This is a genomic window from Streptomyces sp. NPDC047061 (genome assembly GCF_040643955.1).
Lineage (GTDB): Bacteria > Actinomycetota > Actinomycetes > Streptomycetales > Streptomycetaceae > Streptomyces.
Map to the genome: position 1 here is coordinate 277,496 of NZ_JBEYVI010000005.1, position 114,677 is coordinate 392,172.

Consider the following 114,677-nt stretch of genomic DNA (forward strand, 5'->3'; position numbering starts at 1 on the left):
CACCCACCACCCACCACCCGCCGCTCGCCGTCCACCACCCACCACCCACCACCCGCCGCTCGCCGTCCACCACCCACCACCCACCACCCGCCGCTTGGCCGGGCCGGCGTGCCCCCCGTGGGCCGTCCGCGCTCGTCGGCCGGCGGTGCGGGTGTGGCGGACGGTCGGCGTGGACGCCGGTCGGGACCCCGCCTTTCCGGGCCGCTCGCTCGCTTCTGACCCGTGGTGGAGCGGGGTGTGTCAAGGGTGGGCCGGAGGCCCATCGGCGTAGCCGACGCGGAACGCAGCGCAGCGGAGTGGAGCGCCCTTGACTCGGCCCGTGGAAGCACGACACTGCCGAGAAGCGGGCGGCCCCAACGGTCAGTTGGTGGCGGGCGTGAGGCCCTGCGGACGTACCTCGGACGACAGACCGGACGGCCGACCGGACGGCCGACCGGACGGCCTACCTGCGCGCCGTCGCCGTGATCGTCGCCGTGCCGATCACGTGGGTCGACATGGTGAAGCGGGTGAGTGCGGCCGGGGTCGCCGCGGGCAGTTGCAGGCTCGGGGTGTCCAGGGCGTAGACCGTGATCCGGTAGTGGTGGGTGATGTCGCCGGCCGGCGGGCAGGGGCCCAGGTAGCCGGTCTGGCCGACGTCGTTCGTGCCGGCGACCGCGCCGGCCGGCAGGGTGGAGCCCAGTTCGGTGCTGGTGGCGGGGATGTCCCAGGTCTGCCAGTGCCAGAAGCCGGAGCCGGTGGGGGCGTCGGGGTCGAACATGGTGACCGCGTAGCTGCGGGTGCCCTTGGGGGCGCCGTGCCAGGACAGCCGTATCTGCTTGTTGTCGCCGGAGCAGCCGAAGGCGGCGCCCGCGTAGGAGTCGGCCGGGACGGTGCCGCCGTCGCGGATGTCGGGGCTGGTGACGGTGAACCGGGCGGCGGAGTCGGGGACGGCCTTGCGGACCTGGGTGTAGCCGTACCCTCCGTCGTCCGCGCGGCCGGTGTGGGTGTCGGCGTCGGCCGTGGTGACGCCGGTGGTGACGGCGGCGGCGGCCGCGGTCAGCGCGGCGGCGGCTCGGATCGACGTTCTCATGGTGCCCTCCTGGGTGGTGGGTGGGGTGACTGCGGTGGCACCACGATCAAGGAGGCGGGACGGCGGCAGGAAGGCTCTTGGATTGCTGGCATTCGGGATACCAGGCTCGCGGGTCGACAGCGCGCGGCCGGGGTCGGGATCATGGCGGGCGTGGTGGGCGTGGTGGGCGTGGAAGGGACGGCGGGCGTGGCGGGTGAGCGGGGACCGAGGCGTGCCGAGCTCGGTGAGTTCCTGCGCGCCATGCGGGCGCGGCTGCGGACCGAGGACGTCGGGCTGCCGGACGTGGGCCGGCGCCGTACGCCGGGGCTGCGGCGGCAGGAGGTGGCGCAGCTCGCCGCCGTCAGCATCGACTGGTACATCCGGCTGGAGCAGGGCCGGGTCGGCATGCCGGGCGCGGCCGTGCTGGACGCGGTGGCGCAGGCGCTGCGGCTGTCGCCGTCCGAGCGGCACCATCTGCATCTCCTCGCGCGGGACGAGACCCCGGTGGCCCGGCACCTGTCCGCCCCGGTCGGCGACTCGCTGCGCGTGCTGCTGGCCGGGATGCCGCTGATCCCGGCCTATGTCGTCGACTTCCGCTTCGACGTGCTGGCCCACAACGCGGCCGCGACGGCGCTGCTCGGCGCGGACTTCGGTACCGCCGGGGAGCTCGGCGGCAACACCGCGCGGGTGCTGTTCCTGGAGCCGGGCATGCGCGAGGTCCAGCTGGACTGGGCGCGGGTGGCCCGTGAGACGGTCGGCAACCTGCGGGCGAACCTCGCACGCCACCCGGACGACCCGCGGCTGCACGAGGTGATCGCCGAACTGCGGGACGGGAGCGCGGAGTTCACCGCGTGGTGGGAGGACCACACGGTGCGGCAGCGCGCCCACGGCCGCAAACGCATCCGGCATCCGGTCGTCGGCGAACTGGCTCTCTGCTACGACACGCTGGCCACCCTCGACGGCTCGGACCAGTGCCTGATCGCCGTCACCCCGGCGGATCCGGCGGCCGAGGGCGGCCTGCGCAGGCTCATGACCGGTCCGGGGCTGCACGCCATCGGGGCCTGAGCCCGCCCGGTGGGGTGCCGCGCAGGCGGGTGGCCAGCGTCCATCCGGTGCTGACGAGTGCGGCCGGCGTGAGGGTGACCAGCAGCAGTGTGGTGTGGGAGCCGGCGCTGTCGGCGGCGCGGGCGACGGGGTTGGGCAGGCCGAGGCGGTCGACCAGCCAGCCGAGGGCCGCGATCCCGGTGAGCGTCGCGCCGGTCAGGCGGAGCGCGGGCTGGACGCGCAGCCGGGCGAGGACCAGGAGCGAGGGCAGGGCGAGGCAGACCAGCAGCAGCTGGACCAGTTCGATGCCCAGGTTGAAGCCGAGCAGGCTGGTGACCAACTGGCCGGTGGAGAGGTGCATCTCGGCCAGTACGAAGGAGAACGCCATGCCGTGGCCGAGGCCGAAGACGCCCGCCACGACCGCTTCCCGGCCGGGGAAGAGGGGGCGGATCGCGTGGATCGCGCCGACCAGGATGCTCGCGGCGATGAACGCCTCCACCGGCCAGGACGGGATGTCGAGCCGTCCCAGGGAGCTCGCGGCCAGGGCGATCGAGTGGCCCGCGGTGAAGGCGAGGGTGATGCCGCCGATGCGGGTCAGTGCCTTGCGGGGGCCGACCAGGCCGGTCCAGCGGCCGCCGGTCGCGGCGAGGGGGGCCGGCAGCAGCAGGATCAGCAGGAAGAGCAGGTGGTCGGTGCCGGTGAGGATGTGGTTGCCGCCCAGTTCGACCATGGCGACGAAGCCGCGCCAGGCGCTGCCGGGGCCGAGGTCGACCTTCAGGGCCGGGACCTTCATGTGCCGGATGTCCAGCTCGATGGTGCCGACCTGGGTGGTTCCCTTGCCGTCGACCTGGCCGTTCGCCCAGTCCTGGCGGACCGTCACGAGGGTGACGTGGGTGACGACCTGGTGCACGATCACGTCGTAGTCGAAGGTGAAGTGGCGTACGTCGGCGCCCGCGGGCGGGGTGAGGACCGCGGCGACGGTCAGTTCGCGGTAGGGGCCGGTGGACGTCTGCTGGGTGGCGCTCAGGTGCATCGAGCCGACGGCGACCTGCCACGCCTTGCCGCCGGTGGTGGTCGGGTGGATGTGCTGGGCGAGGTAGGCGCGGATCGTCTTCGCCTGCGCGGCCGGGACGGTCCTGCCGGTGACGTCGTCGAGGTCGATGCCGCTGGCCCGGGAGAAGTCGGAGACCGGCAGTTCCAGCCGGGCGGACACCGAGGACCTGTAGACGTCCAGCTGCACCACCGAGTGCGGCATCGGATGCGCGGCGGCCGGCGACGCCCCGAGCAGGAGCGCCGCCGGCACCACGATCGCGATCCCGGCCACCAGGCGTGTCAGGGCGTTGGTCAGCCAGTTTCGCGGTCCGGTCATGAGAAGGAGAACTCGTTCCCGTAGTCGCGGGTGTGGTCGCGGTACACGGTGTGGTAGTGGACCTGGTCCTGGTACACGACACCGTTCTGGCAGACGAACTCGACCCACACGCTGGGACCGTCGATGCGCACGTAGTCGCCCTGGGTGTCCAGGCCGGTGCCGCCGGAGTAGGCGACGTAGGTCTGGTCGAGCTCCTTCGCGTACGTCTTCATCAGCTGGGCGGCGGTGGCGTCGTCCACGTCCGCGATCCACGGGTGGATCGCCGCCAGGACCAGCTTCTTCTGCTTCGGCGACAGCTCGCTGGCCTTGATGCCCTCCTTGGTCTCCGGGAAGTCGCCGTCCTTGCCGGGACCGAGCAGCACGTCGCTGAACGACTCCGACAGCTTGGCCTCGGCCAGCTGCGAGGTGCTCAGGCTGCCGGTCAGCTTCAGCAGGCCGTCGCGGAACTTCGCCAGCGGCGCGTACGTGGTGCCGTCGTCCGCGGTCCAGCTGGTCGGCTCGACGCCGGTGAAGAAGGGGCTGGCGCCGGAGACCTTGCCGTCCTTGTACGTGATGTTCACGGCGAGGTGGTGGCCGCCGAAGTGCAGCTGCCAGGTGCCGGTCTTGGACGGGGTGCCGAGGAGCGCCAGGTAGTAGTAGCCGCTGCCGTACGAGAAGCCGCCCGCGCCGCCGCCACCGGAGGGCGGCGCGCCGGTCGGGACGTCGGTGGGCGCCGCGGAGGCGGAGTCGGTTGCGGTGGCGGAGGGGTCGGCGGAGGCCGAGTCGGTCGCCGTGGGCGCGTCCGTCGGTGCGGCCGAGGAGGAGCTGGTGCTCTCGGCCGAGGCGAGCACGTCGTCGGCCTTGAGGGTCTGCAGGACGTGCTCGTAACCGGTGTCCTTGCCGGTGCCCAGGGCCGTCTTCAGCAGGGCCTCGGCGGCGGCCAGCTGGTCGTCCGACAGGGTGCTGAACTGGATGCCGGGGCGGCAGGTCCCGCCGCAGGGGAGGTTCGACCAGGCGGTCGCGTTGGCCTGGGTGAGGTCCAGCAGGGTGGAGGCCTGCTGGTCGGAGGTCAGGGTGTTCAGGAAGGCGTTGGTGGCGCTGACGACGGCCGCGGTGCCCTTGGCCTGCTTGTCGACCGGCCGCTGGACGCCCGCGGCGGATTTCTCACCGGCGGGCGTGGACGCATTCGCCACGGCGAATCCACCACCGGCGAGGACCAGAGCCGTGGCAGCTCCGAGTACGGCCCGACGAGTCCGCCTGGAGCGGACCAGGCGGGTTCTTTCTTTGCTCATTGACTACCCCTTCGGCATGCCGAACTAGCCATACGGAAGCATCCGTTGGCTGGTCGGAAGAGTGTGGGAACGCGCGGCGGACATTACCAACAACAACGTTGACACTCAATGCGAAAGTCCGATCGGATAACAGCGTCCATTTATGGGCGGCGCAAGATTTTCAGGATTCACAGAAACAATGAAATCCACAAATGAAATCGACAGGTCCCTCTTGTTCGGGAAAAAGAAAAAGCGGTGGCCCCACCCGAGGGTGGGGCCACCGCATGGCACATCGGCGAGGTACTAGAAGACGGGCGTGCCGCCCTGGGTCAGCTTCCAGTTGGTGGCCGCGAAGGTCGACGGGTCGATGGTGCCCTTGGCCGTGGCGTAGGCGATCATCAGGTCCCGGACCTGGTTGGTGGAGCTGTACGCGGTCTCCGCGGCTGCGATGTGCGGGTAGCCGGAACCGCCGTTGGCGCGGTAGTTGTTGACGGCGACGACGAAGACCTGGTCGTCGGCGACCGCCGCGCCGTTGTAGGTGAGGTTCTTGATGCGGGAGCCCTCGGCCGCCGCGATGTCGATCTCGTACGAGACGCCGGACGCGGTGTCGTACATGTAGTCCCAGAAGCTGTTGGCGTTGGTGAGGGTGGCGGTGTCCACCGCGGTGCCGGACGGAACCTGGTGGTAGTACTTCGCCGCGTACTCCAGGTAGTCCTTGAGCTGGGCGCCGGTCAGCTTCTTGCCGTACAGCGTGTTCTCGTAGATGTAGAGACCGGCGATGTCGCGGATCGTCACGTTGCCGGCCGGGATGTCGGCGGTGCGGCTGAAGCACGCGGCCACCGAGATCAGCGGGAGCGCCGCGTCCGCCGCGGACAGGCCCGCCTTCACCGCCTCCGCCTGGACCTCGTGGATGAAGTCGATGGCGGGCACGTCCTTCCAGCAGGCCTCCGCCGTCGACATGTTCTGCGTGGAGGTGCCGATCGCCGTGTTGACGTACTTGACGACCAGGTTGTGGTCGGCGGTGAGGAGTTCGGTGATCCGCGGGTCCTCGGCGACCGTGTTGCTGTTCAGGGTGGTGGCGGTCTTCTTGGTGATCTTCCAGGAGCCGTGCACGTGCTCCAGCTCGAAGTCGAAGACGGAGAGGCGGTAGCCGTAGCAGTACGGCTCGGAGAGGAGGACCTCCTCGCCGGTCTCCGCGTTCTTCACCGTGTACGTCGGGACATCGACGTGGGTGTGGCCGACGAGGATCGCGTCGATGCCGGGGACCTGCTCGGCGACCAGGTTCGACGCGTTCTCCACATAGGGGAGTTCGTCGCCCCACGAGGTCGAGCCGTCCAGGCCCGAGTGGTCGGTGAGGAAGACGACGTCACAGCCGAGGGCGCGCAGCCGCGGCACGTACTTCTTCGCCTGCTCGACCAGGCCCGTGAAGGCCATCTTCCCGGAGACGTTGTCCTTGTCCCACAGGGCGATGCCCGGGTTGGTGAGGCCGAGGATGCCGACCTTGATGTCCGGGCCGTGCGGGACCTTGATGTGCTTGACGGTGTAGGGCCGGAAGGCCGGCTTCAGCGTCTTGGCGTCCAGGGCGTTGGCGCCGAGCAGCGGGAAGTCGCACTGCTTCTCGAAGGTGCGGATGACGTCGATGCCGTAGTTGAACTCGTGGTTGCCGAGGGCGGCCGCGTCGTAGCGCATCTCGTTCATGGCGATCGCCATGGGGTGCTTGGGGCCGCGCTTGCCGTCCTTGCCGGTGATCGGGTCGACGTTCGCGTAGTAGTACGCCAGGGACGTGCCCTGGATGATGTCGCCCGCGTCGACGAGCAGCACCCGGTGCTCGCCCTTCTCCTTGCGGATGTTCTTCACGAGCGTGGCGATGCGCGCGATGCCGTACGTGTTGCCCTTGGAGTCCACCGGGGCCGCGTTGGTGTAGTAGTCCCAGTTGAAGACGTGGCTGTGCAGGTCGGTGGTGCCCAGGATGGAGAACGACCAGGTCTTGGGCGCCTTCGGCGGCTTGGCGTGGCCGTGGCCGGACTCGGCGGCCTGGGCGGTGCCGGTACCGACGGTTCCCGCGACGGCCACCGCAGCGCCGGTGACGGCGGACTTCTGCACGAACTCACGGCGGTTCATGGGATTGACGGGCATTCAGGGCTCCTGGGAAGGCGGAGAGGACGGGTGTGGCAGGCGGGAGGCGGCGGGCTACCCGCGTAGATGCTGGCCGTCGCCCGTTACCGGCGTAACCACGGAAAGCCCAAGGGCCGGTCAAGGATTGCCAAGACCGGCCCAAGTGCGTCGTCCAACCGCAGCTCTACAGGAACGAGTTGATCTCGATCGTCTCGTCCCGGCCCGGGCCCACGCCGATCGCGGAGATCGGGGCGCCGGACATCTCCTCCAGCGCCTTGACGTAGTTCTGGGCGTTCTTCGGCAGGTCCGCGAAGGACTTCGCCTTGGTGATGTCCTCGGACCAGCCGGGCAGGGTCTCGTAGATCGGCGTCGCGTGGTGGAAGTCGGTCTGCGAGTACGGGAGTTCCTCGACCCGCTTGCCGTCGATCTCGTACGCGACGCAGACCGGGATCTGCTCCCAGCCGGTCAGGACGTCGAGCTTGGTGAGGAAGAAGTCGGTCAGGCCGTTCACGCGGGTCGCGTAGCGGGCGATGACCGCGTCGAACCAGCCGCAGCGGCGGTCGCGGCCCGTCGTCACACCCCGCTCGCCGCCGATCCGGCGCAGCGCCTCGCCGTCCGCGTCGAAGAGCTCGGTCGGGAACGGGCCGGCGCCGACGCGGGTCGTGTACGCCTTCAGGATGCCGATGACACGAGAGATCTTCGTCGGGCCGACACCGGAGCCGGTGCAGGCGCCGCCCGCGGTCGGGTTCGAGGACGTCACGAACGGATACGTGCCGTGGTCGATGTCGAGGAGCGTGCCCTGGCCGCCCTCGAACAGGACGACCTTGTTCTCCTCCAGCGCCTGGTTGAGGACCAGGACCGTGTCGGCGACGTACGGAGCGAGCTTCTCCGCGTAGCCGAGCAGCTCCTCCACGACCTGCTCGACGGCGATCGCGCGCCGGTTGTAGAGCTTGGTCAGCATCTGGTTCTTGACGTCGAGGGCCGCCTCGACCTTCTGGGTCAGGATCGACTCGTCGTACAGGTCCTGGACCCGGATGCCGACCCGGTTGATCTTGTCGGCGTAGGTCGGGCCGATACCGCGCCCCGTCGTACCGATCTTCCGCTTTCCGAGGAAGCGTTCCGTCACCTTGTCGACGGTCACGTTGTACGGCGTGATGATGTGCGCGTTACCGCTGATCATGAGCTTGGACGTGTCGACGCCACGCTCGTTCAGACCGCTCAGCTCGGAGAGCAGGACCGACGGGTCGACGACGACTCCGTTGCCGATGACCGGAACACACGTAGGCGAGAGGATTCCGGAAGGGAGCAGGTGCAGCGCGTACTTCTGGTCGCCGACGACGACCGTGTGGCCGGCGTTGTTGCCGCCCTGGTAACGCACTACGTAGTCGACGGATCCGCCTAGCAGGTCCGTCGCCTTTCCCTTGCCTTCGTCACCCCACTGAGCACCGAGCAGCACAAGTGCGGGCACGCGCGTACACCCCTTCCGGGCGGGGCATGTCCAAGGTCAGGGGCGTACGCGTAGGGTTCGTCGCCGCGTACCACCGCGACCGTCGTTGGCCGCACAACCGTCGGACCCGGATGCCCCGGAATAGACGAAGCCCCTGGCGCAATAGCGCAAGGGGCTCTTGCACAGTGATGCTACCCGAGGAAGCGAGGCACGACCGAGGTGGCGACATTCGCGACGTCCGATCAGCTGCTGGTGATCATCGATCCGGCGGCACGGGAAACGGACGGTGAGTCCGTCCGGATCGCGAAAGACGTGCTCAGCGCGGGTGCGGCCACGAAGGTGTGCATGCCGGACGGCCCCGAGGAATTCGCCCGCGTCCTGGCCCGCCGGGGCTCGCGGCGGCCGGTGGTCGTCGGCGACGACAGCGCCCTGGTCCGTACGGTGACCCTGCTGCACCGCCGGCGGGAGCTGGCCGGGTGTGTGCTGTCCATGGTCCCGGTCGGGGGCGCGCTGAGCGTCGCGCACACGTTGGGGGTGCCCGCCGGTGCCGTGGCGGCGGCACGGGCGGTCCTGGACGGGGTGGAACGGCGCCTGGACCTGCTGGTCGACGACAGCGACGGGGTGGTGCTGGGCGCACTGCGGATACCGCCGCTGGCGGCCGTGGCGATGGCTCCGGAACCGGTGCCGGCGGCGCGCGGGTGGCTGCGGCCCTACCAGCACCTCGTACGGTCCCTGTCGGGCCCCCGCCCGGTCCCGGCCGTGCCCCGCCCCGGGCCGCCCGCGCGGCTGCGGGTCGAGGTCGACGGGGAGACGGTGGTCGACCTGGACCAGCCCGTGGAGGGCATCTCGGTGACCCCGGGCGGCCTCGACGGGCTGGCCGAGGTGGAGGTGCGCCCGCTGTCGGTGGGCGCCGAGGCGACCCCGGTACGGGCCGCCGGGCGCACGGTGACGGTGACCGGTTCGGACTTCCGCTACCGGGCCGACGGCGGCGTGACGGGCCCGGTACGGCGCCGGACGTGGCGGGTGGTGGAGGGGGCCTGGGGGCTTACGGTGCCGGGGGCGCCGTAGCGGGTGACGTCGTAGCGGGTGACGTCGCAGTGGGTGACGTCGCAGGGAGTGGCTCCAAGCCGTCCGCGTCGCTCTCGTCCTTCAGGGCCACCCCGGTCCGTCCCAGCTCACGGCCCCTGCTCAGCAGCGCGGCCAGCTTGCCCGCCGCCGCCTCGTAGGTCAGCCCCAGGGGCGGCCGGATGTTGCTCAGGCAGTTGCGGTCCGCGTCCGTGGTCACGCCGGGCACCGGCCGGTACGTCAGGTACGCGCCCAGGGAGTCCGCCGCCGACATGCCGGGCCGTTCCCCGATCAGGACGACCACCAGCGCCGTACCCATCGTGTGCGCGATGTCGTCGCCGAGGGCCACCCGGGCCTGTTCGGCGAGCACCACCGGGGCGATGCGCCAGCCGGTCAGGCGGGCCGCCGTCGCCCGCACCACCGCCGCCGCGTGCTCGTGCACCGCCCGGCTGGACAGACCGTCGGCGACCACGAAGACGACGTCCCAGTCACCGTCACCGTCGGCCGGCAGGTGCGCCCGGTCCACGGGGTCGAGCCGACGGCCCAGGTCGGGGCGCTGCAGGTAGGTCAGCCGGTCGCCGGCCGCGCTGCGGACCCGTACCGTCGGCAGGCCCCGCAGGCCCGCCGCCACCGCGTCCGGGTCGAACGGCGAGTGCACCGCGTCCCGGGCGGCCGCGTGGGCGGCCTGGAGGCCCAGGCGGTGCCGGGTGGGGAGGGCGGAGCCGGAGCGGCCGAGACCGATCCGTGCCTGGGTGTGGCGGCGCAGCAGCGGCCACAGCTCGTCGTTCCTGACAGCCGTCCCGGTCATGCGGCCAGTTCCCTTCCGATCGCCGTCAGCGGATGGCCGCTGACCTCGCGCACCCCGCCGTCCTCCGCCAGCAGCCCGATCGACTCCAGCCAGGCCTCGAACTCCGGCGCCGGGCGCAGGCCCAGCACCTCGCGCAGGTACAACGCGTCGTGGTAGGAGGCCGACTGGTAGTTGAGCATGATGTCGTCGCCGCCCGGTGTGCAGATCACGAAGGAGGCGCCCGCGACGGCGAGCATGGTCAGCATGGTGGCGATGTCGTCGTCATCGGCGTCGGCGTGGTTGGTGTAGCAGATGTCCAGGCCCATGGGCAGGCCGAGGAGCTTGCCGCAGAAGTGGTCCTCCAGGGCGGCCCGGAGGATCTGCCGGCCGTCGTAGAGGTACTCCGGGCCGATGAAGCCGACGACGGTGTTGACGAGGAGCGGGTCGTAGCGGCGGGCCACCGCGTACGCCCGTGCCTCCACCGTCTGCTGGTCGACGCCGTGGTGCGCGTCGGCCGACAGGGCGCTGCCCTGCCCGGTCTCGAAGTACATGACGTTGTCGCCGACGGTCCCCCGGCGCAGCCCGCGCGCCGCCTCGTACGCCTCGTCGAGCAGCGGGAGGGTCACCCCGAAGGAGGCGTTCGCCGCCTCGGTGCCGGCGATGGACTGGAAGACCAGGTCGACCGGGGCGCCGCGCTCCATCAGGTCCACGCTGGTGGTGACGTGGCACAGCACGCAGGACTGGGTGGGGATGGCGTAGCGGCCGATCACCCCGTCGAGGAGTTCCAGCAGGTCGCGGACCGCCTTCGGGCTGTCGGTGGCCGGGTTGATGCCGATCACCGCGTCGCCGGAGCCGAGGAGGAGGCCGTCGAGCAGGGCGGCCGCCACGCCCGCCGGGTCGTCGGTGGGGTGGTTGGGCTGGAGTCGGGTCGCGAGCCGCCCCGGCAGGCCGATCGTGGAGCGGAACGCGGTGACCACGCGCACCTTGCGGGCGACGGCGACCAGGTCCGCGTTCCCCATCAGCTTGGACACGGCGGCGGCCATCTCCGGCGTGATCCCCGGCGCCACCGCGGCCAGCGCCCCGCTGTCCGCCGCGAGCAGCCACTCCCGGAACTCGCCGACGGTCAGCCCGGCGACGGGTGCGAAGGCGGCCGCGTCGTGCGTGTCCAGGATCAGCCGGGTCACGTCGTCGTCCTCGTACGGGATCACCGGATCGGTCAGGAAGGTCGCGAGCGGCACCTCGGCGAGCGCCCAGCGGGCCGCGACCCGTTCCCGGGCGCTCGCGGCGGCGAGGCCGGCCAGCCGGTCGCCGGAGCGTTCCGGGCTCGCGGCGGCCAGCAGGCGGGCCAGGGAGTCGAAGCGGTGGCGTTCGCCGCCGAGGGTGGCCGTGTACGTGCTCATGGCGGCGACCGTACGAGCCGGGTGTTGCCGACAGATTGCGTCAGATTTCTAAAGGTCTGGTTGACAAACATTTAACGCCCCGAGACCCTCTACCGACTCATTCGGCCTACAGAGTTCCGGTCCGGTACAGCCAGCGAACAGCAGGAGAGGGGCCACCCCGATGGCAGTGGACGAGGGAGTCGCCCCGGCGACGAAAGCAGGCGGGAAGAGCGGCGGGACGGACGGTGAGGGCACGGTTCACCGGCTGAAGCCCAACGCGATCGGTCTGCTCGGGGTGGTCTTCATGGCCGTCGCGACCGCCGCGCCCATCACCGCGATGACCGGCAACGTGCCCTTCATGGTGTCGTCCGGCAACGGCATCGGCGCCCCGGCGAGCTATCTCGTCGCAATGGTCGTCCTGGCAATCTTTTCCGTCGGCTTCACGTCGATGGCGAAGCACATCACCTCGACGGGCGCCTTCTACGGCTTCATCTCCTACGGCCTGGGCCGCACCGCGGGCCTGGCGTCGGGGCTGCTCGCCACCTTCGCGTACGTCGTCTTCGAACCGGCGCTGATCGGCATCTTCTCGGTCTTCGCCAACACGACCCTCAAGGACCAGACCGGACTCGACGTCCCGTGGTGGGCGTTCGCGATCCTGATGCTGGCCATCAACGCGACCGGCACCTGGTTCGGCGTCAGCGTCGCCGAGAAGCTGCTCGTCGTCCTCCTCGGCACCGAGGTGACCGTCCTCGCGGCGATGGCGATCTCGGTCGCCCTGCACGGCGGCGGCCCGCACGGCTTCACCTTCGCCCCGGTCAACCCGGTCAACGCCTTCAAGGGCACGAGCGCCGGTCTCGGCCTCTTCTTCGCCTTTTGGTCCTGGGTCGGCTTCGAGTCCACCGCCATGTACGGCGAGGAGTCCCGCGACCCGAAGAAGATCATCCCCAAGGCGACGATGATCTCGGTCCTCGGCGTCGGCGTCTTCTACGTCTTCGTCTCCTGGATGGCCATCACCGGCAACGGCGAGACGGAGGCCGTGAAGGCCGCCTCCTCCGCGAACCCGCTCGCGCTCTTCTTCAACCCGACCGAGCACTACGTCGGCCACTGGGCGGTCGTCCTCATGCAGTGGCTGATGATCACCGGCTCGCTGGCCTGCGGCATGGCCTTCCACAACTGCGCCGCCCGCTACATGTACGCACTGGGCCGGGAAGGCGTCCTCCCCTCGCTCCAGCGCACCGTCGGCCGCACCCACGCCCGGCACGGCTCCCCGCACATCGCGGGCCTGGTCCAGACGGTGATCTCCGCCGTCCTGATCGCCGCGTTCTGGATCGCGGGCAAGGACCCGTACAACGCCCTCTACGTCCTGCTCGCCATCCTCGGCACCATGGCGATCCTGGTCGTACAGGCGGTCTGCTCGTTCGCGGTCCTGGTCTACTTCCGCAAGAACCACCCCGAGAGCCGGCACTGGTTCAAGACCTTCGCCGCCCCGCTCATCGGCGGTGTCGCGATGCTCGCCGTGGTCGTCCTGCTGGTGTCCAACATGGGCGTCGCGGCCGGCACGGAGTCCGGCTCGCTGCTGCTGAAGGCGACGCCGTGGCTGGTGGCGCTGGTGGCGGCGACGGGCGTCGGCTACGCGCAGTACCTCAAGCACCGGGCACCGGAGCGGTACGCGCTGCTGGGGCGGACGGTGCTGGAGGAGACGAAGGAGCGGTAGGGCGGGGACAGCAGGGGCGCCCGGGACACCAGGGGCGGCCGGTCATGGACGTGCGGTGAAGCTTCCACCGTTCCCACGGCCGCCCCCGGTGTGCCTCCGTAAAGTGCGCTCATGTCGGATGAACCACCAACTGGCCTTACCCGCCCAGAAGTTGGCTTACGCAGGGCCGTCGGCCGCCGCAGGGCGGCCGCACCTGTCGCCGCCCTCGGCCTCCTCGTCGGCGCCGTCGGCGTCGTCGTCGCGGCGGGTGCCGGGAGCGCGATGTGGTTCAGGCGGCGCCGGGGGGAGGATGGCTGAGGAGGCGGCCGGGAGCGATGGGGACGGTCCTTCTCCCGGCAACGAACCGGCGTTCCACCAGACTTCCGTCCAAAGCGGCGACGGAACGCAGATCAACGCCCGGAAGATCGACGCGGTGCACGTCCACGTCCATCTCAGGCAGTGGTGGGTCGAACTGGCCAGGGCGATCCGCAGACTGGCCCGGGGAGCGGACAGACCGGCCGCGACGGCGGAGGAGTTGGCCCGGGCGGCCGACGAACTGGCCTCGGCGGTCGGGAAGCGCTGGCAGGCCGAGGCCAGACTCCGCCGGCTCGACGACCCGATGCGGTTGCCCGTGTTCTGGGCGAAGGCCGACGAGGAGACGTTCGATTCGGACCACCCCGAGAACGTCTGGGGGGACCGGGACGCGGAGGACCTGACCGGAGATCTGGACCGGATCGCCGAGCTCCACGAACGCCTTCCGTACAGCCGGCTCGTGGTGCTGGGCGACGTCGGTTCGGGAAAGACGGTGCTCAGCCAGCGGTTCGTCCTGGAGCGGCTGGCGGGCCGTGAACCCGGCGCGGCCGTACCGGAGATCTTCAGCCTCGGGTCGTGGAACCTGGACGAGGACTCGCTCGACGCCTGGCTGAGCCGCCAGCTGATCCGCGACCAGCCGTGGCTGCGCGCCCTCACCGCCGACGGAGGGACCACCCTGGCGGACGAGCTGGTGCGCGGGAACCTGATCCTGCCCGTCCTGGACGGCTTCGACGAGATCCCCGAACGTCTGCGGGACAAGGCCCGCAACCAACTCGACGACGCCTCCCGGCCGTACGTCCTCACCAGCCGCGTCGACGCCTACCGGCAAGCCGTGCTGGACACCAGGGGGCTGCATCGGGCCGCCGTGATCACCTTGGCCGGCCTCTCCCCCGACGCCGCGGTGGAGTATCTGCGGCGCAGCAGTCCGCCGAAGGCCGGATCCGGCTGGGAACAGGTGCGGCAGGAGATGTCGGCCGACCCCGACGGCCCGCTGGGCACCGCCCTGTCCACGCCCCTGATGGTCCACCTGGCCGCGATCGTCCACGGCGAGCGCGGTACCGGCGGCCCCAAGGGCGCGGCCCGCGGACCGGAGGCGTTGCTGAGAGCCGGGCGGTCGGGCACCCGCGACACGGTCGAGGACGGCCTGCTGAGCGGTTTCCTTCCCGTCGTCTACCGGGACGGGACCGAAGACGAGGACCGTGCGCGGGTCCAGGAGTGGCTCGGCTATCTCGCTCACCAACTGGGCGACGGACATGACCTCAAGTGGTGGGAGCTGGGCAGCAGAACGCTGAGCCGTCCCGTGCGCACGGTCTTGGTCGGGACGGTGACCGGGCTCGCCTTCGGGCTCTTCGACACGGTCGTGGTGTGGTCGCTCATGCCGTTCGTGACGCCCAAACCCCCGTACTGGATCGCGGCCGCGCCCCTGCACGGAGCCGGCCTCGGGCTGCTGACGGGTATCGGGTTCGGGTTGGTATACGCGTTCACGGACGGGGGCGGCGCGCGGGAACCCTCCGGCGTCAGCATGCGGCTCCTTGGCCGGACGAGACCGTCCCGCAGGACGCTCGGCCGCCGACTGGCGGTAGGACTCACCGGCGGATTCGGGTTCGGGTTCGTCACCTGGTTCGCAGCCGCTCTCGTCTACGGCGTCGTGACGGGAACGGCACTCGTACCGGCCCTCCTGGCCGGACTGCGCAACGGTCTGGTAGGCGGACTGGTGTCCGGGCCGGCCCTGGGGCTCGCCTACGGCGGCGGCGCGGGCGGCCCGGAGGAGGAACGCCCGCGGCTCAAGGGTGTGATCGGGCACTTCCGGCGGAGGATCTGGCCACGGCTCACGATCGGCTACGCGGCCGCGTTCTCGGGCGGGCTCGTGTTCTCGGTCATGGGCCCGCTGGTGAGCGACCTGGCGACGGGGGGCGGGGCCGGGCTCGGGACCGTGCTGGTCTCCGCGTTCGTCAGCGGCCTCGGATACGGGCCCATGCTCGGACTCGTGTACGCCCTGACAACAGCCCTCTCGGCCCCGATCCCGCCCGACTCCACCAACGCCCCCGATCGCCTCCTGAGGACCAGCCGCACGGCACTGCTCCAGCAGTCGCTCCTGAACACTCTGGTCTTCGGGGTGGTGGGCTGGCTCGTCTTCGGGAGCGCCGGCAACTTCCCGGACTGGGCGTTCTACACGCTCGACTTCGGCCTCGGCATCGCCATGGCCTACGGGCTCGCGCTGACCGCCTGGGGCCACTGGATGGTCCTGGCCCGCATCTGGCTGCCGCTGACCGGTCGGCTGCCCTGGGCGGTGCACGCCTTCCTCAAGGACGCCCACCGCCGAGGCGTCCTGCGCCACTCGGGCGCCGTGTACCAGTTCCGCCACGCCCTGCTCAAGGAACACCTGGCGCGGACGTACAAGGACCAGGAGGAGAAGGGATGAGCGGGGTCAGTCCGCGCCGAACAGCTCCTCCCGGCGCACCCGCCACCGCTCCATCATCTCCGCGATCTCCCCGTCCACGAACTCGAAGAAGGCGAGCGTCTCGGCCATCCGCCGCCCCGCCGGGGTCTCGGGGCCGAGGCTGGTGACGCCTTCCCTGAGGGCGGTCTCCCAGCGCTTGATCACGGCCTCGCGGTTGGTGAGCGCCTCGTACCACTGGTTGCTGTGCACCCGGTACCGCTCCCGCCGCGACCCCGGCTCGCGCTCCCGCGCCACCATGTGCTGCTGCGCCAGGTAGCGCACCCCGCCGGACACCGCCGCCGGGCTGACCTGGAGCTGCTCGCCCAGTTCTGCGGAGGTCAGGGTGGACGAGTCGGAGGCGAGCAGGGCCGCGAAGATACGGGCGGGCATGCGCTGCATCCCTGCCTCGACGAGCTGCGCCGCGAAGGACTCGACGAACTTCGACACGGCCTCCGTGTCCCGGCCGCCGGCTGTTTCCGTCATGGGCTCACCCTATCCGAGCTTCAGACACTTCCTTAACTTCACAATTTTCTGAAAGAAGCGTACGTTCTGAACCATGACGAAGGCAATCACGGTCGCCGGGCTCCACAAGTCCTTCGGCCGCACCCAGGCCCTGGCCGGCCTCGACCTGGCCGTCGAGGCCGGCGAGGTGCACGGCTTCCTCGGTCCCAACGGCTCCGGGAAGTCGACCACGATCCGGGTGCTGCTCGGCCTGCTGCGCGCCGACTCGGGCGCCGCGCAGATCCTGGGCCGCGACCCCTGGGCGGACGCCGTGGAGGTGCACCGCCGGATCGCCTACGTCCCCGGGGACGTGACTCTCTGGCGCAACCTCTCCGGCGGCGAGGTCATCGACCTGTACGGCCGCCTGCGCGGAGGCCTCGACGCCCGCCGCCGCGCCGACCTGCTCGACCGGTTCGCACTCGACCCGACGAAGAAGGGCCACACCTACTCGAAGGGCAACCGGCAGAAGGTCGCCCTGGTGGCCGCCTTCGCCTCCGACGTCGACCTGCTGATCCTCGACGAACCGACCTCCGGCCTCGACCCCCTGATGGAGGAGGTCTTCCAGCGCTGCGTGGGGGAGGAGCGCGACCGCGGCCGGACGATTCTCCTCTCCTCGCACATCCTCAGCGAGGTCGAGGAGCTCTGCGACCGCGTCAGCATCATCCGGGCCGGCCGGACCGTCGAGTCCGGCTCGCTCGCCGACCTGCGCCACCTCACCCGTACCAGCGTGACCGCCGAACTCGCCGGTCCGCCCAACGGGTTGGCGCACCTGCCCGGCGTCCACGACCTCGACGTCCAGGGCCGCCGCGTCCGGCTCCAGGTCGACACCGACCAGCTCACCGCCGTACTCCGCTCGCTCTCCGAGACCGGCGTCCGCTCCCTCACCTCCACTCCCCCGACCCTGGAGGAGCTCTTCCTGCGCCACTACCAGGACCAGGACGGGGCGGTCGCCCGATGAGCGCCCTCGTCGGCACCGGCACCCTGCTGCGCTTCGCGCTCCGCCGCGACCGGGTGACGACCCCGGTGTGGATCGCGGTCAACGCCCTGATGGTCCTCTCCATGCCGGGCACCCTGCGGAGCCTGTACGGCACGGCGGCCGAACGCGCCGACCTGGTAAGCCAGTTGCAGACCAACGCCTCCTTCCGCGCCCTGATCGGCCCGCTCCACGACACCTCGCTCGGAGGCCTGACGGCGTGGCGGGTGGGCGTGTACGCCGGTCTCCTCGCGGCCGTGACCAGCCTGCTCGTCGTCGTACGCCACACCCGCGACGAGGAGGAGACCGGTCGCGCGGAGCTCGTGGCGTCGGGCGCGGTGGGCCGCCGGGCGGCCCTGACCGCGGCCCTGCTGGCGGCGGCGGTGGCCAACGGGGTGCTGGCCCTGATCGTCACCGCGGGCCTGGCGGGGCAGGGCGCGGCCGGGGCGCTGTCCCTCGGCCTCGGCGTGGCCGCCACCGGCATGGTCTTCGCGACGACGGCCGCGATCGCCGCCCAGCTCACGGAGAGCGCCCGGCTGGCGAGGGGCCTCACCGCCGCCGTCCTGGGCGCGGCCTTCGTGCTCCGCGCGGCGGGCGACTCGGCGACCGCTGGGGGCACCTCCCAGGCTTTCGGCACTGGGGGAGGCTCCTCGCCGTGGACGTGGGTCTCCCCTCTGGGCTGGCTGGAGAACCTGCGGCCCTTCGCCGCCGAACGCTGGTGGGTGCTGCTCCTGTTCACGGCCGCGGTGCTGGCACAGGCGGCGGTGGCCTACGTCCTGGCCGGGCGGCGCGATCTCGGCATGAGCTTCTTCCCCACCCGTCCCGGCCCGGCCGCCGGCCGCCTCGGCTCCGCCGCCGCGCTCGCCTGGCGGCTGCAGCGGGGCGGTGTGCTCGGCTGGTCGCTCGGCTTCTTCCTGGCCGGCGTGGTCTACGGCGGCCTGACCCAGGGCGCGGCCGACCTGGTCGGCGACAACGAGAACGCCCGCCGGATCTTCGAGCGGATGGGCGGCCGGAACGGGCTGACGGACGCGTTCCTCGCCTCGATGATCGGGACGCTGGGGCTGCTGGCCGCGCTGTACGTGGTGGCGTCGGTCCTCCGCCTCAACAGCGAGGAGACCTCGGGCCGCGCCGAACCCCTCCTCGCCTGCCCGGTGAGCCGCCTGCGCTGGGCGGCCGGCCACCTCACGATCGCGTTCGCCGGATCGGCCCTGATCATGCTCCTCGCCGGAGCGGGCTTCGCCGTCGGCTACGGCAGGCAGGTGGGCCCGGTCCTGGGCGCCTGCCTGGTACAGCTCCCGGCGGTCTGGGTGATCGGGGGGTTCGCGGTGCTGCTGTACGGCCTGGCCCCCGGCCTCTGCGCCCCCGCCTCCTGGGGAGTCGCCGTGGCGGTCCTCCTGATCGGCTGGGTGGGCCCGGCCCTGAACGCCCCGCAACTCGTCCTGGACCTCTCCCCCTTCGGCCACCTGCCGAAGCTGCCGGGCGGGGGGATGGAGTGGGGGCCGGTGGCGCTCCTGCTCGGGCTGGCGGCGGCGCTGACGGCCGCGGGACTGACGGGCCTGCGGAGGCGGGACCTCACGGCCTGAGGGGCGGGTGGGGGTGAACCGTTCGACGGCCGACTGTTCATGCGCCACAACCACCTTCCGGGGAAGGGCAATTGGCAGCAAGCGGTGGTCTACTGCATGACATGAGTCTTACGGGCGATACGCGGATCACGCTGGTCACGGGTGTGGCCTTGGGAGGGTTCCCGACGGTCCTCCTCCTCGTCTGCGACTTGTTCTTGCGCCTTCCGTGGCAGCTGGTACTGGCTCTCGCCGCCGGCATGTTCGTGTTCGGGTTCCTGCTCGCCGTCATGCCGCTGGGCGACGACCAGCGCGGCGCGGACCGGCGGGAGAACAGCCGCGTGATCCTGCTCGCCTGGGCCTGCCTCAACGGGGGGCGTTGCGAGACCGACCCGGCGGCGTTCACCGCCGACGGGGAAGGGTGGGAGCTGCCGGCGAGCCCGCGCTTTCGCGGCTCGCTGCTGGCTGTGGGCCACCGGGACGGCGTCGAGGTGGGCATCAGCTGCTCCACGCACCGGGACCCCGAGACGGGCACCGATATGCCCATGACGGTCCTGGTCCGCCTCTCCGAGGAGCGGTCGCCCGCACGGGTGCAGTACCGGAAGATCTACCGACTGGGTCTGGGGGAGCACGCGGAGTCGGTGGCGATGGGCGGCCGGGAGCTGTGGGTGAAGTTCGAGGGCTGGCCGAGTGATTTCGTGGAGCTGAACGCGCAGGTCGACGCAGTCGTGCGCGTGGCGGCGAGCCTGCCGGAGACGTGACGCGACCGGCTGACAGCGGACTCTCAGTCGATGTACTGCTTGAGTTCCTCGGTGTCGAGTTCGATGCCGACGGGATCGGGGAGAGAGACCTTGCCCCCGAGCTTCACCACGTGGATGTCCCGGTATCCGTACTCCGGGTCCGGGTCGCTGTGCACAGCGACCCGGCGGGCATCCCGGTCGATGAGCAGATAGAGGGAAATACCCGCTTCGGCGTATGCCCGGGGCTTCACCACACGGTCGCACGCGTGGGTACCGGGGTCGGCGGACGTGACTTCAAGCGTCATCAATACGCCGTCGGGGTCCGACCAATCGCCATGCCCTTTGAAGTGGCCCACCGGCGCGAGCACGCCGTCCGGCAGGACACGGCCTTGGCGACACGCCTCCACTTTCAGTCCCCGGGACGGGTACAGCCCGAATCCCGGCGCGGCCTCCATCCAGAGCCGGATCAGGTGGGTGACGAGAGACCCGTGGTTGCCGTTCATCCCCTTCCTCACCTGGATCCGCCCACCAAGGAACTCGAATCGGACCGTCTCGATCTCCCGTTCCGCGAATGCCTCGATCTGCTCGAACTCGTCCACCGACATCTGCGGCGAAGTGCCCTGTGTCATGAAGGTCATTGTGCTTCCACAGGCCCCAAAGAGGCCTACCGGACGACCGGAACGGATGACAATGGGTGGTCACCCCAACCCGACGCTCAACCCTTCCAGCCCCCTGATCACGAAGTTCGGCTTCCGCTGCGGCTCCGCCGCCAGGGTCAGGGTCGGTGCCCGTTCCAGCAGGGCCGTCATGGAGGCGGCCAGTTCGATGCGGGCGAGCGGTGCGCCGATGCAGTAGTGGATGCCGGCGCTGAAGGAGATGTGCGGGTTGTCGCGGCGGGTCAGGTCGAGGCGGTCGGGGGCCGCGAAGACGTCGGGGTCGTGGTTGGCGGAGCCGAAGAGCATGGCGATCTCGGCGCCGCGCGGGATCGTGGTCCCGTCGATCTCGATCTCGTCCAGCACCCAGCGTTCGAAGAGCTGGAGCGGGGTGTCGTAGCGCATCAGCTCCTCGATCGCGGTGGGGATCAGGGAGTGGTCGGCACGGAGGGCGGCGAGCTGGGCGGGGTTGCGGAAGAGGGCGTACCAACCGTTGACCGTGGCGTTGACGGTGGCCTCGTGGCCGGCGTTCAGCAGGAGTACGGCGGTGGAGATCATCTCCTGCTCGGTGAGGCGGTCGTCGTCCTCGTCGTGCGCGGCGATGAGCCCGGAGATCAGGTCGTCGCCGGGCTCCTTGCGCCGCTCGGCGATCAGCTCCCGCAGGTAGTCGGAGAACTCCACGGAGGCCCGGACCGCCTTCGCCGCCGTGTCCTCGGACGGGCTCAGCTCGTACATCCCGCAGATGTCCGCCGACCAGGGGCGCAGCGGGGCGCGGTCCGCCTCCGGGATGCCGAGCATCTCGGCGATGACGGCGACGGGGAGGGGCTCGGCGACATCGGTGAGCAGGTCGCCGCCGCCGCCGGCCACCAGCCCGTCGACGAGCTCTCCGGCGAGCCGGGCCACGTACGGCTTGAGCCGCTCGACCGTGCGCGGGGTGAACGCCTTCGACACCAGGCGGCGGATGCGGGTGTGGTCCGGCGGTTCGAGGTCGAGCATGCCGTGGTCGTTGAGCGTGTGGAACGGCTCGTGCTCGGGGACCGGCGCGGTCCGCCCGAAGTCCTCGTGCGTGAACCGGTGCTGGTACGTCCGCCCCAGCCGCCGGTCCCGCAGCAGCGCCGAGACGTCGGCGTGCCGTGGAACCAGCCACTGGTCGGTGGGCTCGAAGTACTGCACCCGGCCCCGGGCGCGGAGCTCGGCGTAGGTGGGGTACGGGTCGGCCAGGAAGTCCGGGTCCCAGGGGTCGAAGGCTGCCATGGACGGACGTTAGACCGCCGGTCCCCCTCCTGACCAGGGGTGTCTCAGTGCTCAGGCGGCGGGCAGGTTCCAGTACTGCCAGGCGTACGGGCCGCAGTTGCGGAGGTTGATGCCCGCGTGCTCGCTCGGGTCACCGCTGTTCTGGATGCTCAGGCACTGGTTGTCGACCTCGGTGCGCAGCCAGTTGCCGTCCTTGTACCAGCGCTGGTTGGCCAGCCCGTGGCAGTCCCCGACGACCTGGGCGGCAGCGTTGACCTCTCCGTTCTTCACATCGAGACAGTGCTGTTCGGCGCCGTTGACGAGCTTCTTGCCCGACCAGTACCAGAGCTGGTTGCCGGTGCCGGCGTTGCAGGTCTGCACCTCGACGTTGTCGCCGTTGGAGGCGAGGCACTTGCCGTTGAGGTGCGTGGTGATCTGGAAGTACTGCGGCACCACCGCCGCCTGGACGGGCAGGGCGGTGGCGACGAGGGGGACAGCGGTCAGCGCGAGGGCGGCCAGGCCGCGCTCCAGGTGCTTGATCATGATCTTTTGTGTAGCGGGGGCGCCTGCTCCGCCAACAGGCTGTGAACTGGGGCTTCACCCGATTGGCGGAGCGGTTTCACCGGGCCCGGGACGAGCCACGGAGCGTGTTCCTGCTCCAGCAGCTTTCGGCGGGGGCAGTAGCTTGCCGACTCCGTCCGCAACGACAGAGTGGAGGGCCGCGGATGCCCCGGGAAGCGCCCTACCTGGCCACGGCCGAGGCACTGCGCGCACGGATCGCCGCGGGCGAGTGGCGGCTCGGCGACCGGCTGCCGTCCCGGGCGCGGCTCGCCGAGGAGTACGGCGTCGGACGCAATGTCGTGCAGCGGGCGGTGGACCTGCTGATCGCCGACGGGTTCCTGGAAGGGCGGGCGGGCTCGGGGACGTACGTCCGGGTGCCGCACGAGCGGCTGCGGATGGTCCGCTCCCGGCGCCGCGAACGCTCGCTCGCCGCCCTGACGGAGCGGGGCCGGGCGGGTGCCTGGGACGCGCACAGCGAGGTACGGGTCCCGGCCCCCGAGGACATCGCCGGGCGGCTCGCCGTCGCCCCCGGTGATCTCTGCGTCCGCACGCACTACGAGTTCCTCGCCGGCGGCCGGCCGGTCCAGCTCTCCGAGTCCTGGGAGCCGCTGGCCCTCACGGACGGCACGCCGGTCGTCCTGCCGGAGCGGGGGCCGCTCGCGGGCCGCGGGGTGGTCGAGCGCATGCGGTCCATCGGCGTGGACGTCGACACGGTGGTCGAGCTGCCGCGCCCGGCCCGCGCCACCCGGGTCCAGGCGAACCTGCTCGGGATAGCCGCCGGAGATCTGGTGCTCGCGATCGAGCGGACCATCTACGACACCGGCGGACGGCCGGTGGAGACCGCCGACATCGTCATTCCGGACGCCCGCCGGGAGGTCGTCTACGAGTTCGCGGTGGACCGGTAGCGGATGCGCCGCCGTTCCCCCGGTCTCCTGGGCGACCCGGACTTCCGCCGCCTCCTCGCCGCCACCGCCCTCGGTCAGCTCGGCGACCGTGTCGTCTTCCTGGCGCTGCCGCTGGTCGCGATCACGGCCCTGGGCGCCTCCGCGTTCCAGGTCGGGCTGCTGACCGCGCTGACGACGGCGGGCTCGCTGCTCGTGGGGCTGCCGGCGGGCGCCTGGCTGGACCGGACCCGGAAGCGGCCGGTGCTGGTCGCCGCCGACCTCGCACGGGCGCTGGTCCTGCTCACCGTGCCGGTGGCCTGGTGGGCGGGCCGCCTCACGTTCCGGTGGCTCTGTGCCGTCGCGTTGACCCACGGCGTACTGACCGTCTTCTTCGACGTCGCCCACGTCAGCTACCTGCCGCACCTGGTGGGCCGCGCCCGTCTCGTCGAGGGCAACGCCCGGCTCTCGGCAGTCCGCTCGGTCACCGGCATCGGCGGCCCGGTGGTGGCCGGACCACTGGTCGGCGGGTTCGGCGCCCCCGCGACGCTGCTGGCGAGTGTGCTGGGGATGACCCTGTCGGGTCTGCTCGCGACCCGCATCCGCAGGCGGGAGGAGCGGCCGGCGGCAGGCCGACTCCCGCGGCTGGTCCGGGACATCGGTGTCGGCCTGCGGTTCGTCCTCGGTCAGCCGGCCCTGCGCGCCGTCGTCCTCGGGGACGCGATGTTCAACCTCTTCCTGGTCCTGTACCAGGCCATGCTGCTGGTCTGTCTGGAGCGGGTGATCGGGCTCTCGCCCTTCGGCGTCGGCCTGATCCTGTCGGGGATGGGGTGCGGTGCGCTGCTGGGCGCGCTGCTGGCGGCCCGGGCGGCACGGCGGCTCGGGCAACGGACGGTCATCTGGCTCGCCCCGCTGGTGACTTGCCCGCCGACCGCGCTGATGCCGCTGGCGCGGCCGGGCTGGAGCGTGTGGGTGGCCGCGGCCGGGCTCGCGGCGCTCTCGCTGGGCGGGGTCGTCCGCGTGGTGGCCCAGTCGAGCCTCCAGCAGAGCCTCACCCCGGACCGGCTCCTCGGCCGCATGAGCGCGACCGCCCGCTTCGTCTCCTGGGCCGGCATCCCCCTGGGCGGCCTCCTGGGCGGCGCCGCGGGCTCGGCGTTCGGCCCGGCGACCACGCTGTGGATCGGCGCGACCGGCATGACGCTCAGCGCCCTGCCGAACATCGGCACGGGGAGGGTGATTGGAGGATCCGTATCACGGCAGGCCCCGCACACCGGGCATCGCACGCCTCGCCGGTGAAACACATCCTCCAGTTACTGATCAGGAGGTGAGGGGCGGGAGGGTGGGGGTGCGGGCTCACACGAGTCACGGACCGGGGTCACCGGCCTTGAGGTGCTCGATGAGGGCGGCGAAGGCGGGGGTGGGGAAGGAGAGGGTGCTGCGGGTCGGTGTGTGGGACGCGGACCCCGAACCCTCCGTCTTCCCGGGCGGATCGGAGGCCTTGGCCGACGGGGGCAGAGGGCTCGCCCTCGTCCGGGCCTGCTCCGATCTGTGGGGCCGGCAGCCGCTGTCCCGGTTCGGGAACCGGGGCAAGTACGTGTGGTGCGAGCTTGCCGCGGCGTGAGGCGCCGCCTAGTGCCAGCCGTGCCCGGACCCGGGGACCGTCACCGGCTTTCCCCGGAAGCATCCGACGGAGTACGGATACTCTCCGTTGAGGTGGTAGTGGTACATGACGACCTTCCGGCCGTCCCACGTGATCGCGTGGGTGTGGCCGTGGCAGACGTCCAGGTCGCTGTTCTTCACGATCTTTCCGTCCTCGCCGCGCGGGCCGAAGACACCGAAGCCGTCGATGGCGTATCCCACGAGCGGTGAGTGCCGGGCGCGGGAACCGGTGTTCGTGGCCGCGCTCGAGGACTTGCTGCCGAAACAGGCCTGCGAGGGGCCGTGGTAGTGGTACTGCGTGTCGTACGGATGGCCCCAGCAACGGTCCAGCGGCAGGGCCGCGTTGGGATCGACCGGCCGGTCCTCCGCGTCGGTGGCCACCTCCAGGTGGAAGGTGCCGCCCGCCAGCGCCATCCCGGTCGTCAGCTGGTCGATGCACGTGGGCTGGGCCTGGACGGAGGGATCGCGTGGCACGGTGACGTCGAGGTTCCACGGCTCGATGGGGATCGCGGCCGCGTTGGGGTACCCGTGCGCGGGAATCTCCGCGTAGTACGGGTAGGCGGGCGTGCCCTGCTGGACGGGGAAGCGGCCGGTGGAGTGGTCCGGGAGCCCGTTGCCCTGGAAGCGCCTTCCGGTGGCGGACGTCGTCACCTTCAGGTCCTTGTGCCAGTGCATGGTGCCCGAGACGAAGGGGCGCTTGAGTACGTCGATGACACCGTGCGCGTCGATCCACGGGCGGTCGGGCCGGCCTTCCGGCCCGGTTCCCGCCGCCCGCATCACCTCACCACGCCCGGCTGCCGATGCCTCGCCGACACGTACGCGCGTTCGGGTGAGCCCGCGAGCCCGCGTCCGTCAGGGCGTGTAACGCCGGTCCGTCAGGGACTGCTGGTGGCCGGAGGGGTGCCAGGGCTGGGGGATCGGGGCGGGGGCGGCGGGGGTGTCGGCGTCGGCCCAGTCGCGCTGGCCGCCCACGACCTCGGGGTCGAACATGACGATCGCCGCGGCCAGGATCAGGGCCGCCACCGGGCCGGCCAGCATGAGCAGGAGGAAGGCCAGCAGACTCGTCGAGGACTGGCCGCCCGTCTGCACCTGGGCGACGTGGACGCTCACCGCGGCCATTCCGGTGTAGTGCATGGTCGAGACGGCCGCGCCCATCACCAGGCTGGCGCCGATCGTCGCCCAGACCGCGCTGATCGACACCGCCGCCCAGAGCGCGGCGGTCGCGGCGACCACGGCGATCACCACGGAGAGGACGACGACCGTGGTGTCGTAGTGCACGCTGCCGCCGGTGTTCATGGCGGTCATGCCGAGGTAGTGCATCGCCGCCACACCGAGGCCGGTGAGGACTCCGGCGGTGCCGAGGGTGACGGGGCCCGAGCCCCGGTAGCCGACCAGGAAGACGCCGACGGCGACCACCGCGATGGCGACGAAGAGGCTCAGCACCGTCCGGCCGGTGTCGTAGCTGACCAGGGCGCCGTCGACGCTGAAGCCGATCATCGCGATGAAGTGCATGGTCCAGATGCCGCAGCCGAGGGACACCGCACCGAGGGCGAGCCAGCCGAATCGTTTCTCTCCGTGCCTGCGGCCGATCGAACGGGTCGTGCAGCGCAGGGCCAGCACGGCACCCAGACAGGCCATCAGGTAGGCGGCTATCGGGGTGACCAGGCCGTAGTGGAACTCGGACACGTCAGCGGTCATCGCGGCAACTTTCTTCACGCGAAACGGGGACGGGGTGGGGAGCAGAGGGGACGGCTGCGGCTCCCGCCGGGGAAACGGGAGTGGGAAGAACGGGAAGAGGAGGAAGGGAACCAGCCAGGTGGCTGATTTCTTCACCATTCAAACACAACTGCAGCACGCTGTGTCCACACCCGTACCGCCTGCGATCGAATCGCAATATCGACAGTGCGCATGGCATGTGCGTTTCCTGTGCCGCCCCGGCGTCCTACCCCGGTGTCACCAGCCGTGCCTCGTAGGCGAACACCGCCGCCTGGGTGCGGTCGCGCAGCCCCAGTTTCACCAGGATGCGGCTGACGTGGGTCTTGATGGTCGACTCGGCCACCACCAGGCGTTCGGCCATCTCCGCGTTGGACAGGCCCTGGGCGATGAGGACCAGGACCTCCGTCTCCCGGTCGGTGAGGTCGCCGTAGGCCGCGTGGGCCGCGGGCATCAGGCGCGGGGTGTCGGAGAGTTTCGAGAACTCGGTGATCAGCCGCCGGGTGACCGAGGGGGCCAGGAGGGCCTCCCCACCGGCCACCACCCGTACCCCGTCCGCGAGCTGGCGGGCCGAGGCGTCCTTGAGGAGGAAGCCGGAGGCTCCGGCGCGCAGGGCCTGGTACACGTACTCGTCGAGGTCGAAGGTGGTCAGGACGAGGACCTTGGACGTGGTGTCGGCGGCCACGATCTCCCGGGTCGCCTCGATGCCGTTCAGCTCGGGCATGCGGATGTCCATCAGGACCACGTCGGGCGCGAGTTCACGGACGCGGTCCACCGCCTCGCGGCCGTTGACCGCCTCGCCGACGACCTCGATGTCCGGCATCGCGTTCAGCAGGACCGAGAAACCCTCGCGCACCATCATCTGGTCGTCCGCGATCACCACCCGGATGGTCATGCGTCGGCTCCGGCGGCGGTGGCCGGCAGGAACACCGTCACCTCGTAGCCTCCCTCGGCCGTGGCGGCCGCCGTCATCTCGCCGTTCAGCATGGAGACCCGCTCCCGCATGCCCGTGATGCCGTGACCGGCGCCGGGGGACGGCTTGATGAGGGCGGGCTGCGGCGCCGGGCCGTTGACGACGCGCAGGCCCAGGCCGCCGATGACGTACCCGATCTCGACACGGGCGCTCGCTCCCGGCGCATGCCGCAGGGTGTTGCTCAGCGCCTCCTGCACGATCCGGTACGCCGACAGCTCGACGCCCTGCGGGAGTTCGCGGACCGCTCCGGTCACCCCCTTGTCGACGGTCAGGCCCGCCTCCCGCACATTGCCGAGCAGCGCGTCCAGGTCGGCGAGGGTGGGCTGCGGGGCGTCCGGCGCCTCGTAGTCCTCCGCCCGGACCACGCCCAGCACCCGACGCAGTTCGGTGAGCGCCGCCACCGCGTTCTCCCGGATCGTGGCGAACGCCTTCTCCAGCTCCGGCGGCGGGTTCTCGACCCGGTAGGGGGCCGCCTCCGCCTGGATGGCGACGACCGACATGTGATGGGCCACCACGTCGTGCAGTTCACGGGCGATCGTCGTGCGCTCTTCCAGGAGCGTCCGCCGCGAACGCTCGTGCGCCGTCTGCGTCTGCTGCGCGGTCACCGTCTGCTCGGCCTCCCGGCGGATCTGCCGGACGGTGACGGCCAGCAGGACTATCGCGGAGACCACCAGCATCGAACCGGCGTCGTTGCCGTAGTGGCCGCCGCCCAGGGTCGACACGACCGCGAAACTGTAGAACGCGGTGATCGCCCACATCCAGGCCGCCGTACGCGGACGGGTGCGGACCGCGACGACCGTGAGCACCACCAGGTGGGAGATGAAGCTGCCCATCGTCCACGGCCAGTCGCTCCAGGATCCGCCCAGCACCATGCCGGCCCAGCCCGCGACGAGCGACAGCCAGAAGGCGGCGACCGGACGCGCCAGCGTGAGCAGCACCGGTGCCACCACGATCAGACCGGCCAGCAGGGTCCCGGCCGATCCCACCGAGCGGTCCGCGACGGTCGCGAGGAGCGCCACCACGGCGGCCGCGGCCACCGCGAGATGCGGGGTCCAGACCGCGTACTCCCGCCACCGGACGGGGAGACGGCGGACGAACGGGCGGTCGATGCTCATCGGGGGCAACGGCCGGTAGGCGAAGGCGTCCTGGAACAGGTCCTGGCGCAGCCTGCTCAGCGCGTCCAGCGCCGCCCGGATCTCCGGGCTGCGCGGCTTGTACGGTTCGAACGCGCCGTCCGGCTGCTCCGGCGGCAGCGGCTGGGTGTGGGTCGTCTCGGTCACGTACACGACCGTAGGCGGAGGCGGGGGTAGCCGTCGTCACCAGTGAGGTGGGTCCTCGGGCATCCTCCTCAGGTACTACAGGTACGTCGCGGAGCAGCGGGAAGCCGGTGCCGGTCAGCGGCCGGAGGGCGGAGGGCAGTCAGCGGCCGGAGGGCCGTACCAGCCCGGACTCGTAGGCGAACACCGCGGCCTGGGTGCGGTCCCTGAGGCCCAGCTTCACCAGGATGCGGCCCACATGCGTCTTCACGGTCTGCTCGGCGACCACCAGCCGCTCGGCGATCTCCGCGTTCGACAGGCCCTGCGCGATCAGGGTGAGGACCTCCGTCTCGCGCTCGGTCAGATCACCGACGCGCACCTTCAGCGGGGCCCGTACCCCGCCCCCGTCCAGCTGGGAGAACTGGGCGATCAGCCGGCGGGTGACGCCGGGCGCGAGCAGCGCGTCACCGGCCGCGACCACCCGCACCGCCTCCGCCAGCTTGTCCGCGGACGCGTCCTTGAGCAGGAACCCGGACGCGCCCGCCCGCAACGCCTCGTACACGTACTCGTCCAGGTCGAAGGTGGTGAGCACCAGCACCCTGATGTACGGGCGTTCGCCGGTGATCCGGCGGGTGGCCTCGATGCCGTTCAGCTCGGGCATGCGGATGTCCATGAGAACGACGTCCGGGGTGAGTTCGGCGACCTTTTCCACCGCGTCCAGACCGTCCACCGCCTGGCCGACCACCTCGATGCCGGGCTGGGCGTTCAGCAGCACGGTGAAACCCTGCCGGACCATCTGCTGGTCGTCGGCGATGACCACGCGGATGGGGTTGCCGTTGCTGCTCGTCATACGTGGTCGTCCTTCGGGTCGGGGGCACGGGTGGTGCCGGTGGTGGGGTCCGGGGCGGGGCCGGGCACCAGGCGGACGCCTGGGGCGGCGGCCGGGAGCTCCGCGAAGACCCGGTAGCCGCCGTCCGGCCGGTGGCCCGCCGTCACCGACCCGCCGAGCATCGCGGCCCGCTCCCGCATGCCGAGCAGTCCGTGCCCGGCGCCCGGCGACGGCGGCGCGGGCCGGGTCGGCCGGGAGTTCTCCACGGACACCAGGAGTCCGTAGGGGATGTACTCGATCTCGACATGCGCGGTCGCCCCCGGCGCGTGCCGCAGGACATTGCTCAGCGCCTCCTGCACGATCCGGTACGCCGACAGCTCCACGCCCGACTGCATCGGCCGCCGCTCGCCGTTGGTCCGGGCGGTGACGGTCAGACCGGCCGCCCTGGTGTTCTCGACCAGGGTGTCCAGCCGGTCCAGGGTGGGCTGCGGGCTGTGCGGACCGGTACCGGGGGCGTCGGACGCGTCCTCGTCGGCGCTCTCGGAGCGCAGGACGCCCAGCACCCTGCGCAGTTCGGTCAGCGCCTCCAGCGCGTTGTGCCGGATGCCGTCGAGGTTCTCACGCAGCTCGTCCGACGGGTTCTCCACCAGGTGCGGGGCGACCTGCGCCTGGATGGAGATGACCGACATGTGGTGGGCGACCACGTCGTGCAGCTCGCGCGCGATCCTGCTGCGTTCCTCCAGCAGGGTGCGCCGGGCCCGTTCCTCCTCGGTGAGCGAGGCCTGGCGGCCGAGTTCCGCCCGCGCCTCGCGGCGGCCCCGCAGCGCGGTGCCGAGCACCACGACGATCGCGGCCAGGACGACGGTGACCACCGAGGTGGACTGGTGCGGCGGCGCACCCCAGACGCCGTCGAGGAGCCAGGTGACCACCACGGTCACGGCCAGGGCCTCGACGGCCACCCGGACCCGGACCCGCAGCGTGAGCAGCAGCAGGACCAGCAGGTGCGCGATGATCCCGGCCACGGTCCAGGGCCAGGTGAAGAAGACCCCCGGAGTCATGCCCAGCCGGCCGTGCAGCGCGAGGGCGCCCACCAGCATGGCCCCCGTCGACAGCCACCATGCCGGGACGGGCCGCCACATCGCGAGGACCACGGCGCCGCCCGGGGCGAGTCCGAGCAGAGAGGCGAGACCGGGACCCAGGTACCCGTTGTCCGAGAGCTGCGCGATGCCGCCGAGCGTGATGCCGAACGCCGCCAGGCACAGCACGCCGTGCGGCAGCCAGCGCAGCCATACGGAGGGGGGCAGCGGGTCGAGGCGGACGGTGCACAGGTCGTCGCGGAGTATCCGCAGCCAGCGCAGTACGCGGTCGATCCCGATCCACTCCGGCCGCCGGGTCCCCGTCTCCGTCACAGCGATCAGCCTAGACACGGCGGGCTCCCGCCGGTGCAGCCCGATCGGACGAGGGGCGGGTCCGGACCACGCGCGGGCGGATCCGGGGGCGGCCGCGCTCGTAGGTGTGGAACGCCGCCCAGCAGACGGCGAGCGTCAGGGCGAAGGCCGGCAGCCAGAGCAGGCGGGCCGCGACCCAGGTGAGGCCGTCGGGGGGTGTGTGGAGGCCGGGAAGGCGGCCGAGCAGCAGGCCGGTGGCCGTGGTCGCCATCAGGGCCGTCTGGTGCCAGAGGAAGATCGTCATCGCGGAGAGGTTGACGAGCGCCACCGCCGCCCAGGCGAGCGGGCGGCGCATCGCACGACGCAGCCGCTCGCGCAGGAGCAGGGCGAGGCCGCACTGCGCCAGGCCGAAGGTGACGGCCGCCAGGGTGGGCGGGTCGAGGTTGGAGACGGCCGAGCCGGGGACGCCGACCATCGACGCCGGGTAGCCCGCCCACGCGACGAGGCCGGCCGTCGCCGCCGTACCGCCGAGGAGCAGGACCCAGCCCGCGCGCGGGCGGTCCAGTTCGCCGCGGGCCCAGGCGGCGCCCAGGGTGTACGGCACCAGCCAGCCCGCCGCCAGGTTCACCCAGCCGAGGCCGGCCGGGGCGCCGAAGCCGAAGCGGAGAAGGTCCACGTGAAGGACGACGGCCAGCGGCCACAGCGGGTTGAGCCGGGCGACGAGCGGGGTCGCCGCCGTCAGCGCCGCGAAGACGAGGAGGAACCAGAGCGGGGACAGGGCGAGCTTGACGAGGGTGTGGACGGTGGTGACGTCGGTGCCGGAGAGGAGCAGGGCGGTGGTCGCGATCGTCCAGAGGACGAGGAGCGCGGCCACCGGTGTGAAGAGGCGGGACAGACGGGCCGTCAGCCAGCGGTGGTAAGGGATGCCCCTGGCCTGTGCCGAGGCGTGACCGCGGGCGGCGACATGGCCGCCGACCAGGAAGAACACGGCCAGGGTCTGGAACACCCAGGAGATCGGGGCCAGCCACGGCAGGTGCTGGAGCGGGCTGCTGGTGTGCAGCGTGCCGCCGTCCGCCACGAGCGCGGTGACCAGCCAGTGGCCGAGGACCACACCGAGGACGGCACACGCCCGGAGGGCGTCCACGGCTCGGTCGCGGTCGGGTGGCGTGGCGTCGTCCACGCGGCGCGCGAGGTGTCGTACGGGGCCTATGGGGTTCGACAGGCTGAGCGTCGGCGTCCTACGCACGGGTGACCTCCGTTGTCTCGCCGAGGACGATCCGGGCGAGGTTGGCCAGGGAGGCCGAGCCCGGGGTGAAGTAGTCGCTGTGGCCGCCGGGGCCCGCCGCGAAGACACGGGCGCCGAAGGCCGGGGACACGGGGTCGGTGCCGAACCCGACGGTCTTGCCGAAGAGGCCGGCGTGCAGGTGCGGGACCTCGGCTATCCAGTCGTCCGCTCCCCGGGCCGCCCAGACGCGGGCGGAGGTGTGCAGGTCCGCGGCCGAGTCGACGCCGGTGCCGGGGCTGCCGACCAGGGCGATGTCGGTGACGCCGAGACCGGTGAGGGTGGGGGCGGCGCGGGCGCAGACCACCGTGCCGTAGGAGTGGCAGAGGAGCGCCACGGACGCGGGCCCGGGGGCGGTGAGGGTGCGGAGTCCGCGGATGAACTCGCGCAGCCGCGGGGCGGCTTGGCCGGCTCGTCCCGGGGTGAGGACCGCGGTGCTGATCGTGGCGGGGGTCCGGTAGCCGAGCCAGGCCATGACCGCGGTGCGGGTGTCGCCGGGTGCCTCCCGGGTGAGGCGCCGGTACAGGGACACGGCCGTGGCGCGGAAGCGGGCGTACGTGTCGAGAGTGGTGTCCGAGCCGGGGACGAGCACGGCGATGCGGGTCGCGTGCGTCAGGTCGCCGAAGACCTCGATGACCTGGCCGCCGCCTCGGCCGTCGAAGCGGAGGAGCCGCCGGGCCGGGGACGCGAGGGCGCGGTCGACGGCGGCGCGGGAGGTGTCGCCGTGGGCGGCGGCCATCCGGGCGGCCTCGGCGGCGTTCTCGCGGTTGGCCTCGTAGGCGGTGGCGACGGTGGCCGGGGTGAGGCGGGCGGGGAGGGCGGCGGGGGGCGGGGCCGGGATCCGGGGCCGGGCGGCCGCGGAGAGGGGGAGGACCACGGCGACGGTGAGGAGGGCGGCGAGCAGCGTGCGGCGCAACCTCCCGCGCCAGTGCGCCCGGTCCTGCCTCCGCCGCTCCCCCGTCACCGCCGTCATGGTCGGTCCCCCCGCTCAGTCCGCCCGGCCGTCGGGCTTGCCTGATCGGGAAATTACGGAGCCGACCGTGTCGCTCGCGTCCCGCCTGAGAACTCACCTTGCAGGTAGCTCTCAGGTACTACGGGTATGTGAGGGAGGGAGACTTAGGGGTCCGGAGGCCCAGAGGTCCGGAGGCTCAGAGGGGTCCAAAGGCTCAGGGGCGCCCCGCCATCGGACCGGCCGGGCTCACCAGGCCAGTTGGGCGATCTCCTCCGCCACCACCGCGCAGGCGTCCGCCGCCGGGTCGATGAGCGGGAAGTGGCCGACCTCCTCCAGCAGCGTCAGGCCCACCACCTCGCCCGCCTTGGCCGCCGCCTCCGCGTAGGACTCGGCGACCGCCTGCGGGACGACCACGTCCGTGCGGCCCTGCACCAGGGTGGTCGCGATACCGGTCGGGAGCAGCAGCGCCGGGTCGGCATAGCGCTGACGGTCGGTGAACTTCTCCTCGCCGCCCAGGAGTTGGAGCGCCGCGTTGCCGCAGACGTCCAGCTTCTCGGCCATCGCGAAGTCCGCGATCGGGGCCAGCGCCACGACACCCCGCAGCGGCGCGGGGCCCGAGGTGCGCCACGCGGCGTCCGCCGGGAGGACGTGCCGTGCCGCCGCCCACAGCGCCAGGTGGCCGCCCGCCGAGTGCCCGGTGAGGACCGTGCGCCGCAGGTCGGCCCGCGGCACCGCCTCGCGGACCAGGGCCGGCAGGGCGTCCAGCGCCGCCGCCACGTCGTCGAAGGTGTCCGGCCAGCGGCCCGCCACCGGGGCCGTACCGCCCTGCGCGGGGAGCACGGCACCGCGCCGGTACTCGACGTTGGCCACCGCGAAGCCGCGCCGGGCCAGGTAGTCGGCGAACGGGGTGATGTGGCCGCGGTCGTACGGTGCGCGCCACGCGCCGCCGTGCAGGACCACGACCAGCGGGACCAGGGGCTCGTCGGTACGCGGGCCGTAGAAGTCGATCACCTGGTCGGGGTGGTCGCCGTAGGCGGCCGTGACGTCGGGCGCGACATGCGGGTGCGAGAAGGCCGACTCCTCCTCGGCGGCGTCCCGGGCTGCTGCGTCGTCGTCCGGCATGCTCCAACCTCTCAGCGACGTAATGGTTTTGGCGGACCAGGTGGGGAAATCGGCCGTTGGCCGGGACGGTATCAGCCCGGTGACGTGCGGGGACACGTGGATGTCACGCACGGTGAGGATTGCTCGGTTCTGTACCGTCCCGGCCGTTGCCCGGGGATCACTATGTCGCCATGTCGCTAGGCGAGAGCCGTTCCCGTCACCTCTCCCAGCACCCGCGCCGCCCGCTCCACGTCCGCGAAACCGACGTACAGCGGGGTGAAGCCGAAGCGGAGCACGTCCGGGTGCCGGAAGTCCCCGACCACGCCCCGCTCGATCAGCCGTTTCATGACGTCCCCGGCGTCGGAGCAGCGCAGCGCGATCTGGCTGCCGCGCTCCTCGTGGGCCACCGGGGTCACGCACTCCACGCGGCCCGCCGGCACGTACGCCTCGACGCACTCCAGGAAGAAGTCCGTCAGGGCGAGCGACTTCGCGCGTACGGCCGTCACCGGCACCCCCTCCCACACCTCCAGCGCCGCCTCCAGGGCGAGCATGGAGAGGATGTCCGGGGTGCCGACGCGGCCGCGCACCGCACCCGGGGCCGCCGCGTACACCGGCCGCATCCCGAAGGGCTCGGCGTGCGAGTTCCAGCCGGGCAGCGGGGAGTCGAAGCGGTCCTGGAGGTCGCGGCGGACGTACAGGTACGCCGGTGAACCGGGGCCGCCGTTCAGGTACTTGTAGGTGCAGCCGACCGCCAGGTCGACCCCGTGCTCGTCGAGGCCCACCGGCAGGGCGCCCGCGCTGTGGCACAGGTCCCAGACGGAGACGGCCCCGGCCGCGCGGACCGCGGCGGTGAGGGACGGCAGGTCGTGGAGGCGACCCGTGCGGTAGTCGACGTGGTTGAGGAGTACGGCGGCGGTACGGTCGCCGAGCGCGGCCGGGACCTCGGCGGGGGTGAGCGGACGCAGCGTGCAGCCCGTCAGCCGGGCCGCCGACTCGGCGATGTAGCCGTCCGTGGGGAAGGTGGTCGCGTCGACGAGGATCTCGTCGCGGCCCTCCCCCGCGAGCCGTACCGCGCCCACAAGTGCCTTGAAGACGTTGACACTTGTCGAGTCGCCGACCACGATCTGGCCGGCCGCCGCGCCGACCAGCGGGGCGATCCGGTCGCCGATCCGCTCCGGCGCCGTCCACCAGCCGCTCTCGTCCCAGGACCGGATCCGCAGCTCGCCCCACTGCCGCCGGACGACGTCCTCGACCCGGCCGGGGACGTGTGCGGGCAGGGCGCCGAGCGAGTTGCCGTCGAGATAGACGACCTCGTCGAGGACGAAACGGTCCCGGACGGCGGCCAGTTCGTCGGCCGCGTCCTGCTTCTCCGCCCTCAGGACCAGCTCAGACATGGGACCTCGCCGTCCACAGCTCCGGGAACACGTTCTTGCGGGCGCGCTTCTCCAGCCAGGCGACCCCGGCCGAGCCGCCGGTGCCGGGCTTGGCGCCCATGGCACGGCGGGTGGCGACCAGGTGGTCGTTGCGCCAGCGCCAGACGAGCTCGGCGACGTCGGTCAGCGCCTCGCCGAGGCGGGCGAGTTCGGCGTCGGCGCCGGCGTCGCCTTCGGTGGAGTAGACGGCGGTCCAGGCGGCCTCGACGGCATCGGAAGGTGTATAGGGCAGTGATATGTCACGTTCCACCGTCACCGCGTCCGGGATCGGATGCCCCCGCCGCCCCAGCAGCCGCACCACCTCGTCGTACAGGCTCGGCTCGTGCAGCGCCTTCTCCAGTTCCGCGTGGACGCGGGGCGCGCCGCGGTGCGGGACGAGCATGGACGCGGACTTCTCGCCGAGCAGGAACTCCATCCGCCGGTACATCGCCGACTGGAAGCCGGAGCCCTCGCCGAGGGCGGAGCGGTAGGAGTTGAACTGGGCGGGGGTGAGTTGGCCGAGCGGCTTCCAGGAGGCGTTCAGCGCCTCCAGCTCACGGGTGGAACGCCTCAGCGCGGCGATCGCGGTGGGGATGTCGTCGCCGCGCAGCGCCGCCGCGGCCGTCTCCCACTCGTGGACGATGACGGTGAACCACAGCTCCATCACCTGGGTGGTGACCAGGAAGACCATCTCTCCGGGATCGTCGGAGAGGGTGTGCTGGAGGTGGGTGAGCACGTCCGCCCGGACGTAGTCCTCGTAGGGCGTCGTGCCGGCGAAGTCGAGATGCGGGGTCTCGGGCTCGTTCGTTTCGAGAGCCTCTTGGGACATCGCTGTCTCCTGTAGTACTCCGGGTAGCGGTCCGCCCCTGCCGATGCCGACACGGGGGCCCCGGTCCCCACCGGCATCTTCCGCAACGTAACCCGGATCCGGCAAGGCCCGCCCGCGGGAGGCGCCCGTCCGGAGGCCCCTGCCCGGAGGCCCCTTGTCCCGCGGCCCCCGCCCTGCGGCTTCGCTCAGCCGCGGACCGTCCGCCCCCGGTACAGCCGCCCGGGCACCCCCTCGAACTCCAGGTCGAGGCCGAGCCCGTCGCGTTCCGCGTGCAGGTGCAGATGGGGCTCGGTGCTGTTGCCGCTGTTGCCGACCTCGCCGAGGACCTGCCCCGCCCGGACGGTGTCCCCCTCGGCCACCGTCACCGAGCCGGGACGCAGATGGGCGAGGATCACGGTCTCCCGGCCGGTGTCCAGGAACACGTGGTTGCCGTACGGCGGCTGGTAGCGGATCTCCCCCGGGCGCTGGTCCGCGACGCCGTCGGCCGCGGAGACCACCGTGCCCTCGCAGGGGGAGCGGACCGGCCGCCCGTACGCCGCGTACGCGCTCGGCTCGTGCCCGGGCCGGGTACGGGTGCCGTACGGCCCGAGCGCGACCAGGTCGAGGGCGGCGCGCTGCTCCGGCACCCGGGCGTGGTGGTTCACCGCCGGACCGCCGCCCTGTACGACGTACCAGGCGCCCTCCAGCGGGAACCGCAGCGGCCGGGAGAGCGGGGCCCGGCGGCGGTGCAGCCGGGCGGCGGCGACCAGCCACCCGGCCGCCGCGAGGAGGACGAACCCGACGGCGAGACCGAACAGACCGTCTCCGGCCGGCAGCCCCGGCAGCCGCCACGCCGAGGCGACGGCGGCGAGGGCGCCCGCCTCGACCGCGCGGCGCAGCGGACGGGGCTGCATCGCCGGTGCGCCGCAGCCCTCGACGACCACGTAGAACGCGGCGAGGGTCGCCAGGTCGGCAGTCCAGGCGGTGCGGTCGGCGGCCGTCCAGAGGATCAGGACGTTCCAGGCGGCGACCAGGACGAGGCAGACCGTCCAGGCGAGGTGGGCGGGGAGCCGGCGCCCGGGCGGGGTGTAGGGGGCGCCCTCGATGCGCAGCCCGGTGAGTTCGCCGTCGGGGGCCACCTGGGCCCAGGCCCGCACCCGGCCCGTGCTGCCGGACACGATCAGCCCGTCCGGGCCGTCCGTCACGGTGCCGAACCCGCCGATCCGGGCGGCCGTGGCGTGCACGATCCGCTCCAGCGTCGCCATCCCGACCGCCTCCGTCACCCGCGGGGCGAGCCGCGGCCACTGCTCCGGGTCGGCGGTCAGGAACCGGGCCAGGACGCGGGCCTCCGGCGGCTGCCCGCCGGGCATCGGATCACGCACGGGTGCTCCCCCCTGCCGTCGCGTACGGGTCGGCGGTCTGCGCTCAGGAAGACGGCGGGGCGCGGGGCGCGGTTGCCGGCGGTGGCAGACTGGCGCCATGACGACGCACAAGAACCTGCTGGGTGGCCCGGAACCGACGTATCTGCCCGCGAACGAAGAGGCGTACCGCCTGCTGGACGAGGAGTCGCTGGCTCCCGCCGAGGTCGCGGCGAAGTTCCCGACCTTCTCCCTGGCCTGGGCGCTGCTCGCCGAGGAGGCGTTCGGGCGCGGCGCGGTCGTCGAGTCGTACGCGTACGCGCGCACGGGCTACCACCGTGGGCTGGACGCCCTGCGCCGGGCCGGCTGGAAGGGACACGGGCCGGTGCCGTGGGAGCACCGGGCCAACCAGGGCTTCCTGCGGTGTCTCGCTGCGCTCGGGCGGGCCGCCGGGGAGATCGGTGAGAAGGACGAGTACGAGCGGTGCTGGCAGTTCCTGCGGGACAGCAGCGCCGAGGCCTACGAGGAGCTGAAGGGGTAGGGGCCGGGGGGGACGCTTACCGGCGCTTGCAGGGTGCCTCCCCCAGCCTTCGGCCGGGGGGACCCCCAGCGCCCACCCGTGCCGCCCTGCGGCACGCCTGCCCGCAGCTGAGTCGTGCCCCGTAAGGGGCGCGGGGAACTGCGCGATCAGCCCCCACCGGGCTGCAGGCCGGTGCCACAGCGTCGGCACGGCGCCGGACCATCGCCGAGATCGGCGTGATCGGCGGCTGATGGGCGCGCCGTGGGCCGCATGGGGAACCGGGCCGGTCCCGGGCAGTCGTCGACAGGGCACGGCTTGTGGGTCGCGAAGGCCCACTCGCGGGGTCGTCCGGTGACCGGGTGTCCCGGGGCGCCCGGGCCGGTCATGCCGAGCACCTCAGGCAGGCGCGGACTTCGCGGCCGCTGCGCGTCTGGTGGACCTCGGTCGACTGGGCGAGGTACTGGACGATGCCGGTGCCGCGGCCGTGTTCGTCGGGAGCCGTGTCGCGGTGACGGCGCTCCACCGTCGTGCCGGAGTCGGTGACCACGATGTGCAGCGTGCCGTGGTCGAGGGCGAGGGACAGGGTCATGCGCTCACGGCCGTACTGGGCGGCGTTGGCGGCCAGTTCGTCGACGATGAGAACGGCGGAGTCCCGTTCGTTCGCGGGCACGCTCCAGGTCTCCAGCAGATCGGCCGCGAAGTGACGGGCGGCGGAGACGTGCGCCTCCTGCGCGGGCAGGGTGAGCAGCGCCTGGTGGCGGCAGGGCTGGCCGGGCAGTGAACTCGGGCGGGGCGAATCGGTCACGAACATGGTCTTCTGGCTCTTCCGTGGAGGTGCGGAGACCGGAACGGGGAGGGACCGCCGAGCAACGTCGAGGCGGTCGGTGTACCGGTCCTGCATGGGTGCGCTCATCCGGTTCCACGGACCACACCCACCCGACGGTTCGAGACATTCGCACCTTTTGCCGGAATTCTCGCGAGTCGCGTCACGGCGGGCACGCCGGTGCGTCAAGTCGGTTGCGGAAAAGGCCGGTCGGGGGGAGCCGTCGGCGTCTCACGACCGGATGGTGACCAGCTTCCGGCCGTCGCCCGCGAGGATCTCGAAGTGCTCGATGTCCCTCGGGGACATGGCGACCGCCCCTTGGACCATGGTGCCGGGAGGGTATTCGCCCGCCCGCCAGGTGGCACCGTCCGACCTGGCACCGCCGGGCCCGACGGCCTGCAGCCGGCAGGTGATTCCGGCGGGCGCCCCCTTGGCGTGGACCTGCAGGACACTGCCCCAGGCGGAGGGGTAGACCTGCACCGAGGCGGAGACGCCGGTGACGGGATCGCTTCCGGAGAACGTGCGCGAGGCGGTCGGCGCGGTCGCCCCGGGCGGCGTCGCCTCGCTGGTCACGGAGCCGACAGCCGCCAGCCAGGTGCCGCCGACCGCCGCCGCGACGAACGTCAGGGAGGCGGCGGCTCCGGCCAGTTGCAGACGCCGGCTCCTGCGCCGCCGGGCCGCGGCCCGCTGCAGCAGGCTCTCCAGCACACCCGCCTGCGGTGTCGACACCACAGGTCGTGCGGGCGGCGGGATCGGCGCACTCTCGGCCGCCTGGGCCACCAGCCGGTCGGCCAGGTCGGTGCCGGCCGCCGGCATCGCTCCGCCCGCGGCTTCGGCCTCGGCCGCGGTCACCGTCGCCAGCAGCGCGGGCAGCCCCGCCAGCCGGACGTGCTCGGCCCGGCACGCGTCGCACTCCGCGAGGTGGACGCGCACCTGTTCACTCTCCGCCGCGGGCAGGGTGCCCAGGACGTATCCACCCAGCGCCAGCCGGAGGGTGTCGTGCTCCGCACTCACGGTCGCCACCTCCCGCACACCACGGTCACGGCTCGATCCCCCGCTCCTGGAGCGCCAGCCGCAGGGCGTGCAGCGCGTAGTACGTCCGCGACTTCACGGTGCCCAGCGGAATGCCCAGCACCTGCGCGGCCTCCGCCATGGTCCGCCCGCGGTAGTAGGTCTCCAGCAGCACCGCGCGGTGATCCGGGGACAGCGCCCGCAGGGCGTCCGCGACCGCCCAGCTCTGCAGTGCCTGCTCGATCTCGTCCTCGCCCGGCGTCTGCTCGGCGGCTCGCTCCAGCGCCTCGCCGCCGGCTTCGGCCGGCCTGGCCCGCCGGGCCCGGTGGGCGTCGATGACCAGATGCCGGGCGACCGTGCACAGCCATGCCCGGGCGGGGCCGCGTGCGGGCTCGAACGCGGCAGGGTGCTGCCACGCCCGCAGCAGCGTCTCCTGCACCACGTCCTCCGCCCATTGCCGGTCTCCTGACGTCAGTCGCAGCACGTAGTGGAACAGGGGCCCTGCGTGCTCCGCGTACAGGGTGCGCAGCAGCTCCTCGTCCGCGGTCGAAAGCGTTCCTCTACCCGGGACACGGCTCGCGGAGCGATCCGGATCAACCCTTTGGTCACGCTTTCGGAAACTCCGGGGCATAAGTCGATCATCGCCCATATGCAGAAATCTCACAAAACCGTATATATGCCGAACCGTATGCCCCTCGCGGTCCGTGGAGCCGGACAGGAACCGACTTACGCGCAGTTCCTCATCGCCCCCCCGACACCGCAAAGGACGGTGCAGACGTGACCGGGACACCCCATCCGAACTTCCACACACCGGGCCGACGATCACGCGCCGCGGCCGGGCTGGCCGTCGCCGCCCTCGCCACCGCCGGCACGCTGGGACTCCTCAGCTCCTGCGGCCCGCCGCCGCACTCCGCGTCCGCCGGAGCCTCCCACCCCGCCGCATCGCCCATGTCCGGCATGAGCATGCCCGCGAGTCCCCCGAAGACGGGCACGAGTACGAGCGCAGGCAAGCCGGTGACCGGGACCGCCGTAGCGATCCAGAACTTCGCGTTCTCGCCGGCCACGCTGAAGGTGCCGGTGGGTACGACGGTGACCTGGACCAACCAGGACACCGACGCCCACACCGTCACCAGCGCCGGATCGGGCGGCCCGCTGCACTCCGCCGCCCTGGCCACCCACGCCACCTACAGCCACACCTTCACCGAGCCCGGCACCTACGCCTACCTCTGCACCATCCATCCGTTCATGACCGCGACCGTCGAGGTGACCCGATGAACGACTACGACGGCTGCCACGACAGTCACGACAGTCACCGGGAACACGGCATGACGCGTCGCCAACTCATGCGGCACGCCGGGTGGTTCGGCGGCGCGGTGGTGCTGACCGTGGCCGGTGGAGAGGTGATCAGCCACATCGCCGGCTCCCGGGACGGCACCGCCGAGGCCGCCACCGGTACGGCCGGTGCCGTCGGTGCCGCCGCGGCGGACAGCGGCGTGCTGCGGTTCGTGCAGGTCTCCGACAGCCACATCGGGTTCCAGGGCCCGGCGAACACGGACGTGGCCGGTTCCTTCACCGAAGCGGTCGACCAGGTCAACTCGCTCGGATTCAGGCCCGACTTCGTCATGCACAGCGGCGACCTGACCCACCTGTCCACGGCCGGGCAGTTCGACCAGGTCAAGCAGATGATGTCGGGACTGAGGACGGACCGTGTCTTCACCGTGCCGGGCGAGCACGACTCCATCAACGATGCGGGCCGCGCCTACCGGCGGGCCTTCGGCGCGGGCACGCTCGGCGACGGCTGGTACAGCTTCGACACCCACGGCGTGCACTTCGTCGCCCTGGTCAACACCCTGAGCCTGGAGAAGCTCGGCCACCTCGGCGACAACCAGATCGACTTCGTCCGCAAGGACCTGGCCGGGCTGTCCTCGGACACCCCGGTCGTGGTCTTCAGCCACATCCCGCTCTTCGCCATGTACCCGAAGTGGGGCTGGAGCACCGACGACGCCCTCAAGGTCATCGCCCTGCTGCGCCGCTTCTCCTCCGTGACCTGCCTCAACGGGCACGTCCACCAGCTGTTCACCAAGACCGAGGGCAACATCACCTTCCACTCCGCCACCACCACCGCCTACCCCCTGCCCAAGCCGGGCCGGGCCCCCGCCCCCACCCCGCAGGTCGTCCCCGCCCGGCAGCTCAAGGACGCACTCGGCATCCGCAGCGTCGGCTACCGCCAGGGCGACCGCGAACTGGCCGTCAAGGATCAGAGGCTGGCATGAACAGCCGAGGACTCCCCACCACCGCCCTGCGCCGGGCGACTGCCGCAACCCTCGCCGTCGGCGGGTACGTCCACGCCCAGCTCTACGTCGACGGGTACCGCTTCATCCACGTCATCGGTCCCCTGTTCCTCCTCCAGGCCAGTGCCTCCCTCGCACTCGCCGCCCTGCTGATGACGGGGACGCCGCCCCTGCTGCTGAGGGCCGGCGCGGCGGGCGTCGCGCTCGGCGCCCTCGGCGGCTTCACGGCCTCGCGCACGGTGGGCGTGTTCGGGTTCACCGAGCGCGGTCTGCAGCCCGCGCCGCAGGCCGTCCTCGGCCTCCTCGCCGAGAGCGGCACGCTGCTGTTCCTCGCGGCCTGGCAGACGGCCGTGGTCCTGGCCGCACGGCAGGAGGGGGCTCCCCCGCGCCCGGAACCACGCCCGGGAAGCGCCTGGCCGAGCCCGCACCTGCGCGACCTGAGGGACACCGTGCGCGTCCTGCTCGGCCTGCACGACGACACCGCCGTCGTGATCCGCCAGCTCGGACGTGACGGCCCCGGCCCCGGCCGCCCACCGCTGGAGACCGTCGTCGAGGTGCTGTCCATGGACGGCGGCGAGACTCACCGCTGGACACTCCACCGCCCCGCCGACCAGATCACCGAGCACGACCTGCGGACCGCTCTGCTCCGCCGGCGGCAGTAGCCTCCGCTCCCCCGCGCGGGCCACAGCAGGCTAAGGCCGGCCCTCCGCCTCGATCGGCGGCGACGTCACGTTCCCGTGGGTACGGCACTCCGGGCGTACGCAGCCCGGGGCCGGCCTGCGGACCAGGGCGAAGGCCAGCGCCGCGCCGACCACCAGGACACCGGCGCAGATGGGCATGGCCCGGTCGAACGCCGCGTTGAAGGCGGCCGCCGACCGGTACGCCTCCGGCCCCATCCCCGCGAGCAGCGGCAGCGCCGCCACCGCGATCAGGCTGGCGGCGCGGGCCGCCGCGTTGTTGATGCCGCTGGCGATGCCCGCCCGGCTCGTGTCCACGGAGGCGAGGACGGAGGCGGTCAGCGGGGCCACCAGGATGACCATGCCGGCGCCCTGGACGAGGACCGCCGGGAGGACGTCGGTCAGGTAGTTCGCGTGTTCGCCGACGCGCAGCATCAGGAGCATCGCGGTGGCGCACAGCAGCGGGCCCACCGTGAGGGGGATGCGGGGGCCGATCTTGTCGGCCAGGGCGCCCGAGCGGGCGGAGAAGAGCAGCATCAGGGCGGTGGTGGGGAGCAGGGCCGTGCCCGCCGCCAGCGCCGAGTAGCCCGCCACCACCTGGAGTTGGAGCGCGGTGAGGAAGAAGTAGCCGCCGAACGCGCCGTACACGCACAGGGTGACGATGTTCAGTGCCGTGAACTGGCGGGAGCCGAAGATGTCCAGCGGGAGCATCGGGTCCTGGCGGCGCTTCTCGACGTACACGAAGGCCACGCCGGCCGCGACGCCCGCGATGGCGAGCAGGGAGGCGGTCCCCGCCTCGATCAGGGCGTAGGTGACCAGGCCGAGGGCCAGGGCGCCGAGCACCGCGCCGAGGACGTCGAAACGGCCGTGGGTGCGGCCGTCGGCGGACTCGGGGACGTGGCGCAGGGCGATGGGGACGCAGAGCAGGGCCAGCGGGACGTTGAGAAGGAACACCCAGCGCCAGCCGGGGCCGTCCACCAGCCAGCCGCCGAGGAAGGGTCCCACGGCCGCGCCGATGCCGCCGAAGCCGGACCAGAGGCCGACCGCGCGGGCCCGGTCGTCGGGGTGGAAGGAGGCCTGGATGAGGGCCAGGGAGCCGGGGGTGAGAAGGGCGCCGCCGATGCCCTGGAGGGCGCGGGCGGCGATCAGGATCGCGTCCGTCGGGGCCAGGCCGCACATCAGGGACGCGGCCGCGAACCAGACGACCCCGATCACGAAGATCTTCCGGCGGCCGTACTGGTCGCCGAGCGAACCGCCGAGCAGGATCAGGCCGGCCAGCGTCAGCATGTACGCGTTGATCGTCCACTGGAGCGCGGACAGGCTCGCGTCCAGGTCGTCGCCGATGCGGGGCAGGGCGACGTTGACGACCGTCGAGTCCAGCAGCGCCATGCTGGAGCCGAGGACGGTGGTGATCAGGATCCACTTGCCCTGGGCTGAGGCGATCCGGACATCGGGCATGGTTCCAGGTATACAGCGGACCCGGCGCCGTAGACAGACGAACGCCGGGTCCTGACCGTAATGCGGCTTACTTGATCTTGTTGCCCGCGGAGCGCAGGTTCTGCGTGGCCTCGACGACGCGCGCGGCCATGCCCGCCTCGGCGAGCTTGCCCCAGGTGCGCGGGTCGTACGTCTTCTTGGAGCCGACCTCGCCGTCGACCTTCAGGACACCGTCGTAGTTCCTGAACATGTGGTCGGCGACCGGACGGGTGAAGGCGTACTGGGTGTCCGTGTCGAGGTTCATCTTCACGACGCCGTTCTCCAGCGCGGTGCGGATCTCCTGCTCGGTGGAGCCGGAGCCGCCGTGGAAGACGAAGTCGAACGGCGACTGCTTGCCGAACTTGGCGGCCACGCCGTCGCTCAGCTCCTTGAGCAGGTCGGGGCGGAGCACGACGTTGCCCGGCTTGTACACGCCGTGCACGTTGCCGAAGGAGGCGGCGAGCAGGTAGCGGCCCTTCTCACCGAGCCCGAGCGCCTCCGCCGTACGAATGGCGTCGTCGACCGTCGTGTACAGGGAGTCGTTGATCTCGTGGGAGACGCCGTCCTCCTCGCCGCCGGTCGGGGTGATCTCGACCTCGAGGATGATGTTGGCGCGGCGGGCCTGCTCCAGGAGCTCCTGCGCGATGGCGAGGTTGTCGGCGAGGGTCTCGGCGGAGCCGTCCCACATGTGCGACTGGAAGAGCGGGTTGCGGCCGTTCTTCACGCGCTCCTCGGAGATCGCGAGCAGCGGACGGACGTACCCGTCGAGCTTGTCCTTCGGGCAGTGGTCCGTGTGCAGGGCGACGTTGACCGGGTACTTCTCGGCGACGATGTGCGCGAACTCGGCGAGCGCGACCGAGCCGGTGACCATCTCCTTCTTGTACTGGCCGCCCAGGAACTCGGCACCACCCGTGGAGATCTGGACGATGCCGTCGCTCTCCGCCTCCGCGAAGCCGCGCAGCGCCGCGTGCAGGGTCTGGGTCGAGGTGACGTTGATGGCCGGGTAGGCGAACTTGCCTGCCTTCGCCCGGTCGAGCATCTCGTTGTAGACCTCGGGGGTTGCGATGGGCATCTGTCCGCTCCTTGAGTGTGCGGGTCGGCGTACTGCTGTTTTTCTTACGGCCCTGACCTAGACCTTGGGGGCGACGTCATCGTCGTCCCCATCTTTCCAGACATGAACCGATGCTCCGGGCGCCGGTCAAATCCGGGTCAATCCCACTCGTCAACCGGGGTGTCAGTCCAGACCCAGTTCATCCTTCGAGAAGGCGAACAGGTACGGCACCCCGGCGCCCTCCTGGATCTTCTCGGCGGCGCCGGTGGCGCGGTCCACGATGGTGGCGACGGCGACGACCTCGGCGCCGGCCTCGCGCACGGCCTCCACGGCGGTGAGCGGGGAACCGCCGGTGGTGGAGGTGTCCTCGACGACCAGGACACGGCGGCCCCTGATCTCCGGACCCTCCACCCGGCGCTGCATGCCGTGCGCCTTCGCCGCCTTGCGCACGACGAAGGCGTCGAGGTGCCGGCCGCGCGCGGCGGCCGCGTGCAGCATGGCGCCGGCGACCGGGTCGGCGCCCATCGTCAGCCCGCCGACGGCGTCGAACTCCAGCTCCCCCGTCAGGTCCAGCAGCACCTGCCCGACCAGCGGGGCGGCCGTGCCGTCGAGGGTGACGCGGCGGAGGTCGATGTAGTAGTCGGCCTCCAGCCCCGACGACAGGGTCACCCTGCCGTGCACCACGGCCTTGTCCTTGATCTGTTGCAGCAGCTCAGCGCGTACGTCCGTCATGCCGACCAGCTTAGAGGCGCGTCCACGTCCAGGTGGTCGCGGCTTCCAGCGGCTCCAGTGGCGTGACCAGCCGGGGCAGCGTGTTCAGCCCGTTGGGCGGTCCGGTCTGCGGCTCCACGCAGACGGCCTCCGCCTGCTCGTCGTAGACCACGACCCACTGCTCGCGGCTGGCGACCTTCAGCTCCAGCTGTCCGGGCCAGGTGAGGGTGACGTCGACTCCGTCGGGCATGCCGAAGCAGTCGTCCCAGGGGCCGGGCTTCGGGTCGATGCGGTTGCCGGTGGGCAGGTGGTCGTCGCCGCGCTCCTCCTGCCAGGCGGGGGTGAACTCCACCTGGACGTCCTGGGCGTCCTGGCCGCCGAGGTTCCGGTTGAACCAGGGGTGCCAGCCGATCTGCGCCGGGAAGGAGTCGTCGTACGTCTCCACGGACATCGTCAGCGTCAGCGAGTCCTCGGCGAGCTGGACGACGTGGGCGACGCGGGCGGGGTGCGGCCAGGGGGCGCCGAGGTCGCGGGTGATGACGGCCTCGGTCGCCGACAGCCGCGCGGTGCGCCAGGCGCCGTCGCGGGCGGTGCCGTGGATGGCGTGCGGCGGGGAGTTGAGGGGCATCTGGACGACGTTGGCGCCGTCGAGGAAGCGGCCGTCCCGGATGCGGCCGCACCACGGCACCATCGGGAAGCAGCCGAAGCGGTCGCCCTGGCGGAGGAGTTCGAGGGAGCCGACCTCGAGTCCGGCGATCCGGCCGCCGTTGCCGGGGTGCAGGTGGAGGGTGACGTCGCCTGCGGTCAGCGTGATGTCTTCGTTACTCACGGGATGAGAGTAGTGGGGGGGAGCCCTGGTGATTCGGGTGCGGGTGGGTGGGGGTTGCTCGCGCAGTTCCCCGCGCCCCTTACGGGGCGCTTCGCCCGCCGCCTCTCTCAAGCCGCGGGCAGTCGTGCCGCTGGGGCGGCACGGGTGGGCGCGGGCGGCACCCTGCAAGCGCCGGTAAGCGTCCCCACCCCCCGGCCCCAGCCCACCCGCACGTTCAGCGTCGGCGCCGCAGCGCCCTCGTCACCACGATCGCCGACGCGAGTGCCAGTGCCGCCGCCGGTGCGGCCCATCGCAGCGCCGAGCTCCCGACCACCGTCTGCGGCGCCGGGACCGGCGCGTACCGCCCCCTCGGCGGTGCGTGGTCGACCTCCTCCGCACTGCGGCCGATCATCGTCCGGCGCGCGTGCGCCGCCTCCGCGAAGATCTCGGGAAGCGGCTCCACCACCGGCTCCTCGACCGGTTCCTCCACCGACGCCTCCACCGGTTCCGGCCCGGGTGCCAGGGACGGCGGCGGGACCTCCGTCTCGAAGACCGAGGCCGGTTCGTCCGCGGGCGCCTCGCCCAGCCCCTCCGCGAAGCGGCTCAGCAACCGCGCCGCCGCGGCCCGGACCGCCGCCGCCGGCAGCTCCGCGACCCGCCCGTCGGCGGAGGCCGTGCCGGTCACCGTGACCTCGCAGCCCTCGCCCCGGTCCGCGAGGCGCACCGTGAGCGCCAGCTTCACCGTGCCGGTGCCGCGAGCCTCGGTGGCGTCGCCGTCGAGCGCGTAGGAGCCGTCGTCGTGGGTGCTGACGCGCAGGGAGCCCCGGTAGGTGATCGAGTGGCTGCCGATCCGGACCTTGAGCCTGCCGGTGCCGGGGGCGGCGCCCGCGTCCTGCTGGAGGCCGGGGACGGCCCGGGCGACCCGCGCGGGGTCGGCCAGCGCCGCCCTGAGCCGCGAAGCCGGGGCCGGGACGTACACCTGGTGCTCCATGGCGAATGAGCCTACCCACGAGTCGGTCCGGCACACCCTCCCCGACGCACGGCACGCTGCGGGCCTCGTTGACGGGCCGGGCCCGCTCAGTACCGCGGATGCACCAGCGTCGACGGCGGCGGCCAGGCGGCCGGGGTCTTCAGCGCGTCCCGCTCCAGTGCCCCCTCCGTGAGCGTCCGCAGCCGCGGACCGTCGGCCGGGAGCCGTAACCGCGGCCCCACCGGCCCCACCGGCCCCGCCGTCGCCAGGACGAAGCCCCAGTCGTGCGGGGCCCTGGACTCGCCCGCCGAGCGGTCGGGGCCCGGGGTGAAGCCGGCGTCGTGGCCGAGGACCCGGTAGGGGGTGGTGGCGAGGCCCGCGGCCCGCATGGTCGCGGCGACCGTCCAGAAGGCGCGGGGGCGGGCCTGGACCGGGCCGGCGTGCACGACCAGGCGGCCGCCGGGCGCGAGGGCGCGGCGGGCGAGGCCGTAGAACTCCTGGGAGTACAGCTTGGTGCTGGCGGTGATGCCGGGGTCGGGCAGGTCGGCGATGACGACGTCGTAACCGGAGCGGGGTGCTTCGCGCAGCCAGTGGAAGGCGTCGGCGGTGAACACGTGGACGCCCGGGTCGTCGTAGGCGTGGCCGTTGAGCGCGGCGAGGGCGGGGTCGTGGCGGGCGAGGCGGACCAGGCCCGCGTCGAGTTCGACGATGTCGACGCGGTCGACGCCGCGGTGGCGCAGCACCTCGCGCGTGGCCATGCCGTCGCCGCCGCCGAGGATCAGGACGCGCGCGTGCGGGCCGGTCATCGCGGGGTGGACGAGGGCTTCGTGGTACCGGCGTTCGTCGTGGCCGCCGACCCGCAGCCGGCCGTCCAGGAAGAGGTCGAGGGGGCGGCCGTGGGTGCCGCCGGTGAGGACGATCTCCTGGACGTCCGTCTGAAGGGCGACCCGGACGTCGGCGCCGTAGACGGCGTGCCGTGCGGCCCGTTCGAAGTCGCCCACGAGGACGGCGGCGGAGGCGAGGAGGCCGAGGACGGTGACGCCCGCGACGAGCAGGGTCCAGCGGGCCCGGCGGGACAGGTCGCGGCGGAACAGGCCGAGGACCAGGGCGCCCCCGGCGACGACGTTGACGGTGCCGGTGAGCAGGGTGCCCGTCAGCTGGCCGAGGAAGGGCAGCAGCAGGAACGGGAAGGCCAGGCCGCCGACGAGGGCGCCGACGTAGTCCGCCGCGAACAGGTCGGCCACGGCGCCGCCCGCGTCCTGGCGGCGGATGCGCTGGATGAGCTCCATCAGCAGGGGCACCTCGGCGCCGATGAGGAGGCCGATGGCGAGGGAGAAGGCGACCAGGAGGCAGCGCGGGCCGGCGGACCACAGGCCGCCCCAGCCGCCGGTCCAGGCGAAGACGGCGTACAGGGCCATGGCACTGCAGCCGCCGACCAGCGCCAGCGCGGCCTCCACGGCGGCGAATCCGGCCGCCGCGTGCCAGCGCAGCCGTTTCGCGGCGAGTGAGCCGACGCCCATCGCGAAGACCATCACGGACAGCACGACGGAGGCCTGGGTGACCGAGTCGCCGATCAGGTAGGAGGCGAGAGCGACCAGTTCGAGTTCGTACACCAGTCCGCAGGCCGCGCAGACGAACACACACGCCAGGACCAGGAAGCGGCCCGTCCCCGGCCGCACGGGCAGCGGCGCGGGGGCACCCCAGGGCGCCGGTGTGCCGGGCGGGGCGGGTGCGTGCGGATCGATCACTCTGCGACGTTACGTCACTCGCTCGGTACGCTTCGTCACCCACACGTGTGGAACTCCGGGGCCTTTGACGCACTATTGGTTTATGTCATCCGGCCACGGGTTGGGGCACCGGAACCCGTACGCCGACCCGGGTCCGGGTCGCCACCAGCTGGCCGTCCTGCGGGTACGCGTGCCAGGTGCGCCAGTGCACCTGACCCTCGTGGCGCTGGGCGAGCATCGCCGTGAAGGCGTGCGGGCTGCCCGGAAAGACCCCGGCGAGACCGTGCGGATGCTCCGAGACGAGGGCCAGCAGTTCCTGGGCGCGGCCCGCGAAGGAGCCCGGCGACAGCACCTCGACGCGGGCCGCGAACTCGTACTCCCAGTCGCCGATGCGCTTGGCGACCCCGAGCGGCAGGGGGGTGCTGGACCCCGGGATGCACGCCACCGTCTCCGAACAGCCGCCGCACTCCTCCTCCAGGAGCACCTGGTGGGACGCGCCGAGCAGTCTCAACTGCAGCTTCGCCCCCGTCAGTTCCAGGTCGAGGGTGGCCAGGGCGGGCAGCGGCTCGCGTCCCAGGGCCCAGGCGAGGTCGGCCGCGCGCGTATCGGTGTAGGAGGTGTTCAGGGTCGTGAGCATGGATCGGCTCCGCTAACACGCAAAAGACGGGGAGTGTGGTTCGGCGCACCTCGGTCGACACCGGGAGATCGGCCCGGCCGGCCCAGCCGGGGGAGGGTGTCGTCAGGACGTCCGAGGCGCTGCTTTGGTGATTTAGAGGGAATCATGCACTGTGGTGCTGCCACAGCGTTTTTACCCAACTTCGTGGGATTTCCATCCCTCAGAGGGCTCCACAGCTCAACTGTTCAACCATGATGTGCGCCCCACTGCTTCCGGCGCACGCCGGAGCGCCCGGCGAGAGCTCCCCTGCTCTCCGCCCGGACGCCCCGGTCTCCGGCCGCCCGCGGGGCGGCTCAGTTGCCCCCTCCGCAGCCGCCCCCGCCGCACGACGAGCCGCCTCCGCAGGAGGAGTGGCCGCCGCCGCACGAGTGACCGCCGCCGTGATGACCGCCGTGCGAGGACGACGACCCCGAGTCCCCGGCCCACCAGCTGCCGGAGCTGTCGTACGACGAGGAGGACGAGGAGGACCCTCCCCTGCGGTACGCCCCCTTGCGTCGGCCGCCCCTGCGGACCGCCGACGCGACGACCGCGAAGCAGATGACCGCGGCCACCACCACGATGAAGACGGTGCCCATGGCGTCACCTTCTTTCCGTTCCCCCGAGGGCGACCCCCCGTGGGCGCCCCGGCCGCCGCGAGAACGCGGCGTGGCCTGGGGATGCCCGCCCGGCGCGGCGGCCAAAGCTGAGTTGAGGAACTCCAGAGCTTGGGCGCAGGATGGCCGGCATGACCTCCAGCGAACGCCCCCTCCTCAACCGCCGGCTCGCCGAGTTCGGGACCACGATCTTCGCCGAGATGTCCGCCCTCGCCCTCCGCACGGGCTCCATCAACCTGGGGCAGGGCTTCCCGGACACCGACGGTCCCGAGGAGGTCAGGGAGGCCGCCGTGCGCGCGCTGCGCGAGGGGCGCGGCAACCAGTACCCGCCGGGGCCGGGCGTCCCCGAGCTGCGCATCGCGATCGCGGCACACCAGCAGCGCCGGTACGGGCTGTCGTACGACCCGGACGCCGAGGTCCTGGTCACGGCGGGCGCCACCGAGGCCATCGCGGCCGCCCTGCTCGGCCTCCTCGAACCCGGTGACGAGGTGGTCGCCCTGGAGCCGTACTACGACTCCTACGCGGCCAGCATCGCGATGGCCGGCGGCACCAGGGTCCCGGTGACCCTGCGTCCCGACGCCGACGCCGGCGCCTTCCGCCTCGACCTCGACGAGCTGCGGGCGGCGGTCACCCCGCGCACCCGCCTCCTCCTGGTCAACACCCCGCACAACCCGACCGGCACGGTCCTCACCCGGGCGGAGCTGACCGCGGTCGCGGAACTGGCGGTGGAGCGGGACCTGCTGGTCGTGACCGACGAGGTGTACGAGCACCTGGTGTTCGACGGTGCCGAGCACATCCCCCTCGCCACCCTCCCCGGCATGCGCGAGCGCACGGTCACCATCGGCTCGGCCGGCAAGACCTTCTCCTTCACCGGCTGGAAGGTCGGCTGGGTGACGTCGACGCCCGCCCTCGTCTCCGCCGTGCGCTCGGCCAAGCAGTTCCTGACGTATGTCTCGGCCGGCCCCTTCCAGTACGCGGTCGCGGAGGCCCTCGCCCTCCCCGACGCCTACTTCGAGGCGTTCCGCCAGGACATGCAGACCAAGCGGGACATCCTCGCGGCGGGCCTGAAGGATGCGGGTTTCACGGTCTACGACACCGCCGGCACGTACTTCATCACCACCGACATCCGCCCGCTCGGCGAGAGCGACGGCTTCGCCTTCTGCCGTTCCCTGCCGGAGCGGGCGGGGGTCGTCGCCATCCCGAACGCGGTGTTCTACGACCACCGGGAGGCGGGGGCGCCGTTCGTGCGGTTCGCGTTCTGCAAGCGTGCGGAGGTCTTGAAGGAGGCGGCCTCCCGGCTCAAGTCGCTGGCCGCGTGACAGCCGCACGGTTCGACGCTGTTCCGTGGAACCACGCCCCCGCCGGAGGAGTCACGTGAGCCACGCACCAGCCTCCGGCCGGCCCGGCAGCGCCAGGGGGTACCCCCGGACGCGGACTAGTCTGTTGCCGCTGAACGATTCCGTGACGTGTGGGACTGGGAAAGGTTGACCCGCGATGCCGCTGAGCACCGAGGAGTCGGGGTCCATCGGGGCGATAGGCGGCTACCTGCTCGTCGACCGGCTCGGCAGCGGCGGCATGGGAGTCGTCTACCTCGGCCGCTCCGCCTCCGGACGCCACGTCGCCGTCAAGGTCGTCCACGCCCAATACGCGCAGGACGAGGAGTTCCGCACCCGTTTCCGCCAGGAGATCGCGGCGGCACGGCGAGTCAGCGGAGCGTTCACCGCCCCCGTCGTGGACGCCGACCCGGACGCCGAACTGCCGTGGATGGCGACGCTGTACGTGCCGGGCCGTACCCTCGACGACCTCGTCGCCGAGCAGGGCGCACTCGGCGGACCCGGACTGCGCACGCTGGCCCTGGGGTTGGTGGAGGCGCTGCGGGACATCCACCAGGCCGGTGTCGTGCACCGGGACCTGAAGCCGAGCAACGTGCTGATGGCCGACGACGGCCCGCGCGTCATCGACTTCGGCATCTCACGGGCGGCCGACAACGAGGCCCTCACCGTGACCGGACGCCTCATCGGCACCCCTCCCTTCATGTCCCCGGAGCAGTTCGCCTCGCCCAAGGACGTCACCGCCGCCTCGGACGTCTTCTCGCTCGGCTCGCTCCTCGTGTACGCCGCCACCGGAAACCGTCCCTTCGAAGGCGGCAGTCCGTACATGACGGGCTATCAGGTGGTGCACGAACAGCCCTCCTTGGACGGCGTACCGGAGCCGCTGCTGGGCATCGTCGAGCGCTGCCTGGCCAAGGACCCGGCCGACAGGCCTCGGCTGGACGAACTGCAGCGGCTGTTCAGGTCCCTGCCGGACACGGCCGACACCGTGGCGGTGGGCGGCCCGCCGACCGTGCCGGGACACCGGAGGCGCTCCCGGGGCGCCGGCGACACCACCGCCGCCGGGCAAGCCGGTCGCGGACGCCGGACGCGTCGGCTGGTCGTCCTCGGCGCGGTCCTGGCCGTCACCGGGGTGTCCGCGTCGGTGTACCACCTCGAGTCGAGCGCGCGGTCCGACGATGCCCGTCCCGGCGCGAGCGCCTCGGCGTCCCCGGCCCCGGCACTTCCCACCGGCTGGCGACCCTGGCAGACGCGTCTCACCCGAGCCGTGCGGGACGACTCGTCGAGCATCAATGTGGACGATGTGGACGCCGGTTGTGTGTCCGCCGGATCCGCCCTGTACTGCGCGGGCACCGGCTTCACGGTGGCCCGTCTGGACGCCGCCTCGGGTCGCGTCGCGTGGCGGTACGGGAACAGTTCCCAGGCGGCCGAGCGACCCCTGGGCGTGCGGGACGGGATCGTGTACACCTACGAGCAACCGGACGAGGTGTACGCGGACCAGCGGGTGATCGCCCTCGACGCCGACACCGGCAAACGCGTCTGGACCCGCGAGGTCAGCGCGACGGCCCGCGTCGCCCTGTTCGACGGCGGCGTCCTGGCGATGTCGGACACCGCGAAGGAGTTCGTCGCCCTCGACGCCACCACGGGCAAGGACCTGTGGCGCGCCCCGGCCAGGTCGTCGGCAGGCAGCCTCTGTGCCCCGGTGGTCCTGGGCGACGCTCCCTACGGTCTCTGCGCCGACGCGAACGACCCCACCCAGGGCTCGGCCGGCCTGCTGCGCCTCGACCCGGCCGGCGGCACGGCGGACGAACTCGCCCCGCTGCCGACGAGCGCGACGCCGCTCGGCACCCTCGCCGGGGGGCCGCTGTTCGCGCTGCCGAAGGACACCAGCGGGTACCAGTCGGGCGACGGCGGGGACGAGTCGTACACCGCTCTGCTGCGGGTGAACCCGAACACCGGCACCGCCACCAGGATCTTCCTGAAAGGCGACCCGCGCGGCACGCCCACCGTGATCGACGGCACCGTGTACTTCGTCCGCCCCGACGGGACGGTCACCGCGGTCGATGCCGCGGGCGGCACCCGGCTGTGGCAGCGGGACACGCAGATCGAGAACCTGTCGGCTCCGGTGCGCTCGACGACGTACGACACCGTCTACTTCGCCAACCGCTACGGCCGCCTCGCCGCCCTCGACCAGGACACCGGGGCCGTCCGCTGGACCACGCCCAAGCTGGACGACCCGGGCACCTCGGCGCAGAACACGATCCCGAGCGTGCTGCTGGTGTACGACGCGATCGTGGCCGTGGCAGGGGAGACGGCCTTCTCGGTGAGCCCGGTCCGGGGGCCGACGGGAGAGACGGCGAACTGACGGCGGCAGCGGCTCCCGCCCCGCCGCTGATCGCCCCTGAAGGAGCGCTGTGGTTCGGGGCGTCTACTCCATCGGGTGCATATTTCTCGCACCCGGCCCGATCCACCGGCACTGTGCGAATGTGAGCCACGCCAGTACCACCGCCGCCGCCCTCGCCCCGCCCGTCGCTCAGCGGCCCGGTGCCCGGTTGTCCCTCGTCGCTGTCGGCGGGGTCGCCGTGGGGCTGTTCGCGGTGGCCCGGCTCACCGGGATGACCGTGCTGGCGCTGGCCGCCTGGGCGGGCGGCCGGCATCCGCTGACGTTGCTCGGCCGGTCGTGGGACGCCGCGTGGTACCTGGGGATCGCGGCGCACGGCTACGGCCGCACCCTGTACTTCGGGCCCGGCGTCGTCCACAGCGATCTGGCGTTCTTCCCGCTCTACCCGGGCCTGGTCCGGATCCTGACGGCCGCCACCCCGCTCAGCGGGGCGGGTGCGGGGCTGCTGGTGTCCTGGACGGCCGCCGCCGTCGCCGCGGGCGGGATCTACGCGGTGGGCGCCCGGCTGCACGGCCGTGCGGTGGGCACCGTCCTGGTGCTGCTCTGGGGGCTGCTTCCGCACTCCGTGGTGCTGTCCATGGCGTACACGGAACCCGTTCTGACCGCCTTCGCCGCCTGGTCGCTGTACGCGGTGCTGGCCGGGAACTGGGTGTGGGCGGGTGCCCTGGCCGCCCTGGCGGGGCTGTCCCGCCCGAACGGTTTCGCGGTCGCGGTGGCCGTGCTGGTCGCCGCCGCGTGCGAGCTGCGCCGCGCCCGCGGCCGGGTTACCCACAGGCTGTGGACGGGCGCGGCGCTCGCCCCGCTCGGCTGGACGGCGTACGTCCTGTGGGTGGGGCGGCGCAGCGGGAACCGGCTGGGCGGCTACTTCGACGTACAACGACTGTGGGGCTCGCGCTTCGACTTCGGCCGGGGCTCGCTGGCCTTCGCCCGTACGCTGCTGCTGCGCGGCGACCGGTTCGTCTTCCCGATGGCCCTGATGATCGTGGCCACGGCGGTCGTGCTGTTCGCCCTCCTGGCCCTCGACCGTGCCCCGCTGCCGCTGCTCGCCTACACCGCCGTGCTCCTGCTGATCGTGCTCGGCGGCTCGGGCTTCTTCGAGTCGAAGCCGCGCTTCCTGCTGCCGGCGTTCCCGCTGCTGCTCCCGCCGGCCCGGGCGCTGGTCCGCACGGCGAGAGCCCGGCCCTGGCACGCGACGGTGGTGGTCACGGCCCTGGCCGGGCTCTCGTTCGGCTACGGCACGTACCTCGTCGTGTACGCGCACACACCGCTGTAGGCAGGAAGCGGGAGGAGGTCGGACTACTCGTCGTCCTCGGGCTTCTCCGCCTCGTTGACGGCCTCCTCCAGGCCGAGCTGCTCGACCAGCCACTTGTCGAACTCGAGCGCGGCCCGCACCCAGCTGACCGTGGACGAGACGAAGTGGTTGATGTCGACGCCCGTGCCGATCAGCATCTGGGCCTCACCGATGAGACGGACGGTGCCGTCGTCGTGGGTGTGGGTGTAGACCTTGGGCCACAGGGTCCGCCGGTTCCAGTCGTCGATCGACTCGAGCAGCTGCGGCTTCTCGTCGATCTTGTGGGGGCGGTCGTAGAACGTCCGCACCGAGAAGACGGCCTGCTCGTCCTCGCCGCGGAACATGAAGTACGTACGGAACTGCTCCCACGGCGCCGCGAGGTCGCCCTCGTCGTCGACGACGTACTTGAGCTCCATCTGGTCGAGGAGCTGCTTCACAAGATCCTGATCCGGGACGACGGGGCCCGCCGGTCCTTGGGGCTGCGGCTCGGGCTGGCCCCCGAAGTTCGGAATCGAGGACGGGTCGATGGTCACCGTGATTTTCCCTTCGTCTGGACCCCGCCATCCTCCCTCATGCGGGGAGGGGGGCCGCAACCCCGGCCCCTCCTTCAGCCGTGGGCTGACAGGATCCTGGCGACCGCCCGCCGGTCGATCTTCCGGTTGGCGTTCAGGGGGAACGCGTCGAGGTGCGTGAATCCGCGCGGGAGCATGTAGCCGGGCAGCAGTCCGGCCAGGTGGGCGCGCAGGGCGAGGGGGTCCTGGGCGGGGGGAGATCGCCCGCCAGGTGCTCCGCGGGGAGTGCCGCATCCGGGTCTTCGGGCGGCTGCGGCGTCGTGGCTGGTCGCGCCTACGCGGCGGCAGCCGCACATGCAACACCTCCCCGCGCCCCTTCGGGGCGCGGGGAGGTGTAAGGGAGGACGTCAGAGCGTCTTCGCCGGCTTCTCCTCGGTCGTCGTCGGGCCCACGATCAGGCCGTCGCCGAAGGTGTCCACCCGGATCGTGTCGCCGTCCTTGACCTCGCCGGACAGGATCTCCCTGGCCAGCCGGTCGCCGATGGCGGTCTGGACCAGGCGGCGCAGCGGACGGGCGCCGTACGCCGGGTCGTTGCCCTCCTCGGCCAGCCAGGCCAGCGCCTCCGGAGTGATCTCCAGGGCGAGCCTGCGGTCGGCGAGGCGCTTGGCGAGCCGGTCGATCTGGAGCCGGGCAATCCGGGCCAGTTCGTCCTTGGCCAGGGCGGAGAAGACCACCAGGTCGTCCAGCCGGTTCAGGAACTCCGGCTTGAAGGACTGCCGGACCGTCTCCAGGACCTGCCGCTTCTTCTCCTCCTCGCCGAGGACCGGGTCCACCAGGTACTGGCTGCCCAGGTTCGACGTCAGCACCAGGATGGTGTTGCGGAAGTCGACCGTGCGGCCCTGGCCGTCGGTGAGGCGGCCGTCGTCCAGCACCTGGAGCAGGATGTCGAAGACCTCGGGGTGGGCCTTCTCCACCTCGTCGAGGAGGACCACGGTGTACGGGCGGCGGCGGACCGCCTCGGTCAGCTGGCCGCCCTCCTCGTAGCCGACGTAGCCGGGCGGGGCGCCGACCAGCCGGGCCACGCTGTGCTTCTCGCTGTACTCCGACATGTCGATGCGGACCATCGCCCGCTCGTCGTCGAAGAGGAAGTCGGCGAGCGCCTTGGCGAGTTCGGTCTTGCCGACGCCGGTCGGGCCGAGGAAGAGGAAGGAGCCGGTGGGGCGGTCCGGGTCCGCGATGCCCGCGCGGGAGCGGCGGACGGCGTCGGAGACGGCCCGTACGGCCTCGGTCTGGCCGATCAGGCGGCGGCCCAGCTCGTCCTCCATGCGGAGCAGTTTCTGGGTCTCGCCCTCCAGCAGGCGCCCGGCCGGGATCCCGGTCCAGGCGGCCACCACGTCGGCGATGTCGTCGGAGCCGACCTCGTCCTTGACCATGGTGTCCCTGGCCGTCTCCTCCTCGGCCTCGGACGCGGCCTCCAACTCCTTCTCCAGCTGCGGGATCTCGCCGTACAGCAGCTTGGAGGCGGTGTCGAAGTCGCCGTCACGCTGGGCGCGTTCGGCGGTGCCGCGCAGGGCGTCGAGCTTCTCCTTCAGCTCGCCGACCCGGTTCAGGGACTGCTTCTCGCGCTCCCAGCGGGCGTTGAGGCCGCGCAGGTCCTCCTCCTTGTCGGCGAGGTCGCGGCGCAGCTTCTCCAGGCGCTCCCGGGAGGCCGGGTCGGTCTCCTTCTCCAGCGCCAGCTCCTCCATCTTCAACCGGTCGACGGAGCGCTGGAGTTCGTCGATCTCGACGGGGGACGAGTCGATCTCCATGCGGAGCCGGGAGGCGGCCTCGTCGACGAGGTCGATGGCCTTGTCGGGGAGGAAGCGGGAGGTGATGTAGCGGTCGGAGAGGGTCGCGGCGGCCACCAGCGCGCTGTCGGCGATCTGGACCTTGTGGTGGGCCTCGTAACGGCCCTTCAGGCCGCGGAGGATGGCGATGGTGTCCTCGACGGTCGGCTCCGCCACCAGCACCTGCTGGAAGCGGCGCTCCAGCGCCGGGTCCTTCTCGATCCGCTCCCGGTACTCGTCCAGGGTGGTCGCGCCGACCATGCGCAGCTCGCCGCGGGCCAGCATCGGCTTCAGCATGTTGCCGGCGTCCATGGCGGAGTCGCCGCCCGCGCCCGCCCCGACGACCGTGTGCAGCTCGTCGATGAAGGTGATGATCTGCCCGTCGGAGTCCTTGATCTCGGCGAGGACGGTCTTCAGCCGCTCCTCGAACTCGCCGCGGTACTTGGCCCCGGCGACCATGGCGCCCAGGTCCAGCGAGACCAGCCGCTTGTCCTTCAGCGACTCGGGGACGTCGCCCTTCACGATCCGCTGGGCCAGTCCCTCGACCACGGCGGTCTTGCCGACGCCGGGCTCGCCGATGAGGACGGGGTTGTTCTTCGTACGGCGGGAGAGCACCTGCACGACCCGGCGGATCTCCTGGTCGCGTCCGATGACCGGGTCGAGCTTGCCGTCCCGGGCGGCCGCCGTGAAGTCGGTGCCGAACTTCTCCAGCGCCTTGTACTGGCCCTCCGGGTCGGCGGTGGTCACCCGGCGCCCGCCGCGCGCCTTCCGGAAGGCCTCCACCAGCTTCTTCGCGGTGGCCCCCTGCCGGTCGAGGACCTCGCCGGCCGCGCCGCCCTTGGCGGCGATGCCGATCAGCAGGTGCTCGGTGGAGAGGTAGTCGTCGCCGAGTTCCTTGGCGCGTTCGTCGGCGTCGGCGAGGACCGCGAGCAGCTCGCGGTTGGGCTGTGGGGGCGCGACCGTGGAACCGGTCACGCTGGGCAGTGCGGCCAGCACGCGCTCGGCGCCCTGGCGTACGGCGGCCTGGTCGGCGTCGGCCGCCGCGAGCAGGTCGGTGATGTTCTCGTTGTCCTGCCCGGCCAGCAGAGCCAGCAGCAGGTGGGCGGGGGTCAGATCCGCGTGCCCCTCGGTCACGGCCCGGCTGCTGGCCGCGTTGATCGCGTCCCGGCTCCTGTTGGTCAGCTCGGCGTCCACGTTCGCGTTCTCCTCCTCGGCGTCGTACGGCTGACTCAGCCAACGTACACAAAGTTGAGTCTATTCCACTCAAGGTGTGAGCGGGAGCCCTTCCGGGGACTACCTTCCGGGCCATGAGTACATACCGCGTGAATCCCGCCGCGCCGGGCGAGGCGTATCTGCGTTTCTGGCGGGAGCACCACCTGTGCACCCTCACGACCCCGCGCCCCGACGGCAGCCCGCACGTCGTCCCCGTGGGGGTGACCTACGACCCGGAGGCGGGACTGGCCCGGGTGATCACGAACAAGGCGAGCGCGAAGGTGTCCCACGTGCTGGCCGCGGGCCCGGACGGGGCACGGGTGGCGGTGTGTCAGGTGGCGGGGCGACGGTGGGCGACGCTGGAGGGGCGGGCGCACGTCCGGACCGAGCCGGGGAGGGTCGCGGAGGCGGAGCGGCGGTACGCCGAGCGGTACGGGAGGACACCCGGGGAGAACCCGTCCCGGGTGGTGATCGAGATCACGGTGGAGCGGGCACTGGGGCGGGGGTGACGAACGGGCGTGCGGGGCGCGGGTGAGGGCGGGTGCGGGGCCGGGGCGGTCGACCCGTTCTGGCGGCTGGTTTCGGCCACCATGGGGTATGGCCGAAACCAGTCGATACCATGAAATGTCCCCCCGAAACTGCAGCGGCGTCACCGTGTTCAGGTCACGGTGACGCCGCTGCGGGGGGAAGCACCTGAGCGATCTTTTACGACGGGGGAATCGCGTCAGGCACTGCGGGGGGTGGCCGAGATGGTCCGCACGTCCGGGACGTCCGGCTCAGCCAGCCGGTGGTCCCGTTGGTCCAGGTTCACAAAGATCATTCCGTACCGGATCGCACACCGCACGGGCTGCGGCGCACCCCGGGGCTTGCGCAGGCACCGGTACGCCCGTACGTCCTCGTCCTCGTCCCGCGTGACGACCACCGGCTCACCGAAGACGGTCACCATCAACGAGTCACCGCTGTGGGGGATGGCGGTGACCAGGTCGATGAAGTGCCAGCCGGAGCGGTAGGCCGTGGCCATCTCGCGCCGGAAGGACCGATCGTCTGGTGGGGTGGTCATCTCAGCTCCCGGAACCGTCTTCTGCCGTTTCCACTGCCACGGTGGACACGGCCACCGCCGGCCACTTCGTATCCGCCCGGACATCGCTCTTCACGCCTGAGAGGCCACTCAGAACCCCAAGGGCCACGACGACGGACGTGATGGCGACAAGCGCCGGGCGAAGCACTCGCTTACTCATGGGCCGCTTCGCTCTCACTCGCTGATCCCCTCATTCCCCCGTCGGATACGACGATGGCTCATACAGGCACGTCATGGCCACACGAACGGTGCATCATGTTCCTGCACGTTCAGGACCCTGGGGGGTGGAGATTTGGTGACGAATCGGGCGAAGGTGTCACATCCTCATGCGGTGACCGAAATGTGTGACGAGGGCGGCCGACTTTATGCAAGCGCTCTGCGGGCCGGGCGCATCGCCCGCTCGGAGGTCGAATCGGCCCCCTGCCTCATGGAATTCGCCCTTCTGCAGCCGGACCCGGACGACCCGGGCTGGCTGCGACCCGTACCACCGGCTCTGGTCCTGGCCCAGCGGCTGAATCCCATAGAACGCGAGATCGCCGAGCGCAGACGCTGGTCGATCGAGCTGACCGACCTCTTCGAACCCTTCATGGCGCTGAGCGGCAAGACGGGAGCCGCGACGGACTCGATCTCCGTACTGGAAGGCAGCGACCGGATCAACGAGGCGCTCGACATGGCCACATCACAGTGCCGGAGCGAGGTGGTCACGGTCCAGCCGAGCAACCACTTCACGGAGCGCACCATCTTGCAGGGGCTGGACCGTGACAAGGCTCTCGTGGACCGCGGCGTGCGCATCAGAACGCTGTACCAGCACACGGTGCGCTACAACCTGACGCAGTTGGCCTACGTAGGGCAGCTCGCCAACGGCAAGGTGGAGTACCGCACCATCGACGAACTCGTGGAACGCCTGATCATCTGTGACGAGACCGTCGCCTTCATTCCCGCCCGCGACGACCAGAAGGTGGCCCTGGAGCTGCGCCACCCCGCACTCGTCGGCTACCTGCTCAAGGTCTTCGAGTTCATCTGGAGCCGCGCGGTCCCCCTGAACGCCGGCGCCCCCTACGAGACCGCTCCCGACGGCATCACCGACATCCAGCACTCGATCGCGAAGCTGCTCGTCGAGGGCCATGTCGACGAGGCCATCGCGCGCCGGCTGGGCATGAACGTCCGCACCTGCCGCGCCCACATCGCCAAGCTCGCCCAGGTGCTCGGCAGCGGCAGCCGCGCACAGCTCGGCTACCTGATCGCCCAGTCCGGGATCCTGGACCAGACGCTCCCGGAGGAGGGCGGCGCCCGTTGACCGCCGCCCCGCACGCCGGGCACGGCGCCGATGACCTGTGCAACGCCGGGGTGGCACTGTACGAGCGCGCCCTGAGCGAGGGGCGGGTCTCCGCCGGGGACGCCACGGCGGCCCCCTGTCTCGTCGACCTCGGCCTGCTCCACCCGGTCGTCGACGATCCGAGCCGACTGGAACCGTCCACCCCGGGCACCGCCCTGAACCGGCTCCTTCGCGGCACGCGCGCCCGCATCGCCGAGGAGTGGCGGATCGAAGAACGGCTGACGGAGTTCTTCGAACCGCTGATGCACACCGGGAACCGTGTCCCGGCGGCGGAGTCCCCGGCACTGCGGATGCTCAGCGGCACCCAGCGGATCAACCAGGCGATCACCGAGGCCGTGGCCGAGGGCCGGCACGAACTGCTCTGCATCCAGCCACACGCCGGATGGGTGAGCGAACGCGGCGCCCGGGCCGCCCCCGTCGGACTGGAACGCGACCAGGCGTTCCTCGACCGCGGCGGCCGTATCCGCACGATCTACCAGCAGACCCTGCGTCATGTGCCGGTGATTTTCACGTACGCCGAGACCCTGCAGGGCGACAACGTCGGCCGCGGTCTCGACGAGGTGCCCGACCGGCTCATCGTGATCGACCGGGAGGTCGCCTTCGTGCCCGCCGGCTCCGAGGGCGCCCTGGCTCTGGAAGTCCGTCATCCGGCGCTGACCTCCTACATCGCCACCGCCTTCGACCGCCTCTGGCACCTGGCCACCCCGATGTTCCCCAAGCCCGAACACCGCCCCACCGTCAACGGCGTCACCCCCCGCCAGCAGGCCATCGCCGCCCTCCTGGTCGAGGGCCACACGGACGCCGTCATCGCGGAGCGCCTCGGCATGAACATCCGCACCGCCCGCGTCCACATCGCCAGACTCGCCACCACCCTCGGCAGCGAGAGCCGCGCCCAGCTCGGCTACCTCATCGGACGCTCCGGGATCCTTGGTCAGGAAGGCTGACCGCGGCCGGTGCCGTGCTCGTGCCCCCCGGCGGCCGGTCCAGGCCCACCTGCGCTATCCGCACGCCCAGTTGGGTGCGGCTGGCCGCACCCAGGGTCTCCGAGAGGCGGGCGATGTGGGCCCGGCAGGTGCGGACGCTGATGCCGAGGCGTTCCGCGATCACCGCGTCCTGGTGGCCCTCGGCGAGGAGCGCCGCGATGGACTGCTCCCGGTGCGAGATGCCCTCGATGCCGGTGTCGGGAAGCGGGGCGGTGAGCGGGATCGCCAGCCGCCAGAGTCGTTCGAAGACCGTGAGGAGGTACTCGACGAGGGCGGGGTGGCGCAGCTCCAGGGCCATCGTGCGGTCCGCGTTCGCGGGGATGAACGCCACCGTGCGGTCGAAGAGGATGAGGCGGTCGATGACCTCGTCGAGCGAGCGGGCCTCGACCGCGTCGCCCATCAGCTCCAGGTAGTTGAGCAGGCCCTGGCCGTGCCGGGCGACATGCGTGTAGAGGTCGCGCATCCGCACGCCCCGGCCGCGCAGGGCGACGGCCCGGTGCAGCCCCTCGGTCAGCTCCGACTCGCGCCGGATGCCGCCCGGCTGCACGGTCAGCACCTCCTGGGTGCAGGCCTCCGTCGCCTCGTCCATGGCCGCCTGGATCCGGGACAGCCCGTCGAGCACCCGGATGGCCGCCGTGCCCTCCGCGGACGCCGACACGGCCTGCAGGTGCCGTCCCAGACCGGCGTACCACTCGAACGCCGCGACCGCCGAGCCCATCCGCCGCTGGCTGTCCGTCACCTCGTCGTACACCCCGCGCAGCAGCCGGGTCATGACCTCCTGCGGGGCGGTCGGGACCAGCCAGTCCATGTCATCGGGGTCGGGGTGCAGCAGCGCCAGTTCGAGCAGACAGGGCACCGCGTCGGCGTCCGTGCGCGGCACCCGGCCCCGGCGCACGGCCCGGGAGTACACGCGGTCCCCGGCGGTGCACAGCCGGTCGGCACCGTGTGGATGCTCCTCCGTCCCGTGCCCGGCCATCGCCCATTCCACCCCCGGTTTGCTGCCTCTTCCGCAGCGCAACTATGAGCGGTCCGGACCGGGTCCGCAACACGGCTTCCCGGGGCCCGGGCGTCGTAATACCCGGATACGGCCGGATATCGCACCGCCTCCGCACGCCGCGTTGCAACAAGATGACGGTGGTGGCAGGGGGACGTGCGGGGCAGGGTGGGAGCCGCTTCCCACGGGTGTCGCCGTACACCCGGCGGGGCCCCGGTCCATCCTCCCCCGATCGGGCCGGGGTCCCGTGCAACGCGCCAACGGGGAGGTGCGTTGCAGGGAGGGCCGCTCGCGGGCGCGTGACGCGGCGGACCGGCGGATCCCCGAAATCCGCCAGTGATCGCCGCGTTACGTGCCCGCTTTAACGTCCCTTCATGGCGGACATATTTGACGCATACGCGTTGGCCGACGCGTGGGACGAGATGTTTGTACGGCCGGGTGAGGTCAGGACCGCCTATGAGCCGGTACTGGCGGCGCTCCAGCCGATCGAACCGAGTGAACTGAGGTTCCGGGCCGACCAGATGGCCCGGGCCTTCACCGACCGGGGGGTGACCTACGCCTTCGCGGGCGAGGAACGGCCCTGGCCGCTGGACCTGGTGCCGAGGATCCTCGACGCCCTGGAATGGGATCTCATACGAAGAGGCGTGGCCCAGCGGGTCCGGGCCCTGGAGGCCTATCTGGCCGACGCCTACGGACACGCGAGGGCCTTCGAGGACGAGGTGGTCCCCTGGCGGCTGCTCCTTGGCTCGCCGCACTTCCACCGGGCCGCGCACGCGGTGGAGCCGCCCGGCGGGGTACGCATCCACGTGGCCGGAATCGACCTGGTCCGGGACGAGGCCGGCGCCTTCCGGGTGCTGGAGGACAACGTGCGGGTGCCGAGCGGGGTGTCGTACGTCATCGAGAACCGCAGGGCGATGACCCGGATCTTCCCCTCGCTCTTCGCCGAGCAGCACGTCCTGCCCGTCGACGGGTACCCCCAGCGGCTGCTCGCCGCCCTCCGCGCGGCGGCGCCCGGCGGGGCGGCGAGCGATCCCCGGGTGGTGGTCCTCACCCCCGGGCCCAGCAACGCGGCCTACTTCGAACACGCCCTGCTCGCCCGGCTGATGGGCGTGCAGCTGGTCGAGGGGCACGACCTGGTGTGCCGCAGCAACCGGGTCTGGATGCGGACGACCCGCGGCGAGGTGCCCGTGCACGTCGTGTACCGGCGCCTCGACGACGACTTCCTCGATCCGCTGCACTTCCGCCCCGACTCGGTGATCGGCTGCCCCGGCATCCTGAGCGCCGCCATCGCGGGGAACGTCACACTCGCGAACGCCGTCGGCAACGGCATCGCCGACGACAAACTCCTCTACACCTACGTCCCGGACCTGATCCGCTACTACCTCGGGGAAGAACCGGTTCTCCCCAATGTCGAGTCCTACCGACCCGATGAACCGGGCCAGTTGGAGGCCGTCCTCGACCAGATCGACCAACTGGTCGTGAAGCCCGTCGACGGGGCCGGCGGCCAGGGCATCGTGATCGGCCCCAAGGCCGACCGGGACACCCTGGAACGCACTCGCAAAGCCGTCGCCGCCGACCCGCGCGGCTTCATCGCGCAGCGCCCGGTCGCCCTCTCCACCTCCCCCACCCTCGCGGGTGAACGGATGGCCCCGCGCCACATTGACCTGCGGCCGTTCGCCGTGAACGACGGCGACGACATCTGGGTGCTGCCCGGCGGCCTCACCCGGGTCGCCCTGCAGGAGGGCAACCTGATCGTCAACTCCAGCCAGGGCGGCGGCTCCAAGGACACCTGGGTGCTCGCCGAGGGCCCCGCCGAACGCCCCGAGCCGGTCGACGCGGGCCCGATCCCCGCCGTCGCCCCGCGCCGCCTCGGCCCGGACGGCACCCGTGCCGTCGTACCGGAAGGAGCACAGCAGCAGTGAACGACGTGATCCTCTCCCGTATCGCCGAGTCGCTGACCTGGACCGGGCGGTACGTCGAACGGGCCGACGCGACCGGCCGGATCCTCGACGCCTACCTGCACCGGATGCTGGAGGACCCCTGGCGCGACGAGGACGCCGCCTGCCGCTCGCTGTATGCGATCCTCGGCGTCGACGCCGGTGCGGAACGGGTCGACATGCAGCAGGTCCTGGACCAGCTCGCCTTCGACGCCCGCTCCACGTGCTCCATCGAGGGCGCCCTGGGCGCCGCCCGGCTGAACGCGCGCAGCGCCCGCGAGGCGGTCTCCTCCGAGATGTGGGAGTGCCTCAACTCCACCTGGCACGCGCTCGGCGACCGGCGCCGCGCGGCCCGCCGCACCGGCCCCTACGCCTACCTGGAGCTGGTCCGCAGCCGGGCCGCGCTCTTCTTCGGCCTCGCCGACTCCACCATGAGCCGGGACGACAGCTGGCGGTTCGTCGTCCTCGGGCGGAGCCTGGAGCGGGTGGACATGACCGTACGGCTGCTCTCGGTGCGCGTGCTGGACGCGGCGCACGCGCCGGACTGGCCGACGCTGCTCAGCGCGAGCGGCGCCGACGAGGCGTACGCCCGGGTGCACAGCGGGTTCGGCGACACCCCGAGAGTGGCCGAATACCTGCTCCTGGACCGGGACTTCCCGCGTTCGGCGCTGCATGCGCTGACCACGGCCGAGGAGTGCCTGGCGGCGCTCGGCCGGCCCCGCAAGGACCCCGCCCGCTCCCCCGTCGGCCGGGCCCGCACCCGCCTCGAATACCTCGACACCGCCTCCCTGGAGAAGCAGCTGCCCGGCCTGCTGCGCGACCTCCAGCAGGCCTGCATGGCATCCGCCGACGCGGTGGCCGAGCGGTTCTTCCCGTACCAGGGGCCCGTCGAGTGGGCCCAGGAAGGAGCCTGAGATGGCTCGTCGCCTCCGCATCCGGCACACCACCCGGGTCCCCTACGCGCAGCCCGCGAGCTCCTCGCACAACGAGGTGCGGATGACCCCGCTGACCCTGCCGGGGCAGACCACGCTGGACGCGCGGGTCACCGTGCAGCCGGCTACCGCCGTCTGGTCGTACTGGGACTACTGGGGCACCCAGGTCACCGGGTTCGATCTGATCGACCCGCACGAGGATCTGACGATCACCGCGTCGAGTCTCGTGGAGACCTCGGCGCCGGGGCCGCTGCCGGCCGCGCCGGGGTGGGCGGAGCTGGCCGAACGGGCCGCCGGGTCACGGCTGCTGGAGTTCGTGAACCCGACGGGGCGTACGTCGGTGCCGAAGAAGCTGGTGAAGAAGGCGCGGGCCGCCGCGGAGGGGCTGGGGCCGCACGAGGCCGCGGTGGCCGTGTCCGGGATGGTCGCCGACCGGGTGGCCTACCTGCCGGGCGCGACCGGCGTGAACACCTCGCCCGCGGAGGCGTGGGCCCAGCGGGCCGGCGTCTGCCAGGACATCACCCACCTCACCATCGCCCTGCTGCGGGGGCTGGGGCTGCCGGCCCGGTACGTCTCCGGGTACCTGCACCCGGAGCGGGAGGCCGAGCTGAACCGGCCGGTGGCCGGGCAGAGCCACGCGTGGATCGAGTACTGGGCCGGCGACTGGTGCGGCTACGACCCGACGAACCGGGTGCGGGCCGGGGAGGACCACGTGGTGGTGGGCAGGGGCCGGGACTACGACGACGTCACGCCGCACAAGGGGATCTACCGGGGGGTTCCCGGTGGGGCTCCGGAGGTGAGTGTGGAGTTCACGAGGGTCGCGTAGCCGGTCGGGTGCGGGTGCGCGGGGGCTGGTCGCGCAGCTCCCCGCGCCCCTGAAGGGACGCTGCCCAGCCGCGCCCTTCCAGCTACCCAGCTGCGCTCACCCGGCCAGCGTCGGCAAGCGACACCCCGCCCGGCCCACACAACGGCCCCGTTCCCCTCGCAGGGAACGGGGCCGTCGGCAAGGCTTACTTGAGGCCCGCCTCCGCGCAAGCGGTCTTGTACGCGGCCGTGCAGATCTGCGAGATCTTGTAGATGCCGTCCGCGACGACCGTTTCCTTGATCTTGCTCTTGGTCACGGCGTTGACCTGCACCAGCTGGGACGGGATGTTCTTGTTGGTCGGGCTGTCGACGGTGTCCTGGGTGAGCGCGTCGAACTGGATGTCCTTGCCCTGCACCTTGTAGACGGCCATCTGGGCGGCGGCCTCGGCCTCGTCCGGGTACGGCTTGTAGACCGTCATGTACTGCTCGCCGGCGAGGATCCGCTGGATGGCGTCGAGGTCCGCGTCCTGGCCGGTGATCGGCGGCATGGTGGTGACGCCGGCCGCCTTGAGGGCCTTGACCACGCCGCCCGCCATGGCGTCGTTCGCGGAGTAGACGGCGGCGATGTTGTCCTTGCCGATCGAGCCGATCGCCTTGGTGACCTCCTGCTCGGCGATGTCCGGGTTCCAGTCCTTGGTGTCGTAGGAGAGGCCCGCGGTCGTCACCTTGCCGTTCAGCTCGGACATGGCGCCCGTCTTGAACTGCTTGGCGTTGGGGTCGGTCGGCGATCCGTTGATCATGATGACCTTGTCGGAGGTGTCGACGTTGCTGCCGAGGCCCTCCAGGAGGGTACGGGCCTGGACCTCGCCCACCAGCTCGTTGTCGAAGGAGACGTAGGCGTCGATGGGGCCCTCGGCGAGGCGGTCGTAGGCGATGACCGGGATGCCCGCGGCCTTGGCCTTCTTCACCGTGCCGGCGATGGCGTGCGCGTCGACCGAGTCCAGGATGATCACGTCGACCTTCTCGTCGATCATCGTCTGCATCTGCTTCGTCTGCGTGTCGGCGGACGACGCGGCGTTCTGGTAGTCGACCTTGCCCTGCTTGTTGGTGAGCTCGGCGATCTTCGACTTCATGATCGGGTAGTCGAAGTTGGTGTACCGGGTGTTGATCTTGTCCGGCATCAGCACACCCACCGTGATGTCGTTGCCCTTCGTCGGGGTCGCGGACGTCGACGATCCTGTCGCGTTGAGCACGCCGCAGCCGGCAAGCGAAAGGGTCATCGTGGACGCGGCCACAAACATGGCTATACGACGCATACGGGGGCTCACTTCAGGTGCGTTCCGGACGTGGGCTGCTTTGCGACCCAGATGTCTGAAAAGCCAACGCGTACGCCACACCCGGCGTCAAGCGGAACTACTTAACGAGTGCGCAACACCACGCTCCGCTGCCTCTGTGAAGGCGGAGCGGAACCCCCTCCAAACACTCTTTACGGACCCTCCATCCAAAGGGAGTTCATGCGGAGGCAAAGATCAGTACAACCAAGTCGTTTCCTCGCGAGTCGTGATCGTCGACAGCCGCCCCCGGCGCGGCCACACGACCAGAGGATCGAATGAACTCAGCCAGAGGCACCGCGGCCGTCGCCGTGGTGCTCGCCACGGCCGGCACCCTGCTCGGCGGCACCGTCGTGACCGCCTCGGCCGCCACGACCTGTGCGTCCCCCGTCTACAAGCGGCAGTTGTTCACGAACACCACGTTCAAGGGCACGCCGAAGAAGACGGCGTGCGACGCCGTGATCGACGAGAGCTGGAGCGGCGCCCCTGCGTCCGGCCTCCCGAAGGACAACTTCGGGGTGCGGTGGACGGTGACCCGGGACTTCGGCTCCGGCGGCCCCTTCGCCCTCGCCGCCTCCGGCCTCGACGGGATCCGGGTCTACGTCGACGGCGCCCGCAAGGTCGACCTGTGGAAGAACACCACCAGGACCGTGAGCAAGACCGTCAACGTGACCGTCCCGTCCGGCAGGCACACCCTCCGCGTCGACTACGTCAACTGGACCGGCGCCGGCAAGGTCAAGTTCAGCTACACGCCCCGCACGTCGGCCGCCGTCGACAAGGTCAGGCCGCTCACGCCGGCCGGGGTCTCCGCCGTCTACCAGCCCGACGGGGAGGGGACGAACACCCTCGTCACCTGGGCGGCCAACAAGGAGATGGACCTCGCCGGTTACCGGCTCTACCGGCGGCTGGAGGGCTCCGGCAGCTGGACCGAGGTGGCCTCGGCCACCGCCGGCGCCCGCCGGGCCTGGGACGAGACGCCGCCGACCGGGCAGTCGTACTACTACGAGGTACGCGCCTATGACAAGGCGGGCAACCGGTCGGCGGGCTCCGAAGACCAGCTCGTCGTGTCGCAGGACATGACGGCCCCCGCCGCCCCGGTCCTCACCGCCACCGCCGTGGAGGCCTCCAACAACCTCTCCTGGACGGCCCCCGCGGACGCGGTGAGCTACCGGGTCTTCCGCAAGGAGGCCTCGGACACCGCGTACACCAAGCTCGCCGACACCACGGCCACCGGCTACACGGACACCTCGGCGGCCTACGGCGACGCCTACGACTACAAGGTCAGCGCCCTCGACGCGGCGAAGAACGCCCGCTCCTCCGACGTCGTGCGCAGCACCCGCACCATCCTCCCGCCGCAGGACGTGACGGCGACCGTGCCGAGCTACGGCGCGGTGTTCACCTGGACCGAGGCGGCGGGCGGCGACACCGCCGACTACGACGTCTACCGCTCGACGACCACCCCGGTGGAGCTCTCCTACGACAACCTCACCGACTGCCGGAGCCGCAAGAAGAGCACGGACGCGGCCGGCAACACGGTCCGCTCCTGCGTCGACTACGACGGCGACCAGGGCACCACGTACCACTACGTGATGACCCGGCGGAACACCGCGGGCCGCTGGTCCACCGGCTCCGCCGAGATGACCGTCACCCGCCCCGGGGACGAGGTCGCGCCGCCGCCGGTGACCAACCTGACCGCGGAGCCTCTGGAGTACGGCTTCAGGCTGGACTGGGACGACAGCACGGCGGCGGACCTGAAGGAGTACGAGGTCTGGGAGTACTTCTCCTGCTGCACGCCCGACTACCTGGGCACGGTGCCCGCCGGCACCTCCGAGTTCGTGGCCGGCCCGGAGGCGGCCGACGGCGGGTCGCACACGTACGTCGTCATCCCGGAGGACGTCTACGGCAACTACCCCGATTTCACGGGTGCCGACTGGGACGGTCCCGTCTCCCGGGTCACGGCCACCGAGCTCGACCTCAGGCCCACGACCGTCCCCGAGGACACCGCCCCCTGCTCCCTGAACACCTACACGACCCTCGGCGACGAGGGCGGCATGTACATCGACTGCGCCGACTCGGTGGCCACGGAGGCCGCCGGCATCAACGTGTACCGCTGGGACCGGGCGACGGGCACCTACGTCCGGGTGACGGACGTTCCGCTGGCCCCCACCGCCACCCACTACACCGACACCACCGTGCCGCACGGCACGACCGTGTACTACCTGCTCTCGGTCGTCGCTCCCGACGGCTCGGAGACCTTCAGCAACGTGGACGCCAGCGTGTCCCTGCCGAGCGGAGTCTGACCCCCCGAAATGAAGAACACCCTGCAGGCGACGGCCGTGGTGCTGGCCACCACGGCCGGCCTCCTCACCGCCGTCGCCGCCTCCACCGCCTCGGCGGCCACGAGCTGCGCCTCCCCCGTCCTCAAGCGCCAGATGTTCGCGAACACCACGTTCAAGGGCACGGCGAAGAAGACCGACTGCGACAGTGCGATCAGCGAGAGCTGGAGCGGGGCGCCCGCCTCCGGACTGCCCAAGGACAACTTCGGGGTGCGGTGGACGGTGACCCGGGACTTCGGCTCCGGCGGCCCCTTTGCCCTCGCCGCCTCCGGCCTCGACGGGATCCGGGTCTACGTCGACGGCGCCCGCAAGATCGACCTGTGGAAGAACACCACGAAGACGGTGAGCAAGACCGTCAACCTCACCGTCCCCAAGGGCAGGCACACCCTCCGCGTCGACTACGTCAACTGGACCGGCGCCGCCAAGGTCAAGTTCACCTACACGCCGAGGACTTCGGCCACCGTCGACAAGGTCAAGCCGCTCACGCCGATGGACCCGCTGGTGTCCTACGACGGCGGATCCAACACGACGAAGCTGAGCTGGACGAAGAACCAGGAGATGGACCTCGCGGGCTACCGGGTCTACCGGCGGCTGCGGGGCGGCACCAGCTGGACCCGGCTGACCACCACCACCGCGACCTCGTACACCGACGCACCGCCCGCGACCGGTGCCGTCTACTACTACGAGGTGCGCGCCTACGACAAGGCGGGCAACGAATCCGCCGGTACCGCCGACCAGCTGGTCACCAGCATCACGCTGGCCGCGCCGACCGGCCTCGGCTCGTCGGTCACGGACACCACGGCCACGGTGACCTGGCGGGCGGTGCCGGGCGCGGTGAAGTACCGGGTGGTGCGCACCGATGCGAGCGGCGTCGACACGGTCACGGACGTCAACTGGATCTCCTTCAGCGACGACACGCTCAGCCGGAGTGCCACCTACAAGTTCAAGGTGGCCGCGCTGGACGGCTCCGGCCATCTGTCGCCGTACAGCGACCCCACGAGCGTCCACCGGCCGCCCGCCGCACCCCGCGACCTCACGGCGACGGCGGACATCGGTGCCGCGCTGCTGAGCTGGACGGTCAAGCCGGGAGACGGCCGGGAGCACGCCTTCCACGTCTACCGCTCGACGACCCTGCCCGTCAGCACCTCGAGCACGCAGGTGTCGTGCACCACGACCTACACCGAATCCCCCGACTGGTCACGGCGGTACAGCTGCGGTGACTACTCGGCGGAGGAGGGCACCACGTACCACTACATGGTGACGACGGAGGACCAGGTGACCGCCGTGTCCCTCCCCTCGGAGACGGTCACCGTCACCACCCTGGAGTCGGACAAGCCGCCCGCCCAGGTGACCGGCCTGACCGCGACGGCCACGGAGTACGGCGTCGAGCTGGACTGGGACGACAACACCGAGCCCGACCTGAAGCGGTACGTGGTCTACCGGGGCACGGTCCTCGGCGAGGAGGGCGAGGAGCAGGTCTGCTCCGGCTCGGAGTGGGCGTATCTGCCGGCGGGCACCTCCCACTACCGGGACGTGCGGCTGCCGGACGGCGACCACGCCTGCTACTGGGTGAACGCGATCGACAACGCGAACAACTCCAGCAGCTGGCTGGGGCCGGTGTCCGCGGTCGCCGTCGACGAGCTGGACCTGACCCCGTCGGTGGCGACCCCGGAGGGCTCCCCGCTCACCCTGACGGCGGACGCGACCGACTCGGGTGTCGTCCTGGGGTGGAACGCGGTCGGCTCGGCGACGGGCTACCTGGTCTACCGCTGGAACCCGGCCACGCAGGCGTACGAGAAGCTGGCGACCACGACGGAGCTCTCGTACGACGACACCACGGCCGCCCGCGGCACCACCCACTACTACTGGGTGACCGCGCTGTACGCCGACGGCACGGAGTCGGCGCCCGGCGCGGAGTCGGCGATCCTGGAGCCGTGACCGGCACGGAAAGGGCCCGGAGGTTCGGCTGAACCTCCGGGCCCTCGTGCGTCGATCGCGGCTAGTCCTTCGCCTTCTTCGGCCGCCACACCACCAGCGCGCTGGTCTGCTGCACCTCCTGGTACGGGACCAGGTCGCGGCGGTAGGAGGCGTGGACGGCGGCCTCGCGCTGCTGCATCGCGGCCGCCGCGCCGTCGACCGCCGCCTGGAGTTCGGCGACCCGCTGCTGGAGCGCGATGACCTGGTTCTCCAGTTCGATGATGCGCTTGATGCCGGCCAGGTTGATGCCCTCGTCCTGGGACAGCGCCTGCACCTGGCGGAGCAGTTCGATGTCACGGGCCGAGTAGCGGCGGCCCCGCCCGGCCGTGCGGTCCGGGGAGACCAGGCCCAGGCGGTCGTACTGGCGCAGCGTCTGCGGGTGCAGGCCGGAGAGCTGGGCCGCCACCGAGATGACGTAGACCGGGGTCTCCTCGGTCAGTTCATACGGGTTGCGGAAATTGTCACCGCGTCGACGGCCGTCCATCTCTTCATGCTCCCTTCGCGGCCTCGAACAGCTCGGCCCGCGGGTCCTCGCCCGCGGTCGCCTCGCGATACGCCTCCAGCGCGTCACGAGCATTCCCCGACAGGTCCTTCGGAACACTCACCTCGACGGTGACCAACAGGTCGCCACGGGTGCCGTCCTTGCGGACCGCGCCCTTGCCGCGGGCGCGCATGGTGCGGCCGTTGGGCGTGCCCGGGGGCAGCTTCAGGGTGACCGGCGGGCCGCCCAGGGTGGGCACCCTGACCTCGCCGCCGAGCGCCGCCTCGGTGAAGGTCACCGGGACGGTCACCGTGAGGTTGTCGTCCTTGCGGCCGAACACCGGGTGGGTGTCGACGTGGACCATCACGTACAGGTCGCCCGCCGGACCGCCGCGCTCGCCCGGCGCGCCCTTGCCGCGCAGACGGATGCGCTGGCCGTCGGTGACCCCGGCGGGGATGCGGACCTGCATGGTCCGCGACGACTTGGCGCGCCCGCTGCCCTTGCACTCCATGCAGGGGTGCTCGGCGATCAGGCCGCGGCCCTTGCAGTCCGGGCAGGGGTCGGTGAGCGAGAAGCCGCCTCCGGATCCTCGCGCCACCTGGCCGGTGCCGACACAGGTCGGGCACACCCGCGGGGTGCCGTTCTTGTCGCCGGTGCCCGAACAGGCCTTGCAGGGAGACTGCGAGGACATCCGCAGCGGGACCGTGGCGCCCTCGATGGCCTCCGTGAAACTCAGCGTGACCTCGGACTCGATGTCCTGGCCGCGCCGCGGCTGGGTACGGCCGGCGGTGCCGCCGCCCCGGTTGAACAGGCCCCCCAGGACGTCGCCGAAGCCGCCGCCGAAGCCGCCGCCCCCGCCTCCGCCCTGGGCGTTGCCCCCGAAGAGGTCGCCCAGGTCGAAGTTGAAGTTGCCGCCGCCCGCGCCCGGCCCCGGGCGGAAGCCGCCGTTGCCGAAGAGCGCGCGGGCCTCGTCGTACTCCTTGCGCTTCTTGGGGTCGCCGAGGACGTCGTTCGCCTCGGAGATCTCCTTGAAGCGCTCCTCGGCCTTGGCGTTGCCCTTGTTGGCGTCCGGGTGGAACTCGCGGGCGAGTTTCCGGTACGCCTTCTTGATCTCGGCCTCGGTGGCGTCCTTGGGGACGCCGAGGACCTTGTAGTAGTCCTTCTCGATGAAGTCCTTGGTGCTCATCCCCGACGCCCCTCCTCCCACTCGGTACGTATTACGTCAGCCCTCCTCAGGGCCGTTGTCCTTCTCGTCGCCGGCCGCCGGGGCCTCGTCGGCCCCCTCGGCCTTCACCGGGGTCGCCCCCGGCTGCGGTTCGGCGACCGCCACCCGCGCGGGGCGGATGGTGCGCTCGCCGATGCGATACCCGGGCTGCAGGATGGCCACGCACGTCGTCTCGGTGACGTCCGGCGCGTAGCTGTGCATCAGCGCCTCGTGGATCGTCGGGTCGAAGGGCTCGCCCTCCTTGCCGAACTGCTGCAGGCCCATCTTCGCCGCGACCGTCTCCAGCGACTCGGCCACCGACTTGAAACCGCCGACCAGTTCGCCGTGTTCCCGCGCGCGGCCGATGTCGTCGAGCACGGGCAGGAGTTCGGTCAGGAGGTTCGCGATGGCGATCTCCCGGACCGTGATCCGGTCGCGCTCCACCCGGCGGCGGTAGTTCTGGTACTCGGCCTGGAGGCGCTGGAGGTCCGCGGTGCGCTCGCCGAGCGCGGTGCGCACCTGGTCCAGCTGTGCCGTCAGACCGGCGAGCTGTGCGCTGGAGTCCCCGGCCGGGGCCGCCCCCTGAGTGGGAGCGGCCTTCGGCGCGGCGTCGTCGGGGGTGGCGCCGGAGGGGACGTCGGGCTTCTCCTCGAAGCCCGGGGTCTCCTCCGTCACGCGGCACCGTCCTTGCGCTCGTCGTCGACGATCTCGGCGTCCACCACGTCGTCGGCGGCGTCACCGGCACCGGGAGCGGCACCGCCGGCGGCGGCCTGCGAGGCCTGGGCGTCGGCGTACATGGCCTGGCCCAGCTTCTGGGAGACGGCCGCGACCTTCTCGGTGGCGGTGCGGATCTCGGCGGTGTCCTCGCCCTTGAGGTGCTCCTTGAGCTCCTCGACGGCGGCCTCGACCTCGGTCTTGATCTCGCCCGGGACCTTGTCCTCGTTGTCCTTGAGGAACTTCTCGGTCTGGTAGACGAGCTGCTCGCCCTGGTTGCGGGTCTCGGCGGCCTCGCGGCGGCGGTGGTCCTCCTCCGCGTACTGCTCGGCCTCCTGGCGCATCCGGTCGACCTCGTCCTTCGGCAGCGAGGAGCCGCCGGTGACGGTCATCTTCTGCTCCTTGCCCGTGCCGAGGTCCTTGGCCGTGACGTGCATGATGCCGTTGGCGTCGATGTCGAAGGCGACCTCGATCTGCGGGACACCGCGCGGGGCCGGCGGCAGACCGGTCAGCTCGAACATGCCGAGCTTCTTGTTGTACGCCGCGATCTCGCGCTCGCCCTGGTAGACCTGGATCTGGACGGAGGGCTGGTTGTCCTCGGCGGTGGTGAAGATCTCGGACCGCTTGGTCGGGATCGTCGTGTTCCGCTCGATGAGCTTGGTCATGATGCCGCCCTTGGTCTCGATACCGAGGGACAGCGGGGTCACGTCGAGGAGCAGGACGTCCTTGACCTCACCCTTGAGCACACCGGCCTGCAGGGCGGCGCCGATGGCGACGACCTCGTCCGGGTTGACGCCCTTGTTGGCGTCCTTGCCGCCGGTCAGCTCCTTGACGAGCTCGGCGACGGCGGGCATCCGGGTGGAGCCGCCGACGAGGACGACGTGGTCGATCTCGCCGAGCTGGATGCCGGCGTCCTTGATGACGTTGTGGAACGGCGTCTTGCAGCGCTCCAGGAGGTCCACGGTCAGCTGCTGGAACTGGGCGCGGGTGAGCTTCTCGTCGAGGTGCAGGGGGCCCTCGGCGGAGGCGGTGATGTAGGGCAGGTTGATCGAGGTCTCGGTGGAGCTGGACAGCTCGATCTTGGCCTTCTCGGCGGCCTCGCGGAGGCGCTGGAGGGCCATCTTGTCCTTGCCGAGGTCCACGCCGTGGCCGGCCGCGAACTGCTTGACCAGGTAGTCGACGACACGCTGGTCCCAGTCGTCACCACCGAGGTGGTTGTCGCCGTTGGTGGCCTTCACCTCGACGACGCCGTCGCCGATCTCCAGGAGGGACACGTCGAAGGTGCCGCCACCGAGGTCGAAGACGAGGATCGTCTGGTCGTCCTTGTCGAGGCCGTACGCGAGCGCGGCGGCGGTGGGCTCGTTGACGATGCGCAGGACGTTCAGACCGGCGATCTCGCCGGCCTCCTTCGTCGCCTGGCGCTCGGAGTCGTTGAAGTAGGCCGGGACGGTGATGACCGCGTCGGTCACCTTCTCGCCCAGGTAGGCCTCGGCATCCCGCTTGAGCTTCTGCAGGATGAACGCGGAGATCTGCTGGGGGTTGAAGTCCTTCCCGTCCAGCTGGATCTTCCAGTCGGTGCCCATGTGACGCTTCACGGACCGGATCGTCCGGTCCACGTTGGTGACCGCCTGGCGCTTGGCGACCTCGCCGACGAGAACCTCGCCGTTCTTCGCGAAGGCGACGACGGACGGCGTGGTCCGGGCACCCTCGGCGTTGGTGATGACGGTGGGCTCGCCGCCTTCAAGAACGCTGACGACGGAGTTAGTCGTGCCCAGGTCGATGCCGACCGCACGTGCCATGGTGATTTCCTCCAGCTGACTTGAGTGGAACGGACTCAAGTGTGCATCAAGCCTCGCCCTGGGTCAACAGACCTGAGTGGAGCAGACTCAAGTCTTATCCGCTCCTTACACGCAAGTGCCCGCCGACCTGCGGGGATTCTCCACGCCGGGGTTCGTAGACCGGGACCCGAAGGAGTACGAGCACGACACCGAAGGTGACGCAGGCGACGCAGGTGGCACCGGTCCGGCCGACCCAGCCGCCGTGCACGAGCACCGCGACGAACACCCCGGCGAAGGATCCGGCGCCGAGGGCGACGGTCGCCCCCTGCGAGGTGAGCCCGAGGCGCCGCAGCCGGTGCACGAGATGGTCGGGCCCGCGCCGCAGCACCGGCCGCCCGGCGAGCAGCCGCGACAGCAGGACGAGCAGGGCGTCTGCACTCGCGACGGCGGTGAGCGCGAACAGCACACCCGCGCTCGCGACGGGCTCGTGCCCGGTCCGGGTGATCAGCGCCGCCGCGGCCAGCACGAACCCGGCGAACAGCGAGCCGGTGGCGCCGAGGGCGATGCGCGCGGGAGGCCAGTTGTGCATCAGGAACCCGGTGAGCGCGGCCGCGAGCACGCTGAGCAGCACGGCGAGCCCGTCCATCACCTCGGCGGCGGCACAGGCCCCGACCCCGAAGGCGGTCACCACCCCGACGGTCCCGGCCAGCCCGTCCGCGTGGTCGAGCCCCTTGAAGGCGACGGCGACGAAGGCGATCCACCCGGCGCCGAGCAGCCCGCCGGCGGCGCCGAACTCGTCGTACGGCACGACACAGGCGGCCGCCACCGCCGTGCCGAACAGCAGGAACCGCGTCTTGAGCCGGCACACGTCGGCGACCAGCCCGAGCAGCGCCACGGCTCCCCCGGCGGCCACCAGCTCCCCGACGCCGGTACCGAGCGGGGCAACTCCGGTCCAGTCGCCGGCGCAGGCGACCAGGCAGGTGGCGACGACCACGGCGAGACCGCCGAGCCCGGGCACCCGCCGCGCCCGCCTGCGGTCGACCAGCCCGAGCCGCAGGGCGCACGGCTGGATGAGCGCGGCGAGGACGGCGGCGAGCAGGAAGGCGGTGGTGGCGGCGGCGATCCCGTAGAGCACAGGTCCAAATTAGACCTGAATGTAACAATTCTGTACGAATAACACGATCAGGTTGGGGCGTACCGCCCGTGCGGGCCTGAGGCAGACCTCAGCGATCCAGATCACCCCGCACCTGACTACAGTGCGAGTAAAGATGCGGGTAGTCTCAGACCGACTGCATAAGTTACCGCTTAGTAATTTCGGGCACCTTCGCGACGGGAGAAACCTCGCGAAGAACCCCGAAGAGACCCCTCGCAGGCCCGAGGAGCCCCCATGCAACTCGCCGCGATCATCGTGTCGCTGGTACTCGCCGTGGTCGGCGTCGCGCTGTTCAGCCGCGCCATCGCGCAGATCTACCGGTTCGTACGGCTCGGCCAGGACGTCCCGGCGGGCACCCGCACCGACGACTGGACCGCCCGCACCGCCACGGTGATCAGGGAGTTCCTCGGTCACACCCGGATGAACCGGTGGGGCGTGGTGGGCGTCGCCCACTGGTTCGTCGCCGTCGGCTTCTTCTCCCTGGTGCTGACCCTGATCAACGCCTTCGGCCAGCTGTTCCAGGCCGACTGGACGCTGCCGGTCATCGGCCACTGGCTGCCGTACGAGATGTTCGTCGAGTTCATCGGCACGATGACCTCGCTGGGCATCCTCACGCTCATCGTCATCCGGCAGCTGAGCCACCCGCGCCGGCCGGGCCGCAAGTCCCGGTTCGCCGGCTCGAACTTCGGCCAGGCCTACTTCGTCGAGGCCGTGATCCTCATCATCGGCCTCGCCATCATGACCCTGCGCGGCCTGGAGGGCGCCCTCGCCGGCGTGCACGGCTACGAGGCCGCGTACTTCGCCTCGTACCCCCTGGTCGCCGCCTTCCGGGGCACGAGCGTCGACACGCTGCAGAACCTGGTCTACCTCACGGCGATGATCAAGATCGCGACCTCCTTCATCTGGATGATCACGGTCTCCCTGAAGACCGACATGGGCGTCGCCTGGCACCGCTTCCTCGCCTTCCCGAACATCTGGTTCAAGCGGAACGCGACGGGCGAGACCTCGCTCGGCGGCCTGCTCCCGATGACCTCCGGCGGCAAGCCGATCGACTTCACCGACCCCGGTGAGGACGACGTCTTCGGCGTCTCCCAGATCGAGCACTTCTCCTGGAAGGGCCTGCTCGACTTCTCCACCTGCACCGAGTGCGGCCGCTGCCAGTCGCAGTGCCCGGCCTGGAACACCGGCAAGCCGCTCTCCCCCAAGCTGCTGATCATGTCCCTGCGCGACCACTCGCACGCCAAGGCCCCCTACCTGCTGGCGGGCGGCGGCAAGAACGCGGAGGGCGAGGAGAAGGCGAGCGAGGAGGCCCTCAAGGCCGTCCCCGCCGCCGCCCTCGCGGAGGCCGAGCGGCCGCTGATCGGCACCGCCGAAGAGAACGGCGTCATCGACCCGGACGTGCTGTGGTCCTGCACCACCTGCGGCGCCTGCGTCGAGCAGTGCCCGGTGGACATCGAGCACGTCGACCACATCGTCGACATGCGCCGCTACCAGGTGATGATCGAGTCCGCGTTCCCGTCCGAGGCGGGCACGATGCTCAAGAACCTGGAGAAGAAGGGCAACCCCTGGGGCCTGGCGAAGAAGCAGCGCCTGGAGTGGCTCAAGGAGGTCGACTTCGAGATCCCGGTCGTCGGCAAGGACATCGAGGACCTCACCGAGGTCGAGTACCTGTACTGGGTCGGCTGCGCCGGCTCCCTCGAAGACCGCGCCAAGAAGACGACGAAGGCCTTCGCCGAGCTCCTCCACATCGCGGGCGTCAAGTTCGCGATCATGGGCGGCGACGAGAAGTGCACCGGCGACTCCGCCCGCCGCCTCGGCAACGAGCCCCTGTTCCAGGAGCTCGGCATGGAGAACGTCATGGCGCTGAACACTGCGTTCGGCGAGGAGCTGGACGACGACGGCAAGGTGACCGAGGAGTCCCGCAAGCCGAAGTCGGCGAAGAAGATCGTCGCCACCTGCCCGCACTGCCTCAACACCATCGGCAACGAGTACCCGCAGCTCGGCGGCGACTACGAGGTCATCCACCACACCCAGCTGCTCCAGCACCTGGTGGACGAGGGCAAGCTGGTCCCGGTCACCCCGGTCGAGGGCATCATCACCTACCACGACCCCTGCTACCTGGGCCGCCACAACAAGATCTACACGCCTCCGCGCGAGATCATCGCCAGCGTCCCGGGTCTGCGCAACGAGGAGATGCACCGCCACAAGGAGCGCGGCTTCTGCTGTGGCGCCGGTGGCGCGCGGATGTGGATGGAGGAGCGGATCGGCAAGCGCATCAACAACGAGCGCGTCGACGAGGCCCTGTCGGTGAACCCCGACATCGTCTCCACCGCCTGCCCCTTCTGCCTCGTGATGCTGACCGACTCGGTCAACGGCAAGAAGAACGATGGCAAGGCCAAGGAGTCCATCCAGGTGGTGGACGTGGCCCAGCTGCTCCTCGACTCGGTCCGGACCCCGGTGGACCCGGCGGGCGAGACGGAGCAGGAGCCCGCTCCGGAGCCGGAGCCGGTGAAGTAGCCCCTACGGCCATGACGGCGCCCCGTGCCTGTATCGGCACGGGGCGCCGTGGTCTGCCGGGGCAGACGTCATCGGGAGCTCAGTCCGTCACGACCGGCTCCCACCACGAGGAGAGGGTCCTGGCGCTCTCCGGCAACGCGATCTCGTAGGCACGGACGCCGGCCACCAGGGCCAGCGCGTCCTTCGGCTCCGCTGCCAGCCGGAGGCCGTTCAGGCGGGCGAACTCGCAGACGGCGAGCCAGGCGAACTGATAGTTGCTGTGCTCCAAGGGGTCATGGCGCGCCAGCTGCTCCAGCAGTGCCGCGGCCTTGTAGCGCAACGTGGGATAGACCTCGCGCTCCAGAGCCACTGCGGACAGCCGATCGCAGGCGCAGGTCAGAATGCCCAGGTCGGCCACCTGGGGATCGCGCGGCAAGGTCTCGGCGACGGCCAGCAGCTTGGGCAGGTCAAGTGGAATCACCACTCGCCGGGCTCCCGCTCGAAGCCCCGAGCCGCCTCACGCAGGCGGGCCAGCCGGGCGTCGTTCTCCCGGTCGGCCGCGGCGAACGCCTCCGCGTAGCGTTCCACCCCTTCCCGCACGGACCGGCGGAGCAGACGGTCCGCCTCCACCGACTCCGCCATGAGCGTGTCGTGCATGTGTGCCTGAAGGCTCTTGCCCTGTGCCTCCGCACGTCGGCGCACCGCGTCCAGCTCGTCCGCCCGGAGTCTTATCGTCACCGTCTTCATCTCCATGGCTGCAACGCTGGCAATGCAGCCAGCGCACGGTGAAGGTCAAGACCAAAGGTGACGGACAATGCCCGTTCAGGATCGCGCCGTCTCTCCGAGGAGCCGTAGGCGGTCGCGGGGGAAGAGGGGGCGACGCGTCCGCCGCCCCCCAGTGAGCTCCTCGCCGCCCCGGCCTCAGTCGTGCCGGGTGTCGCCGGCCGTTGACCGCGTGCCGTCGCGGCCGACCGTCAACCGTGCCGGCTCGTACGGCACATAGGCCGCCCCGTCCAGGCCGAGCGCGGTGGCGGACCGCTGGAGCGCGTCCGGTGTCGCGGCGTCGTCCCAGCGGCCGGTGTCCACCCGGTTTTCGAGGGCGTGCAGCGCGGCCACGGTCTCGGCGGTGGTGAACGCGCAGTGACCCTGCCGTTCGACGTACGCCTGCCGCAGCAGCGCGCCGTCGCCCGCGGCGCGCACCCGCTCGGCGAAGCGGTTCTCCTGCTCCACCGGGACCAGGTTGTCGGCGGTGGTGTGGACGTCGAGCAACGGCACCTCCAGTCCCTGGCCCGCGGAGGACGTCCGCCGGGCGGTACGGACCGCCGCGGGATCGGCGGTGATCGCGGCGCCCGAGGTCAGCGTCCGCAGGTCGGCGCCCAGGTCGAGACCGGCCGCCGTGTACAGGGCGCGGACCTGGGGCGCGTGTGCGGAACCGGCGAGCAGACCGGCGTAGTCGACGCCCTGGTTCCAGGAGTTGCTGCCGCCGACCGACTGCTCGACGGCGTACCGGCCGCCCTCGACGAACGCCAGGATGCCCTGCGCGAACCAGTCGTACTGCTGGGCCTCCTGGCCCGCCCAGTCGGTCGCGCCGGGCTTCGTCCTCCCGGGCGACCAGGCGGGCAGGTTGAGGAAGGCGGCGGCGAGCGCGATCCGGGCCCGGCCCTGCGGGGTGGCCTGCGCGGCGGTGACCGCGTCGGTGAGCTGCTTCGCGACGGCGGCCGCGGTCGTCCCTGCCGGCCGGTCCGACCCGGGGTCAGCGCACCCGTGCTGTGGTCCCCCGGACGACCAGGGTGGGCGCGAGGACGATCTCGCGGGGCCCGGTGCGGCCCTCGTCGAGGCGTTCCACGGCGGCCGCCACCGCCTGACGGGCCTGTTCCCGGGCGTTCTGGCTGACGGTGGTGAGGTTGAAGCAGCTCAGCCGGGCCAGGGTGTCGTCGTCGTACCCGGCGACGGAGACGGTGCCGGGCACGTCCACCCCGGCCGACCGGAGCGCGGTCAGCAGGCCGATGGCGCCCTGGTCGTTGTACGCCACGACGGCGGTCGGCAGCGGGCCGTCGCCGAGGAGGCGCCGGCCCGTCTTCTCGCCGGTCTCCTCGGTGCTGCCGCCGGGCAGCACCCGGATGTGCTCGTGGAGGCCGTGCCGGCGCATGGCGTCCCGGTAACCGCCGCGCCGGTCGGTGGCGATGACGCCCCTGCCGCCGTCGGCGTAGGCGATCGCACGGTGCCCCAGGCCCGCCAGGTGGTCGACGATCTGGCCCACTCCGTCGTCGTCGGCGGTGCGGACGACGTCGAGGGGGGCGCGGGCGATCCGGCGCCCCACGCTGACGACGGGCGCCCTGCGGTCCAGGTCGGCGAGGCCGGCGGCCGGAGCGACCGGGCCGAGCAGGATCAGCGCCTCGCAGCGGAACGCCAGCAGCGTCTCCACCGCCGTGCTCTCGTCCCGGGTCCGGGTCAGGGCGCTCAGCACGAGGTCGTAGCCGACCTCCTCCGCGGCGACGTGCAGGTGCTCGACCAGCTCCGCGTGGAAGGGGCTGTGCACGTCGACCATGACCCCGAGCAGCCTGCTGCGCCTGCTGGCCAGGGCACTGGCGGTGCGGTCGGGGCGGTAGCCGAGGTCGGCGGCCGCCTTCAGGACCCGCTGCCGGGTGCGCTCGCTGGGACCGGGCACGCCCCGCAGCACCAGGGACACCGACGCCGTCGAGAGACCGACGCGGGCGGCGACGTCCTCCAGCCGGGGACGCGCGGCCGGCCCTCCGGTGCCGCCCGCCGGGACGGCGGAGCCGGGCTGGTCCACACGGCCTCCCGTGGATGCGCGACGCCGGACGACCTCGTCGTCCGCCTGTGATTGTGGTGGGGCCACCGATGGTAGCAGTTCTTAAAACGTTTTAAGCGAGAGGGTCGCCCAGCAGGGAAGTGACCGTACCGAGGAGTAGCGACAGTGAATCTTGCGAAGACTGCGAAGGTGCTGCGGAGGTGCTGCGAAGGCGGTCAAGCGCCGGATATGGATGGCCTGTTGCCCGGCGCACCCCGCTCCGGACCTTCCGTGACGCACGGTCCGCCACCCTCGCGAACTCCCGTCGTACCGGCCTGACCTGCGAGATCCGCCACCCGGCCGCAGGTCTCCGGACGTCGCGCACGGCAGGCTTCAACTGCCTTGTTGTCCTTACGTCTTGACGTACCCCGTCACTGCGCGTTTGCTTCCTTCACACCATCGGTTGCGCATGACGCTCCCCCCATCCGGAAGGCGCCTGATGTGAGCGTTCCTACCCTCCGCGGGACCCCTCTGCCCCGCCTCGCGATCACCCTGGCCGCCTCCGCGTCGGCACTCACGCTCACCGCGTGCGGCGTCGTCGACGGCATCGGCGGCGGCGACAGCTCCGCGTCCCCGACGAAGGGCGACGGCATCACGGTGGGGCTGCTCCTGCCCGACCGGGACACGGCCCGGTTCGAGGCCTTCGACCACCCCATCTTCAAGAAGGAGGTCGCCTCCCTCACGCACGGCAAGGGCAAGGTCGACTACGCCAACGCCGAGGCGAGCAAGGACAAGCAGAGCCGGCAGTTCCAGCAGATGGTGGCCAGGAAGGTCGACATCATCGTGGTGGACGCGGTGGACGCCGCGGCCATCGCACCGGACGTCCGGAAGGCGAAGGACGCCGGCATCCCCGTCATCGCCTACGACCGGCTCGCGCAGGGCCCGATCGACGCGTACGTCTCCCACGACAACGAACTCGTCGGCGAGGTCCAGGGCCGCGCCATCCTCGAGGCGCTCGGCAGCAAGGCGGCGACCAGCAAGGTCGTCATGATGAACGGCGACCCCGCGGACCCGAACACGGGGAAGTTCAAGGAGGGTGCCCTCGCCGAACTCAAGGACAGGGTCCGCATCGCCGAGCAGTACGACACCGACAAGTGGTCGCCCGAGGTCGCCGGGGCGAACATGAAGAAGGCGATCCAGGCCGTCGGCCTGAACAACATCGCCGCCGTCTACTCGGCCAACGACGGCATGGCCGGCGCCGTCATCGACGCGCTGAAGCGGGCGGGCGCCACCACGATCCCCCCGGTGACCGGACAGGACGCGAACCTGGACGCGGTGCAGCGGGTCGTCTCGGGCGAGCAGTACATGACCGTGTACAAGCCGTTCCTGGACGAGGCCACCGACGCCGCGCAGATGGCGGTGTACAAGGTGCAGGGCCGTGACATCCAGTACGACGCGCTGACCCAGGACAAGGTCGACAGCCCGACCGGGAAGGACATCCCCGCGACGCTCGTGCCGGTGGTCGCCCTCACGAAGGACAACATCAAGGACACGGTGATCGACGACGGCGTGTACACCGTCGCCGACATCTGCACCCCGAAGTACCGGTCGGCCTGCGCCGCGATCGGCCTGAAGTAGTCGGGGGAACTCGAAGCAGCCGCGGGAACGGGACGGGCGGGGCGGCGGTCAGGCCGCTGGGCCCGGACGCCCGTGCAGCTCCGTGCGGAACCGCCCCGGAGTGGCTCCGAACTCCCGCTTGAAGGCGTGCGAGAGGGCGTAGGGAGTGCCGTAGCCGACCCGGCGGGCGACGGCGGCCAGGGGCTCCTCGGTGTCCCGGAGGAGCGTCGCGGCGAGGGTCAGACGCCACCAGGTGAGGTACGTCATCGGCGCCCGGCCCACCAGGCCGGTGAACCGGCGGACCAGGGTCGGCCGGGAGACGCCCACCTCGGTGGCGAGGCGTTCGTTGGTCCAGGCGGCGGCCGGGTCCGTGTGCAGCGCGCGCAGCGCGGCGGCGGTGACCGGATCGGTCAGCACGGCCGGCCAGGCACCGGTCGCGCCCTCGGCCATCCAGGACCGGATCATGTAGACGAACAGCAGGTCCAGCAGGCTGGGGACCACCCTGCCCGAGCCGGGCCGCCGCGCCTCCAGCTCCCGGCCCAGCAGGTCGATCGCCGCCCGGAGTTCGGGGTGGCTGCCGACCCGGTTGGGCAGGTGGACGGCCTCGGGCAGCTCCGCCATGAGCGGGTGGGCGTGGCTGCGGTCGAGCCGGTACTTGCCGCACAGCAGCTCGACCCCGCCGTGCGCCTCGTGCTCCCCCTGCGCCGTCCGGTCGTCCGGCCCCTCGCGTCCGGCCCAGCGCTCGAACGGCACCGCGCGCCGCACGGCCGCCGCGTCGGCGGGGGAGTCGGCGAGCACATGCCCCGTGCCGTGCGGGAGCAGCACCGCGTCCCCGGTGCCCAGCGGGACCGGGGCGCCACCGTCGGGAAGCAGCCAGCAGGTCCCCTTCAGTACGACGTGGAAGCCCGCGCCCTCGTACGGAGCCAGCCGTGTGCACCAGGTGCCGCTCACCCGCACCCGGTTGGACGAGGGCTGCCCGACCCTGACGGCCGCGATCGCGTCGCTCAGCACATCCACGGCGGCAGGCTACCCCGCAGGGCTCGGAGATGAGCCGGGCGCGTATTTCACCGAGCCGGATGAGCATTGAGACGCTCACCGACGCTCCCTAGGGTCGATCCCATGGAGAACGAGAATTCCCCGAGCACCCCGACCAGCCCAGCTGGTCCGAGTACCCCGAGCAGCCCGACTGGTCCAGGCGGTCCGCGTACCCGGGGTGAGGGTTCCGGACCCGACGATCCCCGGCGCGAGGGTCTCGTGCAGCGCACCGTGCTGGGTGATGTCGAGGTCGTCCGCGTCGTCGAGTGGCAGGGGCCGTTCACACCGGCCCGCACCCTGGTGCCGCGGTCGTCCGCCGGGGTCTGGGCGGACAACGCGGACTGGCTGGCGCCGGACCACTGGGACCCGGCGGCCGACCGGGCGGTGGTCGCGCTGGGCACCTGGGTGCTGCGCAGCGCCGGGCGGACCGTACTGGTCGACACCCCGGTGGGCAACGGCCGCGAGCGGCCCGGCTCGCCCGGGTTCCACCAGTGGCAGGGCGACTTCCTCGGGCTGCTGGCCCGGGCCGGGGTGCGGCCCGAGGACGTCGACGTCGTCGTCAACACCCATGTGCACGCCGACCACGTCGGCTGGAACACCATCGGCGTCGAGGGCGGCTGGGCGCCCGCGTTCCCCAACGCCCGGTACCTCGTCCCGACCGCCGACGACTTCCACTTCGGGCCGGAGAACGGATACGGGAACGGGGTCCGGGAGGACGACCGGCTCGTATACGAGGACAGCATCGCGCCGCTCCACCGGGCCGGTCAGGCCGTCCTGTGGCACGGCACCCACCGCATCGACGAACACCTCACCCTGGAGTCGGCACCCGGCCACACCCCCGGCTCCTCGGTGCTCCGGCTCGCGTCGGGGAGCGACCGCGCGGTCTTCGTCGGCGACCTGCTGCACAGCCCGGTCCAGATCCTCCGGCCGCAGTGGAACAGCTGCTTCTGCCTCGACCCCGCGCGGGCGGAGGCCAGCCGCCGCCGGATCCTCGAACGGGCCGCGGACACCCGTGAACTGGTCGTCCCCGCGCACTTCGGCGGACCGGGCGCGGTGGAGGTCCGCAGGGCGGGCGAGGGGTACGCACTCGGCCCCTGGGCGGCCTTCGCACCCTGACGGTCGGCAGGTCCCCCGACCGTCCGCGGCGGCGCCGGCCGCCGGCCGCCGGCCGGATCGTCAGGCCGGCGACGCGGCCGGGGTCTCTCCCCCGGCCGGGGGCGCCGCCAGGAACTCCACCACGGCCAGCACGAACAGCAGGCACAGGGCGATGCCGACCACCACCCACCCGGTGGGGTACGGCCACAGCAGGTAGACCAGCACCGCCACGGCCACCAGGACCCAGGTGATCCAGGTGCGGTACCGGCGCACGAAGGGGCCGACCGGGCCGGTGCGCAGTCCGGCGCGGTCGGCGGTGCCGCGTACCGCTCCGATCCCGGACGTCCACAGACCGCGGACCAGCCCGGCGTACCGGCCGGGGCCGGTGAGCCAGGCGGCCAGGGCGACGACGACGCCGAGGGCCACGACCATCCGCACGCCGGTCCGCAGGAAGTGGGTCAGCGCGTCGTAGACGGCGGCCGCCGCGCCCGGGGAGACGCTCGCGGGCAGCCGGTCCAGGTAGAACACGCGGAACACGCGCAGCCCGATGCCGAGCAGCCCGGTGGTGACGGCGACCCCGACGCAGCCCGCCACCAGGGCCCGGCGCCGCCGGACCGCGAGCAGCACCCCGGCGGCGACCAGCAGCACGGCCAGCACGGGCAGCCAGTTCCCGGCGAGCTGGAGCAGCCGTACGTAGGTCTTGGCCTTGCCGACCTGGTCGGACCTGGCGAGGGTGAAGTCGGTGTGGACGGCGGGGATGTGTTCGGCGGGGGTCAGTCCGGCGTCGACGAGCCGCTGCTTGACCTGGTCCACGATCGGGCCGATGTCGAGGGTGACGCTGTCGTCGGTCAGCTGCACCGCGCCGCCGCCGCTGCCGGTGAGGGCCTTGTCGAGGCTGCTGTGGATCCGGCGGTTGGCGTCGGTCCAGACGGTCCGGAACGCGTCGGACGCGGCGACCTCGCGGGCCTTGTCGTGGACGAAGCTGCGCACCGCTCCTTCGAGCGCGTCGCCGAGTCTGCCGCCCAGCGCCTGCTGCAGCCGGGGCCGGTCCGCGGGGGCCACGTCGGCGAGCAGGGCGGGCAGGTCGAGGTGGCTCATGAGCGCGTCGGTGGCCCGGTTGGCCACGGCGTTCTGCACGTCGGGGTCCGAGGCGAGCGGGGCGACCGTGCTGACGTAGCGGTCGGTGTCGCCCACCTGGTCCGCCGCCCATGAGGCGACCACGGCGAGCGGGGCGAGCAGGCAGCCGACGACGACCAGGACGACGGCGAGCAGGGACCTGGCGTGGTGCCGGGGCGGCCGGGCCCGTTCCTTCTCCAGGGCCGCGACCCGGGCCCGCAGTTCCCGGACGTCGTCGGACCGGCCGGCCTCGCCGTCCGCGTGCGCGCTGTCCTCCGTCACCCGTACCTCCAGGTCGCTCCGGTCCTCCTCCAGCCGAACCGCCGGAGAGCACACACGCGAGCAGGAGGGGGCCGTCCGGGTCACGGCGCGGCGGACCGCGCCGTGAGTCCGATCTCGGCCCAGATGGTCTTGCCGCCGGGCTGCTGGCGGGTGCCCCAGCGGTGGGCGAGCTGGGCGACGAGCAGCAGGCCGCGGCCGCCCTCGTCGTAGGTGCGGGCCCGGCGCAGGTGCGGGGCGGTGCCGCTGCCGTCGGAGACCTCGCAGATCAGCGCGGCGCCCCGGATCAGCCGCAGCTGGACGGGCGGTTGCCCGTAGCGGATCGCGTTCGTGACGAGTTCGCTGACCACCAGCTCGGCCGTGAACGCCAGGTCCGGCAGGTGCCAGGCCTCCAGCCGGGCCAGCACCCGGGCACGGGCGTCGGCGACCACGGCCGGGTCGGAGGGCAGGTCCCAGGTGGCGACCCGGTCGGCGTCGAGCGCCCGGGTGCGCGCGAGGAGCAGGGCGACGTCGTCCTGCGGCTGCGCGGGCAGCAGCGTCCGGAGCAGCTCGTCGCACAGCTCCTCCAGCGGCCGGGAGGCGGCTCGGTCGAGGGAGCGGCGCAGCCGTGCCAGACCGTCGCCCAGGTCGTGCCCGGGCCCCTGGAGCAGGCCGTCCGTGCAGAGCGCGAGGAGGCTGCCCGGGGACAGTTCCCGCTCGGCGGTCTCGAAGGGCAGCCCGCCCGCGCCCAGCGGCGGGCCGGGCGGCACGTCGAGGAAGGACGCCGGGCCGTCCGGGCCGACGACCGCGGGCGGCGGATGGCCCGCGCTGGCGGCCGTGCACCGGCGGGAGACCGGGTCGTAGACCACGTACAGGCAGGTGGCGATGAGATCGCTGCAGGGTTCGAGGTCGGGCTCGTACTCCGCGGCGCTCTCCTCCTCGGCCGCCAGGAGGGTGACCAGGTCGTCGAGGTGGGTGAGCAGCTCGTCGGCGGGCAGGTCGACGTCGGCCAGGGTGCGCACCGCGGTCCGCAGCCGGCCCATGGTGGCCGACGCCCGCAGTCCGTGGCCCACCACGTCGCCCGCCACCAGCGCGACCCTGGCGCCGGAGAGCGGGATCACGTCGAACCAGTCGCCGCCGGGCCCGGCCCGGGTGCGGGCCGGGAGGTAGCGGTGGGCCGCCTCGACCGCGTCCTGGGCCGAGAACCGGTGGGGCAGGAGGCTGCGCTGCAGGGCCAGCGCGGTGCCGCGTTCGAGGGTGTACCGGCGGGCGTTGTCCACGGCCACGGCGGCGCGCGCGGCGATCTCCTCGGCCAGGAGCAGGTCGTCGCGGGTGAACGGCTCCTCGCGCCGGTGCCGTACCAGGACCGCCACCCCGATGGTGATGCCGCGGGCGCGCAGCGGGATGACCATGATCGAGTGGATCCCGAACCTGCGGACCACCCACGACCGCTCGGGATCGGCGAGTTCCCAGGCCCGGATCGCCTCGTCCCCGGTGGTGTGCAGCGAGGCCCTGCCGGTGGCCAGGCAGCGGACGGGGGGTGCGGACGCGGGGTACTCGTCCACCTCCCCCGGCTCGATCACCGCCTCGGGCGCCCCGTGCAGCACGGACTGCTGGGCCGCGCGCCGCAGCGGGACCCGGCCCGTGCCGGACGGTTTCGGCTCGACGCCGCGGTACAGGGAGTCGAGCAGGTCGATGGTGATGAAGTCGGCGAGCCGGTCCACCGTCACGTCGGCCATCTCCTGCGCCGTGCGCATCACGTCCAGGGTGCTGCCCACCCGGTCGCTGACGTCGTTCAGCAGCGCGAGCCGCTCCCTGGCCAGGTACTGCTCGCTGACGTCGATCGCGGAGACCTCCACGTGCCGCACCTGCCCCGCCGTCGTGACGAGCGGGGAGACGCTGACGGACCACACCCTCTCGGGGGCGTCCGGCCGGGCGCGGCCCCGGACGTGGAACTCCTCGGGCTCGCCCGACGCGAACACCCGGCCCATGCCGTTCTCGATCCGGTGGCAGAGGTGCGAGGGCACGATGTCGGTGACGGACAGACCGCGCATCCGCTCCTCGGACAGGCCGAGTTCGCGTACGGCACCGGCGCTCGCCCGCACGACCCGCAGCGCGGAGTCGCACACCATCACGGGCAGCCGGCACTGGGCGAACGCCTCGTCCCCCGTCACCGCGTCCGGCTGTTCCGGCTGTGTCGGGTCGGGCGGTACGGCGCCGCTCCCGCCGCTCGGGGTGGCATCACGCATGCCGGTCACCGCCCGTTCTGCCGGCTCGGCCGCCGTGGCCCCGGGCGGACGCCGGGGAGGCCACGGGACACCGCAGCCGGCCGGTCTCACCGCGTCGCCCTCACACCTCCCTCCATCGTCCTTCGCCCACCCCGACACGTCACCTGCACGGCCGCACGGGCGACGGAGGCAGCGGGCGCGGCCGGGACGGGAACGGCCCGGGTGCGGGACCCGGGCCGTCTGCCGTGTGGTGCGGGGAGGATCAGGGCTTCTGCTTGACGAGGGCCGGGACGAAGCGCAGGGCGTCCACGGTGCCGACGCCGGTGGCGAGGTCGTAGCCGTTGACGGCCTTGTAGCCGGTCACGCCCTCGTAGCTGTTGTCGGTGCCGTCGTTGACGTCGACGATGCCGGTGCCCTTGGAGCGGTAGGAGGAGAGGTCGTACAGCCGCTTCTGGATGTTGCCGAGGCGGTGGCCGGCGGCCTGGTCGGCGAGGGCGACGATGCCCGCGAAGAGCGGGGTGGCCTCGCTGGTGCCGCCGCTGACGTCCCAGCCGGTGGCGGTCGGGTCGAAGCTGGAGTAGATCCAGGCGCCGCCGTTGACCGCGGCGGACATCGAGATGTCCGGGGTGCCGCGGCGGGTGCCGACCTTGCTCTTCACGCCGTTCTGGTACGACGGGCGGGTGAAGACGTGGGACTGGCCGCCACCGCCGGAGCCGTAGTCGTTGTAGACACTGTCCGGCTTGACACGGTTGCCCTTGTCGTCGAGGTGGAGCTGGGTGCCGCCGATCGAGGTGACCAACGGGTCCGAGGACGGCCAGGAGTTGACGCGCTTCTTGTAGTACGTCTTGCCGTCCGCCTGGAGGTCGGTGGCGCCGCCGTCACCGGAGGCGGCGAGGACGGTGACGTGCTTGCGGTTGGCCTCCTGGAAGGCGTACCGCAGCTTCTTGATGCTGGAGAAGTCGCCCTTGGCGAAGCCCGGGAAGGTGTTCTCGGTGGCGCCGAAGCTCTGGCTGATGACGTCGCCGACACCGTGGTCGATCATGTACTTCTCGGCGTCCATCATCTCCGGCAGACCGGTGGTGCCCTCGGTCTCGGAGACCGCGGTCTCGACCACGACGATCTTCGCGGCGGGCGCCACCGCGTGCGCCATCTCGACGTCGAGGGTGGTCTCGCCGGCCCAGCCGGTCATGTCGGAGTTCTTCGGGTCGAAGGCGGGGACGTGCCCCCACTTGACGACCTTCACCTTGGTGCTGGGCAGCCCGAACTGCTTGCTGTAGACGTCGAGATCGTGCTGCACGGTCGGGGAGCCGTACGAGTCGACGATGACGATGGTGCGTCCCTTGCCCGTGACGCCCTTGCGGTAGAGGGCGTTCAGGTCGTACGCGGTGCGGTACTGGAGCGGGCTGTAGCAGTTGATCTGCCACTTGGCCTGGCACTGCTCGCTGGAGAGCGGGCTGCTCACACCGTGCACCAGGGTGTGCCCGACGACGGCCGGTACCGCGAGGGTGTGCGGTACGGCGGTGGGCGCGGCGGCCGTCAGCGCGGTGGCCGCGAGGGCGGCGACGGACGTGGCGGCCGCGACGGCCTGCCCGGTACGGGCTATGTGCATGAATCCCCCTGTGGTTCGGAGTCTCACGAAGTGGTCGGTCTCCGAGGAGATCTCGACGTGGTCTTCGCGCATCCCATCGAACGGGTCATGCACAGATCAAGTACGTTGAACGGACGATGCCGAACCCTTTACCCCGTGGTAACTCGCCATTGACCGCACCGTCGTCGGGCACAAGGCTGGAACCCGGGCCGCGGCCTTTCCGTCTTCCTTCGTCGAAACAGCACGCCAACTGTCCCGCAACCTCTAGCAAATCGGCCGGACCTTGAGACACACACCACCGAGACTCTGGGCCGTGGCAGCCGCCGCGGCCTTCGCGTTCCTCGTCGCCCTGGAGGCCGCCGCACGTCACTACGGCCTGCCGGGGCCGATCACCAACCAGGCGCGGGAGGTGATCTGCCCTCCCAAGTCCGGCTTTCTGCTGTACGCCGGGCTGGCGCTGACGATGGTGGTGCTCACCTGGCGGCAACGGTGCGCCGCGCTCGGCGCCGCGCTCGGCATCGACCTCGCCTTCGCGGCGGTGCGGTGGGCGTGCGGCGTCGAGGTGACCCGCGGCCAGCCGTTCGGCAACGGCGCGTTGTGGGTGATGCTCGGCTGCGCGGTCCTCGCCCTGACCCGCCGCACCGGCCGCGAACGCGTCCTGCTGCTGAAGGGCGTCGGTCTCGGCCTGCTGCTGGTGACCGGCCGCAAGACCGGCGACGCCTGGCTGCTCATCACCTCCAAGACCCGCCCGGCGGTGCTCGACCCGTACGTGGCCACCGCCGACCACGCCCTGGGCAACCCGTCCTGGCTGGTGGGCCGGATCGTCACGGCCGGCGGCCCGATCGGCTTCAACGTCCTCGACGTCGTCTACGGCCAGCTCGCCGTGGCCGCGGTCGCCGTCGCGCTGTACCAGCTGCGCGACGTGGCGGCCGAGCGCCGCTTCCCGCGCCACCACCTGGTGCGCACCTTCCTGGTGATCGGGCTGCTCGGACCGGCCGTCTACATGATCTTCCCGGTGGTCGGCCCGGTCTTCGCCTACGGCACCGGCGCCGACCACTGGGCGTCGGTCAGCCTCTGGCCGGAGCACCCGCCGCACGGCGGGCACTGGCCGGTGGCCGACCTGTGGCCGCGCAGGGTGCCGCCGGTCACCGCCCCGCACCCGGTGCGGTACGACGGGTTCACCCCGCGCAACTGCATGCCCAGCCTGCACACGGCGTGGGCCACCGCGATCTTCCTGCACTCCCGCAAGGGCCCCCGGGCGCTGCGCTGGGCGGGCACGTTCTGGCTGGTCGCCACGGTCACCGCGACGCTGGGCTTCGGCTACCACTACGGTGCGGACCTCCTGGCCGGCGTGGTCTTCGCGCTCACGGTCGAGGCGGCCCTGCGCTCGCTCGACCGCGGCTGGGACCCGTCGGGAGTCCGGCTGGTCGCCCACGGCACGGCGGTCTTCGCCGCGCTCCTGGTGTCCTACCGCTGGCTGCCGCTGGAGATCGCCACGCATCCCTGGACATCCGGCCCCCTCCTCGTCCTGGCACCGGCCTCGGTGGTCCTCCACTACGTGCGCACCGTCACCAGCTGGGCCCCGCGGACCGAACCGGCGGCGACCCGCGCGGCGCCGCAACCCGAGCTGATCTGAGGCGGCCGGGGCGGGGCTCCGGGCGGCGCCCGTCAGCGTCCGCCGGGTCCCGGGTACGTGATCACCAGCATGGTGACGCCGTCCGGGGAGGTCCAGGGGCCGTGCGGCATCCCGGGCGGGCGGCAGGCGTACATGCCTGCGGTGAAGGTCCGGTCGAGCGTCAGGTCGTGCAGGGCGCCCGCGACCAGGTAGACCTCCTCCCAGAAGTCGTGGCGGGTCACGCCGTCCAACGAGGTGTCGGTGCCCGGCGCCCAGCGGACCAGCGCCGTACGGGATCCCTGTGCGGGGTCCTCGGCCAGGACGCACTCCTCGACTCCCGGACCGGCGCCGGCCGGGGCCCGCCACGGCCCGGCGGGCAGCTGGAACTCCAGCTCGGGCTTGCTCATCGCCGTACTCCCCTGCCTGCGTACCGCGCCTCACCTTTCGACATGCCAGGCATGCTTCCCGCCCTCGCCCGGTCGCGAACACCCCGGAGCCGTGGAACCGCTACAGCTGCGTGCAGAGCCGCTGCTCGGTCCAGATGACCTTTCCGTCGGCGGTGTAGCGGGTCCCCCAGCGGTCGGCGAACTGGGCCACCAGGAAGAGCCCGCGGCCGCCCTCGTCCATGGTGGTGGCCCGGCGCAGGTGCGGCGAGACGCTGCTGCCGTCGGAGACCTCGCAGATGAGGCTGCGGTCACGGATCAGGCGCACCCCGACGGGGCCCGTCGCGTGCCGGATGGCGTTGGTGACCAGCTCGCTGAGGATGAGCTCCAGGGTGAACGCCTCCTCCTCCAGACCCCAGTCGCGCAGCAGCTCGGTGGCCGCCGCCCGGACTCCGGCGACGGCCGAGGGTTCGGACGGCACGGTCCAGGACGCGGTGTGCTTGTCGTCCAGCACCCGGGTGCGGGCGACGATCAGGGCCACGTCGTCGCGGGGCGCCCCGGGCACCATGGCGTCGATCGCCGCCCGGCACATCTGCTCCGGCGTGCGCCCCGGCACCGCGAGGGCCCGGCGCAGGCGCTCGATGCCCTCGTCGATGTCCTGCCGCCGGTCCTCGATCAGGCCGTCGGTGAAGAGCACGATGCCGCTGCCCTCGGGCAGCTCCACCTCGCCCTTCTCGTAGGGCATCCCGCCCAGCCCCAGCGGCGGGCCGGCCGGTACCCCGGGCAGGTGGGCGCGGCCGTCCGGGGGCACGACGATGGGTTCCAGGTGACCGGCCCTGGCCATGGTGCACAGCCGTGAGACCGGGTCGTAGACCGCGTAGAGGCAGGTGGCGCCGGTGAGCGTCGGGCTGCCGGCGTCGCCGTCGCGGTCCTGGTCGAGGCGGGTGACCAGCTCGTCCAGGTGCCAGAGAAGTTCGTCGGGGGGCAGGTCGAGCGTCGAGAGGTTGTGCACGGCGGTGCGCAGCTGCCCCATGGTGGCGGCGGCGTGCAGTCCGTGCCCCACGACGTCGCCCACCACGATGGCGACGCGCGCGCCGGGGAGCGGAATGACGTCGAACCAGTCGCCGCCGACCCCGCCGGGCCCCGCCCCCGCCGGCAGGTAGCGGTGTGCCACGTCGACGGCGTTCTGCTCCGGCAGGGCGTGCGGCAGCAGGCTGCGCTGCAGGGTGACCGCCATGGTGCGCTCGCGCGTGAAGCGGCGCGCGTTGTCGATGCTGATCCCCGCGCGGGCGACCAGCTCCTCGGCGAGCGACAGGTCCTCCCAGGTGAAGGAGGTCGGCTCCTTGGAACGCCAGAAGGTCGCCACGCCGAGGATCGCGCCGCGGGCCCGCAGCGGGGCGGCGATCATGGAGTGGATGCCGTGGGCCACCAGTTGCCGTGCCCGTTCGGGGTCCTGGGCCTGCCAGCCGGAGAAGGCCGTCATGTCGGCCTCCAGCACCATCCGCCCGGAACCGAAGCCCTCGCCCTGCGGGGTGGTGGGGTCGAAGTGGATGAGCGCGCCGGGCGGGTAGAGCGGCACGTCCTTCCGGATGCCGTGCAGGGTGACCCGGCGCAGCTGCGCCGCGCTCACCTCGTCGGGCTCCTCGCCGCGCAGCACGTCGTCGGTCAGGTCGACGGTGACGTAGTCGGCGAACCTGGGGACGGCGAACTCCGCCAGCTCCTCCGCGGTGTGCCGCACGTCGAGGGTGGTGCCGATGCGCAGTCCGGCGTCGTACAGCAGCTTGAGCCGTTCCTGGACCACCTCGATCCGGCCCATCAGCGCGCTGAGTTCGGTCGTGTCGCGCAGGGTGGCGACCCAGCCGCCGGGTCCGTGCGGCTGGTCCATGGGGCGCTGGCTGACGGCGAGCAGCCGGCCGTCGACCTCGACCACCTCGTCCGTGGTCGCTCTCCCGGACGCGAGGAGCCGTCCGGCCCCGGGGGTGATCCCCAGCTCCGTGACGGGCAGGCCGTCCACGTCCGCGGCGAGTCCCAGCAGGCGCCGCGCCTCGTCGTTGACCAGGAGCAGAGAGCCCTGCGGATCGACGATGAGCACGCCTTCGCGCACCGCGTGCAGGACGGCGTCGTGGTGCTCGTACATGCGGGTCATCTGCACCGGCCCCAGGCCGTGGGTCTGGCGGCGCAGGCGCCTGCCGATGAGGGCCGTGCCGCCGGTGGCGGCCGCGATCGCCAGCCCGGTGCCCGCCAGGACGAGCGGTGCCTGCCGGCCGGCCGCGGCGCTCACCTGGCTGACGGTGATGCCCGCGGAGACCAGCCCGACGACCTTGCCCTCGGGGGTGGTCACGGGAACGACGGTCCTGACGGAGGGGCCCAGGGTCCCGGTCGTCGTCTCGGTGACGATGCCGCCCTGCTGCGCGGCCGCGATGCTGCCGATGTAGCGGCGGCCGATCTGGGCGGGGTTCGGATGGGTGTAGCGGATGCCCGTGGGGCTCATCACGACGACGAAGTCCACGTGCGAGCGCCTGCGGGTCTCCTCGGCCAACTGCTGGAGCGCGGCGGTCGGATTCGTGCCGGTCAGCGCCTGCCGCACGGTGGGATCCGAGGCGACGGCGGCGGCCACGGCGAGGGTGCGGTTGCGGGCCTCCCGGTCGGCGTCGGCTCGCGACTGCAGCAGGAGGACGGCAACCGCCGTCGCCACGAGAACCAGGACGACTCCGACCTGCAGAAGAAACATCTGGCCGGCAACGCTGCGGATCCCGTACCAGGACCGCATCCGCCGGAGCAGTTGGTGCATACGGCTCATATAACACCAAATAGGTAAGGTCACATCACCCCTGCGGCGAATCCGCTCGCGACACCGACGCGCTCCGTGTCCACACATGCGCGAAACGCGAGCGGGCGGATGCGCCCTGTCCCGGTGCGGCACCGCGAAACAAGGTCCCGCCGCCGGGCGGTGCGGGACGCCGTGTGAGAATCCCGGCCTCGACGTTCGAACAGAGATCGGGCCGCCATGCCTTCGCACAGACGCCGGTTCCTCACCGTTCCGGCAGCCGCCCTCACGGCGCTCGCCGTGACCCAGGCCGTGACCTCGCTCCCGGCCGGCGCCGCGCCCACGACCGAGGTGTCGGCGACGCTGGCCGCGCGGACGACCTCCGCGCCCCACGCCACCGACATATCCGGTTCCGGCCAGGCGGTCGTCTGGAGCCAGACGACCACGGCCGACACGGCGGCGCACGGCTGGCTCGCCGTCGCCGGCGGCACCCCACAGGACCTCGGCCGGGTCGCGGACACCGCCGAGACGGTGACCGTCCACCCGGTGTCCGTGCAGGACGGCGTGGTGGCCGTGGCCACCTCCACCAACCCGAACGGCGATCTCCCCGACCACGTCACCCTGCGCCACCTCGACTCCGGCGACGAGGACGTCCTCCCGGTCGCCTACGACAGCTCGGGGGCAGCGGGGAGCGAGCGCTACCGCGGGCAGGCCGGCGACGGCATCCTCGTCCAGCAGAGCTACCAGGACGACACCTCCGCCTACCTGGTGCGCCTGCTGCTGCGCACCCCCGGCGGCGCGGACCGCACCCTCCTCTCCGGCGACGAGCAGTACGAGGTCCTCGACTCGGACGCCGACGGCGCCCTGGTGCTGCGGCGGACCGCGCCCGGCTGGGGCTACCGGATCGTCTACGTCGACTTCGCCACCGGCGCGACGGTCACCGTGGCCGAACCCACCACCGGCGAGCTGCCGCAGGCCCTGGAGTTCACGCCCGCCCATGTCGGCGTCGTCGACGGCGCGACCCTGACCGAGTGGCGGCGGGCGGCGCCCGGCGACGGCCCGTCCACCGTCACTCTGCCGGTCTCCGGAGCACGCTGGATCAGCGACGACACCCTCGCCTGGTACCAGCGCAACGACTCGGACGCCTCGAACGAACTGTTCGCGACGGACCGGGACGGATCGACGGCGGCGAAGGACCTCGGCGGCTCCTTCAGATACGTCGATGTCGGCGACGACGGCAGGATGCGGGCGTCGCTGTACCGGCCCGACGTGGACGCCGCGATCCAGACCCTCACCGAGGGCCGGGTCTCCACCGCCGCGGGCGACGCCACCGCCATCCCCGCCGGGCTCGCCCGGCTGGACGCCCTGGCCCTGTCCGACGGCGCGCTCTACACGGCCGACGACTCGTCCCGGCCGGACGGCGTCGTGCTCCGCTCGGACCTGACGGCCGGCCCGTCCGGGGCCTCGGCGAGCACACCGTCCCGGGTCCTGGCGTACTCCGGCGGCCCGGTGCACCAGACGCTGGCCGCGGCCGGCGGACGGGTCCTGGTCGACCAGACGGACGCCGCCGGTGCGGGGCAGTTGCAGGTCTACGAGAACGGCGCCCAGGTCGGCACACCGCTGGACCACGACGGCTCGTCGGTGACCGTGGCGGACTTCGACGGCACGCACGCGCTGCTGTCGGACAGGACCACCGTGGCCAACGGCACCCTGCGCCTCTACACCTTCGCGGACGGACAGAGCGAGCGGGTGCCGGCCGGCTCCGCCCTGTACGGCGGCGCCGTGTACTCCTCGGAGCGCAACGGCACCACGTCCACCTGGTCGATCCACCGCACCGACCTGACGACCGGCACGGTCTCCACCGCCGCCACCGTGAACTGCGTTCCCGGCGGCCTCCAGGTGCGCGGTTCCCGCATCCTCCTGACCACCTGCGGAGCCGCCGCCACCACCGGCCTGCTCCTCACCGCGGGCAGCTCGGCGACCACCACCGTGGACGCCTCCGTCCGCACCCCGATCCTCGGCACGGACGTCCTCTACACGTTCACCAAGGCGGCGGGCAGCGCCGACGTCACCCTGAACGCCCGGTCCCTGACCGGCACGGACACCACGGCCCACGCTCTCTTCACCCTCCCCGACCGGGCCAACACCGCCGCCGCCGAACGCTGGACGGTCGACCGCGACGCGCCCTGGGCGGCCTGGATGGACGACGCCGGCGTCACCCACGTGACCTGGGCGGGCACTCCCACCGCCGCCTCGTCGACCGCCCCGGCCGGCTTCAGCCCCAACGGCGACGGCTCGGCCGACACCTGGGCCCCCACCTGGGCGTACGACCGTCCGGTGAGCTGGACGCTCACCCTCAAGTCCGGCAGCACGCAGGTGCGTTCGCTGACCGGTACGGCCGCCGACGGCAAGGTCGCCCCGGTGTGGAACGGGAAGACCGATGCGGGCGGCACCGCCGCCGAGGGCGCCTACACCTGGACGCTGACCGTGCAGGACACCGTCACCGGACGGTCGGCGGCCGACCTCACCGGCAAGGTGACCCTGCGCCGGACGGCCCCCGCCGCCACCGTCACCGCACCGGCCGTCGCGAGCAGCGCGGCGACCAGCGCGGCCGTACCGGTCACCTGGTCGGCGAAGACGGCCGGCGTGACGTCGTACGACGTCGGCTGGCGCGTCGCCACCCGGGACAGCGCGGGCACCTGGAAGCTCGGCCCCCTCCACACCTGGCGCACGGCCACCACGGCCGGCTCCGCGGTCTTCGGCAAGGGCGGCAGCCCCGTGCAGCCGGGCGCCGGACTCACCTACCGCTTCTACGTCCGCGCCCACGACGACGCCGGCCAGACCGGCGCCTGGAGCAAGGCGGCGACCACCGGCATCCCGGTCGACGACCGCGCGTCGGCACTGCACTACACGGGCACCTGGAAGTCGGTGTCGGCGTCCTCCGCCTGGGCGGGCACCGAACGCACCTCCGCCACCAAGGGCGCCTACGTGTCCTTCACCGCCGACGGCACCCAGCTGCGCGTCGTCGCGACCCGCAGGTCCGACGGCGGCCGCTTCGCGGTCGTGGTGGACGGGAGGACGGTCGGCACGGTCGACACCTACGCCGCCAGGACCGCCTACCGCCAGGTGGTCTTCACCCGCACCCTCGGCACCACGATCACCACCCACAAGGTCCAGCTCCGCATCCTCTCCGGCAGCACGTCCGCAAGGTCCACCGTCACCCTGGACGCGGTGCTGGTCACCCGCTGACCCGGCCTCGGGCCAGTCCGCGGGCGTACGTTCACGACGCCCGCGGACTGTCCGGCAGCGCGGTCCTGGCGGTCAGTCCGCGTGACTGCCAGGCGTTGTCGCGGAGCTTGAACAGGGCCCAGTAGCGGGTGGGACACAGCAGCACGATGTTCATGAACACCGCCGCGGGTGTGCCGACGAGCCAGGACCGCCAGCGCTGGCGGGTGGTCAGGTCGGGCCGCATGAGCACGTACAGGCCCGCCTGGCCGTACCGGACGACGAGGTACGTCCCGAGATACACCAGGGCCGCACCGGGGTTGTGGTAGCGCCCGCCGATGGTCAGCACGGTCATTACGTCCTGCCGAGCGTGGTCGGCATGTCGGTGACCACGCCGGCCTCGTAGGCGTCCAAGTGGTCGTAGAACAGTTCGGCCCGGTAGAGGGCGAGCGCCCCCGAGCTGGTCTCCAGCGCCCCGAGATGGCGCGAACCCATGCTCGCGCGCCGCTGCGCGCGCCCCGTGCGCCGCCGCCCGCCGGTTCCCGTCAGCCGTCCACCCGTTCGATCCACTCGCTGCCGCCCAGCGGGTAGTCGTAGCCCGGGCGGCCGGCGTCGGCGCTGGTGCGGAACGCGGTGCCCGCGTTGTCGACGTGGACGGTGCCCCGGCGGCTCCCGCTGGACCAGTCCAGGGTGAGGTCCCAGCGGACGTCGTGGGCCTTGGTGCGGGCGAAGACGTAGAAGACCTCCGGGTCGGACTCGCTCACCTTGTACGGGAAGTCGCGCTGGCCGTTCTCGGCGGTGACCGTGGGGCTGCCGTTGTCGAGGTCGATGTCGAACGACTTGGTCCCGACGCCGCCGCCGCAGCCGACGCCCATCGAGTAGTCGTTCCAGGCGAGCGGCGCGCCCTTGCTGAGCACGCGCACGTGCAGCGCCTCCAGGACGACGGTCTCCGCGCCGGTGCCCTGGACGGTGAGGGCGACCTCCTGTTCGCCCGAGGAGACCGCCCCGTACGCCGCGGCCCAGCGCGGAGCGTCCTGCTCGTTCGCCGGCGGGCCGACCTGGGCCGGTTCGCTGTCGACGAGGAAGTGCTGGCTGCACGGGTCGTCGTAGACGTAGGGACGCGTGTTGACGGTGAGCGGGACGGCGGCGCCGGAGGTGGTGCCGTCGGCGTCCTGGGCCCCGCCGCCCGAACCGCCGGACCCGGTGGGGGTCGAGGAGGCCGATGCGGACGGCCGGTGTCCCGTCGTGCTCGGGGACGGGGCGGCGGACGGCTTCCCGGTGTCCGCCGTGCCGGTGGTCGTACCGGTGGTCGTGCCGGTGAACGGGGCGGAGTCACCGGCCGCCCGCGCCTCGCCCGAGCCGCCGTTCCCGCCGCCGAGCGGCAGACGCGCGGCGAGCACGACGGCCCCCAGCACGGCGGCCACCGCGACGGAGGCGATCAGTACGGTACGGCGCCGACGCGGCGCCACCGGCCCGCGCGGCAGGTCGACGACGACAGGTTCACCGCCCTCGCCCTCGCCGTCGCCTTTGCTCTCGCTCTCGCCTGGCCCGTGCACCGCCTGCGCCGCCTGCGACGCCTGCGATCCGGGATCCGCCGTGGCGGCGGTGTCCGGCGCCGTTGCCTGCTCCCCCCGGCTCCCTCGTGCCGCGTCCGCCAGGATCCAGCGCCGGTGCAGCTCCACCAGCTCCTCCGGCGTCGCCCGGCAGACCCGTGCGAGGCGCTCCACCGGGGCGTACTCGACGGGCACCGCGGTGCCGTTGCAGTAGCGGTGCAGCGTCGACGTGCTCATGTGCAGCCGCTTGGCAAGCGCCCCGTAGCTCAGTCCCGAGCGGTCCTTGAGCTCCCGCAGCAGCAGCGCGAACGCCTCCGTCACGTCGGCCCCTGTCGCCCCTGGCACCCGTTCTCCCATCCCCTAGCATTCCAGTCCCGCGTTCCAGGGCCCCCGCGTTCTCCCTGGTCGGAGCGCATTTCCGCGTTCCAGCGTCCCCAACTGCCCGCCATGCCTGGCAGTTGGGACAGATCGCCGCGCAGGCTTCGGTCATCCAATCACCACCGCCACCCGAACACCGAAGGGGCACGGCCACATGTCCGACCTCCGCACCTCCCGCACCTCCCGCCCGACCCGCACCCGTCTCGTCGGCGCCGCCACGGCCGTCGTGCTCGCCGCCTTGTCCCTGACCGCGTGCAACGACGGCACGGGCGTCCACGCCGAGGACGTCGCGGCGGCCGGCACCCCGGCCACCAGCCCGGCCGCGCACTCCCCTTCCCAGGCGAAGTCCCCCGCGACGTCCGCCGCGAAGTCCGGCGCGGGCACCTCCGCCACCACGTCCAAGGCGCCCGCCCCGGCCGGCAAGCCGGTCACCTGCGAGGGTTCCAACACCAGGACGGTCGCGGCCCCGCTGAACCGCCCCGTGAACCACATGCTCCTCACGGTGACCAACACCGGCAGCAGGACCTGCTACCTCTACTACTACCCGGCCGTCCGCTTCGGCGAGGCGCAGGCCGTGCCCCCGGTCATCGAGGACTCGCAGCCGCAGGCGGTCGTCACGCTCGCGCCGGGCGAGTCCGGGTACGCCTCGGTGAACCTGTCCGCCACCGACGGCAGCGGCACGAACGGCCGCACCGTGAAGTCCCTGACCGTCTACTTCGAGGGCCGCTCCGACAGCGGGAGCGTGGGCACGGGCGCACACCCGTCGCTGCCCGCGAAGGGCGTCTACGTCGACGACTCGCTCAAGGTCACGTACTGGCAGCAGTCGATGGACGACGCCCTCACCTGGTGACGTCGGGCCCGCCCCGGTCACCGGGTCCAGTACTGGGCGAGGGCCCCTTCCCGGTACGGGGCGGGGCTGACGCTGAGGTCACCGGCGAAGGGGCGGTCCAGGACGAAGACCAGGAGCAGGCTGAAGCCGACCAGCCCCGCGACCGAGGCGACGAACAGGATCTGGACCCGCAGTTTGCGCATGCCGTAGAGGAACGTGAGCGGGACCAGGACGACGGCGCCGCCGATGGCCAGGACCTGGAGCAGCACGGGGAGTTCCTGGCGCGCCATGGTGATGCGGGCGCGCCGCTGGGAGGCGACGTCGTCGAGGTGGCTGACGCTCTGCTCGTAGAAGACCTGCTCCTGCTCGGTCTTCGGGTCGTACGTCTGCAACGCCTGGAAGGCGGCCCGGAGATGGGTTTCCGTGGCCCCGTAGCTGGGGTCCCCGGTACGCATCCGGGGCCACTGGTCCTCGACGACCGCGTGCACGTAGCCGCTCATCGCGGAGTCGAGACGGGCCCGCACCGCCGCCGGGAACGCGGCGGCGTCGCGGGTGATGAGCGCCGCGTCGGTGGCCTCGGAGGCGACGATGGTCTGGGTGTCCTCCAGCTGCGTCCACAGCGTGACGATCACGAACGCGAGGATGATCCCGTAGATGGCGCCGAACATCCCCAGCGTCACACCGACCATGTCGTTGTGCTCACCGCCGGCCAGCGACGGGTACCTGCGCCGCAGCAGCACGCTGCCGGCGACGGCCAGGAGAACGGTCCCGCCGACGATGACGACGGCCAGCGTGAAGGTGCTGAAATGGTTGAGCAGCCACAGCGACATGTCCGCGGAGTCTAGGCCGGACAGAGCAACCCGAATCCCCAGGTTCCCTGGCAACTATGGCCGTATCGGGAGAGGTTCACCCCACCGGGTGACGCCTGGGTGACGCCTGCCAGTTGATGGCGGCGGCCAGGAAGGGCTCGAACCCGGCCCCGGATTCCGGCCGGGGGCCGCGGACGGCGATCCCGTCTCCGACGCGATCAACACACCGCGACGTCTCCTGGAGCCGATCACCGCAGCCCCCGCAACCCCCTGAAACGACCGGTCGCGGGGCGTCACCGGAGGGCGGCCGACCGTGACGTGTGCCTATGGTGGGCAGGTGACGGGCGCTTCCCCGTGGTCGCAGGTGCGCCGCAGGCTCCGGGTGCAGGGGCCGACGGCGGCCCGGATCCTGGTGATCGCGGTGCTCTGCTGGCAGACGGCGCTGTGGGCCGGCGCCACCCAGCCACCGGTGTTCGCCGCCATCGTTCCCCTGCTCTGCCTGCGCGGCGACTCCGCCGCCTCCCTGACGGCACTGCTGCTGCGGATCCTCGGCGTGATGGCCGGCGTGGCGCTGGGCGTCACCGTGGTCAGCCTCTTCCGGCCGACCACGCTCGTGCTCGCCGTCGTGATGGGTCTCGCCCTGCTCTGCGGGACCGTCGTCAGTTCCGGGACCACGCTGAACGTGCAGGTCGCGGTGACCTCGCTGCTGGTCTTCGCCAATCCCTCGCCGGACGCGTACGGCGTCGCGCGGCTGTGGGAGAACGCGCTGGGGGGCGCCGTCACCGCCGTCCTCGGTCCGGTGCTGTGGCCGCGGGACCCCCGCCGGGAGACGGCGGCGCTGGCGCGGGAGTGCGCGGCCGGCCTGGCGGAGAGCCTCGTGCGCAGCACGCGCGCGATCGGGTCACCGGAGGCGGCGGCCGCGAACCGGGCGTCGGCGCAGGCGGACGCGGACCGGCTGCGCCGCTACGGGGCCGAGGCGCGGGAGGCGGAGGAGGCCATGCGGTTCAATCCGCTGCGGCGCCGCCACCGCGAGGAGGTGGCCGAACTGGGCGACCGGATCGGCCACGCCGTCCAGGCGGTGCCCCATCTCCTGGCCCTGGCCGCCGAGGTCGAGTTCTTCAGCGTGCGCGACGGGCCCACCCCGGCCCTCTCCCGGGCCCGCACCGGTCTCCTCCCGGTCGCCGAGGCCACCGGGCGCGCCCTGGAGGCGATCCTCGCGGCACGGGACCCACGCGAGGACACGGGCGTCGCGCGCGCCGGTCTGGCCCGGTACGCCAAGGGCGACACGGAGCCGATGGCCGTGGTGCTCCGCAGACCGTTCACCAGGATCCTCGACCTCTGCGACGGCTCCGGGAACTGACGGGGATCCCGGTGCCGGGTCGCCGGCGCGCATGCGGTTTTCGATACGCTGACGACAGGTACCGGCTCGTAGCCTCGACGGCATGCGTGTGCTGATTGTCGAGGACGAGCCCTACCTGGCCGAAGCCATCCGCGACGGCCTGCGGCTGGAGGCGATCGCGGCCGACATCGCGGGCGACGGCGACACCGCTCTGGAGCTGCTGGACGTCAACAGCTACGACATCGCCGTCCTCGACCGCGACATCCCCGGACCCTCCGGTGACGAGATCGCCAGACGCATCGTCGCCTCCGGCAGCGGTATGCCGATCCTGATGCTCACCGCGGCGGACCGTCTCGACGACAAGGCGTCCGGGTTCGAACTCGGCGCCGACGACTACCTCACGAAACCCTTCGAGCTCCAGGAGCTGGCGCTCAGGCTCAGGGCGCTCGACCGCAGACGCGCCCACAGCAGACCCCCCGTACGGGAGATCGCGGGTGTGCGTCTCGACCCGTTCCGCAGGGAGGTCTTCCGGGACGGCCGCCATGTCGCGCTGACCAGGAAGCAGTTCGCCGTGCTGGAGGTCCTCATGGCCGCCGAAGGCGGTGTCGTCAGCGCCGAGGACCTCCTGGAACGCGCGTGGGACGCGCACGCCGACCCGTTCACCAACGCCGTACGCATCACGGTCTCGGCCCTGCGCAAGCGGCTCGGCGAACCCTGGATCATCGCCACGGTGCCCGGCACCGGATACCGCATCGACACCCGGCCGACGGCCGGACCCGAGGGGGGCGGGCTCCGGGACCGCTGACCCGGAGGCCCGTTCACCCGGACGGCGTGATTCCGGTCGTGCGCGCGGGGGTGCCGGGCGAGGGTGGCACTGGCCGCGCCCGCCGAGGTGACGGCCGACGCAACACCCGGAGTCACGTCAGCGAGGGAGCCGCCGATGTCCCCCACCGGGGCCAAGCCCGCCGAACCGGCCGTCGCGCAGGCCAACGAGGCCGTCCTGCACCGCTTCCCGTTCGACGACACCCGGGACCTGGAGGACGCGCGGCGCGGTTTCCTGGGCACCGCCGCGGAGAGCGTCGTCAAGGACGCCGACGGCCGGGTGGTCTGGGACCTCGACGCCTACGGGTTCCTGGCACAGGAGTGCCCGGCCACGGCCAACCCCAGCCTGTGGCGGCAGAGCCGGCTCTGCTCCGACCACGGCCTGTTCGAAATCACCGCGGGCATCTACCAGGTACGCGGGTTCGACCTGTCCAACATGACGGTGGTGGAGGGCGGGCGCGGTGTCCTCGTCATCGACCCGCTGCTGTGCGCCGAGACCGCGGCCGCCGCGCTCGCCCTGTACCGCGCCCACCGCGGCGACCGGCCGGTGAGCGCCGTCCTCTACACGCACAGCCACGTCGACCACTTCGGCGGCGTGCGCGGCGTGATCACCGACGAGGACGTGGCGGCCGGGGTTCCCGTTCTGGCCCCGCAGGGCTTCCTGGAGCACGCGGTCAGCGAGAACGTCTACGCCGGTACGGCGATGGGCCGCCGCGCCGCCTACATGTACGGCGCCGCGCTGCCCAAGGGCGGGCGCGGGCAGATCGGCACGGGCCTCGGGCAGACCACCTCGACCGGCGCGGTCACCCTGATCCCGCCGACCGTGTACATCACGCGCACCGGGCAGACGGAGACCGTCGACGGCATCCGCATGGTCTTCCAGCTCACCCCCGGCACCGAGGCCCCGGCCGAGCTGAACATCCACTTCCCCGACCACGCGGCCCTGTGCATGGCGGAGAACGCCACCCACAACCTGCACAACCTGCTGACCCTGCGCGGCGCCCAGGTCCGCGACCCGCGCGTGTGGTCCCGCTACCTCACCGAGGCCGTCGACCTGTTCACCGGCGCCTCGGACGTCGCCTTCGCCTCCCACCACTGGCCCGTGTGGGGCCGCGAGCGCGTGGTGGAGTTCCTCTCCGAGCAGCGGGACCTCTACGCCTACCTCCACGACCAGACCCTGCGCATGCTCAACCAGGGCCTGACCGGGCCGGAGATCGCCGAGCGGATGGAGCTGCCCCCGGCGCTGGAGCGGGCCTGGCACACCCACGGCTACTACGGCTCCGTCAGCCACAACACCAAGGCGATCTACCAGCGTTACCTGGGCTGGTTCGACGGCAACCCGGCCCACCTGTGGGAACACCCGCCGGCCGAGGCCGCGAAGCGGTACGTCGACTTCATGGGCGGCGCCGACGAGGTGCTGCGCCGGGCCCGCCGGTCGTACGCCGACGGCGACTACCGCTGGGTGGCGCAAGTGGTCGGGCACGTCCTGTTCGCCGACCCGGCCCACGCGGAGGCCCGCGCGCTCCAGGCCGACGCCCTCGAACAGCTCGGCTACGGCAGCGAGAACGGCACCTGGCGCAACTTCTACCTCATGGGCGCCTACGAACTGCGCAACGGATCCGTCGGCACCCCCACCGTCACCGCCTCACCCGACGTACTGGCCGCCCTCACCCTGGACCAGCTCCTCGACGCCCTCGCCATCCGGGTGGACGGGCCGGGCAGCTGGGACACGGACATCGCCGTGCGCCTGCACATCACCAAGGGCGACACGGTGACCGTGCGGCTGCGCAACGGCGTCCTCACCCATGTCACCGGCACCGGACCGGCCGCGGCCGACCCGGACGTCGAGATCACCCTCACCGAGGCCGACCTGCGCGCTCTCCTGCTCGGCACGCTCCGACCGGCCGACCTGGCGGCCCGCGACACCGTCGAGATCACCGGCGACCCCGGCCGGCTGACCGAACTCGTCGGCCGTCTCGGCATGCCCGACCCGGACTTCGCCATCGTCACCCCGTGAACGGGCCGGAGCCCGCTCAGCCCTTGCCAACCCTTGTCAGCCCTTCACGGCCGAGCTGGCCACGCCCTGGACGAACCAGCGCTGGAAGAAGGCGAAGACGATCAGGACGGGCAGCACGAGCAGGACGCCGAAGGCGAGGATCTCGCCCCAGTCCACGGGCTGCTGCCCCTGGAAGACGCTCATCTCCAGCGGCAGGGGGCGGACGGAGGGGTCGGACACCATCAGCACCGGCCAGAGGAAGGAGCCCCACTGGGTGAGGAAGGTGAGGATCGCGACCGAGGCGAACGCCGGTTTCGACATCGGGACGACGATCGCGAAGAAGGTGCGCCAGGGGCCCGCGCCGTCCAGCCGGGCGGCCTCCTCGATGCTCGGCGGGATCGAGCGGAAGAAGGTGTGGAACTGGTAGACCGAGAAGGCGTTGGCGATGAAGGGGACCGCCTGGATGTAGATCGTGTTGCGCTGGTCGTTGAACATGTAGAAGAGCGGGACCGCGACCGATTCGAACGGGACCAGCATCAGGAGCAGGACCAGCGTGAAGACGGCTTCCCGGCCGCGCCACTTCAGCCGTGACATGCCGTACGCGGCCATCGAGTTCACGAACAGACCGCCGGTCACGACCACGAACGCGACGAGCAGCGAGACGCCCATGAAGCGCCAGAAGTATCCGGTGCTGTCGGAGTTCAGGGCGTCGAGGACGTGGGCGTAGTTGGCGAAGGTCAGATGGGTGGGGAGAAAGCCGGACAGGCCGTTCAGCACCTGGTCGGAGGGCTTGAGGCTGCCCAGGAGGAGGTAGAGGACGGGGAGGACGAAGACGAACGCCAGGACGCTGAGGACGGCGTAGTCGGTGAAGCGGCGCAGGCGGCGGTGCGGCGCGCGGGTCGTGGCCATGGGGGTGGACGCCATCGGGGATCAGTCCTCGTTGTCGGGCCGGACGACGCGGCGCTGGACGATGGTCAGGACGACGACGATCAGGAAGAAGACGACGGTGATCGCGGACGCCTGGCCGATGTTGTTCTGGTCGAAGGCGGTGGTGACGGCCTCGTACATGACCGTGCGGGTGGCGTCCTCGTTGAGGCCGCCGCCGTGGATGAGGACGTAGACCTGGTCGAAGACCCGGAAGGACAGCACCGAGGTCAGCATGGCGACGAAGACGAGGGTGGAGCGGATGCCGGGCAGGGTGACGTGCCGGAACTGCTGCCAGCGGGTGGCGCGGTCGAGTTCGGCGGCCTCGTAGAGCTCGCCGGGGATCTGCTGGAGGCCGGCCAGCAGGATGACCATCTGGAAGCCCACCCCCTGCCACACGGACAGCACGATGACCGAGGCCATCGCGGTGGCCGCGTCGCCGAGCCAGTCGAAGGCGCCCCAGTTGCCGAAACTCACCAGGTGCAGCGTGGAGTTGAGCAGGCCCTGGTCGCTGCGGGCGAGGATCAGCCGCCAGATGACGGCGACCAGGGTCATCGGGAAGACGACCGGCAGGAAGAAGAGGGACCGGAACACGCCGATCGCCTTCAGCTTCCGGTTGAGCAGGATCGCGAGCCCCAGCGCCAGGCCGGTCTGGAGCGGTACGACGACCACGGCGAACGTCAGGTTGTTGAGCAGGGCCCGCAGGAACGGGCCGGACAGGTCCGGGTCGGTGAACAGCCGCCGGTACTGCTCCAGGCCGAAGAACCTGGGCGCGAGCGGGGAGCCCAGGCGCACGTTGTAGAAGGAGAGGACGACGGCGTAGCCGAACGGGATGCCGACGAAGGCGACGAGGCCGGCGACGGCGGGCGTGGACATGAGCAGTCCGTGCAGCCAGTCGCGGTTCCTGGTCCTGGGCCGCCCGGTGCGCGCGGTCTTCACGGAGGTCACGGGCGGGCCTTCCTGCCTGCGCGAGGGCGCTGGGTGCGCGGGTTCCACGGTCTTCACGGGGGTGTCCTGTTCCGGTCCTGTTCCCGGCCGGGGCGGGTGCGCCGCCCGTGGGCTCGTACGCGCACCCGCCCGGCCGAAGTGTCCTACTGGATCTGGTAGCCGTCGTTGTCGGAGAAGTCCTGGTCGATGGCGCGGGCGGCCTTCTGCAGGGCGCTCTTCGGGTCGGCGCCGCCGTAGATCGAGTTCAGGGCCTCGCTGAACTTGGCGGTGACGGTCGGGTAGCCGGCGGTGACCGGGCGGGTCACGGCGACGCAGGACGTGGTGATGTCGCTGTCGCCGCACGGCTTGTCGAGCTGGTCGGCGAAGCGCTCCAGCGGGCCGCCCTTCTTGTACAGCGCGCTCGCGGCGAGCGCGGTCTTGGTCGCGGGCGGGGCGCCGTTGGCCGTCGTCATCGCGGTGACGTTGGTGTCGTTGAGGAGGTAGTCGAGGAAGGCGCCGGCGGCCTTGCCGTTCTTGGAGTCGGCGCCGATGCCCCAGGCCCAGGAGCCCTGGCCGGTCTTGGTGCCGTTGCCGAAGTCGGGCAGCGGCAGCACCACGAGGTCGCTGCCGAGGGCCTTGCTGTAGGTCGGGTACATCCAGTGGCCGACCCAGCTCAGCGCGACCCGGCCCTTGGCGAAGGCGTTGCCGTCGGTGTTGGGGTCGACGTCGCTCTTCCAGGACTGGAAGGTCTTCAGCGCGGAGACCACGGACGCGCTGTCCAGGGCGCCCTCGGCCTTGCCGTTCTTCAGCAGGGAGCCGCCGGCCGACCAGACGATCGGGGAGAAGCCGTAGGTGCCCCACTCGTTGGAGAGGCCGTTGTTCTCCTGGATGTCGAGGACCTTGCCGTCGGAGTCCTTGGCCTTGAGCGCCTTGAGCGCCTTGTTGAACTCCGAGACGGTCCAGGACTCGGAGGCGGTCTTCGGGTACTTCACCCCGGCCGCGTCCAGCAGCTTCTTGTTGGCGTAGATGCCGAGCCCGGAGTCGTACATGCCGAGCCCGTAGTGCTTGCCGCCGATCTCGCCCTGCGCCTTGCTGGCGTCGGTCGCGTTGGACATCGTCTTCGCGGAGACGTAGTCGTCGATGGCCGCGAGCTTCTTGTTGTAGACGAAGTTCGCCATGGTCGGGCCGTCGAACTCCATCACGTCCGGCAGCTGGGAGGCGTCGGTGGCGGTGATGGTCTTGGTGTAGTCGTCGCCGGGGATGAGCTTCAGCTCGACCTTGATCTTGCTCTGGGAGGAGTTGAAGGACTTCACCGCGTTCTGCAGGGCGGTGTCCTCGCTCTTCTGCCCCTGGTGGGCCCAGACGCTGATGGTGCCCTTGCCGCTGCCGGCCGAGGCGGCGGAGTCCCCACCGCTGCCGCCGCCGCAGGCGGCCAGGGCGGCGAGGGGCAGGGCGAGGGCCAGGCCGGTGGCGGCCGTGCGGCGGTACCTTCTGCCGGCCGGGCTGTTGGGGCTGGTCGAGCTCATGGTGTGGTGCCTCCGTGCGGTGCGAGGGTGCGTGGTGCGTGCGCTGGTGCTTCCGGCGTGGGGGAGCTCGGGGCCTGACGGTCCCCGAGGGCTTACTGGGTCCCGACGGCCCCGGGGCTCAGGACCTGCTGGGGGCCGAGGGCCATGGGGAGCCGAGGGCTATTGGGGGCCGCGCGGGCGCGGCGGTGCGGTGGTCTCGCGCAGGACGAGCCGGATGGGCATCTGCACATGCCCGGCCCGCTCGCCGTCCGGCTCGTCGAGCTGCCGCAGCAGCAGCCGGGCGGCCTCGGCACCCTGGCCGGCCACCGGCTGGGCGACGGTGGTCAGCCCGAGGACGTCGGACAGCTCGTGGTCGTCGAAGCCGACGACCGACACGTCGTCCGGCACCCGCAGCCGGTGCCGCCGGAGCGCGCGCAGCGCGCCCATCGCCATCTCGTCGGACTGTGCGAACACGGCCGTCGGCGGCCGGGACGCGGCCAGCAGCTCGGTCATCGCCCGCTCGCCGCCGTCGACGGTGTAGTCGCCGTCCGCCTCCAGGGCCGGGTCGTGCGCGATCCCGGCATCGGACAGGACGTCCAGGTACGCCTGGCGGCGGGCGACGGGTGTGGTCCAGTGCTGGGGCCCGCTCGACCCGCTGATCATGCCGATCCGGCGGTGGCCGAGGTTCACCAGATGCCGTACGGCGTGCTCCGCGCCGGCCCGGTCGTCGATGCCGACCACGCTGAAGCCGGGCCGGGCGCCGCCGACCGTGCTGGCCAGCGGCACGCCGAGGGAGCGCAGCGCGGCCGACTCCTCCTCGTCGGGGATGAGCAGCGACAGCACGGCGTCGACACGCTTGCGCAGCGGCAGCTTGGTGAAGAAACGCTTGCGGGTCTCCGGCGAGCCCAGGTTGTAGAGCAGGACGTCGTACCCGGCGGCGCTGAACACGTGCTCGGCGGCGTCCAGGACGGTGCCGAAGAACCAGCGGCCCACATACGGGACGACGACCCCGATGGTGAAGGTGCGCCCGCTGGCCAGGCTGGACGCCGACCGGGACGCGGTATAGCCGAGCTGGGTGGCGACGGCCGTGATCTGCGCCCGCACCTCGTCGGAGACGCCCGGCTGGCCGCGCAGGGCACGGGACACGGTGGACGCCGAGACTCCGGCGGCGCGGGCGACATCGGTGATGCTGACGGTCACAGCGCTTTTCTCCCGTCTGTTTCACATCGGTGTGATCTGGGGGTGACGTGACCGTAAGCCGGAGCTCGCTGTTGCGCAAGCGTTTGCGTTCAGTTTTACTTGGGCCAATTCTCCAGCGAGATCATCTGTGCCACTGCTCAGCGCATGCGTTTGAGCACTGCGAGCCGACAGGAAATGCGCATGCGATACGCCCCGCCCGGCCTCTGCGTGAACGACTTCGCCCTGCTCCGCGACGACGACGGCACCTACGCGGTGCTGCATCTGCAGGGCCCGTGGACGAGCGAGTTCGACCACCTGAGGATGGAGACCTCGTACGGCAGGGCCACCTCCACCGACCTGGTCGGCTGGCAGCCCGCGGGCACCGCCTTCGGCAACGGCCTGCCCGGCCGCTTCGACCAGCAGGCGGTGTGGACCATGCACCCGATCGCCCACGGCTCCGGGATGGCGATGTTCTACACGGGTGTGAGCGGCCTCACGGACGGCGGCTGGCCGCTCCAGTCCGTCGGGCTGGCCCACTCCGACCGCACCGACGGCACCGGCTGGCGCCGGCACGGCACCGGTCCGGTGGTCGAGGCGGACGCCCGCTGGTACCGCACCGGCGAACGCATGGGCTGGCGCGACCCGTTCGTGGTGCGCGACGACGAGTCGGACGGCTGGGTCATGGTCGTCTGCGCCGCCGACGCCTCGCTCCCCGTCGAGGTCAGCGGCTGCGTCGCCTGGGCCACCTCGGACGACCTGGAGCACTGGACGGTCCAGCCGCCGCTGGTCTCCCCCGGTGACGTGGACGAGCTGGAGTGCCCGGTCCTCGAACGCCTCGACGACGGCAGCTGGCTGCTGATCGGCTCGATCGGCTCGACGCGCGGCTTCGAGTCGTGGACGGCACCGCGGCTGCGCGGCCCCTGGACCCGCCGCGGCCCGCTGGGCCCGACCGGCTCGTACGCCCCGCGCGTCATCGCCGCCCCCGACGGTTCCCGCGTCGTCCTGCACACCACCCCGCGCCGGGTGGACCTCACGGACTCGGGCGACCGGTGCCGCGGCATGCTGGCCCAGCCCAAGTCCCTTGTCGTGCCGGAGGATTCGGCGCCCCGCCTGGAGTGGTGGCCGGGCCTGGACGCCTGGCTCCTGCCGGAGACGGCGGACCCGACGCTGCACGCGGTCGGCGACATGGAGGTCTCCGGGCGGGTCGAGATCACCCTCCGCACCGGCGACGACGGCGGCCCCGCCCTCGTCGTCGGCTGCGACGGCAAGAACCTCTGGGTCACCGGCCCCACCGGCGCGCCCCTGGGCGAGACCGTCCTGACCGAGCCCGCGGCCACGCTCCGGGTGCTCACCGTCGGCGAGTACGTCGAGGTCTACGCCGACGGCGTCTTCGTCCTCACGACCCTGAGCTACTCGGGCCGCCCCGCCCCCTGGACCGCGGTGACGGAAGGACACACCCGCACCGTCCCCGTCCGCCCGGTCCGGCTGCCCGACCCGGTCCGCGACGACGCCTCC

96 protein-coding genes and 2 pseudogenes (1 of these 98 cut by a window edge) are annotated in these 114,677 nt (G+C 71.9%); 35 read left to right on the forward strand and 63 right to left on the reverse strand.

What is annotated here, in order from left to right; translation table 11 throughout:
• Positions 1–442: 442 nt before the first annotated feature.
• A complete protein-coding gene (locus ABZ887_RS11750; protein ID WP_361286412.1) occupies positions 443–1,069 on the reverse strand; it encodes a YbhB/YbcL family Raf kinase inhibitor-like protein in 627 nt (208 codons plus the stop codon).
• A 141-nt stretch (positions 1,070–1,210) separates the two neighbouring features.
• Here ABZ887_RS11750 and ABZ887_RS11755 point away from each other — a divergent pair, with 141 nt between their 5' ends.
• Positions 1,211–2,113: a helix-turn-helix transcriptional regulator gene (locus ABZ887_RS11755; RefSeq protein ID WP_361286415.1), complete on the forward strand. Its 903-nt coding sequence runs from the start codon at positions 1,211–1,213 to the stop codon at positions 2,111–2,113.
• On the opposite strand, the gene ABZ887_RS11760 is transcribed toward ABZ887_RS11755, so the two are convergent.
• The 4 genes from ABZ887_RS11760 to ABZ887_RS11775 form a co-directional block, all read right to left on the reverse strand.
• Entirely contained in the window at positions 2,076–3,461 is a 1,386-nt protein-coding gene (locus ABZ887_RS11760) for a HupE/UreJ family protein (RefSeq protein ID WP_361286418.1), read from the reverse strand. The two genes, ABZ887_RS11755 and ABZ887_RS11760, sit on opposite strands and share 38 nt — an antisense overlap.
• Positions 3,458–4,732 (reverse strand): DUF3500 domain-containing protein, encoded by a 1,275-nt coding sequence (locus tag ABZ887_RS11765; RefSeq protein WP_361286421.1) that lies wholly within the window; start codon positions 4,730–4,732, stop codon positions 3,458–3,460. The genes ABZ887_RS11760 and ABZ887_RS11765 overlap by 4 nt, the downstream gene beginning before the upstream one ends.
• A gap of 282 nt (positions 4,733–5,014) precedes the next feature.
• Complete coding sequence (locus tag ABZ887_RS11770; RefSeq protein ID WP_361286424.1) at positions 5,015–6,847, reverse strand: 5'-nucleotidase C-terminal domain-containing protein; 1,833 nt, start codon at positions 6,845–6,847, stop codon at positions 5,015–5,017.
• Positions 6,848–7,010: 163 nt separating this feature from the next.
• Positions 7,011–8,294, reverse strand: coding sequence for an adenylosuccinate synthase (locus tag ABZ887_RS11775; RefSeq protein WP_361286427.1), 1,284 nt, complete (start codon positions 8,292–8,294; stop codon positions 7,011–7,013).
• 198 nt (positions 8,295–8,492) lie between these two features.
• On the opposite strand from ABZ887_RS11775, the gene ABZ887_RS11780 reads away from it, so the two are divergent.
• On the forward strand, positions 8,493–9,341 hold the full coding sequence (locus ABZ887_RS11780) for a diacylglycerol kinase (RefSeq protein ID WP_361286430.1): 849 nt from the start codon (positions 8,493–8,495) through the stop codon (positions 9,339–9,341).
• Here the strand turns inward: ABZ887_RS11780 and eutC are convergent.
• A complete protein-coding gene (gene eutC, locus ABZ887_RS11785; RefSeq protein WP_361286433.1) occupies positions 9,319–10,146 on the reverse strand; it encodes an ethanolamine ammonia-lyase subunit EutC in 828 nt (275 codons plus the stop codon). The two genes, ABZ887_RS11780 and eutC, sit on opposite strands and share 23 nt — an antisense overlap.
• Complete coding sequence (locus ABZ887_RS11790; protein ID WP_361286436.1) at positions 10,143–11,525, reverse strand: ethanolamine ammonia-lyase subunit EutB; 1,383 nt, start codon at positions 11,523–11,525, stop codon at positions 10,143–10,145. Before ABZ887_RS11790 ends, eutC begins: the two co-directional genes overlap by 4 nt.
• A 160-nt stretch (positions 11,526–11,685) precedes the next feature.
• Here ABZ887_RS11790 and ABZ887_RS11795 point away from each other — a divergent pair, with 160 nt between their 5' ends.
• The gene (locus ABZ887_RS11795; protein WP_361286438.1) at positions 11,686–13,218 is read left to right on the forward strand and encodes an APC family permease; all 1,533 of its coding nucleotides are present in this window, start codon (positions 11,686–11,688) and stop codon (positions 13,216–13,218) included.
• Between the two features lie 289 nt (positions 13,219–13,507).
• Positions 13,508–15,931: an NACHT domain-containing protein gene (locus ABZ887_RS11800; protein ID WP_361286441.1), complete on the forward strand. Its 2,424-nt coding sequence runs from the start codon at positions 13,508–13,510 to the stop codon at positions 15,929–15,931.
• Positions 15,932–15,937: 6 nt separating this feature from the next.
• On the opposite strand, the gene ABZ887_RS11805 is transcribed toward ABZ887_RS11800, so the two are convergent.
• Positions 15,938–16,432, reverse strand: a complete 495-nt coding sequence (locus ABZ887_RS11805) for a MarR family transcriptional regulator (RefSeq protein ID WP_361286444.1) — start codon at positions 16,430–16,432, stop codon at positions 15,938–15,940.
• 73 nt (positions 16,433–16,505) lie between these two features.
• Between ABZ887_RS11805 and ABZ887_RS11810 the strand changes: the two genes are divergently transcribed.
• From ABZ887_RS11810 to ABZ887_RS11820, 3 genes are all read left to right on the forward strand, one after another.
• Positions 16,506–17,408, forward strand: coding sequence for an ABC transporter ATP-binding protein (locus ABZ887_RS11810; protein ID WP_361286447.1), 903 nt, complete (start codon positions 16,506–16,508; stop codon positions 17,406–17,408).
• Positions 17,405–19,006 carry an ABC transporter permease gene (locus tag ABZ887_RS11815; protein ID WP_361286450.1) on the forward strand — a complete coding sequence of 534 codons (1,602 nt, stop codon included), beginning with the start codon at positions 17,405–17,407 and terminating at the stop codon, positions 19,004–19,006. The genes ABZ887_RS11810 and ABZ887_RS11815 overlap by 4 nt, the downstream gene beginning before the upstream one ends.
• 101 nt (positions 19,007–19,107) lie before the next feature.
• Complete coding sequence (locus tag ABZ887_RS11820; RefSeq protein WP_361286453.1) at positions 19,108–19,743, forward strand: hypothetical protein; 636 nt, start codon at positions 19,108–19,110, stop codon at positions 19,741–19,743.
• Between the two features lie 23 nt (positions 19,744–19,766).
• On the opposite strand, the gene ABZ887_RS11825 is transcribed toward ABZ887_RS11820, so the two are convergent.
• The 3 genes from ABZ887_RS11825 to ABZ887_RS11835 are packed head-to-tail and all read right to left on the reverse strand — an operon-like array spanning position 19,767 to position 22,151.
• On the reverse strand, positions 19,767–20,360 hold the full coding sequence (locus ABZ887_RS11825; protein ID WP_361286456.1) for a Uma2 family endonuclease: 594 nt from the start codon (positions 20,358–20,360) through the stop codon (positions 19,767–19,769).
• A gap of 60 nt (positions 20,361–20,420) precedes the next feature.
• Positions 20,421–21,629 carry a cytochrome P450 gene (locus ABZ887_RS11830; RefSeq protein WP_361286460.1) on the reverse strand — a complete coding sequence of 403 codons (1,209 nt, stop codon included), beginning with the start codon at positions 21,627–21,629 and terminating at the stop codon, positions 20,421–20,423.
• Positions 21,630–21,680: 51 nt separating this feature from the next.
• Entirely contained in the window at positions 21,681–22,151 is a 471-nt protein-coding gene (locus ABZ887_RS11835) for a ricin-type beta-trefoil lectin domain protein (RefSeq protein WP_361286463.1), read from the reverse strand.
• A gap of 182 nt (positions 22,152–22,333) precedes the next feature.
• Between ABZ887_RS11835 and ABZ887_RS11840 the strand changes: the two genes are divergently transcribed.
• The 3 genes and pseudogenes from ABZ887_RS11840 to ABZ887_RS11850 all read left to right on the forward strand — a co-directional run.
• Positions 22,334–23,074: a GntR family transcriptional regulator gene (locus ABZ887_RS11840; RefSeq protein ID WP_361286466.1), complete on the forward strand. Its 741-nt coding sequence runs from the start codon at positions 22,334–22,336 to the stop codon at positions 23,072–23,074.
• Between the two features lie 3 nt (positions 23,075–23,077).
• On the forward strand, positions 23,078–24,346 hold the full coding sequence (locus ABZ887_RS11845; protein ID WP_361286469.1) for an MFS transporter: 1,269 nt from the start codon (positions 23,078–23,080) through the stop codon (positions 24,344–24,346).
• A gap of 136 nt (positions 24,347–24,482) precedes the next feature.
• A pseudogene (locus ABZ887_RS11850) lies at positions 24,483–24,671 on the forward strand (ATP-binding protein); the annotation flags it as partial.
• A gap of 8 nt (positions 24,672–24,679) precedes the next feature.
• On the opposite strand, the gene ABZ887_RS11855 reads toward ABZ887_RS11850, so the two are convergent.
• The 12 genes from ABZ887_RS11855 to ABZ887_RS11910 all read right to left on the reverse strand — a co-directional run bounded on the left by ABZ887_RS11855 (position 24,680) and on the right by ABZ887_RS11910 (position 37,805).
• Positions 24,680–25,486: a YHYH protein gene (locus ABZ887_RS11855; RefSeq protein ID WP_361286472.1), complete on the reverse strand. Its 807-nt coding sequence runs from the start codon at positions 25,484–25,486 to the stop codon at positions 24,680–24,682.
• A gap of 75 nt (positions 25,487–25,561) precedes the next feature.
• On the reverse strand, positions 25,562–26,407 hold the full coding sequence (locus tag ABZ887_RS11860; RefSeq protein WP_361286475.1) for an MHYT domain-containing protein: 846 nt from the start codon (positions 26,405–26,407) through the stop codon (positions 25,562–25,564).
• Positions 26,408–26,651: 244 nt separating this feature from the next.
• Positions 26,652–27,317 (reverse strand): response regulator transcription factor, encoded by a 666-nt coding sequence (locus tag ABZ887_RS11865; protein ID WP_361286478.1) that lies wholly within the window; start codon positions 27,315–27,317, stop codon positions 26,652–26,654.
• Positions 27,314–28,675 (reverse strand): histidine kinase, encoded by a 1,362-nt coding sequence (locus tag ABZ887_RS11870; RefSeq protein WP_361286481.1) that lies wholly within the window; start codon positions 28,673–28,675, stop codon positions 27,314–27,316. Before ABZ887_RS11870 ends, ABZ887_RS11865 begins: the two co-directional genes overlap by 4 nt.
• Positions 28,676–28,814: 139 nt before the next feature.
• The gene (locus ABZ887_RS11875) at positions 28,815–29,501 is read right to left on the reverse strand and encodes a response regulator transcription factor (protein WP_361286484.1); all 687 of its coding nucleotides are present in this window, start codon (positions 29,499–29,501) and stop codon (positions 28,815–28,817) included.
• On the reverse strand, positions 29,498–30,889 hold the full coding sequence (locus ABZ887_RS11880; protein WP_361286487.1) for a sensor histidine kinase: 1,392 nt from the start codon (positions 30,887–30,889) through the stop codon (positions 29,498–29,500). The genes ABZ887_RS11875 and ABZ887_RS11880 overlap by 4 nt, the downstream gene beginning before the upstream one ends.
• 10 nt (positions 30,890–30,899) lie before the next feature.
• Positions 30,900–32,090, reverse strand: a complete 1,191-nt coding sequence (locus tag ABZ887_RS11885) for an acyltransferase (RefSeq protein ID WP_361286725.1) — start codon at positions 32,088–32,090, stop codon at positions 30,900–30,902.
• 16 nt (positions 32,091–32,106) lie between these two features.
• On the reverse strand, positions 32,107–33,123 hold the full coding sequence (locus ABZ887_RS11890) for an alpha/beta hydrolase (RefSeq protein ID WP_361286490.1): 1,017 nt from the start codon (positions 33,121–33,123) through the stop codon (positions 32,107–32,109).
• Positions 33,124–33,348: 225 nt separating this feature from the next.
• Positions 33,349–34,224 (reverse strand): alpha/beta hydrolase, encoded by an 876-nt coding sequence (locus ABZ887_RS11895; RefSeq protein WP_361286493.1) that lies wholly within the window; start codon positions 34,222–34,224, stop codon positions 33,349–33,351.
• Positions 34,225–34,400: 176 nt separating this feature from the next.
• Positions 34,401–35,597 (reverse strand): kynureninase, encoded by a 1,197-nt coding sequence (gene kynU, locus ABZ887_RS11900; protein WP_361286496.1) that lies wholly within the window; start codon positions 35,595–35,597, stop codon positions 34,401–34,403.
• Entirely contained in the window at positions 35,590–36,444 is an 855-nt protein-coding gene (locus ABZ887_RS11905; RefSeq protein WP_361286499.1) for a tryptophan 2,3-dioxygenase family protein, read from the reverse strand. The genes kynU and ABZ887_RS11905 overlap by 8 nt, the downstream gene beginning before the upstream one ends.
• A 185-nt stretch (positions 36,445–36,629) precedes the next feature.
• Entirely contained in the window at positions 36,630–37,805 is a 1,176-nt protein-coding gene (locus ABZ887_RS11910; RefSeq protein WP_361286502.1) for a M23 family metallopeptidase, read from the reverse strand.
• Between the two features lie 97 nt (positions 37,806–37,902).
• Here ABZ887_RS11910 and ABZ887_RS11915 point away from each other — a divergent pair, with 97 nt between their 5' ends.
• A complete protein-coding gene (locus tag ABZ887_RS11915; RefSeq protein ID WP_361286505.1) occupies positions 37,903–38,322 on the forward strand; it encodes a DUF3151 domain-containing protein in 420 nt (139 codons plus the stop codon).
• A 361-nt stretch (positions 38,323–38,683) separates the two neighbouring features.
• Here the strand turns inward: ABZ887_RS11915 and ABZ887_RS11920 are convergent, their stop codons facing one another.
• The 3 genes from ABZ887_RS11920 to ABZ887_RS11930 all read right to left on the reverse strand — a co-directional run bounded on the left by ABZ887_RS11920 (position 38,684) and on the right by ABZ887_RS11930 (position 40,784).
• Entirely contained in the window at positions 38,684–39,112 is a 429-nt protein-coding gene (locus ABZ887_RS11920; protein WP_361286508.1) for an ATP-binding protein, read from the reverse strand.
• A 243-nt stretch (positions 39,113–39,355) separates the two neighbouring features.
• Complete coding sequence (locus ABZ887_RS11925) at positions 39,356–40,138, reverse strand: zf-HC2 domain-containing protein (protein WP_361286511.1); 783 nt, start codon at positions 40,136–40,138, stop codon at positions 39,356–39,358.
• A 25-nt stretch (positions 40,139–40,163) separates the two neighbouring features.
• Positions 40,164–40,784 carry a sigma-70 family RNA polymerase sigma factor gene (locus tag ABZ887_RS11930; protein ID WP_361286514.1) on the reverse strand — a complete coding sequence of 207 codons (621 nt, stop codon included), beginning with the start codon at positions 40,782–40,784 and terminating at the stop codon, positions 40,164–40,166.
• A gap of 128 nt (positions 40,785–40,912) precedes the next feature.
• On the opposite strand from ABZ887_RS11930, the gene ABZ887_RS11935 reads away from it, so the two are divergent.
• From ABZ887_RS11935 to ABZ887_RS11945, 3 genes are read left to right on the forward strand one after another with little or no spacing between them, the layout of a single operon-like run.
• Positions 40,913–41,410, forward strand: coding sequence for a cupredoxin family copper-binding protein (locus ABZ887_RS11935; RefSeq protein ID WP_361286517.1), 498 nt, complete (start codon positions 40,913–40,915; stop codon positions 41,408–41,410).
• A complete protein-coding gene (locus ABZ887_RS11940; RefSeq protein WP_361286520.1) occupies positions 41,407–42,408 on the forward strand; it encodes a metallophosphoesterase in 1,002 nt (333 codons plus the stop codon). The genes ABZ887_RS11935 and ABZ887_RS11940 overlap by 4 nt, the downstream gene beginning before the upstream one ends.
• Entirely contained in the window at positions 42,405–43,088 is a 684-nt protein-coding gene (locus ABZ887_RS11945; RefSeq protein ID WP_361286523.1) for a hypothetical protein, read from the forward strand. The genes ABZ887_RS11940 and ABZ887_RS11945 overlap by 4 nt, the downstream gene beginning before the upstream one ends.
• Before the next feature lie 30 nt (positions 43,089–43,118).
• Here the strand turns inward: ABZ887_RS11945 and ABZ887_RS11950 are convergent, their stop codons facing one another.
• From ABZ887_RS11950 to ABZ887_RS11985, 8 genes are all read right to left on the reverse strand, one after another.
• Positions 43,119–44,561 carry an MFS transporter gene (locus tag ABZ887_RS11950; RefSeq protein ID WP_361286526.1) on the reverse strand — a complete coding sequence of 481 codons (1,443 nt, stop codon included), beginning with the start codon at positions 44,559–44,561 and terminating at the stop codon, positions 43,119–43,121.
• Positions 44,562–44,628: 67 nt separating this feature from the next.
• On the reverse strand, positions 44,629–45,651 hold the full coding sequence (fbaA, locus tag ABZ887_RS11955; RefSeq protein WP_361286529.1) for a class II fructose-bisphosphate aldolase: 1,023 nt from the start codon (positions 45,649–45,651) through the stop codon (positions 44,629–44,631).
• Positions 45,652–45,813: 162 nt separating this feature from the next.
• Positions 45,814–46,362: an orotate phosphoribosyltransferase gene (gene pyrE / locus ABZ887_RS11960; protein ID WP_361286532.1), complete on the reverse strand. Its 549-nt coding sequence runs from the start codon at positions 46,360–46,362 to the stop codon at positions 45,814–45,816.
• Between the two features lie 10 nt (positions 46,363–46,372).
• Entirely contained in the window at positions 46,373–47,170 is a 798-nt protein-coding gene (locus tag ABZ887_RS11965) for an aldose 1-epimerase (protein WP_361286535.1), read from the reverse strand.
• 214 nt (positions 47,171–47,384) lie between these two features.
• A complete protein-coding gene (locus ABZ887_RS11970) occupies positions 47,385–48,140 on the reverse strand; it encodes an SRPBCC family protein (protein WP_361286538.1) in 756 nt (251 codons plus the stop codon).
• Between the two features lie 86 nt (positions 48,141–48,226).
• Positions 48,227–49,867 carry a polyamine aminopropyltransferase gene (locus tag ABZ887_RS11975; RefSeq protein WP_361286541.1) on the reverse strand — a complete coding sequence of 547 codons (1,641 nt, stop codon included), beginning with the start codon at positions 49,865–49,867 and terminating at the stop codon, positions 48,227–48,229.
• An 85-nt stretch (positions 49,868–49,952) separates the two neighbouring features.
• On the reverse strand, positions 49,953–50,483 hold the full coding sequence (locus ABZ887_RS11980; protein WP_361286544.1) for a DUF2617 family protein: 531 nt from the start codon (positions 50,481–50,483) through the stop codon (positions 49,953–49,955).
• Between the two features lie 332 nt (positions 50,484–50,815).
• Entirely contained in the window at positions 50,816–51,097 is a 282-nt protein-coding gene (locus tag ABZ887_RS11985; protein ID WP_361286547.1) for a hypothetical protein, read from the reverse strand.
• Between the two features lie 140 nt (positions 51,098–51,237).
• Between ABZ887_RS11985 and ABZ887_RS11990 the strand changes: the two genes are divergently transcribed.
• From ABZ887_RS11990 to ABZ887_RS12000, 3 genes are all read left to right on the forward strand, one after another.
• Entirely contained in the window at positions 51,238–52,434 is a 1,197-nt protein-coding gene (locus ABZ887_RS11990) for a pyridoxal phosphate-dependent aminotransferase (protein ID WP_361286550.1), read from the forward strand.
• Between the two features lie 175 nt (positions 52,435–52,609).
• A complete protein-coding gene (locus ABZ887_RS11995) occupies positions 52,610–54,811 on the forward strand; it encodes a PQQ-binding-like beta-propeller repeat protein (protein ID WP_361286553.1) in 2,202 nt (733 codons plus the stop codon).
• Between the two features lie 250 nt (positions 54,812–55,061).
• Entirely contained in the window at positions 55,062–56,120 is a 1,059-nt protein-coding gene (locus ABZ887_RS12000; protein WP_361286728.1) for a hypothetical protein, read from the forward strand.
• A 23-nt stretch (positions 56,121–56,143) separates the two neighbouring features.
• Here the strand turns inward: ABZ887_RS12000 and ABZ887_RS12005 are convergent, their stop codons facing one another.
• The 3 genes from ABZ887_RS12005 to clpB all read right to left on the reverse strand — a co-directional run bounded on the left by ABZ887_RS12005 (position 56,144) and on the right by clpB (position 59,670).
• Entirely contained in the window at positions 56,144–56,671 is a 528-nt protein-coding gene (locus ABZ887_RS12005; protein ID WP_361286556.1) for a YbjN domain-containing protein, read from the reverse strand.
• 74 nt (positions 56,672–56,745) lie between these two features.
• Complete coding sequence (locus ABZ887_RS12010; protein WP_361286559.1) at positions 56,746–57,006, reverse strand: hypothetical protein; 261 nt, start codon at positions 57,004–57,006, stop codon at positions 56,746–56,748.
• Positions 57,007–57,057: 51 nt separating this feature from the next.
• Entirely contained in the window at positions 57,058–59,670 is a 2,613-nt protein-coding gene (gene clpB / locus ABZ887_RS12015; RefSeq protein WP_361286562.1) for an ATP-dependent chaperone ClpB, read from the reverse strand.
• Positions 59,671–59,783: 113 nt separating this feature from the next.
• On the opposite strand from clpB, the gene ABZ887_RS12020 reads away from it, so the two are divergent.
• Positions 59,784–60,197: a TIGR03618 family F420-dependent PPOX class oxidoreductase gene (locus ABZ887_RS12020; protein ID WP_361286565.1), complete on the forward strand. Its 414-nt coding sequence runs from the start codon at positions 59,784–59,786 to the stop codon at positions 60,195–60,197.
• Between the two features lie 215 nt (positions 60,198–60,412).
• On the opposite strand, the gene ABZ887_RS12025 is transcribed toward ABZ887_RS12020, so the two are convergent.
• On the reverse strand, positions 60,413–60,748 hold the full coding sequence (locus tag ABZ887_RS12025; RefSeq protein ID WP_089100103.1) for a hypothetical protein: 336 nt from the start codon (positions 60,746–60,748) through the stop codon (positions 60,413–60,415).
• A gap of 310 nt (positions 60,749–61,058) precedes the next feature.
• Here ABZ887_RS12025 and ABZ887_RS12030 point away from each other — a divergent pair, with 310 nt between their 5' ends.
• Positions 61,059–62,063, forward strand: coding sequence for a helix-turn-helix transcriptional regulator (locus ABZ887_RS12030; protein WP_361286568.1), 1,005 nt, complete (start codon positions 61,059–61,061; stop codon positions 62,061–62,063).
• On the forward strand, positions 62,060–63,046 hold the full coding sequence (locus ABZ887_RS12035; protein ID WP_361286571.1) for a helix-turn-helix transcriptional regulator: 987 nt from the start codon (positions 62,060–62,062) through the stop codon (positions 63,044–63,046). The genes ABZ887_RS12030 and ABZ887_RS12035 overlap by 4 nt, the downstream gene beginning before the upstream one ends.
• Here ABZ887_RS12035 and ABZ887_RS12040 read toward each other — a convergent pair.
• Positions 63,009–64,061: a LuxR C-terminal-related transcriptional regulator gene (locus tag ABZ887_RS12040; protein ID WP_361286574.1), complete on the reverse strand. Its 1,053-nt coding sequence runs from the start codon at positions 64,059–64,061 to the stop codon at positions 63,009–63,011. The two genes, ABZ887_RS12035 and ABZ887_RS12040, sit on opposite strands and share 38 nt — an antisense overlap.
• Before the next feature lie 392 nt (positions 64,062–64,453).
• On the opposite strand from ABZ887_RS12040, the gene ABZ887_RS12045 reads away from it, so the two are divergent.
• Genes ABZ887_RS12045 through ABZ887_RS12055 form a run of 3 tightly spaced genes read left to right on the forward strand, consistent with a single transcriptional unit; the run spans position 64,454 to position 67,774 of the window.
• Positions 64,454–66,001: a circularly permuted type 2 ATP-grasp protein gene (locus tag ABZ887_RS12045; protein WP_361286577.1), complete on the forward strand. Its 1,548-nt coding sequence runs from the start codon at positions 64,454–64,456 to the stop codon at positions 65,999–66,001.
• Positions 65,998–66,930, forward strand: coding sequence for an alpha-E domain-containing protein (locus ABZ887_RS12050; RefSeq protein ID WP_361286580.1), 933 nt, complete (start codon positions 65,998–66,000; stop codon positions 66,928–66,930). Before ABZ887_RS12045 ends, ABZ887_RS12050 begins: the two co-directional genes overlap by 4 nt.
• Before the next feature lies 1 nt (position 66,931).
• Entirely contained in the window at positions 66,932–67,774 is an 843-nt protein-coding gene (locus ABZ887_RS12055; RefSeq protein WP_361286583.1) for a transglutaminase family protein, read from the forward strand.
• A 184-nt stretch (positions 67,775–67,958) separates the two neighbouring features.
• On the opposite strand, the gene ABZ887_RS12060 is transcribed toward ABZ887_RS12055, so the two are convergent.
• Entirely contained in the window at positions 67,959–69,068 is a 1,110-nt protein-coding gene (locus ABZ887_RS12060; RefSeq protein WP_361286586.1) for a substrate-binding domain-containing protein, read from the reverse strand.
• A 293-nt stretch (positions 69,069–69,361) separates the two neighbouring features.
• Here ABZ887_RS12060 and ABZ887_RS12065 point away from each other — a divergent pair, with 293 nt between their 5' ends.
• Positions 69,362–71,383 (forward strand): PA14 domain-containing protein, encoded by a 2,022-nt coding sequence (locus tag ABZ887_RS12065; RefSeq protein WP_361286589.1) that lies wholly within the window; start codon positions 69,362–69,364, stop codon positions 71,381–71,383.
• 9 nt (positions 71,384–71,392) lie between these two features.
• Positions 71,393–73,357 carry a PA14 domain-containing protein gene (locus tag ABZ887_RS12070; protein ID WP_361286592.1) on the forward strand — a complete coding sequence of 655 codons (1,965 nt, stop codon included), beginning with the start codon at positions 71,393–71,395 and terminating at the stop codon, positions 73,355–73,357.
• 61 nt (positions 73,358–73,418) lie between these two features.
• On the opposite strand, the gene ABZ887_RS12075 is transcribed toward ABZ887_RS12070, so the two are convergent.
• The 5 genes from ABZ887_RS12075 to ABZ887_RS12095 form a co-directional block, all read right to left on the reverse strand.
• The gene (locus tag ABZ887_RS12075) at positions 73,419–73,880 is read right to left on the reverse strand and encodes a helix-turn-helix domain-containing protein (RefSeq protein ID WP_361286595.1); all 462 of its coding nucleotides are present in this window, start codon (positions 73,878–73,880) and stop codon (positions 73,419–73,421) included.
• A gap of 4 nt (positions 73,881–73,884) precedes the next feature.
• Positions 73,885–75,063 (reverse strand): molecular chaperone DnaJ, encoded by a 1,179-nt coding sequence (gene dnaJ, locus ABZ887_RS12080; RefSeq protein ID WP_361286598.1) that lies wholly within the window; start codon positions 75,061–75,063, stop codon positions 73,885–73,887.
• 36 nt (positions 75,064–75,099) lie between these two features.
• Positions 75,100–75,756 (reverse strand): nucleotide exchange factor GrpE, encoded by a 657-nt coding sequence (gene grpE, locus ABZ887_RS12085; RefSeq protein ID WP_361286601.1) that lies wholly within the window; start codon positions 75,754–75,756, stop codon positions 75,100–75,102.
• Positions 75,753–77,594 (reverse strand): molecular chaperone DnaK, encoded by a 1,842-nt coding sequence (gene dnaK, locus ABZ887_RS12090; protein ID WP_361286604.1) that lies wholly within the window; start codon positions 77,592–77,594, stop codon positions 75,753–75,755. Before dnaK ends, grpE begins: the two co-directional genes overlap by 4 nt.
• 94 nt (positions 77,595–77,688) lie before the next feature.
• Positions 77,689–78,708 carry an MraY family glycosyltransferase gene (locus tag ABZ887_RS12095; RefSeq protein ID WP_361286607.1) on the reverse strand — a complete coding sequence of 340 codons (1,020 nt, stop codon included), beginning with the start codon at positions 78,706–78,708 and terminating at the stop codon, positions 77,689–77,691.
• A gap of 252 nt (positions 78,709–78,960) precedes the next feature.
• On the opposite strand from ABZ887_RS12095, the gene ABZ887_RS12100 reads away from it, so the two are divergent.
• The gene (locus tag ABZ887_RS12100; protein WP_361286610.1) at positions 78,961–81,243 is read left to right on the forward strand and encodes a (Fe-S)-binding protein; all 2,283 of its coding nucleotides are present in this window, start codon (positions 78,961–78,963) and stop codon (positions 81,241–81,243) included.
• A 79-nt stretch (positions 81,244–81,322) separates the two neighbouring features.
• Here ABZ887_RS12100 and ABZ887_RS12105 read toward each other — a convergent pair whose 3' ends face one another.
• The 4 genes and pseudogenes from ABZ887_RS12105 to ABZ887_RS12120 form a co-directional block, all read right to left on the reverse strand.
• Positions 81,323–81,706, reverse strand: coding sequence for a fic family toxin-antitoxin system, toxin component (locus ABZ887_RS12105; RefSeq protein ID WP_361286613.1), 384 nt, complete (start codon positions 81,704–81,706; stop codon positions 81,323–81,325).
• Entirely contained in the window at positions 81,700–81,975 is a 276-nt protein-coding gene (locus ABZ887_RS12110; protein ID WP_361286616.1) for a hypothetical protein, read from the reverse strand. Before ABZ887_RS12110 ends, ABZ887_RS12105 begins: the two co-directional genes overlap by 7 nt.
• A 168-nt stretch (positions 81,976–82,143) precedes the next feature.
• A pseudogene (locus ABZ887_RS12115) lies at positions 82,144–82,941 on the reverse strand (alpha/beta hydrolase); the annotation flags it as partial.
• Positions 82,942–82,975: 34 nt separating this feature from the next.
• Complete coding sequence (locus tag ABZ887_RS12120; protein ID WP_361286619.1) at positions 82,976–84,016, reverse strand: LacI family DNA-binding transcriptional regulator; 1,041 nt, start codon at positions 84,014–84,016, stop codon at positions 82,976–82,978.
• Positions 84,017–84,505: 489 nt separating this feature from the next.
• On the opposite strand from ABZ887_RS12120, the gene ABZ887_RS12125 reads away from it, so the two are divergent.
• Complete coding sequence (locus tag ABZ887_RS12125) at positions 84,506–85,612, forward strand: substrate-binding domain-containing protein (RefSeq protein ID WP_361286731.1); 1,107 nt, start codon at positions 84,506–84,508, stop codon at positions 85,610–85,612.
• A gap of 48 nt (positions 85,613–85,660) precedes the next feature.
• Here ABZ887_RS12125 and ABZ887_RS12130 read toward each other — a convergent pair whose 3' ends face one another.
• The gene (locus tag ABZ887_RS12130; protein WP_361286622.1) at positions 85,661–86,608 is read right to left on the reverse strand and encodes an AraC family transcriptional regulator; all 948 of its coding nucleotides are present in this window, start codon (positions 86,606–86,608) and stop codon (positions 85,661–85,663) included.
• 237 nt (positions 86,609–86,845) lie between these two features.
• Here ABZ887_RS12130 and ABZ887_RS12135 point away from each other — a divergent pair, with 237 nt between their 5' ends.
• The gene (locus ABZ887_RS12135) at positions 86,846–87,742 is read left to right on the forward strand and encodes an MBL fold metallo-hydrolase (protein WP_361286628.1); all 897 of its coding nucleotides are present in this window, start codon (positions 86,846–86,848) and stop codon (positions 87,740–87,742) included.
• Positions 87,743–87,802: 60 nt separating this feature from the next.
• On the opposite strand, the gene ABZ887_RS12140 is transcribed toward ABZ887_RS12135, so the two are convergent.
• From ABZ887_RS12140 to ABZ887_RS12150, 3 genes are all read right to left on the reverse strand, one after another.
• On the reverse strand, positions 87,803–89,119 hold the full coding sequence (locus ABZ887_RS12140; RefSeq protein ID WP_361286631.1) for a hypothetical protein: 1,317 nt from the start codon (positions 89,117–89,119) through the stop codon (positions 87,803–87,805).
• Positions 89,120–89,199: 80 nt separating this feature from the next.
• Positions 89,200–91,344, reverse strand: a complete 2,145-nt coding sequence (locus ABZ887_RS12145; protein WP_361286634.1) for a SpoIIE family protein phosphatase — start codon at positions 91,342–91,344, stop codon at positions 89,200–89,202.
• 241 nt (positions 91,345–91,585) lie between these two features.
• Complete coding sequence (locus ABZ887_RS12150; RefSeq protein ID WP_361286637.1) at positions 91,586–92,932, reverse strand: S53 family peptidase; 1,347 nt, start codon at positions 92,930–92,932, stop codon at positions 91,586–91,588.
• 292 nt (positions 92,933–93,224) lie between these two features.
• Between ABZ887_RS12150 and ABZ887_RS12155 the strand changes: the two genes are divergently transcribed.
• The gene (locus tag ABZ887_RS12155; RefSeq protein ID WP_361286640.1) at positions 93,225–94,547 is read left to right on the forward strand and encodes a phosphatase PAP2 family protein; all 1,323 of its coding nucleotides are present in this window, start codon (positions 93,225–93,227) and stop codon (positions 94,545–94,547) included.
• Between the two features lie 32 nt (positions 94,548–94,579).
• On the opposite strand, the gene ABZ887_RS12160 is transcribed toward ABZ887_RS12155, so the two are convergent.
• Both ABZ887_RS12160 and ABZ887_RS12165 read right to left on the reverse strand, forming a co-directional pair.
• A complete protein-coding gene (locus tag ABZ887_RS12160) occupies positions 94,580–94,933 on the reverse strand; it encodes a cupin domain-containing protein (protein WP_361286643.1) in 354 nt (117 codons plus the stop codon).
• Between the two features lie 100 nt (positions 94,934–95,033).
• The gene (locus ABZ887_RS12165; protein ID WP_361286733.1) at positions 95,034–97,700 is read right to left on the reverse strand and encodes a SpoIIE family protein phosphatase; all 2,667 of its coding nucleotides are present in this window, start codon (positions 97,698–97,700) and stop codon (positions 95,034–95,036) included.
• Between the two features lie 216 nt (positions 97,701–97,916).
• On the opposite strand from ABZ887_RS12165, the gene ABZ887_RS12170 reads away from it, so the two are divergent.
• Entirely contained in the window at positions 97,917–100,925 is a 3,009-nt protein-coding gene (locus tag ABZ887_RS12170) for a hypothetical protein (RefSeq protein ID WP_361286646.1), read from the forward strand.
• A 31-nt stretch (positions 100,926–100,956) separates the two neighbouring features.
• On the opposite strand, the gene ABZ887_RS12175 is transcribed toward ABZ887_RS12170, so the two are convergent.
• From ABZ887_RS12175 to ABZ887_RS12185, 3 genes are read right to left on the reverse strand one after another with little or no spacing between them, the layout of a single operon-like run.
• Positions 100,957–101,256, reverse strand: a complete 300-nt coding sequence (locus ABZ887_RS12175; protein ID WP_361286649.1) for a hypothetical protein — start codon at positions 101,254–101,256, stop codon at positions 100,957–100,959.
• Positions 101,256–101,396, reverse strand: coding sequence for a hypothetical protein (locus tag ABZ887_RS12180; protein ID WP_361286652.1), 141 nt, complete (start codon positions 101,394–101,396; stop codon positions 101,256–101,258). The genes ABZ887_RS12175 and ABZ887_RS12180 overlap by 1 nt, the downstream gene beginning before the upstream one ends.
• Before the next feature lie 50 nt (positions 101,397–101,446).
• Entirely contained in the window at positions 101,447–102,799 is a 1,353-nt protein-coding gene (locus ABZ887_RS12185) for a helix-turn-helix transcriptional regulator (RefSeq protein ID WP_361286655.1), read from the reverse strand.
• 187 nt (positions 102,800–102,986) lie between these two features.
• Here ABZ887_RS12185 and ABZ887_RS12190 point away from each other — a divergent pair, with 187 nt between their 5' ends.
• The gene (locus tag ABZ887_RS12190; RefSeq protein ID WP_361286658.1) at positions 102,987–103,682 is read left to right on the forward strand and encodes a DUF4232 domain-containing protein; all 696 of its coding nucleotides are present in this window, start codon (positions 102,987–102,989) and stop codon (positions 103,680–103,682) included.
• Positions 103,683–103,699: 17 nt separating this feature from the next.
• Here the strand turns inward: ABZ887_RS12190 and ABZ887_RS12195 are convergent, their stop codons facing one another.
• The gene (locus ABZ887_RS12195; protein ID WP_361286661.1) at positions 103,700–104,491 is read right to left on the reverse strand and encodes a DUF4239 domain-containing protein; all 792 of its coding nucleotides are present in this window, start codon (positions 104,489–104,491) and stop codon (positions 103,700–103,702) included.
• Positions 104,492–104,807: 316 nt separating this feature from the next.
• Between ABZ887_RS12195 and ABZ887_RS12200 the strand changes: the two genes are divergently transcribed.
• The 3 genes from ABZ887_RS12200 (at position 104,808) to ABZ887_RS12210 (ending at position 108,648) form a co-directional block, all read left to right on the forward strand.
• Complete coding sequence (locus tag ABZ887_RS12200; RefSeq protein ID WP_361286664.1) at positions 104,808–105,830, forward strand: FUSC family protein; 1,023 nt, start codon at positions 104,808–104,810, stop codon at positions 105,828–105,830.
• 82 nt (positions 105,831–105,912) lie between these two features.
• Positions 105,913–106,614, forward strand: a complete 702-nt coding sequence (locus ABZ887_RS12205; RefSeq protein WP_361286667.1) for a response regulator transcription factor — start codon at positions 105,913–105,915, stop codon at positions 106,612–106,614.
• Between the two features lie 135 nt (positions 106,615–106,749).
• Positions 106,750–108,648 (forward strand): alkyl sulfatase dimerization domain-containing protein, encoded by a 1,899-nt coding sequence (locus ABZ887_RS12210; RefSeq protein ID WP_361286670.1) that lies wholly within the window; start codon positions 106,750–106,752, stop codon positions 108,646–108,648.
• 36 nt (positions 108,649–108,684) lie between these two features.
• Here the strand turns inward: ABZ887_RS12210 and ABZ887_RS12215 are convergent, their stop codons facing one another.
• The 4 genes from ABZ887_RS12215 to ABZ887_RS12230 all read right to left on the reverse strand — a co-directional run bounded on the left by ABZ887_RS12215 (position 108,685) and on the right by ABZ887_RS12230 (position 113,183).
• Positions 108,685–109,536 carry a carbohydrate ABC transporter permease gene (locus ABZ887_RS12215; RefSeq protein ID WP_361286736.1) on the reverse strand — a complete coding sequence of 284 codons (852 nt, stop codon included), beginning with the start codon at positions 109,534–109,536 and terminating at the stop codon, positions 108,685–108,687.
• Positions 109,537–109,557: 21 nt separating this feature from the next.
• Positions 109,558–110,556, reverse strand: coding sequence for a sugar ABC transporter permease (locus ABZ887_RS12220; RefSeq protein WP_361286673.1), 999 nt, complete (start codon positions 110,554–110,556; stop codon positions 109,558–109,560).
• 86 nt (positions 110,557–110,642) lie between these two features.
• Positions 110,643–112,004 (reverse strand): sugar ABC transporter substrate-binding protein, encoded by a 1,362-nt coding sequence (locus tag ABZ887_RS12225; RefSeq protein WP_361286676.1) that lies wholly within the window; start codon positions 112,002–112,004, stop codon positions 110,643–110,645.
• A gap of 159 nt (positions 112,005–112,163) precedes the next feature.
• Positions 112,164–113,183, reverse strand: coding sequence for a LacI family DNA-binding transcriptional regulator (locus ABZ887_RS12230; RefSeq protein ID WP_361286679.1), 1,020 nt, complete (start codon positions 113,181–113,183; stop codon positions 112,164–112,166).
• A 180-nt stretch (positions 113,184–113,363) separates the two neighbouring features.
• On the opposite strand from ABZ887_RS12230, the gene ABZ887_RS12235 reads away from it, so the two are divergent.
• Positions 113,364–114,677 carry the 5' portion of a mucin-1 gene (locus ABZ887_RS12235; RefSeq protein ID WP_361286682.1) on the forward strand. Its footprint extends 33 nt past the window's final position, so the window shows 1,314 of its 1,347 coding nt (coding positions 1–1,314); the start codon lies at positions 113,364–113,366; the stop codon falls past the right edge of the window.

What these genes read in the sequence shown, in the direction of transcription:
- ABZ887_RS11855 (WP_361286472.1), bottom strand. Translation starts at nt 25,486, where the DNA reads ATGCGGGCGGCGGGAACCGGGCCGGAAGGCCGGCCCGACCGCCCGTGG.
- ABZ887_RS12055 (WP_361286583.1), top strand. Translation starts at nt 66,932, where the DNA reads ATGGCTCGTCGCCTCCGCATCCGGCACACCACCCGGGTCCCCTACGCG.
- ABZ887_RS12065 (WP_361286589.1), top strand. Translation starts at nt 69,362, where the DNA reads ATGAACTCAGCCAGAGGCACCGCGGCCGTCGCCGTGGTGCTCGCCACG.
- ABZ887_RS12110 (WP_361286616.1), bottom strand. Translation starts at nt 81,975, where the DNA reads ATGGAGATGAAGACGGTGACGATAAGACTCCGGGCGGACGAGCTGGAC.
- pyrE (WP_361286532.1), bottom strand. Translation starts at nt 46,362, where the DNA reads ATGACGGACGTACGCGCTGAGCTGCTGCAACAGATCAAGGACAAGGCC.
- dnaJ (WP_361286598.1), bottom strand. Translation starts at nt 75,063, where the DNA reads ATGAGCACCAAGGACTTCATCGAGAAGGACTACTACAAGGTCCTCGGC.
- ABZ887_RS12170 (WP_361286646.1), top strand. Translation starts at nt 97,917, where the DNA reads ATGCCTTCGCACAGACGCCGGTTCCTCACCGTTCCGGCAGCCGCCCTC.
- ABZ887_RS11905 (WP_361286499.1), bottom strand. Translation starts at nt 36,444, where the DNA reads ATGTCCCAAGAGGCTCTCGAAACGAACGAGCCCGAGACCCCGCATCTC.
- ABZ887_RS11750 (WP_361286412.1), bottom strand. Translation starts at nt 1,069, where the DNA reads ATGAGAACGTCGATCCGAGCCGCCGCCGCGCTGACCGCGGCCGCCGCC.
- kynU (WP_361286496.1), bottom strand. Translation starts at nt 35,597, where the DNA reads ATGTCTGAGCTGGTCCTGAGGGCGGAGAAGCAGGACGCGGCCGACGAA.
- ABZ887_RS11845 (WP_361286469.1), top strand. Translation starts at nt 23,078, where the DNA reads ATGCGCCGCCGTTCCCCCGGTCTCCTGGGCGACCCGGACTTCCGCCGC.
- eutC (WP_361286433.1), bottom strand. Translation starts at nt 10,146, where the DNA reads ATGACCGGGACGGCTGTCAGGAACGACGAGCTGTGGCCGCTGCTGCGC.
- ABZ887_RS12175 (WP_361286649.1), bottom strand. Translation starts at nt 101,256, where the DNA reads ATGACCGTGCTGACCATCGGCGGGCGCTACCACAACCCCGGTGCGGCC.
- ABZ887_RS11995 (WP_361286553.1), top strand. Translation starts at nt 52,610, where the DNA reads ATGCCGCTGAGCACCGAGGAGTCGGGGTCCATCGGGGCGATAGGCGGC.
- ABZ887_RS11915 (WP_361286505.1), top strand. Translation starts at nt 37,903, where the DNA reads ATGACGACGCACAAGAACCTGCTGGGTGGCCCGGAACCGACGTATCTG.
- ABZ887_RS11890 (WP_361286490.1), bottom strand. Translation starts at nt 33,123, where the DNA reads ATGACGGCGGTGACGGGGGAGCGGCGGAGGCAGGACCGGGCGCACTGG.
- ABZ887_RS11795 (WP_361286438.1), top strand. Translation starts at nt 11,686, where the DNA reads ATGGCAGTGGACGAGGGAGTCGCCCCGGCGACGAAAGCAGGCGGGAAG.
- ABZ887_RS11980 (WP_361286544.1), bottom strand. Translation starts at nt 50,483, where the DNA reads ATGCTCACGACCCTGAACACCTCCTACACCGATACGCGCGCGGCCGAC.
- ABZ887_RS12160 (WP_361286643.1), bottom strand. Translation starts at nt 94,933, where the DNA reads ATGAGCAAGCCCGAGCTGGAGTTCCAGCTGCCCGCCGGGCCGTGGCGG.
- ABZ887_RS12070 (WP_361286592.1), top strand. Translation starts at nt 71,393, where the DNA reads ATGAAGAACACCCTGCAGGCGACGGCCGTGGTGCTGGCCACCACGGCC.
- ABZ887_RS11875 (WP_361286484.1), bottom strand. Translation starts at nt 29,501, where the DNA reads ATGACGAGCAGCAACGGCAACCCCATCCGCGTGGTCATCGCCGACGAC.
- ABZ887_RS11970 (WP_361286538.1), bottom strand. Translation starts at nt 48,140, where the DNA reads ATGGAGCACCAGGTGTACGTCCCGGCCCCGGCTTCGCGGCTCAGGGCG.
- dnaK (WP_361286604.1), bottom strand. Translation starts at nt 77,594, where the DNA reads ATGGCACGTGCGGTCGGCATCGACCTGGGCACGACTAACTCCGTCGTC.
- ABZ887_RS11930 (WP_361286514.1), bottom strand. Translation starts at nt 40,784, where the DNA reads ATGGGCGATGATCGACTTATGCCCCGGAGTTTCCGAAAGCGTGACCAA.
- ABZ887_RS12040 (WP_361286574.1), bottom strand. Translation starts at nt 64,061, where the DNA reads ATGGCCGGGCACGGGACGGAGGAGCATCCACACGGTGCCGACCGGCTG.
- ABZ887_RS12100 (WP_361286610.1), top strand. Translation starts at nt 78,961, where the DNA reads ATGCAACTCGCCGCGATCATCGTGTCGCTGGTACTCGCCGTGGTCGGC.
- ABZ887_RS12025 (WP_089100103.1), bottom strand. Translation starts at nt 60,748, where the DNA reads ATGACCACCCCACCAGACGATCGGTCCTTCCGGCGCGAGATGGCCACG.
- ABZ887_RS11770 (WP_361286424.1), bottom strand. Translation starts at nt 6,847, where the DNA reads ATGCCCGTCAATCCCATGAACCGCCGTGAGTTCGTGCAGAAGTCCGCC.
- ABZ887_RS12210 (WP_361286670.1), top strand. Translation starts at nt 106,750, where the DNA reads ATGTCCCCCACCGGGGCCAAGCCCGCCGAACCGGCCGTCGCGCAGGCC.
- fbaA (WP_361286529.1), bottom strand. Translation starts at nt 45,651, where the DNA reads ATGCCCATCGCAACCCCCGAGGTCTACAACGAGATGCTCGACCGGGCG.
- ABZ887_RS12020 (WP_361286565.1), top strand. Translation starts at nt 59,784, where the DNA reads ATGAGTACATACCGCGTGAATCCCGCCGCGCCGGGCGAGGCGTATCTG.
- ABZ887_RS11815 (WP_361286450.1), top strand. Translation starts at nt 17,405, where the DNA reads ATGAGCGCCCTCGTCGGCACCGGCACCCTGCTGCGCTTCGCGCTCCGC.
- ABZ887_RS11920 (WP_361286508.1), bottom strand. Translation starts at nt 39,112, where the DNA reads ATGTTCGTGACCGATTCGCCCCGCCCGAGTTCACTGCCCGGCCAGCCC.
- ABZ887_RS12195 (WP_361286661.1), bottom strand. Translation starts at nt 104,491, where the DNA reads ATGTCGCTGTGGCTGCTCAACCATTTCAGCACCTTCACGCTGGCCGTC.
- ABZ887_RS11800 (WP_361286441.1), top strand. Translation starts at nt 13,508, where the DNA reads ATGGCTGAGGAGGCGGCCGGGAGCGATGGGGACGGTCCTTCTCCCGGC.
- ABZ887_RS11825 (WP_361286456.1), bottom strand. Translation starts at nt 20,360, where the DNA reads ATGACCTTCATGACACAGGGCACTTCGCCGCAGATGTCGGTGGACGAG.
- ABZ887_RS12145 (WP_361286634.1), bottom strand. Translation starts at nt 91,344, where the DNA reads ATGCGTGATGCCACCCCGAGCGGCGGGAGCGGCGCCGTACCGCCCGAC.
- ABZ887_RS11790 (WP_361286436.1), bottom strand. Translation starts at nt 11,525, where the DNA reads ATGAGCACGTACACGGCCACCCTCGGCGGCGAACGCCACCGCTTCGAC.
- ABZ887_RS11990 (WP_361286550.1), top strand. Translation starts at nt 51,238, where the DNA reads ATGGCCGGCATGACCTCCAGCGAACGCCCCCTCCTCAACCGCCGGCTC.
- ABZ887_RS11985 (WP_361286547.1), bottom strand. Translation starts at nt 51,097, where the DNA reads ATGGGCACCGTCTTCATCGTGGTGGTGGCCGCGGTCATCTGCTTCGCG.
- ABZ887_RS11950 (WP_361286526.1), bottom strand. Translation starts at nt 44,561, where the DNA reads ATGCCCGATGTCCGGATCGCCTCAGCCCAGGGCAAGTGGATCCTGATC.
- ABZ887_RS12000 (WP_361286728.1), top strand. Translation starts at nt 55,062, where the DNA reads ATGACCGTGCTGGCGCTGGCCGCCTGGGCGGGCGGCCGGCATCCGCTG.
- ABZ887_RS12060 (WP_361286586.1), bottom strand. Translation starts at nt 69,068, where the DNA reads ATGCGTCGTATAGCCATGTTTGTGGCCGCGTCCACGATGACCCTTTCG.
- ABZ887_RS11755 (WP_361286415.1), top strand. Translation starts at nt 1,211, where the DNA reads ATGGCGGGCGTGGTGGGCGTGGTGGGCGTGGAAGGGACGGCGGGCGTG.
- ABZ887_RS12180 (WP_361286652.1), bottom strand. Translation starts at nt 101,396, where the DNA reads ATGGGTTCGCGCCATCTCGGGGCGCTGGAGACCAGCTCGGGGGCGCTC.
- ABZ887_RS11945 (WP_361286523.1), top strand. Translation starts at nt 42,405, where the DNA reads ATGAACAGCCGAGGACTCCCCACCACCGCCCTGCGCCGGGCGACTGCC.
- ABZ887_RS12225 (WP_361286676.1), bottom strand. Translation starts at nt 112,004, where the DNA reads ATGAGCTCGACCAGCCCCAACAGCCCGGCCGGCAGAAGGTACCGCCGC.
- ABZ887_RS12205 (WP_361286667.1), top strand. Translation starts at nt 105,913, where the DNA reads ATGCGTGTGCTGATTGTCGAGGACGAGCCCTACCTGGCCGAAGCCATC.
- ABZ887_RS12165 (WP_361286733.1), bottom strand. Translation starts at nt 97,700, where the DNA reads ATGCACCAACTGCTCCGGCGGATGCGGTCCTGGTACGGGATCCGCAGC.
- ABZ887_RS11865 (WP_361286478.1), bottom strand. Translation starts at nt 27,317, where the DNA reads ATGACCATCCGGGTGGTGATCGCGGACGACCAGATGATGGTGCGCGAG.
- ABZ887_RS11810 (WP_361286447.1), top strand. Translation starts at nt 16,506, where the DNA reads ATGACGAAGGCAATCACGGTCGCCGGGCTCCACAAGTCCTTCGGCCGC.
- ABZ887_RS11860 (WP_361286475.1), bottom strand. Translation starts at nt 26,407, where the DNA reads ATGACCGCTGACGTGTCCGAGTTCCACTACGGCCTGGTCACCCCGATA.
- ABZ887_RS11820 (WP_361286453.1), top strand. Translation starts at nt 19,108, where the DNA reads ATGAGTCTTACGGGCGATACGCGGATCACGCTGGTCACGGGTGTGGCC.
- ABZ887_RS11835 (WP_361286463.1), bottom strand. Translation starts at nt 22,151, where the DNA reads ATGATCAAGCACCTGGAGCGCGGCCTGGCCGCCCTCGCGCTGACCGCT.
- ABZ887_RS11805 (WP_361286444.1), bottom strand. Translation starts at nt 16,432, where the DNA reads ATGACGGAAACAGCCGGCGGCCGGGACACGGAGGCCGTGTCGAAGTTC.
- ABZ887_RS11895 (WP_361286493.1), bottom strand. Translation starts at nt 34,224, where the DNA reads ATGCCGGACGACGACGCAGCAGCCCGGGACGCCGCCGAGGAGGAGTCG.
- ABZ887_RS11830 (WP_361286460.1), bottom strand. Translation starts at nt 21,629, where the DNA reads ATGGCAGCCTTCGACCCCTGGGACCCGGACTTCCTGGCCGACCCGTAC.
- ABZ887_RS11765 (WP_361286421.1), bottom strand. Translation starts at nt 4,732, where the DNA reads ATGAGCAAAGAAAGAACCCGCCTGGTCCGCTCCAGGCGGACTCGTCGG.
- ABZ887_RS11840 (WP_361286466.1), top strand. Translation starts at nt 22,334, where the DNA reads ATGCCCCGGGAAGCGCCCTACCTGGCCACGGCCGAGGCACTGCGCGCA.
- ABZ887_RS12150 (WP_361286637.1), bottom strand. Translation starts at nt 92,932, where the DNA reads ATGCACATAGCCCGTACCGGGCAGGCCGTCGCGGCCGCCACGTCCGTC.
- ABZ887_RS12075 (WP_361286595.1), bottom strand. Translation starts at nt 73,880, where the DNA reads ATGGACGGCCGTCGACGCGGTGACAATTTCCGCAACCCGTATGAACTG.
- ABZ887_RS12215 (WP_361286736.1), bottom strand. Translation starts at nt 109,536, where the DNA reads ATGGCCACGACCCGCGCGCCGCACCGCCGCCTGCGCCGCTTCACCGAC.
- ABZ887_RS11940 (WP_361286520.1), top strand. Translation starts at nt 41,407, where the DNA reads ATGAACGACTACGACGGCTGCCACGACAGTCACGACAGTCACCGGGAA.
- ABZ887_RS12010 (WP_361286559.1), bottom strand. Translation starts at nt 57,006, where the DNA reads ATGTGCGGCTGCCGCCGCGTAGGCGCGACCAGCCACGACGCCGCAGCC.
- ABZ887_RS12190 (WP_361286658.1), top strand. Translation starts at nt 102,987, where the DNA reads ATGTCCGACCTCCGCACCTCCCGCACCTCCCGCCCGACCCGCACCCGT.
- ABZ887_RS12045 (WP_361286577.1), top strand. Translation starts at nt 64,454, where the DNA reads ATGGCGGACATATTTGACGCATACGCGTTGGCCGACGCGTGGGACGAG.
- ABZ887_RS11760 (WP_361286418.1), bottom strand. Translation starts at nt 3,461, where the DNA reads ATGACCGGACCGCGAAACTGGCTGACCAACGCCCTGACACGCCTGGTG.